Annotated in this window: 95 protein-coding genes and 1 pseudogene (2 of these 96 cut by a window edge); 38 read left to right on the top strand and 58 right to left on the bottom strand. The window is 66.3% G+C overall.

Going from position 1 to position 114,978, the window contains the following annotated elements; genetic code table 11:
• The 7 genes from J2X67_RS10845 to argS form a co-directional block, all read right to left on the bottom strand.
• On the bottom strand, positions 1–737 hold the 5' end (the start) of the coding sequence (locus tag J2X67_RS10845) for a phospholipase D family protein (protein ID WP_309952926.1). The gene continues 868 nt to the left of window position 1, outside the view; the window shows 737 of its 1,605 coding nt (coding positions 1–737); the start codon lies at positions 735–737; the stop codon falls past the left edge of the window.
• A 9-nt stretch (positions 738–746) separates the two neighbouring features.
• On the bottom strand, positions 747–2,336 hold the full coding sequence (rpoN, locus tag J2X67_RS10840; protein WP_309952925.1) for an RNA polymerase factor sigma-54: 1,590 nt from the start codon (positions 2,334–2,336) through the stop codon (positions 747–749).
• Between the two features lie 17 nt (positions 2,337–2,353).
• On the bottom strand, positions 2,354–3,148 hold the full coding sequence (gene lptB / locus J2X67_RS10835; RefSeq protein ID WP_309952924.1) for an LPS export ABC transporter ATP-binding protein: 795 nt from the start codon (positions 3,146–3,148) through the stop codon (positions 2,354–2,356).
• Positions 3,145–3,864, bottom strand: a complete 720-nt coding sequence (lptA, locus tag J2X67_RS10830) for a lipopolysaccharide transport periplasmic protein LptA (protein ID WP_309952922.1) — start codon at positions 3,862–3,864, stop codon at positions 3,145–3,147. Before lptA ends, lptB begins: the two co-directional genes overlap by 4 nt.
• Positions 3,865–4,018: 154 nt before the next feature.
• A complete protein-coding gene (locus tag J2X67_RS10825) occupies positions 4,019–4,666 on the bottom strand; it encodes a thiol:disulfide interchange protein DsbA/DsbL (protein WP_309952921.1) in 648 nt (215 codons plus the stop codon).
• Between the two features lie 162 nt (positions 4,667–4,828).
• Positions 4,829–5,575, bottom strand: a complete 747-nt coding sequence (locus J2X67_RS10820) for an SPOR domain-containing protein (RefSeq protein ID WP_309952920.1) — start codon at positions 5,573–5,575, stop codon at positions 4,829–4,831.
• Positions 5,576–5,582: 7 nt separating this feature from the next.
• Positions 5,583–7,268 carry an arginine--tRNA ligase gene (gene argS / locus J2X67_RS10815; protein WP_309952919.1) on the bottom strand — a complete coding sequence of 562 codons (1,686 nt, stop codon included), beginning with the start codon at positions 7,266–7,268 and terminating at the stop codon, positions 5,583–5,585.
• A 131-nt stretch (positions 7,269–7,399) separates the two neighbouring features.
• On the opposite strand from argS, the gene J2X67_RS10810 reads away from it, so the two are divergent.
• Complete coding sequence (locus tag J2X67_RS10810; protein WP_309952917.1) at positions 7,400–7,780, top strand: PsiF family protein; 381 nt, start codon at positions 7,400–7,402, stop codon at positions 7,778–7,780.
• A 71-nt stretch (positions 7,781–7,851) separates the two neighbouring features.
• On the opposite strand, the gene J2X67_RS10805 is transcribed toward J2X67_RS10810, so the two are convergent.
• The 5 genes from J2X67_RS10805 to J2X67_RS10785 all read right to left on the bottom strand — a co-directional run bounded on the left by J2X67_RS10805 (position 7,852) and on the right by J2X67_RS10785 (position 13,542).
• The gene (locus J2X67_RS10805) at positions 7,852–9,903 is read right to left on the bottom strand and encodes a fused MFS/spermidine synthase (protein ID WP_309952915.1); all 2,052 of its coding nucleotides are present in this window, start codon (positions 9,901–9,903) and stop codon (positions 7,852–7,854) included.
• A gap of 7 nt (positions 9,904–9,910) precedes the next feature.
• Positions 9,911–10,363, bottom strand: a complete 453-nt coding sequence (locus tag J2X67_RS10800; protein ID WP_309952913.1) for a DUF2214 family protein — start codon at positions 10,361–10,363, stop codon at positions 9,911–9,913.
• 64 nt (positions 10,364–10,427) lie between these two features.
• Positions 10,428–11,360, bottom strand: coding sequence for a LysR family transcriptional regulator (locus tag J2X67_RS10795; protein ID WP_309952912.1), 933 nt, complete (start codon positions 11,358–11,360; stop codon positions 10,428–10,430).
• A 51-nt stretch (positions 11,361–11,411) separates the two neighbouring features.
• Positions 11,412–12,602, bottom strand: coding sequence for a CaiB/BaiF CoA-transferase family protein (locus J2X67_RS10790; RefSeq protein WP_309952911.1), 1,191 nt, complete (start codon positions 12,600–12,602; stop codon positions 11,412–11,414).
• Positions 12,595–13,542, bottom strand: a complete 948-nt coding sequence (locus J2X67_RS10785; protein ID WP_309952910.1) for a hydroxymethylglutaryl-CoA lyase — start codon at positions 13,540–13,542, stop codon at positions 12,595–12,597. The genes J2X67_RS10790 and J2X67_RS10785 overlap by 8 nt, the downstream gene beginning before the upstream one ends.
• 128 nt (positions 13,543–13,670) lie before the next feature.
• Here J2X67_RS10785 and J2X67_RS10780 point away from each other — a divergent pair, with 128 nt between their 5' ends.
• The 4 genes from J2X67_RS10780 (at position 13,671) to J2X67_RS10765 (ending at position 17,917) form a co-directional block, all read left to right on the top strand.
• On the top strand, positions 13,671–14,411 hold the full coding sequence (locus tag J2X67_RS10780; protein ID WP_309952908.1) for an IclR family transcriptional regulator: 741 nt from the start codon (positions 13,671–13,673) through the stop codon (positions 14,409–14,411).
• 189 nt (positions 14,412–14,600) lie between these two features.
• A complete protein-coding gene (locus tag J2X67_RS10775; RefSeq protein ID WP_309952905.1) occupies positions 14,601–16,775 on the top strand; it encodes a malate synthase G in 2,175 nt (724 codons plus the stop codon).
• 124 nt (positions 16,776–16,899) lie between these two features.
• Positions 16,900–17,208 (top strand): proteophosphoglycan ppg4, encoded by a 309-nt coding sequence (locus J2X67_RS10770; RefSeq protein ID WP_309952903.1) that lies wholly within the window; start codon positions 16,900–16,902, stop codon positions 17,206–17,208.
• A gap of 7 nt (positions 17,209–17,215) precedes the next feature.
• A complete protein-coding gene (locus J2X67_RS10765) occupies positions 17,216–17,917 on the top strand; it encodes a L,D-transpeptidase (protein WP_309952901.1) in 702 nt (233 codons plus the stop codon).
• Positions 17,918–17,930: 13 nt separating this feature from the next.
• Here J2X67_RS10765 and J2X67_RS10760 read toward each other — a convergent pair whose 3' ends face one another.
• On the bottom strand, positions 17,931–18,149 hold the full coding sequence (locus tag J2X67_RS10760) for a hypothetical protein (RefSeq protein ID WP_309952900.1): 219 nt from the start codon (positions 18,147–18,149) through the stop codon (positions 17,931–17,933).
• A 382-nt stretch (positions 18,150–18,531) separates the two neighbouring features.
• On the opposite strand from J2X67_RS10760, the gene J2X67_RS10755 reads away from it, so the two are divergent.
• Entirely contained in the window at positions 18,532–19,104 is a 573-nt protein-coding gene (locus J2X67_RS10755; RefSeq protein WP_409050482.1) for a fasciclin domain-containing protein, read from the top strand.
• Positions 19,105–19,124: 20 nt separating this feature from the next.
• Here J2X67_RS10755 and J2X67_RS10750 read toward each other — a convergent pair whose 3' ends face one another.
• Positions 19,125–20,060, bottom strand: a complete 936-nt coding sequence (locus tag J2X67_RS10750; protein ID WP_309952898.1) for a LysR substrate-binding domain-containing protein — start codon at positions 20,058–20,060, stop codon at positions 19,125–19,127.
• A gap of 82 nt (positions 20,061–20,142) precedes the next feature.
• On the opposite strand from J2X67_RS10750, the gene J2X67_RS10745 reads away from it, so the two are divergent.
• The 6 genes from J2X67_RS10745 to J2X67_RS10720 all read left to right on the top strand — a co-directional run bounded on the left by J2X67_RS10745 (position 20,143) and on the right by J2X67_RS10720 (position 25,285).
• Positions 20,143–20,463, top strand: coding sequence for a DUF2917 domain-containing protein (locus tag J2X67_RS10745; RefSeq protein WP_309952896.1), 321 nt, complete (start codon positions 20,143–20,145; stop codon positions 20,461–20,463).
• Positions 20,464–20,593: 130 nt separating this feature from the next.
• The gene (locus tag J2X67_RS10740; protein ID WP_309952893.1) at positions 20,594–21,772 is read left to right on the top strand and encodes an acetyl-CoA C-acetyltransferase; all 1,179 of its coding nucleotides are present in this window, start codon (positions 20,594–20,596) and stop codon (positions 21,770–21,772) included.
• Positions 21,772–22,578, top strand: a complete 807-nt coding sequence (locus J2X67_RS10735) for an enoyl-CoA hydratase-related protein (RefSeq protein ID WP_309952892.1) — start codon at positions 21,772–21,774, stop codon at positions 22,576–22,578. Before J2X67_RS10740 ends, J2X67_RS10735 begins: the two co-directional genes overlap by 1 nt.
• Before the next feature lie 7 nt (positions 22,579–22,585).
• Positions 22,586–23,749: an acyl-CoA dehydrogenase family protein gene (locus J2X67_RS10730; RefSeq protein WP_309952891.1), complete on the top strand. Its 1,164-nt coding sequence runs from the start codon at positions 22,586–22,588 to the stop codon at positions 23,747–23,749.
• Between the two features lie 46 nt (positions 23,750–23,795).
• The gene (locus J2X67_RS10725; RefSeq protein WP_309952890.1) at positions 23,796–25,052 is read left to right on the top strand and encodes a 6-phosphofructokinase; all 1,257 of its coding nucleotides are present in this window, start codon (positions 23,796–23,798) and stop codon (positions 25,050–25,052) included.
• The gene (locus J2X67_RS10720; protein ID WP_309952889.1) at positions 25,052–25,285 is read left to right on the top strand and encodes a cysteine-rich CWC family protein; all 234 of its coding nucleotides are present in this window, start codon (positions 25,052–25,054) and stop codon (positions 25,283–25,285) included. Before J2X67_RS10725 ends, J2X67_RS10720 begins: the two co-directional genes overlap by 1 nt.
• 14 nt (positions 25,286–25,299) lie before the next feature.
• On the opposite strand, the gene J2X67_RS10715 is transcribed toward J2X67_RS10720, so the two are convergent.
• A complete protein-coding gene (locus J2X67_RS10715) occupies positions 25,300–26,736 on the bottom strand; it encodes a putative zinc-binding metallopeptidase (protein WP_309952888.1) in 1,437 nt (478 codons plus the stop codon).
• Positions 26,737–26,872: 136 nt separating this feature from the next.
• Between J2X67_RS10715 and J2X67_RS10710 the strand changes: the two genes are divergently transcribed.
• The 5 genes from J2X67_RS10710 (at position 26,873) to J2X67_RS10690 (ending at position 34,002) form a co-directional block, all read left to right on the top strand.
• A complete protein-coding gene (locus tag J2X67_RS10710; RefSeq protein ID WP_309952885.1) occupies positions 26,873–28,354 on the top strand; it encodes an MFS transporter in 1,482 nt (493 codons plus the stop codon).
• A 73-nt stretch (positions 28,355–28,427) separates the two neighbouring features.
• A complete protein-coding gene (locus tag J2X67_RS10705; RefSeq protein WP_309952883.1) occupies positions 28,428–29,567 on the top strand; it encodes an ABC transporter substrate-binding protein in 1,140 nt (379 codons plus the stop codon).
• 50 nt (positions 29,568–29,617) lie between these two features.
• On the top strand, positions 29,618–30,385 hold the full coding sequence (locus J2X67_RS10700; protein ID WP_309952881.1) for a class II glutamine amidotransferase: 768 nt from the start codon (positions 29,618–29,620) through the stop codon (positions 30,383–30,385).
• 106 nt (positions 30,386–30,491) lie between these two features.
• A complete protein-coding gene (locus J2X67_RS10695; protein ID WP_309952880.1) occupies positions 30,492–32,702 on the top strand; it encodes a TonB-dependent receptor in 2,211 nt (736 codons plus the stop codon).
• Between the two features lies 1 nt (position 32,703).
• On the top strand, positions 32,704–34,002 hold the full coding sequence (locus tag J2X67_RS10690; RefSeq protein ID WP_309952879.1) for a PepSY-associated TM helix domain-containing protein: 1,299 nt from the start codon (positions 32,704–32,706) through the stop codon (positions 34,000–34,002).
• Here J2X67_RS10690 and gshB read toward each other — a convergent pair.
• The 5 genes and pseudogenes from gshB to J2X67_RS10665 form a co-directional block, all read right to left on the bottom strand.
• Complete coding sequence (gshB, locus tag J2X67_RS10685) at positions 33,962–34,918, bottom strand: glutathione synthase (protein WP_309952877.1); 957 nt, start codon at positions 34,916–34,918, stop codon at positions 33,962–33,964. The two genes, J2X67_RS10690 and gshB, sit on opposite strands and share 41 nt — an antisense overlap.
• Positions 34,918–36,186 (bottom strand): benzoate/H(+) symporter BenE family transporter, encoded by a 1,269-nt coding sequence (locus J2X67_RS10680; RefSeq protein WP_309952874.1) that lies wholly within the window; start codon positions 36,184–36,186, stop codon positions 34,918–34,920. The genes gshB and J2X67_RS10680 overlap by 1 nt, the downstream gene beginning before the upstream one ends.
• A gap of 51 nt (positions 36,187–36,237) precedes the next feature.
• Positions 36,238–38,734 (bottom strand): annotated as a pseudogene (locus J2X67_RS10675) (ATP-binding cassette domain-containing protein).
• An 11-nt stretch (positions 38,735–38,745) separates the two neighbouring features.
• Complete coding sequence (locus J2X67_RS10670; RefSeq protein WP_309952871.1) at positions 38,746–39,624, bottom strand: branched-chain amino acid ABC transporter permease; 879 nt, start codon at positions 39,622–39,624, stop codon at positions 38,746–38,748.
• Entirely contained in the window at positions 39,621–40,829 is a 1,209-nt protein-coding gene (locus J2X67_RS10665) for an ABC transporter substrate-binding protein (protein ID WP_309952869.1), read from the bottom strand. The genes J2X67_RS10670 and J2X67_RS10665 overlap by 4 nt, the downstream gene beginning before the upstream one ends.
• A gap of 231 nt (positions 40,830–41,060) precedes the next feature.
• Here J2X67_RS10665 and J2X67_RS10660 point away from each other — a divergent pair, with 231 nt between their 5' ends.
• The 3 genes from J2X67_RS10660 to J2X67_RS10650 are packed head-to-tail and all read left to right on the top strand — an operon-like array spanning position 41,061 to position 43,197.
• Complete coding sequence (locus tag J2X67_RS10660) at positions 41,061–41,483, top strand: nuclear transport factor 2 family protein (protein WP_309952868.1); 423 nt, start codon at positions 41,061–41,063, stop codon at positions 41,481–41,483.
• Positions 41,484–41,493: 10 nt separating this feature from the next.
• Positions 41,494–42,417 (top strand): polysaccharide deacetylase family protein, encoded by a 924-nt coding sequence (locus tag J2X67_RS10655; protein WP_309952867.1) that lies wholly within the window; start codon positions 41,494–41,496, stop codon positions 42,415–42,417.
• 42 nt (positions 42,418–42,459) lie between these two features.
• Positions 42,460–43,197, top strand: a complete 738-nt coding sequence (locus J2X67_RS10650; RefSeq protein WP_309952866.1) for a GntR family transcriptional regulator — start codon at positions 42,460–42,462, stop codon at positions 43,195–43,197.
• Between the two features lie 51 nt (positions 43,198–43,248).
• Here J2X67_RS10650 and J2X67_RS10645 read toward each other — a convergent pair whose 3' ends face one another.
• The 6 genes from J2X67_RS10645 to leuS all read right to left on the bottom strand — a co-directional run bounded on the left by J2X67_RS10645 (position 43,249) and on the right by leuS (position 52,341).
• A complete protein-coding gene (locus J2X67_RS10645; protein WP_309952865.1) occupies positions 43,249–45,120 on the bottom strand; it encodes a potassium transporter Kup in 1,872 nt (623 codons plus the stop codon).
• Positions 45,121–45,294: 174 nt separating this feature from the next.
• Positions 45,295–46,602 (bottom strand): glutamate--cysteine ligase, encoded by a 1,308-nt coding sequence (gshA, locus tag J2X67_RS10640; RefSeq protein ID WP_309952864.1) that lies wholly within the window; start codon positions 46,600–46,602, stop codon positions 45,295–45,297.
• Positions 46,603–46,721: 119 nt separating this feature from the next.
• Positions 46,722–48,014, bottom strand: coding sequence for a glutamate-5-semialdehyde dehydrogenase (locus tag J2X67_RS10635; RefSeq protein WP_309952863.1), 1,293 nt, complete (start codon positions 48,012–48,014; stop codon positions 46,722–46,724).
• A 65-nt stretch (positions 48,015–48,079) separates the two neighbouring features.
• Entirely contained in the window at positions 48,080–49,147 is a 1,068-nt protein-coding gene (gene holA, locus J2X67_RS10630; RefSeq protein WP_309952861.1) for a DNA polymerase III subunit delta, read from the bottom strand.
• Between the two features lie 27 nt (positions 49,148–49,174).
• A complete protein-coding gene (gene lptE / locus J2X67_RS10625) occupies positions 49,175–49,696 on the bottom strand; it encodes an LPS assembly lipoprotein LptE (protein WP_309952859.1) in 522 nt (173 codons plus the stop codon).
• Between the two features lie 14 nt (positions 49,697–49,710).
• Entirely contained in the window at positions 49,711–52,341 is a 2,631-nt protein-coding gene (gene leuS / locus J2X67_RS10620; protein ID WP_309952857.1) for a leucine--tRNA ligase, read from the bottom strand.
• 117 nt (positions 52,342–52,458) lie between these two features.
• Between leuS and J2X67_RS10615 the strand changes: the two genes are divergently transcribed.
• Positions 52,459–53,433 carry a tripartite tricarboxylate transporter substrate binding protein gene (locus tag J2X67_RS10615; protein WP_309952854.1) on the top strand — a complete coding sequence of 325 codons (975 nt, stop codon included), beginning with the start codon at positions 52,459–52,461 and terminating at the stop codon, positions 53,431–53,433.
• Positions 53,426–54,514: an NAD/NADP octopine/nopaline dehydrogenase family protein gene (locus J2X67_RS10610; protein WP_309952852.1), complete on the top strand. Its 1,089-nt coding sequence runs from the start codon at positions 53,426–53,428 to the stop codon at positions 54,512–54,514. Before J2X67_RS10615 ends, J2X67_RS10610 begins: the two co-directional genes overlap by 8 nt.
• Here the strand turns inward: J2X67_RS10610 and J2X67_RS10605 are convergent.
• From J2X67_RS10605 to J2X67_RS10595, 3 genes are read right to left on the bottom strand one after another with little or no spacing between them, the layout of a single operon-like run.
• The gene (locus tag J2X67_RS10605) at positions 54,509–55,108 is read right to left on the bottom strand and encodes a peroxidase-related enzyme (RefSeq protein ID WP_309952850.1); all 600 of its coding nucleotides are present in this window, start codon (positions 55,106–55,108) and stop codon (positions 54,509–54,511) included. The genes J2X67_RS10610 and J2X67_RS10605 overlap by 6 nt on opposite strands.
• Positions 55,105–55,629, bottom strand: a complete 525-nt coding sequence (locus J2X67_RS10600; protein WP_309952847.1) for a CMD domain protein — start codon at positions 55,627–55,629, stop codon at positions 55,105–55,107. Before J2X67_RS10600 ends, J2X67_RS10605 begins: the two co-directional genes overlap by 4 nt.
• A 37-nt stretch (positions 55,630–55,666) precedes the next feature.
• Complete coding sequence (locus J2X67_RS10595) at positions 55,667–57,142, bottom strand: NAD(P)/FAD-dependent oxidoreductase (protein ID WP_309952845.1); 1,476 nt, start codon at positions 57,140–57,142, stop codon at positions 55,667–55,669.
• A gap of 141 nt (positions 57,143–57,283) precedes the next feature.
• Here J2X67_RS10595 and J2X67_RS10590 point away from each other — a divergent pair, with 141 nt between their 5' ends.
• From J2X67_RS10590 to J2X67_RS10565, 6 genes are all read left to right on the top strand, one after another.
• On the top strand, positions 57,284–58,960 hold the full coding sequence (locus J2X67_RS10590; protein ID WP_309952843.1) for an alpha glucosidase: 1,677 nt from the start codon (positions 57,284–57,286) through the stop codon (positions 58,958–58,960).
• A gap of 5 nt (positions 58,961–58,965) precedes the next feature.
• Positions 58,966–61,137, top strand: a complete 2,172-nt coding sequence (glgB, locus tag J2X67_RS10585; RefSeq protein WP_309953087.1) for a 1,4-alpha-glucan branching protein GlgB — start codon at positions 58,966–58,968, stop codon at positions 61,135–61,137.
• Positions 61,138–61,141: 4 nt separating this feature from the next.
• Positions 61,142–63,220 (top strand): glycogen debranching protein GlgX, encoded by a 2,079-nt coding sequence (gene glgX / locus J2X67_RS10580; protein ID WP_309952841.1) that lies wholly within the window; start codon positions 61,142–61,144, stop codon positions 63,218–63,220.
• An 88-nt stretch (positions 63,221–63,308) separates the two neighbouring features.
• Complete coding sequence (gene glgC, locus J2X67_RS10575) at positions 63,309–64,607, top strand: glucose-1-phosphate adenylyltransferase (RefSeq protein ID WP_309952839.1); 1,299 nt, start codon at positions 63,309–63,311, stop codon at positions 64,605–64,607.
• Positions 64,608–64,625: 18 nt separating this feature from the next.
• The gene (gene glgA / locus J2X67_RS10570; RefSeq protein ID WP_309952837.1) at positions 64,626–66,107 is read left to right on the top strand and encodes a glycogen synthase GlgA; all 1,482 of its coding nucleotides are present in this window, start codon (positions 64,626–64,628) and stop codon (positions 66,105–66,107) included.
• Positions 66,108–66,151: 44 nt separating this feature from the next.
• Complete coding sequence (locus J2X67_RS10565; RefSeq protein WP_309952835.1) at positions 66,152–68,635, top strand: glycogen/starch/alpha-glucan phosphorylase; 2,484 nt, start codon at positions 66,152–66,154, stop codon at positions 68,633–68,635.
• Positions 68,636–68,678: 43 nt separating this feature from the next.
• On the opposite strand, the gene J2X67_RS10560 is transcribed toward J2X67_RS10565, so the two are convergent.
• The 4 genes from J2X67_RS10560 to J2X67_RS10545 form a co-directional block, all read right to left on the bottom strand.
• Positions 68,679–69,149 (bottom strand): biopolymer transporter ExbD, encoded by a 471-nt coding sequence (locus J2X67_RS10560; RefSeq protein WP_309952834.1) that lies wholly within the window; start codon positions 69,147–69,149, stop codon positions 68,679–68,681.
• A gap of 23 nt (positions 69,150–69,172) precedes the next feature.
• A complete protein-coding gene (locus J2X67_RS10555) occupies positions 69,173–69,874 on the bottom strand; it encodes a MotA/TolQ/ExbB proton channel family protein (protein WP_309952833.1) in 702 nt (233 codons plus the stop codon).
• 96 nt (positions 69,875–69,970) lie between these two features.
• On the bottom strand, positions 69,971–70,819 hold the full coding sequence (gene dapB, locus J2X67_RS10550; RefSeq protein ID WP_309952832.1) for a 4-hydroxy-tetrahydrodipicolinate reductase: 849 nt from the start codon (positions 70,817–70,819) through the stop codon (positions 69,971–69,973).
• Between the two features lie 88 nt (positions 70,820–70,907).
• Positions 70,908–71,471 carry an outer membrane protein assembly factor BamE gene (locus J2X67_RS10545; RefSeq protein ID WP_309952831.1) on the bottom strand — a complete coding sequence of 188 codons (564 nt, stop codon included), beginning with the start codon at positions 71,469–71,471 and terminating at the stop codon, positions 70,908–70,910.
• Between the two features lie 86 nt (positions 71,472–71,557).
• On the opposite strand from J2X67_RS10545, the gene fur reads away from it, so the two are divergent.
• The gene (gene fur / locus J2X67_RS10540; protein ID WP_126748814.1) at positions 71,558–71,977 is read left to right on the top strand and encodes a ferric iron uptake transcriptional regulator; all 420 of its coding nucleotides are present in this window, start codon (positions 71,558–71,560) and stop codon (positions 71,975–71,977) included.
• Between the two features lie 4 nt (positions 71,978–71,981).
• Here the strand turns inward: fur and hprK are convergent, their stop codons facing one another.
• The 4 genes from hprK to J2X67_RS10520 all read right to left on the bottom strand — a co-directional run bounded on the left by hprK (position 71,982) and on the right by J2X67_RS10520 (position 76,363).
• Complete coding sequence (hprK, locus tag J2X67_RS10535; RefSeq protein ID WP_258503639.1) at positions 71,982–72,941, bottom strand: HPr(Ser) kinase/phosphatase; 960 nt, start codon at positions 72,939–72,941, stop codon at positions 71,982–71,984.
• A 106-nt stretch (positions 72,942–73,047) separates the two neighbouring features.
• Complete coding sequence (locus tag J2X67_RS10530; RefSeq protein WP_126748816.1) at positions 73,048–73,515, bottom strand: PTS sugar transporter subunit IIA; 468 nt, start codon at positions 73,513–73,515, stop codon at positions 73,048–73,050.
• 179 nt (positions 73,516–73,694) lie between these two features.
• Positions 73,695–74,024, bottom strand: a complete 330-nt coding sequence (gene hpf / locus J2X67_RS10525; RefSeq protein WP_126748817.1) for a ribosome hibernation-promoting factor, HPF/YfiA family — start codon at positions 74,022–74,024, stop codon at positions 73,695–73,697.
• A 221-nt stretch (positions 74,025–74,245) separates the two neighbouring features.
• Complete coding sequence (locus J2X67_RS10520; RefSeq protein WP_309952826.1) at positions 74,246–76,363, bottom strand: ATP-dependent helicase; 2,118 nt, start codon at positions 76,361–76,363, stop codon at positions 74,246–74,248.
• Between the two features lie 214 nt (positions 76,364–76,577).
• On the opposite strand from J2X67_RS10520, the gene corA reads away from it, so the two are divergent.
• Positions 76,578–77,564 carry a magnesium/cobalt transporter CorA gene (corA, locus tag J2X67_RS10515; protein WP_258503637.1) on the top strand — a complete coding sequence of 329 codons (987 nt, stop codon included), beginning with the start codon at positions 76,578–76,580 and terminating at the stop codon, positions 77,562–77,564.
• Position 77,565: 1 nt separating this feature from the next.
• Here the strand turns inward: corA and J2X67_RS10510 are convergent, their stop codons facing one another.
• From J2X67_RS10510 to J2X67_RS10465, 10 genes are all read right to left on the bottom strand, one after another.
• Complete coding sequence (locus J2X67_RS10510) at positions 77,566–78,354, bottom strand: 5'-methylthioadenosine/adenosylhomocysteine nucleosidase (protein ID WP_309952824.1); 789 nt, start codon at positions 78,352–78,354, stop codon at positions 77,566–77,568.
• Between the two features lie 3 nt (positions 78,355–78,357).
• Positions 78,358–79,992, bottom strand: coding sequence for an ABC transporter substrate-binding protein (locus tag J2X67_RS10505; protein ID WP_309952823.1), 1,635 nt, complete (start codon positions 79,990–79,992; stop codon positions 78,358–78,360).
• A 30-nt stretch (positions 79,993–80,022) separates the two neighbouring features.
• On the bottom strand, positions 80,023–81,057 hold the full coding sequence (locus J2X67_RS10500) for a peptide ABC transporter ATP-binding protein (protein WP_309953086.1): 1,035 nt from the start codon (positions 81,055–81,057) through the stop codon (positions 80,023–80,025).
• Positions 81,058–81,062: 5 nt separating this feature from the next.
• Complete coding sequence (locus J2X67_RS10495; RefSeq protein ID WP_309952822.1) at positions 81,063–82,094, bottom strand: ABC transporter ATP-binding protein; 1,032 nt, start codon at positions 82,092–82,094, stop codon at positions 81,063–81,065.
• On the bottom strand, positions 82,091–82,996 hold the full coding sequence (locus J2X67_RS10490; RefSeq protein WP_309952821.1) for an ABC transporter permease subunit: 906 nt from the start codon (positions 82,994–82,996) through the stop codon (positions 82,091–82,093). Before J2X67_RS10490 ends, J2X67_RS10495 begins: the two co-directional genes overlap by 4 nt.
• A gap of 2 nt (positions 82,997–82,998) precedes the next feature.
• Positions 82,999–84,003 carry an ABC transporter permease subunit gene (locus J2X67_RS10485; protein WP_309952819.1) on the bottom strand — a complete coding sequence of 335 codons (1,005 nt, stop codon included), beginning with the start codon at positions 84,001–84,003 and terminating at the stop codon, positions 82,999–83,001.
• Positions 84,004–84,053: 50 nt separating this feature from the next.
• On the bottom strand, positions 84,054–85,733 hold the full coding sequence (locus J2X67_RS10480) for a long-chain-fatty-acid--CoA ligase (protein WP_309952817.1): 1,680 nt from the start codon (positions 85,731–85,733) through the stop codon (positions 84,054–84,056).
• Positions 85,734–85,836: 103 nt separating this feature from the next.
• Complete coding sequence (locus J2X67_RS10475) at positions 85,837–87,261, bottom strand: NAD(P)(+) transhydrogenase (Re/Si-specific) subunit beta (protein WP_309952815.1); 1,425 nt, start codon at positions 87,259–87,261, stop codon at positions 85,837–85,839.
• On the bottom strand, positions 87,258–87,587 hold the full coding sequence (locus J2X67_RS10470; RefSeq protein WP_309952814.1) for an NAD(P) transhydrogenase subunit alpha: 330 nt from the start codon (positions 87,585–87,587) through the stop codon (positions 87,258–87,260). Before J2X67_RS10470 ends, J2X67_RS10475 begins: the two co-directional genes overlap by 4 nt.
• Before the next feature lie 35 nt (positions 87,588–87,622).
• Positions 87,623–88,753, bottom strand: coding sequence for a Re/Si-specific NAD(P)(+) transhydrogenase subunit alpha (locus tag J2X67_RS10465; RefSeq protein WP_309952812.1), 1,131 nt, complete (start codon positions 88,751–88,753; stop codon positions 87,623–87,625).
• Between the two features lie 435 nt (positions 88,754–89,188).
• Between J2X67_RS10465 and J2X67_RS10460 the strand changes: the two genes are divergently transcribed.
• Both J2X67_RS10460 and J2X67_RS10455 read left to right on the top strand, forming a co-directional pair.
• Positions 89,189–89,902, top strand: coding sequence for a response regulator transcription factor (locus J2X67_RS10460; protein ID WP_309952810.1), 714 nt, complete (start codon positions 89,189–89,191; stop codon positions 89,900–89,902).
• 44 nt (positions 89,903–89,946) lie between these two features.
• Positions 89,947–90,426 (top strand): NUDIX hydrolase, encoded by a 480-nt coding sequence (locus J2X67_RS10455; protein ID WP_309952807.1) that lies wholly within the window; start codon positions 89,947–89,949, stop codon positions 90,424–90,426.
• Positions 90,427–90,458: 32 nt separating this feature from the next.
• Here the strand turns inward: J2X67_RS10455 and mnmA are convergent, their stop codons facing one another.
• The 9 genes from mnmA to J2X67_RS10410 form a co-directional block, all read right to left on the bottom strand.
• Positions 90,459–91,571, bottom strand: a complete 1,113-nt coding sequence (gene mnmA / locus J2X67_RS10450; protein ID WP_309952806.1) for a tRNA 2-thiouridine(34) synthase MnmA — start codon at positions 91,569–91,571, stop codon at positions 90,459–90,461.
• A 50-nt stretch (positions 91,572–91,621) separates the two neighbouring features.
• On the bottom strand, positions 91,622–92,608 hold the full coding sequence (locus tag J2X67_RS10445) for an LLM class flavin-dependent oxidoreductase (RefSeq protein ID WP_309953084.1): 987 nt from the start codon (positions 92,606–92,608) through the stop codon (positions 91,622–91,624).
• 44 nt (positions 92,609–92,652) lie between these two features.
• Entirely contained in the window at positions 92,653–94,335 is a 1,683-nt protein-coding gene (locus J2X67_RS10440) for an FxLYD domain-containing protein (protein ID WP_309952804.1), read from the bottom strand.
• Positions 94,332–96,932 carry a DUF5682 family protein gene (locus tag J2X67_RS10435; RefSeq protein ID WP_309952802.1) on the bottom strand — a complete coding sequence of 867 codons (2,601 nt, stop codon included), beginning with the start codon at positions 96,930–96,932 and terminating at the stop codon, positions 94,332–94,334. The genes J2X67_RS10440 and J2X67_RS10435 overlap by 4 nt, the downstream gene beginning before the upstream one ends.
• Positions 96,890–98,011: an AAA family ATPase gene (locus tag J2X67_RS10430; protein WP_309952801.1), complete on the bottom strand. Its 1,122-nt coding sequence runs from the start codon at positions 98,009–98,011 to the stop codon at positions 96,890–96,892. Before J2X67_RS10430 ends, J2X67_RS10435 begins: the two co-directional genes overlap by 43 nt.
• Before the next feature lie 43 nt (positions 98,012–98,054).
• Positions 98,055–101,882, bottom strand: coding sequence for a DUF4132 domain-containing protein (locus tag J2X67_RS10425; protein WP_309952799.1), 3,828 nt, complete (start codon positions 101,880–101,882; stop codon positions 98,055–98,057).
• Positions 101,883–101,975: 93 nt separating this feature from the next.
• Positions 101,976–104,045, bottom strand: coding sequence for an SWIM zinc finger family protein (locus J2X67_RS10420; RefSeq protein ID WP_309952797.1), 2,070 nt, complete (start codon positions 104,043–104,045; stop codon positions 101,976–101,978).
• Complete coding sequence (locus J2X67_RS10415; RefSeq protein ID WP_309952795.1) at positions 104,045–105,172, bottom strand: VWA domain-containing protein; 1,128 nt, start codon at positions 105,170–105,172, stop codon at positions 104,045–104,047. The genes J2X67_RS10420 and J2X67_RS10415 overlap by 1 nt, the downstream gene beginning before the upstream one ends.
• A gap of 208 nt (positions 105,173–105,380) precedes the next feature.
• A complete protein-coding gene (locus J2X67_RS10410) occupies positions 105,381–105,761 on the bottom strand; it encodes a helicase SNF2 (RefSeq protein ID WP_309952794.1) in 381 nt (126 codons plus the stop codon).
• A 366-nt stretch (positions 105,762–106,127) separates the two neighbouring features.
• Here J2X67_RS10410 and J2X67_RS10405 point away from each other — a divergent pair, with 366 nt between their 5' ends.
• A complete protein-coding gene (locus J2X67_RS10405) occupies positions 106,128–106,841 on the top strand; it encodes a YebC/PmpR family DNA-binding transcriptional regulator (RefSeq protein ID WP_309952792.1) in 714 nt (237 codons plus the stop codon).
• Here the strand turns inward: J2X67_RS10405 and J2X67_RS10400 are convergent.
• A complete protein-coding gene (locus J2X67_RS10400; RefSeq protein ID WP_309952791.1) occupies positions 106,838–108,859 on the bottom strand; it encodes a sensor histidine kinase in 2,022 nt (673 codons plus the stop codon). The two genes, J2X67_RS10405 and J2X67_RS10400, sit on opposite strands and share 4 nt — an antisense overlap.
• Before the next feature lie 251 nt (positions 108,860–109,110).
• Here J2X67_RS10400 and J2X67_RS10395 point away from each other — a divergent pair, with 251 nt between their 5' ends.
• The 5 genes from J2X67_RS10395 to J2X67_RS10375 all read left to right on the top strand — a co-directional run bounded on the left by J2X67_RS10395 (position 109,111) and on the right by J2X67_RS10375 (position 114,364).
• Positions 109,111–109,626, top strand: coding sequence for a spore coat protein U domain-containing protein (locus J2X67_RS10395; RefSeq protein WP_309952790.1), 516 nt, complete (start codon positions 109,111–109,113; stop codon positions 109,624–109,626).
• 10 nt (positions 109,627–109,636) lie between these two features.
• Positions 109,637–110,365 carry a molecular chaperone gene (locus J2X67_RS10390; protein ID WP_309952788.1) on the top strand — a complete coding sequence of 243 codons (729 nt, stop codon included), beginning with the start codon at positions 109,637–109,639 and terminating at the stop codon, positions 110,363–110,365.
• A 70-nt stretch (positions 110,366–110,435) separates the two neighbouring features.
• Positions 110,436–112,724: a fimbria/pilus outer membrane usher protein gene (locus tag J2X67_RS10385; protein ID WP_309952786.1), complete on the top strand. Its 2,289-nt coding sequence runs from the start codon at positions 110,436–110,438 to the stop codon at positions 112,722–112,724.
• Positions 112,721–113,728 carry a spore coat U domain-containing protein gene (locus J2X67_RS10380; protein ID WP_309952783.1) on the top strand — a complete coding sequence of 336 codons (1,008 nt, stop codon included), beginning with the start codon at positions 112,721–112,723 and terminating at the stop codon, positions 113,726–113,728. Before J2X67_RS10385 ends, J2X67_RS10380 begins: the two co-directional genes overlap by 4 nt.
• Before the next feature lie 165 nt (positions 113,729–113,893).
• Positions 113,894–114,364, top strand: coding sequence for a hypothetical protein (locus J2X67_RS10375; protein ID WP_309952781.1), 471 nt, complete (start codon positions 113,894–113,896; stop codon positions 114,362–114,364).
• Positions 114,365–114,437: 73 nt separating this feature from the next.
• Here J2X67_RS10375 and ssb read toward each other — a convergent pair whose 3' ends face one another.
• Positions 114,438–114,978, bottom strand: the 3' portion of a protein-coding gene (ssb, locus tag J2X67_RS10370; RefSeq protein ID WP_157611664.1) for a single-stranded DNA-binding protein. The gene runs 17 nt beyond the window's last position; the window shows 541 of its 558 coding nt (coding positions 18–558); its start codon lies off the right edge, out of view — the gene reads right to left on this strand; its stop codon occupies positions 114,438–114,440.

The raw sequence follows: 114,978 nt of genomic DNA, 5'->3' as shown, positions 1-114,978 counted from the left end.
CTGGGCACCACCGACTGGATCGGCCGCACATAGGGGCTGTTCCAGTACTGGTCGAACAAGGTGCCGAGCCGCGGCACCAGCGCGCCGGTCACGAAAGTGTCGAGGTCGAGAAAATTCTCGCCCGCCGTGCGTCTGAAATACTGGTTGCCGATGTTGCGCCCACCCGCCACGGCCATGGCCCCGTCGGCAATGAAGAGCTTGTTGTGCATGCGCCGGTTGACGCGGCTGAAGTCGAACAGCGAGGCCGTGAAGCGCTTGAGCAGGCTGCCGCGCCCGGCCGGAAACGGGTTGAAAAGGCGCAACTCGACGTTCGGCGTGGCGGCAAGGCCGAGCAGCAGCTCGTCCTCGCCCGAGGTGTAGAGGTCGTCCATCAAGAGGCGCACGCGCACGCCGCGCGCCGCCGCGTCGCGCAGGGTGCGCAGCAGGTAGCGGCCGGTTTCGTCGTTCTCGATCTGGTAGTACTGCACGTCGAGCGTGCGCTGGGCGCGGCGCGCGAGCTGTATGCGCGTGTCGAAGGCAAAGTCGCCGCCGGGCATCAATCGAAAGCCGCTCAGGTCGGGGTCGGGCTGCGAAGCCAGCGCGATCTTGCCCAGCGCGGTGTCTGCCGACACGGCCATGGCCTTGGTGGGCGCACGCGGCGCCTCGTCGGGCAAGGTGGCGCAGCCGCCGATCAGCAGCGCAGACGCCATGGCCACAAGCCATTGCCCACAGCGCGACGGCAGGCGGCGGCGGGCCATTGCGGCTTTCTACAGCGCCTTGCGAAGGTTGGCGGGCGCGATGCGCAGGGCCTCGCGGTACTTGGCCACGGTGCGCCGCGCGCACTCGATGCCCTGCTCCTTCAGCATCTCGGAAATCTGGCTGTCCGACAGCGGCTTCTTGATGCTTTCGGAACTCACGAACTGCTTGATCAGCGCACGCACTGCGGTGCTCGACGCATTGCCGCCGGTTTCGGTGCCGAGTGCCGAGCCGAAGAAATATTTGAGCTCGACCGTGCCGAACGGTGTGGCCATGTACTTGGCCGTGGTTACGCGCGAGATGGTCGATTCGTGCAGGCCGAGCTCGTCGGCAATCTCACGCAGCACCAGCGGGCGCATGGCGAGCTCGCCGTGCACGAAGTAGCTCTTTTGCCGCTCGACGATGGCATTGCTCACGCGCAGGATGGTGTCGAAGCGCTGCTGTATGTTCTTGATGAACCAGCGCGCCTCCTGCAGCCGCTGCGACAGGGCCTGGCTGCCCTCGCCCTTGTGCGACTTGAGCGCGCCGGCGTAGATGTCGTGCACGCGCAGGCGCGGCATTACCTCGGGGTTGAGCATGACGCGGAACTTGACGTTGGTGCCGCGGCCGACCTTGGTAACGATGACGTCGGGAATCACGATGTTGCGCTCGACGTCGACAAAGCGGCGGCCCGGCTTGGGCTCGAGGCGCGAGATGACCTGCAGCGCCGAGCGCACCAGGTCTTCGTTGGTGCGGGTAAGCGTGGCCAGGCGCTTGAAGTCGCGCCGCGCGAGCAGTTCCATCGGCTGCTTGCAGATGGCGATGGCGGTCTTGCGGACCAGCGCCTGCTCTTCGGTTTCGTTCTTGCCGGCCAGCGCGCGCAGCTGGATGCTCAGGCATTCGCCCAGGTCTCGCGCGCCGACACCGGCGGGCTCCAGGCTTTGCAGCAGGCCGAGCGCCACCTGGAAGTGGTGGACCAGTTCGTCGAACTGATCGTTGTCGTCGCCTGCAAGGCCCGAGGCCAGGGCGGGTAGCGAATCTTCGAGGTAGCCGTCGTCGTTGAGCGATTCGATCAGGAAGCGCAGCGCGGCGCTGTCGTTCTCGTTCAGGCGCAGGCTGAGCGCCTGCCGGTGCAGGAAGGACTGCAGCGACTCCTGGCTGCGCGCGAGTTCGGTGGCGTCGGCGCGCTCGTCGTCGCCAAGGTTGTTTTGCCGCGCGGGCGCGTCGCCGCCCCATTCGCTGTCGTCCGGCGCCATGTCGACGGTGCCGTCGCCTTCCCAGTCGGGCTCGCGCTCGGCAATGTCGGCGGCGGGGGCGTCGGCCTCGGTGGTGGGGGTTTCGGACGCAGAGGTGGTCGCGCTGCTGGCCGGCAGCGAGGCGAATTCGCCTTCGCCGGCCTCCGCCGCTTCATCGCGCGGAGCCGGGGTGTCGACGGCGTCGAGCCCGAATTCCTCGCGCGCCGCTTCTTCCGCGGTGCGTTCGAGGAACGGGTTTTCGTCGAGCATCTGCTCCACTTCCTGGCTCAGTTCGAGCGTGGAGAGCTGCAGCAGCCGGATCGACTGCTGCAACTGGGGCGTGAGCGCCAGGTGCTGCGAGACGCGAAGGGACAGCCCTTGCTTCATGGAGACCGACTCCTCCCTTACATCCGGAAGTGCTCGCCGAGGTACACCCTGCGTACTTCGGCGTTGTCGACGATCTCCGAGGGTGTGCCTTGTGCCAGCACATGCCCGTCGCTGATGATGAACGCGTGATCGCAGATGCCCAGCGTTTCACGCACGTTGTGGTCGGTAATGAGCACGCCGATGCCGCGCTCCTTCAGAAAGCTGATGATCCGCTGGATTTCGATCACCGCGATGGGGTCGATGCCGGCAAAGGGCTCGTCCAGCAGGATGAAGCGCGGCTGCGTGGCCAGCGCGCGGGCAATTTCGACCCGGCGCCGTTCGCCGCCCGAAAGCGCGAGCGCCGGGGAATCGCGAAGGTGGTCCACCCGCAGGTCGGCCAGGAGCCCCGAAAGGCGTTCTTCGATGCGCTGCTTGGTGAGTGGGGCAGGCTTGCCGTTGCCGTCGGGTTCGCGCTGGAGTTCGAGCACGGCACGCACGTTTTCCTCGACGCTGAGCTTGCGGAAGATCGACGCTTCCTGCGGCAGGTAGCTCAGGCCCATGCGGGCGCGGCGGTGAATCGGCATGTGCGCGATGGGTTCGCCGTCGATGGTGATCTCGCCGGCATCGGCACGCACCAGGCCCACGATCATGTAGAACGAGGTGGTCTTGCCGGCGCCGTTGGGGCCGAGCAAGCCCACGACTTCGCCCTTTTGCACATCGAGCGAAACGTCCTTGACGACCTTGCGGCTGCCGTAGCTTTTTTGCAGGCCGCGCACCACCAGGCGGCTGCCCGGCGTGCCATCGGCGTTCTGGTGTCCTGCGGTTTCGATCACTTGCGCCCTTCCCCGTCGGTGTCGAGGGTGGTGCTCGGGCGCAGGCCGGTTCCTGGTGCCGGCTGGGGCGCCGCGGGGGCCGGCCGTGCGCCGGCACCGGGCGCCGGAGCGCCCGGTGCGGTGGCGCTCTTGGGCGTGAGGATGGTCCTGACCCGTCCGCCCGATGGTGCGTTGACCCCGGCATTGGGCGGCACGGTGGAGCCGTTGACCGTGTAGGTGTCGTTGCTCTGGTCGTAGACGATGAGCGCACCGGTGCTTTCGTCGTTGGGCGTGGCGCCGATCAGGCGGCGCATGACGGCGTTGCGGATGAACTTGACGTTGTCGGCGCGGCTGTCGTACTCGATGACTTCCGACTCGCCCTCGATCCACTCGTCGGGCGCGTTGCGCTTTTGCTTGTAGTAGGCCCGCTTGCCCGGCGCAGCGGTGACCACGCCGTACTGGTAGCCCTCGGCGTCCTGGCGCACGTCGATCCGTGCGCCCCGGATGATGATGGTGCCCTTGGTAACCAGCACGTTCCCGGTGAACACGCTGGTCTGCTTGAGGTCGTCGTAACGCATGGCGTCCGACTCGATGTTCATCGGCTTGCTGCGGTCGGCGGTTTCAGCCAGGGCACCGGAGACGGCACCGGCCAGGCACAGCGCGCCAATGCAGAGGCGGGCCAGGCGGCCGGCGCAACCAAGAAGAGGAGTGGTGTTGGAGTAGGAGTGCGATGTCATAGAGGCACGAAACTTGCTCTGCATTGTATGCGGCGGATCGCGCCAGCCCGGCGCGCACAGATGAAAAAGCCCGCCAAAGCGGGCTTGACATCCACCGGGGAATGCTGCGGAACCGGCATTTGCCGGGACCGCCGCTTTGCCCCTGAAGGGCGGGTCAGCCCTTCTTGGCTTCGCCGATCAGGTAGTTGGTGACCTGGAGCGCCTTGGTCATGTTGCCGGCCAGCTCGCCGTCCACGTACCAGCGGCCGCCCACGGCCAGCGCCGGAACGCCGGCCACCTTGTAGGCTTCGGTCAGCTGCGTGGCGCGCTTGGCCTTGCTGGCCACGCTGAACGAGGTAAACACTTCCTTGAACTTGGCGCCATCGAGGCCGTTGGCCGTGGCCCAGGCGATGATGTTGGCGTCGCCGTTGACGTTCTGGCGCTGCTTGTGAATGGCGTTGAAGATCTTCGGCTGGAATTCCTCGACCTTGCCCATGGCTTCGAGCGCGTAGTACAGGCGCTGCTTGGATTCGACGTCGTTGCCCACGAATGGCACCGGCACGCGGCGGAAAGCCACTTCCTTGGGGGCCGTCTTGAGCCAGGCTTCGAGCTGCGGCTCGAAATCGTTGCAGTGCGGGCAGTTGTACGAGAAGAACTCGATCACCTCGACCTTGCCGGCGGACGCGTCGACGGGCACGCGCTTGTCGAGCACCAGGTACTCGGTGCCGGCCTTGGGCGCGCGCGCCTGGGCATGCGCCGTATTGCCAGCCAGCGAAATCAGACCGAGCGAAGTGGCGGCCAGCGAAAAGTCACGACGTTTCATTGAAAAAGTTCTCCTGTTGGGTACGGCAGACAGAGCCGGGGCGCCGCGCGGAGTTCCCGCATGCGGCATACCCGGGGCCAATCCTGGCGGCGGCCCGTGCCGCGAAGCTTAGAGATTATTCATGACGGCTGCCGAAAGGCTGCCGCCGCCGGGCGATAAACCTCAGCGCTGCACGCGAACCAGCGCCGATTCGAGGCCGCCGCTGTCGAGCCGCTCTTTCAGGCGGTCGGCGTCGTCCTTCTTGTTGAACGGACCCGCACGCACACGGTAGACGGTGCGGCCTGCCTGTTCGCGCTCGGTCACCCGGGCTTCGACGCCCATCAGCGACAGCTTGGCACGCTGGGCCTCGGCGTCGTCGGTGGTGCGGAACGCGCCGGCCTGCACGAAGTACATGAACGGATCGGGGCCGGACGACGGCGCCGCACTGCTGTTGCTGCTGGGCGCGGCAGAGGCCGTGGTGGTGCTGCCACTGTTGCCGCCTGCACGTGCACGGGCGAGATCGCCCAGCGGATCGTTGGACGGCGGCAGCGAATTGGCTTCGGCCGGAACCGGCGCCGGACGCGCAGGCTTGGGCGCCACGACCACCGGCACCGGCGGAGCGGGCGGCGCCGCTCCCGGTGCCACGGCCGTGTTGTCGCCGGCGGCGGGAGCAACCGGGCCAGTGGCGGCTGCGGGCGGCTTGGCCGGCGTACCGGGCTTGCCCGCGAGCGGCGCGTTCGGGTCCCAGTCGCGGTTCTTGCGGGCCTCGGCTTCGTCCTGCTCGGCACCGCCGCGCTGGGTCTTGGTTACGAACGGAATCGGCACCTTGGTCACGTAGACCGCAATGCCCAGCGCGACCCCCAACCCCAGCACCAGGCCGATGATGAGGCCGATGACGATGTTGCCGCGTTGTCTGGTTGTCTTCTTCATGGTGTTTTCACATCTTGCTCGGCGCACTGACGCCGAGAATCGCGAGGCCATTGTGCAGCACCTGCGCAGTGGCGGCGACGAGGGCAAGCCGCGCAAGCTTCACCGGCTCTTCGTCGACCAGGATGCGCTCGGCGTCGTAGTAGCTGTGGTAGCTGGCGGCGAGTTCGCGCAAATAGAAAGTCACGTCGTGCGGGGCGAAATCCTTCGCGGCGGCCGTGAGCATGGCGGGGTACTTGGCAAGCAGCAGCATGAGCGCCTGCGCGGCCGGGCTTTCGAGCGGCGACAGGTCGACGTTCTTCAGCGTGGCGGCGTCGCCGCCCCAGCCGGCCAGCACCGAGCAGATGCGCGCATGGGCGTACTGCACGTAGTACACCGGGTTGTCGTTGTTCTTCGTCACGGCCAGGTCGACGTCGAAGGTGTATTCGGTGTCGGGCTTGCGGCTCAGAAGGAAGAAGCGCACGGCGTCGGTGCTGGTCCATTCGATAAGGTCGCGCAGCGTGACGTAGCTGCCCGCGCGCTTGCTGATCTTGACCTCTTCGCCGCCCTTCATCACGCGCACCATGGTGTGCAGAACGTAGTCCGGGTAGCCCTCGGGAATGCCGACGCCCGCCGCCTGCAGGCCGGCCCGCACGCGCGCGATGGTGCCGTGGTGGTCGGTGCCCTGGATGTTGACGACCTTGTGGAAGCCGCGCTCCCACTTGGCAATGTGATATGCGACGTCGGGCACGAAGTACGTGTACGTACCGTCCTGCTTCTTCATCACGCGGTCCTTGTCGTCGCCGTAGTCGGTCGACTTGAGCCACAGCGCACCGTCCTGCTCGTAGGTCTTGCCGGCAGCCACGAGCTTTTGCACCGCGGCCTCGACCCGGCCGCTGGTGTAGAGGCTCGATTCGAGGTAGTAATTGTCGAAGCGCACGCGGAAGGCCTGCAGGTCGAGGTCCTGCTCGCGGCGCAGGTAGGCCACGGCAAATTCGCGGATCGAGTCGAGGTCGTCGATGTTGCCGCTCGCGCTGTATTCGCGGTCGTCCGACTTGACGGTCTTCTTCGCCTTGAAGTCTTCGGCGATGTCGGCGATGTAGTCGCCGTTGTAGGCAGGGGCCTTTTCGCCGCTCGGCCATTCGGGATCGCCGGGCTTGAAGCCGCGGGCGCGCAACTGGGTGCTGTTGGCCAGCGTCTGGATCTGCACGCCGGCGTCGTTGTAATAGAACTCGCGCCACACGGTGTCGCCCTGCGAGGCACGCAGGTTGCAGATGGCGTCGCCGAGCGCCGCCTGGCGGCCGTGGCCCACATGCAGCGGACCGGTGGGGTTGGCCGAGACAAATTCGACCAGCACCTTTTCGCCGGTGGCGGGCTGACGGCCGAAGGCGTCACCCGCGTTCAGCACCTCGCGCACGATCTGCTGCTTGGCGGACGTCTTGAGGCGGATGTTGAGAAAGCCGGGGCCGGCAATCTCGATGGCTTCGACCCACTGGCCGAAAACGGGGGTGGCGAGCAGCGCGGCGCTGAGCTCTTCGGCCAGTTCGCGCGGCTTGCGGCCGAGCGGTTTGGCGAGCTGCATGGCAGCCGTGCTGGCGAAATCGCCATGGGCGGCCACTTTGGGCGACTCGAACGCGGCTTTGGAGCCAGCGCCGGGCGAGAGGGATTCGAGCGTGTTCGCGAGCGCCGCGAGCAGCTCCTGTTTGACCAATAGCATCTGCGGATTTTACCGGGGGCAAACCCGGGCGGCGGCGGCAACGGTCATCGAATGCATGTGTCCGCCCGTTAGGATGGGCGACCCCGGGGCGGGGCACCTGTCACAACCCAAGCTTGCAAGGACATATCACCATGAAAAAGCTCCTTTCCCTGGTTACCCTGGGCGCCTGTCTCTCATTTGGCGCCGCACAGGCACAAGACAAGGCGCCCGCGCCTGTGGTCGTCGCTCCGGCCGCCACCCCCGCTACGCCGGCCACGCCAGCCATGCCGGCAGCCAAGGCCCCCACCGCCCAGCAAAGCAAGATGACCACCTGCAACCAGGAAGCAGGCGACAAGAAGGGTGATGAGCGCAAGGCCTTCATGAAGAGCTGCCTGAGCGCCAAGCCGGCCATGACCGCCAAGCAGACCCAGCAGCAAAAAATGAAGACCTGCAACGCCGACGACAAGGCCAAGACCCTCAAGGGCGATGCACGCAAGGCGTTCATGAAGGAATGCCTCAGCGCCAAGGCCTGACACCGGCAGTCAGCGCTTCGCTTGAAGAAGCCCCGCACGGCTACGCGCCGGCGGGGCTTTTTCCATGGGCGCTACCTGAGCGCGCCCAGCAGGTTGTTGAAGTCGTCCGTCCAGGGCCGGCTGCTTGCCGGAAGCACGATGGGCGAAGCCGCGCCCCGCAGCGGCCCGCGCGCCAGCACACCCGGCTCGCGCGCAACCAGCACCCAGTCGGTCGAGTTGAGCCACTTCGAATCCTTGGCGTCGTCGCTCACGAGCATGGCGCTCAAGCCTTTCAACTGCGCAATTTGCGCGACCACGGGGGCAAGCTCCAGGTAGCGGTTGGAGACATGAAAGGCCACGATGCCGTCGGGCTTCATGTGGCGCATGTACACGTCCATCGCCTCCGCCGTGAGCAGGTGTACCGGCACCGCGTCCCCTGAAAAAGCGTCGACCGCCAGCAGGTCGAAGCCCTGCGGCGGCTCGCGCTCCAGGGCCAGCCGCGCGTCGCCCAGCACGCGCTCGATGTGGGCGGCGCTGTCGCGCAGAAAGGTGAACTCGCTGTCCGCCAGTTCGAACACCTGCGGGTTGATCTCGTAGATGCGATAGACGTCTCCGGCGCGGCCGTAGCTGGCGAGCGTGCCTGCACCCAGGCCGATCAGCCCGACACGGCGCGGACCGCTTGGCGCAGCAGCCATGGCCCGGCCTATGCCCGAGGTGGCGCCGTAATAGGTGGTGGGCTCGCGCCGCCTGAGCGGGTCGAGAAACTGTTCGCCGTGCTTGATGGAACCGTGCGACAGCAGCCGCACGTAGCTTGCGGGATCGGTGCGCCGCACGTCGAAGGTGATCAGCGCACCGTAGAAATTGCGCATCAGGTGCCGCGAGCCGTCCCTGTCGCTGCGGATTTGCACCACCAGAAAATAGGCGCAGCAGGCCGCCAAGGCCACGCCCGAAATCCGCAGCCATGTGCGGTGGCGCAGAACCGCCACCGCCACGAGCGCCGTCAACGCAAGCCCGATGCCCAGCTCGTAGTACGCGGGCAGCACGTGCGGCGCAACCAGCCCGACCAGCGCGCCGCCGAGGGCGCCACCCAGCGAGAGCATCAGGTAAAAGCGCGTGAGATAGCGCGGCGCGGGCCGCAGCCTTGCGGTTTCGCCGTGCAGGAACATGCACAGCACGAACAGGCCGCCAACATAGATCGGAAGCCCTGTGCGCACGGCCGAGCCGATGTGGTGCTGCAGGCCGAAGGCGCACAGCACCAGCACGCCCGCCGCCAGCGGCAAAAAAACGCCGCGCCGGTACCAGCGGTCGCTTTCGAAGCACAGCACAAAGGTGAACAGGTACAGCGAGAGCGGCAATATCCACAGAAACGGAACCGCGGCGATGTTCTGGCTGATGTGGTTGGTCACGGCCAGCAGCAGCCACGACGCAAGGGCCGGAAGCGAGAGCCAAAGCAACACGTCGGGCCAGCGCGGCGGCTTCTCTTCGCCCGCGCCCGAAGCCTGGTTCGCCACGGCCTGCAATGCCGATGCAGGCGCTGCCCCTGGCCATCGGTATGCCACGAGCAGGGTCGTGCCCGCGCAAAGCACCGCGAACGCGCCATAGCCCCAGGACCATCCCTGCGCCTGCTGAAGCAGCGAGCTGCGCGGCTCGATCAGCACCGGATAGCTCAGGAGCGACAGCAGCGAGGCCAGGTTCGACAGCGAGAAGTACCGGTACACCCGCGCGCTCCAGGGTGTGCGCGCCACCCACGACTGCACCAGCGGCCCGGTGGTCGAAAGCAGAAAGTACGGAAGGCCGATGGTCGCGAGCAGCAGGCCGAGGATCAGCCACGTGGGGTCTTCGGCGCCGGTGGGCTTCCATCGCGCTGCAACCACGAGCGGCAGAAACGCCAGGCTCGCGAGCAAGAGGCCCACATGCAATGCGGCCTGCATTCGCACACGGAGGTGGCGCGTGACCCAATCGGAATAGGCATAGCCCGCAAGCAGCACGGCCTGGAAGAACACCATGCAGATCGACCACACTGCGGCCGAACCGCCGAACCAGGGCAGGATCTGCTTGGCGATGAGCGGCTGGACGAGAAACAGCAGGAACGCGCTGCTGAAGATGGTGCCGGCAAACAGGAACTGGATGCCGGCGCGTTCCATGCCGGCCCTACTTGCCGAAACCGCGTGCGAGGAACACGGCCACCAACGGAATCACCGCAATCAGGTGGGCCTGAACCATGACCAGCTTGCGCGTTTTTTTCACATCGTCTTCGGCCGGAAGGGTGCCGTTGGCGCGCAGCGCCTTGCGCCAGCGAAAGTAGGTGAGCGTCGGAAAGATCGACAGCACGCCGATGATGATGAACAAGCCGAGCTTCACGTGCAGGAGCGGGTTGGTCCAGTACCAGGCCGTGCCCTTCACGCCCCACACGGTGCGGGCAATGCCGGTGGCGAGCACCGCAATGGCGGCAATGCCGTAGACCATGTCGACCTTGGCGAGCCGCTCGACCACGGCGGCATTGAGCCACTGCACGCGGCACAGCGCCGCTTCGCTCGAAATGAAGACGACCATCGTAAGGATGGCAAGCAAGTGCAGGTAGGCAAGGATGGCTTCGAGGGTCATCGAATGGCTTTCTTCTTCAATGGAGTTGCAAATGCTTGCGCATTGTGCCGTTGCCGAAGCGGCTTTAAGCCCTTCCGCCCCAGAATTCGGGGCGTCCGTACTGCTCCTTGAGGAAATCAAGCCACAGCCGCACCCGCAGCGGCAGGTGCTTGGTGCCCGTGAACACCGCGTAGATGCCGTTGGGCGGGGCCGCAAAGTCGTCGAGCAGGGGCACCAGCAGGCCCGCGTCGATCTCGGCCTCTACCTCCCACGTGCTGCGCCAGGCAATGCCGTGACCGGCCAGGCACCAGTCGTGCAGCACCTGGCCGTCGGAACAATCGAGCGGGCCCTCCGGCCGCAGGTAGATCAATTCTTCGCCGCCCTCACCGCCTTCTGCCGGCAGGCGGAATGCCCAGCCGCGCGTTTGCGAGGCGTCGCTCGACAGCGTGAGGCAGGCAAAGCGCGACAGCTCGCCCGGGTGCTTGGGCATGCCGTGGCGGCGCACGAACTCGGGCGTGGCGACGCAGCGGCGCCGGTTGTCGGCCAGCCGCACGCTGACCAGCGACGAATCGGGCATGTCGCCCACGCGCACCGCGCAGTCGAAGCTCTCGCCGCGCACGTCGACCACGCGGTCGCTGAGATTGAGCGAGATGGTGACTTCAGGGTGCATTGCATGAAAGCGCGGCACCAGCGGTGCCACATGGCGACGGCCAAAGCCCGCTGGCGCGGTAACGCGCAGGTGCCCGCTGGCCTTGATGCCGCCGGCGCTCACGCTGGCCTCGGCATTGGCGAACTCCGTGAGCAGGCGCTGGCAGTCCTCGAGAAAGGCACTGCCTTCGTGCGTGAGCGTGATGCGCCGCGTGGTGCGCACCAGCAGCTTCACGCCAAGCCTGGCCTCCAGTGCATCGAGGCGCCGCCCCATGATGGCGGGCGCCACGCCCTCGGCCTTGGCTGCGGCCGTGAGGCCGCCGCGGGTCGCCACCGAGACGAAGGATTCGAGTTGCTTCAGGCGGTCCATGGCGCCCGAACTATATATCCCGGGTTTCCCGCTCCGGGTCTCTCCTTGCGCTCAACCGGGAGCGCCGGCCCGGCGCGCCTCGAATGCGGCAATCTCTTCATCGCTGTAGCCCACCTCCTTCAGCAGCTCGCCCGTGTGCTCGCCGATGCTTGGCGGCTGCAGGCGAATGCCGGGGCGCTCGCCGTCGAGCGTGAAGGGCATCAGCGGCACCTTGGCCATGTGGCCGTCGTTCATGCGCACCGGCGCAAGGCCGCCGGTGGCGTTCAGGTGCGGGTCGTCGAACAGCTCCTGCGGCTTGGTGATGGGCGCGAAGGGCAGCTCGTTCTGCTCGAACACCGCGCTGAGTTCGGCCGCGCTGTAGCCGGCCAGGTGCGAGCGCAGGATGGGCATCATCCACTCGCGCGCCAGCACGCGGTCGTTGTTGGTCTTCAGGCGCGGGTCGGCCAGCATTTCTTCCAGCCCGAAGGCGTTGCAGAAAATCGCCCATTGCTTGTCGCTCACGGCCGCTAGAAAGATTTGTTCGCCGTTTTTCACGGTGAACACGTCGTACACCGCCCACGCCGAAATGCGGCTGGGCATCGGGTCGGCTGCCTTGCCGGTGGCGGCAAACTGCATCATGTGTTGCGCAACCAGGAACACGTTGTTCTCGAACAGCGCAGACTGCACCTCGCAGCCTTTGCCGGTGAGCTCGCGCTGGCGCAGCGCAGCCATGGCACCGATGGCGCCGAACATGCCGCCCATGATGTCGTTCACGCTGGTGCCCGCGCGCAGCGGGTCGCCGGCGCGGCCGGTCATGTAGGCCAGGCCGCCCATCATCTGCACCACCTCGTCGAGTGCGGTGCGATGGTCGTACGGCCCCGGCAGAAAGCCCTTGTGGCTCACGTAGATGAGGCGCGGGTTGAGCTGCTTCAGGCTGTCGTAGTCGAGGCCCAGCTTCTTCATGGTGCCGGGCTTGAAGTTCTCGCTCACGATGTCGGCGGTGGCAACGAGGCGCAGCGCGGCCTCCACGCCCTCGGGCGTCTTCAGGTCGAGCGCAATGCTCTTCTTGTTGCGGTTGAAGGTCGGAAAGAAGCCGGAGCCCGAGCCGAGCAGGCGGCGCGTGCTGTCGCCTTCGATGGGCTCGACCTTGATGACTTCGGCACCCAGGTCGGCCAGCAGCAGGCCGCACGTGGGGCCCATCACCATGTGGGTGAACTCGACGACGCGAATGCCGGCGTACGGAAGCGGATTGGATTCAGGCATGTGCGTTGGTTTCCTGTACTGGGCCGCGGACAAAGCCCTTGGGCAGTCCGGCTTCGGGCGTCATGCCGTAGACCGGTTCGCCCGGCAAGCCGGCCATGAGCGGCGCGCGGGCCGCAATGAGTTTTTCGATGTCGATGCCGGTGCGAACGCCCATCGCCTCGAACATGAAGACGAGGTCTTCCGTCACGGCATTGCCGGAGGCACCCGGCGCATAGGGGCAACCGCCGAGTCCGCCGAGCGAAGCATCGAAAGTGCGCACCCCCACGTCCCACGCCGCAAGGCAGTTCGCAATGCCCAGGCCCCGTGTGTTGTGCATGTGCGCCGCACCGGCGTGTTCGCCGAGTTCTGCGCGCAGCCGTTTGAAAAGCCGGCGTACCTGCGCCGGATTGGCGTAGCCCACGGTGTCCGAAAGGCCGGCCTCCTCGGCGCCCGCCTCTATGCACTGCGCAGCCAGGCGGATCACGTCGTCTTCAGGTACCAGCCCCTGCAGCGTGCAGCCGAAGGCGGTGGAAATGCCGACTTCGAGCAACACGCCGGGCGCGGTGGCGCGGCGCAGCTCGGAAATGGCACGCACTTCGTCGACCATTTCGCCCGGCGTCTTGCGCACGTTGGCAAGCGAGTGCGCCACGCTGGCAGACACGGGCATGGTGAGCTTGTGCGCGCCTGCTTCGAGCGCGGCCTGCGCGCCCTTGCGGTTGGGCACCAGCGCCATCACAACAAGGCCCGGCAGCGTGGCGGCATGGCGCACCACGTCCGCCGCATCGGCCATCTGCGGCAGCAGCCTTGCGGGCACGAACGAGGCCACTTCGATCTCGCGCACGCCTGCGGCGTAGAGCGCGTCGATCCAGCGCAGCTTGTCGGCGGTTGGCATGGTGGCCTTGACCGATTGCAGGCCGTCGCGCGGGCCGACCTCGCTGATCAGAACATCGGGGGGTGTCATGGGCTCTTGTCTCCTTGGAGCGATCGCCTCGCCACTGGCAGACCTCGCTTGACAGTTCTATCCTGCAGAACTAAATTCCATTAAACAGAATTAGACCGCCGTTCGCCTTCCACTGTCAAGTTGACGCCATGCCCCGCAAAGCCCAGACCGAATCGGTTTCCGACCTGAACGCCGCTCCCGGCGGCGCCGCGGCGGTCGACCGCGCGCTGAGCCTGCTCTCGGCCTTCAAGCCGGGCGACGAGGCGTTGTCGCTCGCGCAGTTTGCAGAGCGCACGCAGCTCTATAAAAGCACCGTGCTGCGCCTGTTGGCTTCGCTCGAACATGCGCGGCTGATCCGCCGCCAAGACGACGGGCGCTACGCGCTCGGCGCCGAGATCGCGCGTTTGCACGGCCTCTATGCGGCGTCGCTCTGGCTGGACCGCATCGTGCTGCCGGTGCTGCGTACGCTGGCCGCGGCCACGGGCGAAAGCGCGGCGTACCACGTGCGGCAGGGCCAGGGCGACAACTGGGTGCGGCTGTGCCAGTTCCGCGTCGATTCATCGCATGTGGTGCGCGACCACGTGCGCGCGGGCGACCTGCTGCCGGCCAACCGCGGCGCGGGTGCGCGCGTGCTGATTGCCTTCGGCCCCGAAGCCGAGCTTCCGCGCGCCGCCAAGGAACGCAAGCTGTACGACACCATCCGCGCGCAGGGCTACTGTGCGCTGGTGGGCGACCGCACGGCCGAGCTGGCGGGTATTTCTGCGCCGGTGTTCCATGCCGATGGCCGCCTGGCCGCGGCCGTGACGCTGACCATGCCCGCGCACCGCTACGACGCGCGCCATATAGAACCGGTATGCGCCGCGGCCCGCCAACTCAGCGGAATGATCTGAAAACGCGGCTGATCTGCGGTCGAGGGCCTGCGATTACCCTCATTTTTGTCACTGATAAATCACGCTTTCGGCTCTTACAGGCCAGCAAAGTATCGAATAAAGTCCTTGCATGGAACATCGGCGCAGCGCTGTGCTGACAGACACCGCCCCGTGTTCCGCCCACATTGAATCGTTCTCCAGGAGAAAAACATGACCGCCCGCACCACCGCCCACGGACTCCAGGTCGCGACCGAGTTGCACCGCTTCATCGAAGAAAAGGTCTTGCCCGCCAGCGGTGTGGCCAGCGACGTTTTCTGGAAGGGCTTCGACGCCATCGTGAGCGATCTCGCCCCGAAGAACATTGCGCTCCTGGCCGAGCGCGACCGCCTGCAAACCGAGCTCGACGCCTGGCACAAGAAGAACCCCGGCCCGATTGCCGACATGCCGGCGTACCGTGCATTCCTCGAAAAAATCGGCTACCTGCTGCCGCAGCCCAAGGGCGCCAAGGCCACCACGGCCAATGTCGACTCCGAGCTCGCGCTGCAGGCCGGCCCGCAGCTGGTGGTGCCCATCCTGAACGCGCGCTACGCGCTCAACGCCGCCAATGCGCGCTGGGGTTCGCTGTACGACGCGCTCTACGGCACCGACGCCATTCCCGAAACCGGTGGCGCCGAAAAGGGCAAGGGCTACAACCCCGTGCGCGGCGCCAAGGTCATCGAATTTGCGCGCAACGTGCTCGACCAGGCCGCGCCGCTCGAAAACGGTTCGCACAAGATGGCGACCGGCTACAGCGTGAAGGACGGCCAGCTGCACATTGCGCTGCAAAGCAGCAGCACCACCCTGCGCGACCCCGCCGCCTTCGTGGGCTACCAGGGCGATGCGGCCTCGCCCTCGTCGGTGCTGCTCAAGCACAACGGCATTCACCTGGACATCCGCATCGACCGCAGCACGCCCATCGGCAAGACCGATCCGGCCGGCGTGAGCGACCTGGTGCTCGAGGCCGCGCTCTCGACCATTCTCGATCTCGAAGATTCGGTGGCCGTGGTCGATGCGGCCGACAAGGTGCTCGCGTATGCAAACTGGCTCGGCATCGTGCAGGGCACGCTCACCGAAGAAGTGGCCAAGGGCGGCAAGACCTTCACGCGCGGCCTCAACCCCGACCGCGAATACACCGGCGCCAACGGCAAGCCCGTGAAGCTGCATGGCCGCTCGCTCATGTTCTTGCGCAACGTGGGCCACCTGATGACCAACCCCGCCGTGCTGTACGCGGACGGCAAGGAAATCCCCGAAGGCATTCTCGATGCCGTGGTCACCACCACCATCGCCATGATCGACCTCAAGCGCAAGGGCAACTCGCGCACCGGCAGCATCTACATCGTCAAGCCCAAGATGCACGGCCCGGCCGAGGTGGCCTTTGCGAGCGAGCTGTTCGGCCGCGTCGAGCAACTGCTCGGCCTGCCCGCCAACACCGTGAAGCTGGGCATCATGGACGAAGAGCGCCGCACCAGCGTCAACCTCAAGGCCTGCATTGCCGAGGCCGCCGCTCGCGTGGCCTTCATCAACACCGGCTTCCTCGACCGCACCGGCGACGAAATGCACACCGCCATGCACGGCGGCCCGATGATCCGCAAGGGCGACATGAAGTCGAGCGCGTGGATCGGCGCCTACGAAAAGAACAACGTGCTGGTCGGCCTCTCGTGCGGCCTGCGCGGGAAGGCGCAGATCGGCAAGGGCATGTGGGCCATGCCCGACCTGATGGCCGCCATGCTCGAGCAGAAAATTGCGCACCCCAAGGCCGGTGCCAACACCGCCTGGGTGCCCTCGCCCACCGCCGCCACGCTGCATGCGCTGCACTACCACCAGGTGAGCGTCACGGCGGTGCAGCAAGAGCTTGAAAAGATCGATGCCGACGCCGAACGCGACAACATCCTGAACGCGCTGCTGCAAGTGCCCATTGCGCCCGCAGCCAAGTGGACCGATGCCGAGAAGCAGCAGGAAATCGACAACAACGTGCAGGGCATCCTCGGCTACGTGGTGCGCTGGATCGACCAGGGCGTGGGCTGCTCCAAGGTGCCCGACATCCACAACGTGGGCCTGATGGAAGACCGCGCCACGCTGCGCATCTCTAGCCAGCACATCGCCAACTGGCTGCTGCACGGCGTGGTGACCAAGGCGCAAGTCGACGAAGCCTTCCAGCGCATGGCCAAGGTGGTCGACGAGCAGAACGCGGGCGACCCGGTGTACCAGCCGATGGCCGGCAACTTCGCGACCTCGGCCGCCTACAAGGCCGCGCAAGACCTGGTGTTCAAGGGTATCGAGCAGCCGAGCGGCTACACCGAGCCGCTGCTGCACGCTTGGCGCCTGAAGGTGAAGGCGGGCGCCTGAGACGCCCGTCGTCCTACAGTTGACCGCGCGGCCCACCGACCGCACGGGCGTGTGCCAAGGCTAGCTTGAGCATCGGTTGCTCCATCGAGCGATCGATTCACTCATTCCATCCAAGGAGATACACATGACCCGTTCGATCAAGATGACCATGGCCGCCATTGCCCTGACCAGCGCCGCTGGTTTTGCCATTGCACAGGGCAATCCGCCGAACACCAGTTCGCCGAATCCAGCCACCGCCGCCGGCCAGCAGACGCAGCAAAACACGCCGATGGGCACCACCGGCACGCCCGCCACCAATCAAGGCACGATGTCGGGCTCGACCGGCAGCACCACCGCGAACCAGGCGACAACGTCGCCCAGCACCAGCCAGGACATGAGCGCCCAAGGCAATACGCAGCGCACGACCCGCGTGGCACGTGCCGACCGCAACTGAACGCGCGATGCTGACCGGCACTGAGGGCCGCGCTCGCGGCCTCTCTTGCGGCATTGCCATTGCCGCGCTCGCTTCATTGCTGAGCGTGGCACCGCCGGCGCTTTCGTCGCCGGCGGTTTCACGCGACGCTGAAAGCGTTGCCGGATGGGTGCGCACCACCGGAGACAACCGGGGCACGCCATTCGCGATCGTCGACAAGAAGTCCGCCGTGGTCCACATCTTCAGTGCGGACGGCAAGCGGCGGGCGTCTTCGCCCATTCTGCTGGGCCTTGCAAAGGGCGACCACTCGGTACCGGGCATCGGCGAGCGCCCGATGGCCGACATTCGCGAGGACGAGCGCACCACGCCCGCGGGCCGCTTCGTCAGCGAGCCGGGCCGCAACCTTTCAGGCGAGGACATCGTCTGGGTCGACTACGACGCGGCCGTCTCGATGCACCAGGTTCGCGCGACCAACAAGGCCGAGCGCCGCCTCGAACGCCTGGCCACGCCAACTGCGGCGGACAACCGCATCTCCTATGGCTGCATCAACGTGCCGGCGGCTTTTTACGACACGTACGTGAAGCCCTCGTTCGGCACCGCGAAGGCGGTGATCTACGTGCTGCCTGAAACGAGGCCGGCAAGCACGCTGTTCGAGACTTCGACCGCCCTATCCCAGGCGTCCCAGGCGCCCCAGGTGTCCCAAGCGGCCCACGCCTCCCGGGCGCGCTGATCCCTTCGGCGCATCAGTCTTCGCGCCCAAGGCTGCGCGCAGCCTTCTGCAATGCGACCTTCTGCGCGCGCCGCTCCGCGCGATGCGTGCGCAGGTGGCGGCCCGCCTTCTGATTCGCCTCACCTCGCGCAATGGCAGCCAGCACGGGGTTGCGAGGCGCCGCGCCCGGCACCGAAAAATAAAACCGGCCCAGACGTTTCTCGTCGTCGCGGGCCTTTCGTTGAGCACTCATGTGCGCACACTCCAAAAACAAAAAAGCCCCGGCGAATGGCTGCGCGGGGCCCTTGTCGATGGGCCTCGGCGGATGCATGGATGCACATCCGGCCGGGGCGGTCGGTGTGCGGGTCAGGTGTTCAGGAAACGGTTCATTGAGTGGGTTGCCGCCCGGGAGGTTGGTCGTCGCCGGGCGCGAATAAAAAACTGTTGCTGAAAAAGGAAGGCGGATTCTGGCGAGCACGCATGCAGCGCGCAAGTGCGGCGTGCGCCCATGTGGCGCAAAGCCCACGCGAATCCAAATGCGCACACGGCACGTATAGGTGTCGAGCGCATCGCGCCTCCGAGCTGCCGGCGGTTTCCACAGCTGTCTTCAAGAACATTCTTCCCAGGAGTCCTCAATGAAAAAACTCGTGATCGCAATCGGCGTTTCGGTCCTGCTTGGCGCTTGCGCAGGCGGCATGGGCATGAGCGGCAGCGGCGCCACTGCATCGAACCCCATGGTGGGCGGTGCCGCGATGTACCCGACGAAGGACATCGTCGACAACGCCGTGAATTCGAAGGACCACACCACGCTGGTCGCCGCGGTAAAGGCCGCAGACCTGGTGGGTACGCTCAAGAGCCCGGGCCCGTTCACCGTGTTCGCGCCGACGAACGCGGCCTTTGCGGCGCTGCCGGCAGGCACCGTCGATACGCTGCTGAAGGCAGAGAACAAGCCCACGCTCACCAAGGTGCTGACGTACCACGTGGTGCCGGGCAAGATGGATGGCGCGGCGCTCATGAGCGCCATCAAGGCGGGCGGCGGCAAGGCCATGCTGAAGACCGCGAGCGGCGGCACGCTCACCGCGACCATGAGTGGCAGCAACGTGGTCGTGAGCGACGCCACCGGCGGAACCGCGACGGTGACCATAGCCAATGTGTACCAGTCGAACGGCGTGATCCACGTGGTCGACAAGGTGCTGCTGCCAGGCTGATCCTTTCGCGGCGCGCCTCTTCAGGTGCGCTGCGCCGCCTCTGCTTCTTCGCGCAGCCACTGCGCAAACTCCTGCGCGTCGCGGTTGCCCGCGGCGCGCCGCGAGGTTTCGATGAAGTAGCCGCGATGCGAGGCCGCGCCCTCGCCGAGCGGCGCCACCAGCCGGCCGTCACGCACCAGTTCGCGCAGCAGCGGAAGCCGGCCTATCACCACGCCCTGCCCCGCAACCGCCGCGGCCACCGCATCGGCGTATTGCGTGAAGCGCAGCGTGCTCTTCATGCGCAGCTCGTCGAGCCCCATCACCTTGAGCCATGGTTCCCAATCGGCAGTGGGGGCTTCGCTGTGGTCGGGGTATTCCACCGTCAGCAACGTGAGCTTCGAAAAGTCCGACGGCTCGCGCAGCGAAGCGGCAACCTGCGGCGAGCACAGCGGGATCACCGACTCCTCGAACAGTGCCGGGCCGATGCCGCGGCCAATCGGCACGAAGCGCACCGCAAGATCGATGCGGCTGCTCTCCAGGTCGAGCACCTCGAGCGTGGCCGACACGCGCACATCCACCTGCGGATGGCTGCTGGTAAAGCGTGCCAGTTTAGGAATGAGCCAAAGCGATGCGAAGCCGGGCGTGCTGGTGATTGCCACCTGCCGCGGCGCCGAGTTGACGCGCACCCGCGCCGTGGCGTCGCGCAGGCGCTCCAAGCTGTCGTTGACGGCGCGCTGCATCACGCCGCCCGCTTCGGTAAGCGCCAGCGCGCGGTGCCGGCGCTCGAACAGCAGTACGCCCAGGCTCGCCTCCAGCTGCTGGATCTGCCGGCTGACGGCGGACTGCGTGAGGTGCAGCTCGCCCGCCGCCAGCGTGAAGCTCAGCCGCCGCGCCGCAGCCTCGAAACTGCGCAGCAGTTCCAGCGGCGGAAGCTCGCCACGAAAGGCGTCATGGGTCTTCGCATTCTCTGGAAGCATGCAACGAGTTCCGAATCACCGCGTGTAAGAGGAAGGTCGACTCACTATATTCATTCGTATCACGAATGCAATGGAGCTTGCCATGAGCACCCAACATCTTTCCTCGCGCTTTCATGTCAGCCTGCCGACCCGTTCCATCTTTGCCGTTCCCGACGGCGCCGGCGTGGGCATCGAATGCCGCAGCGGCTCGGTCTGGGTGACGCTCGACCACGATCCGCGCGACATCGTGCTCGCGCCGGGCGAGCGGTTCGAAGGCAGCGACCACCGGCGCGTGCTGGTTTCGGCGCTGGAGTCTTCGTGCATCACCATCTCCGACGCGCAGCCGGCCGCCATGCCTTTGCGAGGGCGGGCGAGCCGCCGGTCGCCTTGGCGACTGCCTTCTCTCGGGTTGTCCCCGGCTTGACCTGAGCACGCCCGGCATCGAACCTCGATGCCATGGACTTTCCAAGCATTGAACGCCGCCGTTGTGACGGGCGGCTTTTTTGCGTTGGGCGCGCGATCCGCGCTGCTTTCTTTTCACAAGGAACATGAACATGGCAGAGGCATACATCGTGGCCGCGGCACGCACGGCCGGCGGAAAGCGCGGCGGCAGGCTGGCGGGCTGGCATCCGGCGGACCTCGCGGCGCAGGTGATCGACGCGCTGGTGGCCAGGAGCGGCATCGACCCGGCGGCGGTCGAAGACGTGATTCTTGGCTGCGTGAGCCAGGTGGGCGAGCAGGCGACCAACGTTGCGCGCAACGCGGTGCTGGCGTCCCGGCTGCCCGAATCGGTGCCGGGCACGTCCATCGACCGGCAATGCGGCTCGTCGCAGCAGGCGCTGCATTTCGCGGCGCAGGCTGTGATGTCGGGCAGCATGGACGCCGTGATTGCGGGCGGCGTCGAAAGCATGACGCGCGTGCCGATGTTCACGCCCAACGCGCTGCCCGCCAAGGCGGGTCTCGGCACCTACATGAGCCCGGCAATGAAGCAGCGCTACCCCGGCGTGGAGTTCAGCCAGTTCACCGGCGCCGAGATGATTGCCAAGAACTACGGCATCGACAAGGAAGAGCTCGACCGCTACGCGCTCGAAAGCCATCGCCGCGCGATAGCGGCAAGCCGCGAAGGCGCCTTTCACGACGAAATGGTGCCCATCGAGATCCTGCTGGCCGACGGCGCGCGCAGCGGCGAAAGCCACACGGTGGATGAAGGCATCCGCTTCGATGCCACGCTGGAGGGCATTGCGGGCGTGAAGCTGATTGCCGAAGGCGGCCGCTGCACCGCGGCCACCGCAAGCCAGATCTGCGACGGCGCGAGCGGCGTGCTGGTGGTGAACGAACGCGGCCTGAAGGCGCTGGGCGCAAAGCCGCTCGCGCGCATTCACCACATGAGCGTGATGGGACACGACCCGGTGATCATGCTGGAGGCACCCTTGCCCGCCACGCAGCGCGCGCTGCAAAAGGCCGGCATGCGCATGGAGGACATCGACCTCTACGAAGTGAACGAAGCCTTCGCGCCCATCCCCATCGCCTGGCTGCAGGCGCTCGACGCCGATCCGGCGCGGCTCAATGTGAACGGCGGCGCGATTGCGCTCGGCCATCCGCTGGGCGCCTCGGGCACCAAGCTCATGACCACGCTGATTCATGCGCTCGGCCGGCGTGGCAAGCGCTACGGGTTGCAGACGATGTGCGAAGGCGGTGGCATGGCCAACGTCACCATCGTGGAAAGGCTCTGATGACCTCACAGCAGCCTTACGTGCTCTATGAGCTCGCCGACGGCGTCGCCACGCTCACGCTGAACCTGCCGGCCAAGCTGAATCCGATTGCACGCGACCTGCAGGTCGAACTGCGCGACACGCTGGAGCGAATTCGCGGCGACCGGGAGGTGCGCGCCGTGATCCTGACCGGCGCGGGCAAGGCCTTTTGCGTGGGCGCCGACCTGAGCGCCATGACGCCCGGCGAGGAAGGCAAGTCGCTTGGCGACCAGACAGCCGAATGGATGCAGTCGCTCAGCAACCCGCTGATCGAAACGCTGCGCACGCTGCCCGTGCCGGTCGTGGCTGCGGTCAATGGCGCCGCTGCAGGCGCAGGTGTCGGGCTGGCGCTGGCGGCCGATGTGACGATTGCGGCACGCAGCGCCTACTTCTACCTGCCCTTCTTGCCCAAGCTCGGCATCGTGCCCGACCTGGGCTGCACCTGGGCCATTCCACGGCGGGCCGGCAGGGCGCGCGCCATGGGCATGGCGCTGCTCGACGAGCGCCTGAGCGCCGGCCGCGCGGTGCAGTGGGGGCTGATCTGGGCTTGCGCCGACGATGAACAGCTGCTCGAGGAAGCGCGCGCGATTGCGCAGCGCCTCGCCCGCCTGCCCGCCCACGCGGTCATGGAGGCGCGCGAAGCCTTCGAGGCCGCCGAGCGCCACACGCTGGCCGAACAACTGCACTACGAAAGCGAACGACAGCGCGAGCTGATCGACCGCCCCACCTTCCGCGAAGGCGTGAGCGCCTTCCTGCAGAAGCGCCCGCCAACCTTCCCGGGGCGCTGAGGCAGCCATGATCGAACGCACGCTTTTCAGCGCCGACCACGAAGCTTTTCGCGACAGCTTCCGCCGCTTCATGGACAAGGAGATCGCACCCTTCCACGACGCGTGGGAAGAACAAGGCTACGTGGACCGCGCCGTGTGGCCCAAGGCTGGCGAAAACGGCTTTCTCTGCATGGCGCTGCCCGACGAATACGGCGGCGCAGGTGCCGACCTGCTCTATTCGGTGATCCAGTTCGAAGAGCTCTGGGCGCGCGGCTTTACGGGCATAGGCTTCGGGCTGCACAGCGAGATCGTGGCGCCGTACATCCTGCGCTACGGCACGCAGGCACAGAAGCAGCATTACCTGCCCAGGCTCGCGAGCGGCGAAATGGTCGGTGCCATTGCCATGAGCGAGCCCGGCGCGGGCAGCGACTTGCAGGCTGTAAAGACCAGCGCCATCCGGCAGGCCGACGGCAGCTACCTGCTCAACGGCAGCAAGACCTTCATTACCAACGGCTGGCATGCCGACCTGGTGATCGTGGTGGCCAAGACCGACCCGGCCGCGGGAGCGAAGGGCACCAGCCTGTTCCTGGTCGAGCGCGGCATGGCGGGCTTCGAGAAAGGCAAGCGGCTCAAGAAACTTGGCCTCAAGGCGCAGGACACGTCGGAGCTGTTCTTCGACGATGTGCGCTTGCCCGCCAGCGCGCTGCTCGGCGATGCGGCGCAGCTGAACCGCGGTTTCGTCTGCCTGATGGAGCAGTTGCCGTGGGAGCGGCTGCAAATTGCGATCAGCGCGGTGGCCGCATCGCAGGCGGCCATCGACCAGACCGTGGCTTACGTTAAAGACCGCAAGGTGTTCGGCCAGCCCGTGGGCAACTACCAGAACACGCGATACACCCTCGCCGAGCTGCAGACCGAGGTGCAGGTGGCGCAGGTTTTCGTCGACAAATGCATCGAGCTGCTGATGGCCGAAAAGCTCGATACCGCCACCGCCAGCATGGCCAAGTACTGGACCACCGACCTGCAATGCAAGGTGATGGACGAGTGCGTGCAGCTGCATGGCGGCTACGGCTTCATGTGGGAGTACCCGATTACCCGCGCGTACGCCGACGCGCGGGTGCAGCGCATCTACGGTGGCACCAACGAGATCATGAAGGAAGTGATCACGCGTTCGATGGGCCTGGGCGGGCGCTGAAACGGCGCCACTGGCGCCCGGGGAAGGGCTGCGGGAGAATGGCCGCATGCCCATCCTCAACGCCTTCTACGCCCAGTCGGGCGGCGTCACCTCGGTCATCAATGCGTCGGCCTGCGGCGTGATCGAGACGGCACGAAAACACCCGGACCGCATCGGCAAGCTCTACGCCGGGCGCAACGGCATCATCGGCGCGCTGACCGAAGAGCTCATCGACACCGGCGCCGAGCCGGACGAGGCGATTGCGGCGCTGCGTTCCACGCCTTCGGGCGCATTCGGTTCGTGCCGCTACAAGCTCAAGTCGCTCGAAAAGAACCGGCGCGAGTACGAGAGGCTCATCGAGGTTTTCAAGGCGCACGGCATCGGCTACTTCTTCTACAACGGCGGCGGCGATTCGGCCGACACCTGCTTCAAGGTGAGCCAGCTGTCGCAGTCGCTCGGCTATCCGCTGCAGGCCATTCACGTGCCCAAGACCATCGACAACGACCTGCCGCTGACCGACTGCTGCCCGGGCTTCGGCTCGGTGGCCAAGTATGTTGCGGTGTCCACGCTCGAAGCCTCGTTCGACGTGCGTTCGATGGCGGCCACCTCCACCAAGGTGTTCGTGCTCGAAGTGATGGGGCGGCACGCGGGCTGGATTGCGGCGGCTGGCGGGCTGGCGGCGGACCACGGCATTCCGGTGGTGGTGCTGTTCCCCGAGATCGAGTTCGACAAGGCTCGATTCCTGGCACGCGTGGACGAACTGGTAAAGCAGCACGGCTACTGCTCGGTGGTGGTGTCCGAAGGCTGCCACTACCCTGACGGCAGCTTCCTCGCGGAGCAAGGCACGCGCGATGCTTTCGGCCATGCGCAGCTGGGTGGCGCCGCACCGGTGGTGGCGCAAATGGTCAAGGACGCGCTGGGCCACAAGTTCCACTGGGCGGTGGCCGACTACCTGCAACGTGCGGCGCGGCACATTGCCTCGGCCACCGACGTGCGGCAGGCTTACGAGCTGGGGCAGCGCGCAGTCGAACTCGCCCTGGAGGGCCACAACGCCGTCATGCCGACGATCGAACGCACCTCCGATGCGCCGTACACGTACCGCATCGGCAGTGCGCCGCTCGAGGCGGTTGCAAACGTCGAAAAGCCGATGCCGCGCGACTTCATTTCGGACGACGGCTACGGCATTACAGACAAGTGCCGGCTTTACCTGCTGCCGCTGATCGAGGGCGAGGACTACCCCGCCTATCGCAATGGCTTGCCGGTATACGCAACGCTCCGGAATGTGGCGGTGGCAAAGAAGCTGCCGGCTTTCGAGCTCGCCTGATGGCCATGACGCCTGCTCTTCCAGACACGATCGATGCCACGCGCTGTCCGCTTTGCGGTGAGCAGAATCGCTGTGCGATGGAAGTGGCGCGCGAAACCGGAGAGCCGCAACCGCCCTGCTGGTGCATGGCGACGGACTTTCGCAATGCGCCGTTGGCGGCGGTGCCGCAGCAGATGCGCGGCAAGGCCTGCATTTGTGCGCGCTGCGCCGCAAACGCGCCTGCCGGCTCCTAGCTTTTCCCCCCGTTTTAGAACTGCGCCGCGTTCTGTTGCTGGCTTTGCACCTGCGTCTGTGACTGTTCGGGTTCCGGCCCGTTCGCGGGCTCGTTCACCGGTTCTTCCGCCGGCGCCGGGGGCTGCGAATCCCCCGGCATCGGCACTGTCGGTGCGGCCGCCGTGGACGAAGGGCGGTCGCGCTGCTCGGTCACCACGCAGTGGATGAACTGCAGCTTGCCCACTGCCGCACGCGGCAGCACGAAGGGGTAGTAGTCGGGCTGGCCCATGCTGCGCGACAGTTCGTTCAGCACGTTGGTGAGCAGCACCCAGCCATTCAGAAAATCCAGGAACTTGGCGGCGCCGGGGTGTTCCGGCCGCCACAGGTCTTCGAGCGTGAACAGGTCGCTTGCAAGCTCGACGTTGGTGGCGTCCACGCCGAAGCTCATCGCCGTGTCGGTGGTGTCGGCCATGTGCAGGTAGTGGGCCCAGGTTTCGGCCCAGTCTTCCCACGGATGCATGCTGGCGTAGCTGCTGACGAAGTGAATCGACCAGTCGGGCGGCGGGCCTTGCTCGTAGTGCCGCTGCAGTGCGGCGGTGTAGTCGGCACGCTCGTCGCCGAAGAGCGCGCGAAACTCGTCGAGCCATGCCGTGGGCTGCACCAGCAGGTCCCAGTAGTAATGGCCGATTTCGTGCCGAAAGTGCCCCAACAGCGTTCGGTAAGGCTCGCGCATCTCTGCGCGGATGCGCTCGCGCACCGCATCTTCAGCCTCTTCTGCGTTGAGGGTGATCACGCCGTGCTCGTGGCCGGTCATCACGTGCGGGCTGCCGGGCATGTTGCTGAGAAAGTCGAAAGCCAGTCCATGCGCCGGATCGGCGTGGCGGCTCACCACCGGCAGCCCGAGCGCCAGCAGCTGCGAAATGAGGCGGCGCTTCGCGTGCTCCAGCTTGCGCCACAGCTCGCCGTTGCTTTCCACCGAAAGGTCGGGAATGGTGCGGTTGACGCTGCATGCCAGGCAGTAGCCGGGGGCGAGGCCGTCGGTGCTGAAGGCGGGATCGTCGCCCTCGCGCGGTGCCGGCACCATCCAGTTGCAGCTGGCGGCCGTCATCAGGTTGGCGCAGCGGCGGTACCTTTTGCCGTCCGGATTGCCGAAGACGGTGAAGGTGTCGGGCAAGGGGTTCTCGCCCTCCGCCTGCGCTGCGTTGTCGGCCGTCTCTTCGACAGGCGCCAGCGGCACCACGCCGAGCCGCTCGATCACGTATCCGAGCGGTGTGTGGCAGGCCAGGCACTGGCTGTTGCGCAGGAACACCGGGCGGCCGCACTGGCAGCGGTAGGCGCGGCTGACGGTGGGCGCGGCAAGTTCGGCCGCGAGGTTGGGTGCGGCCGGCGCGGCCTGGGTGTCCGCTTGGTCACCGGGCTGTGCGGCTTGATTGCCAGGTTGCACGGCGGGTTGATCGGATTGGGGAGCCATGTCGTTTTTTGTTTTCTCGAGAGCAGTGCGGGACAGCTTGTGCATTGTGCGACCGTTGCATCGGCGCCCATTCGCGCAAAGACCGATATGCTTGTAGGACGACGGACCCGCACCGAAGCCGGGCCGCCGCCTCACGATGCCCACTTCCCAGCCCGAAGCCGCACAGCCGGCCCCGCCCACCCTCGGCACGATGCGCGAACGCTACGGTCCGCGCTACCGCTGGTACCTGCTGCTCTCGGTCATGGTGGGCGTGATGGCGTCGATCATGTCGTCGACCATCGTCAACGTGGCGATTCCGGGCATGAGCCACCACTTTTCGCTCGGCCAGGAGCGTGCCCAATGGGTGAGCTCCGGCTTCATGGTGGCCATGACCGTTTCGATGCTCACCACACCCTGGCTGCTGTCGCGCTACGGCTACAGGCGCACCTACGCGGGCACCATGGCGCTGCTGCTGGCGGGCGGCGTGGCGGGCGGGCTGGCCAACAATTTTTCATTGGTGCTGCTGGCGCGCGTGGCGGAAGGGCTGGCGGCAGGCGTGGTGCAGCCCATTCCGGCCATCATCATCCTGCGCGCCTTCGAGCCGCACGAGCAAGGCCGTGCGAGCGGCATCTTCGGCATGGGCGTGGTGCTGGCGCCGGCCATCGGCCCGAGCATCGGCGGGGTGCTGGTCGACCTGTTCGGCTGGCGCTCCATCTTCTTCATGGTGGTGCCGTTCTGCCTGGCGTCGCTCTGGCTTGCCTACAAGTTCGTGCCCACCACGGCGCCCGGCGGGGTGGCGGCCACGCGCGGCAGCGGGCTCGACTGGCGCGGCCTGGCCCTGGGCACGGCCGGCACGCTCTGCCTGCTGAACGGGCTGGTCGAATTGCGGGGCGATTCGCCGCTGCAGGCGGCGTTGCTGCTGGCCGGTGCAATGGTTTCCTTTGCGGCCTTCATATGGTGGCAGCGCCGGTTTGCGGCCTCGGGCGGCACGCCGCTGATGAACCTGGGCCTTTTTCAGTACCGGCAGTTCGCCATGGGGAGCGTGGTCGCCTTCATCTACGGCACGGCGCTGTTCGGCTCCACCTACCTGCTGCCGGTGTACATGCAAGTGGGGCTGCACCTGTCGGCTTCGCACGTCGGCACCATCCTGCTGCCGGCGGGCATTGTGCTGGCCGTCACCATCGCCGGCGTGGGCCGGCTGGCCGACCGGCAGCCGACGTGGCTGCTTGTGAGCGTCGGCCTGGCGCTGCTGGCGGCCTCTTTTGCGCTGATGGTGGTGGTAAGGCTCGACAGCGCGCTGTGGCTGCTGGTGGCGTTTGCCATCATCGGGCGCGTCGGGCTGGGCTTCATCCTGCCTTCGCTCAACCTCGGCTCGATGCGGCCGCTGGCCAAGCCGCTCATTCCGCAGGGTGCCAGCGCCATCAACTTCTTGCGCATGCTCGGCGGTGCGGCCGGCGTGAGCCTGTGCGCCATCGTGCTCGAGTGGCGGCTGGCCGCGCACGGCGATTCGCTTGCCAACGCCACCACCAGCCCGGCGCGGCTGGCGGCGTTCGACGAGGTGTTCCTGATGCTGGCCGCGCTGTGCGCAATTGCCATCTGCGCGGCGTGGCAACTTCGGCAGTCCGAGCCCCAAGGGTAAGCCCCAAGTAATACCTAAGCATCCATAGTTTCTAATTGTTAATATTGTTAGACATTGATGGAATGGGCTCCGTATGCAACGCAGAAGTTTTGTCGCTTCGTCGGCGGTTTTGGCTGCGGGCCTGGCCCGTATGTCGTCGGCAAGTGCCGCCGAAATGGGCGTTAGCGACACCGAGATCGTGCTTGGGAGCTCGGCCGTTCTGAGCGGGCCGCTCGGTTCGCAGATCAAGGTTGTGCACAACGGCGCTGCGCTGGCTTTCGACTCCGTCAACGAACAAGGCGGCGTGAACGGGCGCAAGATCAAGCTGGTGGCGCTGGACGACGAGCTGAAGCCCGAGAAGGCGCTCGAGAACTACGGCAAGCTGCTGAACGACCACCGCGTATTCGCATTCTTCGGCTGCGTGGGCTCGGGCACCACGTCCGCCGCGGCCAAGCTGCTGCAGCAAAGCGGCGCACCCAGCGTGGGCGGCTACGGCGTGGGCGACAGCGCCCGTGAACGCGTGGCGGGCTCGGCTTACTTCGTGCGCGCAAGCAATGCCCGCGAGGCGCAGGCGCTGGTGGAGCACCTCTCGACCATCGGCGTGAGCAGGATCGCCATCGCGCACCTGGACAATCCCGGCGGCCTCGAGGCGGTCAAGCTGATCGAGACGGCCATGGCCACCCACAAGCAGGCGCCCACGGTGGTGGTTGCGGTAAAGGGCGATGGTTCGACCTCTGCAGCCGCCGGCAAGACGCTTGCCGACAGCCAACCCCAGGCCGTGCTGATGTACCTGGCCGGCACGGTAACGGGCGAAGTGATCAAGGCCATGTATGCCGCAGGCAGCAAGCCGATGTTCTACGGCATGTCGGTCGTTTCGGGCGAGGTCACGGCCAAGGTGGTTCCGCTGCAGGCCGGCGGCCTAGCGATTTCGCAGGTCACGCCGTATCCGTGGGGCGAGGTCGAAGTGGTAACGCGCGACTACCGGCGCCTGGCCGAACGCGCCCAGGTGCCCGTGGGCTACGGCAGCTTCGAGGGCTACCTGAACGGCTTGGTGATGATCGAGGCGCTCAAGCGCACCGGACGCGACCTGACCCGCGCCCGCCTGCATGCCACGTTGCGCGCGCTCAAGCTGCGCCTGGCGGGCATGGACATCGACTTTTCGACCGGTGCCACCACCGGCTCGCGCTTCATCGAAATGGTGCGCGTCACGCCCGAAGGCCGCTTCGTTCGCTGAGCGTTGGGCGGGTTCGCCCGCGGCGGCTGCGCTCGCGCTTTAATAGCGCCATGTGCCAACTGCTCGGAATGAACTGCAACACGCCCACGGACGTGACCTTCAGCTTTACGGGCTTTGCCCAGCGTGGCGGCCGCACCGACCACCACGCCGACGGCTGGGGCATCGCCTTCTTCGAAGACCGGGGCCTGCGCCATTTCGTCGATCACATGCCCGCGAGCGAATCGCCGGTGGCCGAGCTGATCCGGCGCTACCCCATTCAAAGCCGCAACGTCGTTGCGCACATCCGCAAGGCGACCCAAGGCGCCATCAACCTGCAGAACTGCCACCCCTTCGTGCGTGAGCTGTGGGGCCGCTACTGGGTATTTGCCCACAACGGCGACCTGAAGGACTTTCGCCCGCGCCTGCACGGCAACTTTCACCCTGTGGGCAATACCGACAGCGAGCACGCCTTCTGCTGGCTGATGCAAGAGCTGGCCAAGTCGCATGCGGGCGTGCCGAGCATCGAGGAGCTCACGCTCACGCTGCGCGAACTGGCGCCGCAGCTCGCGCGCCACGGCACTTTCAACTTCATGCTGTCGAACGGGCAGGCGCTCTGGGCCCATGCTTCCACCAACCTCTGGTACGTGGAGCGCCGCCATCCCTTCGTCACCGCGCAGCTCGCGGACGAAGACCTCGAGATCGACTTTGCGCGGCACACCACGCCCAACGACCGGGTGGCCGTGGTGGTGACCGCGCCGCTCACCAGCAACGAAAGCTGGACGCCTTTCGTGCCGGGCGAGCTGCATGTGTTCGTGGACGGTCAGCGGCTGGGGCACTGAGGCGTTTCTACTGACACTTTTTCGCAACATTGAGAGAAAGTATCGGCAAACTGGCTCGACGAGGTAACAATAATGGTTCTCATTTGCGTCCCTTTCGAGCCTTTCAATGTCTTCTTCCTCCCCCTTCCTGCGCCCCAGCCTGCGCCCGACCGCTGCCGCCACGCTGCTCGCACTCCACGCCCTGGCCGCTTCGGCCCAGACCGCCGCGCCGGTTGAAGCCGCCGGAACCCTTGGCACCGTTACCGTCGAAGCCAGCGCCGACGCCTCGGCCGAGGGCCTGACCAAGCCGTTTGCCGGCGGCCAGGTGGCCCGCGGCGGGCGCGTGGGCATCCTGGGCAACCAGGACATGATGAGCACGCCGTTCTCCAGCACCAACTACACCAACGAACTCATCCAGGACCAGCAGGCCAAGAGCGTTGCCGACGTGCTGCTCAACGACCCGTCGGTGCGCCAGGCACGCGGCTTCGGCAACTTCCAGGAGCTGTACGTGGTGCGCGGCTTCCCCGTGTACTCGGACGACGTGGCCTACAACGGCCTCTACGGCATGCTGCCGCGCCAGTACATCGCCTCTGAATTCTTCGAGCGCGTGGAAGTGTTCCGCGGCGCCAACACCTTCCTGAACGGCGCCGCGCCCGGCGGCAGCGGCATTGGCGGCGCGATCAACCTGCTGCCCAAGCGCGCGCCGAACGAGCCGCTCACGCGAGTCGGCTTCGGCGTGCAGACCGGCGGCCAGGGCTACGTGAACCTCGACCTGGCGCGCCGCTTCGGCCCCGACGACAGCCTGGGCGTTCGCGTGAATGCCGTGCGCCGCGAAGGCGGCACCGGCGTCAACAAAGAGAGCCAGCAGCTCAGCGCCTTCGCCGTCGGCCTGGACTGGCGCAACCGCAACGTGCGCCTGTCGGCCGACTTCGGCTACCAGGACTACGACCTGAAGGACGGCCGCCCGAGCCTCACGCCCTCGTCGACGCTGCCGATTCCGCGCGCCCCCGACGCCAGCACCAACTTTGCGCAGCCGTGGACCTACTCGAAGGAGAAGGACAAGTTCGCCACGTTCCGCGGCGAGGTCGACATTACCGACAACATCACCGCCTGGGCCGCGGGCGGCGTGCGCCGCAGCAACGAAGACAACGTGCTGTCGAACCCCACCCTTACCGATGCATTCGGCAACACCAGCAACACGCGCTTCAGCAACACGCGCAAGGACCGCATCGGCACCGCCGAGATCGGCGTGCGCGGCAATTTCGCCACCGGCCCGGTGAAGCACACGGTGGTGGCTTCGGCCGCCACATACAGCAACGACCGCGACAACGCCTACACGATCTCGCGCGGCAGCCTGCGCAACAACATCTACGCGCCATACGCGTCGCCCTACCCGGTCGCCAACAACTTCACCGGCAACACGCTCGAAGACCCGCGCCTGACCGACAAGATCGACACCTCGAGCGTTGCCATTGCCGACACCATGTCCTTCATGGACGACCGCCTGCTGGTCACGCTCGGCGTGCGCCGCCAGACGATCGAGCAGACCAGCTTCGCCTACAACACGATCAAGCAGTCGAGCACCTACGACAAGAGCAAGACCACGCCGGTGGCCGGCGTCGTGTTCAAGATCACGCCGACCGTGTCGGCCTACGCCAACTACATCGAAGCGCTGGTCAAGGGCAACGTGGCGCCCGGCACGGTGAACAACCGCCCGGTTACCAACGCCGGCGAGGTGTTTGCGCCGTACCAGGCCAAGCAGAAGGAAGTCGGCGTCAAGTACGACGGCGGCACTGTCGGTGCAAGCGCGGCGTTCTTCACCACCGACCAGCCCACGTACCAGTACGAGGGCCAGACCTACGGCTTGTACGGCAAGCAGCGCAACCAGGGCCTGGAGTTCTCGGTATTCGGCCAGCCCACGAAGGGCCTGCGCCTGCTGGGCGGCCTGACGCTGCTCGACGCCAAGCAGAAGAACACCCAAGGCGGTGCCACCGACGGCCGCACGGCCATCGGCGTGGCCAAGCAGCAGGCCAACATCGGCGCCGAATGGGATGTGCCGGGCGTGCGCAACCTGTCGCTGAACGCGCGCCTGCTGTACACCTCCAAGCAGTACGCCAACGCCGCCAACACGCAGCAGATCCCGGGCTGGACGCGCTTCGACATCGGCGCGCGCTACCTGGTCGACCTGGGCAACGGCCGCGCACTCACGCTGCGCGCGCGCATCGACAACCTGTTCAACAAGTCGTACTGGGCGTCGGTGGGCGGCACGCAGGGCTCCAACTACCTGGTCCTCGGCGCACCGCGCACCTTTGCGGTAAGCGGCACCATCGACTTCTGAGATGCGTGCCTTCGCGACGACAGTGCACCGCTGGGCGGGCCTTGCGGTTGCACTGTTCCTCATTGTCTCGGGCCTGACCGGCGCAGTGATCTCGTGGGACCACGAGATCGACGGCTGGCTCAACAGCGATCTCTACGACACCCCGTCGCGCGGCCCGTTCCGCGATCCGTTCGACCTGGCTGCCGCGGTGGAGGCCCACGACCCGCGTGCACGGGTCGCGTACATGCCGCTTGGCTTCGAGGAAGGCCATGCGGCCGGCTACTTCGTGCAGCCGCGCACCGACCCCGCCACCGGAAAGCCCTACCGGCTTGACTACAACCGCGTGTACGTCGATCCGGTCACGGCCGAGATCCGCGGGCGGCGCGATTCGACCGCCATCTCGCTCAAGCCCGAGACGCTGATGCCGTTCCTGCGCAAGCTGCACTACACGCTGCATGTGCCGGCCGTCTGGGGCACCGACCGACTGGGCTACTGGATCATGGGCGGCGTGGCGCTGGTGTGGCTGCTCGACAGCTTTGTTGCGCTCTACCTCACAACGCCGCGTCGCCAGCGCCGGGCCGCGCACCCCGAGCACCGCCCCGCAGGCGAATGGTGGCGCCGCTGGAAGCCGGCATGGGCCGTCCGCTGGGCGGCCGGCGGCTACAAGCTCAACTTCGACCTGCACCGCGCGGGCGGGCTCTGGCTGTGGGCGCTGATCATCCTCATCGCCTTTACTTCGTTCTCGCTGAACCTCTACAAGGAGATCTTCCACCCGATGCTGTCGCTGGTGTCGAAGACCACGCCCGGCCCCTCGGCGCTGGTGCCGCTTGCGCCACTGGGCACGCGCATCGAACCCACCATAGGCTTTCGCCAGATCGTTGCGGACGCCGAGGCCGAAGCACGCCGGCGCGGCTGGACCACGCCGCTGGGCGGCGTGTTCTACAACCAGCGCGGCGGCTTCTACAACGTGTCGTTCTTCGACCATGCCTCGCACGACGACAGCGACGGCATGGGCTTGTCCAACCTCTACCTGGACGGCCGCGACGGCCACATCATCAGCAGCAACCGGCCGTGGCACGGCACTGCAGCCGACGTGTTCGCGCAATTGCAATTGCCGCTGCACGGCGGGCGCATCCTCGGGCTGCCAGGACGCATCCTGATGTCGCTCATGGGGCTGGCGGTTGCGGGCCTGTCCGTCACGGGCATCGTGATCTGGTGGCGCAAGCGGCGCGCGCGGCTGCTGCAGACGCGCCGGCAGCGCGAGGCGCTACCCGAGGGACTCAGCGCGGTACGGCAAGGTGCGCTTCGAGCGCATCGATGAACATCTTCGGCACGTCGAAGCCCGTCTGCTCGGTGATCTCCTGAAAGCAGGTCGGGCTGGTCACGTTGATCTCGGTGACCGAATCACCGATCACGTCGAGCCCGATCAGGAGCAGCCCGCGCGGCGCGAGCACACGGCCAATGGCCTCGGCGATCTCGCGGTTGCGCGGTGTGAGCGGTTGCGCCACGCCCTTGCCGCCCGCCGCCAGGTTGCCGCGCACCTCGGTGCCTTGCGGAATGCGCGCCAGCACAAAGGGCGCTGGCTCGCCCGCAATGATCAGGATGCGCTTGTCGCCCTGCACAACCTCGGGCACGAAGCGCTGCACCATGATGGTTTCGGCGCCGTCCTTGTTGAGCGTCTCGACGATGGAGCCCAGGTTCAGCGCGTCCTGCTTCACGCGGAAGATGCCCATGCCCCCCATGCCGTCGAGCGGCTTCAGGATGATGTCGCCATGCTCGGCATGGAAGTCGCGCACGGCCTGCGCGCTGCGCGTGACCAGCGTGGGCGTGACGAACTGCGGAAACTCCATGATCGCGAGCTTCTCGGGGTGGTCGCGCAGCGCGCGCGGCTTGTTCACCACGCGCGCACCTTCGCGCTCGGCCTGCTCGAGCAGGTGCGTTGCGTAGATGTACTCGGCGTCGAAAGGCGGGTCCTTGCGCATCAGCACCGCGTCGAAGTCCTTCAGCGCCTTGGCCTCGCCGATATCGACGCGGTACCAGTCCCTTGCGTCTCCGGTGAGGGTGATCTGCTGCACCGTGGCGGTGACCTGCCCGCCCGACTTCCACTGGATGTCCTGCGGCAGGCAGGCAGCAATGCGATAGCCGCGCCGCTGGGCCTCGCGCATCATCGAGAAGGTAGTGTCCTTGTAGATCTTGAAATGATCGAGCGGATCGGCGACGAAGAGGATGTTTTTCATCAGGGAGTCTTTCCGGCGCCGGGTGTGGCCGCCATGTTGCTGCTGTCTGGCGCGATGTTGCCGGAAGCGGCGATGTCCTTGCCGGCGGAGGCCTTTGTCTTCGTGCGCCCGGCCTGCTGCACCGCCAATGCCAGTGCGCCGGCCACCACGCCCCAGAAGGCCGAGCCGATGCCCAGAATGGCCACGCCCGAGAGCGTGACCAGGAAGGTGATGATCGCGGCCTCGCGGTGCGGCTCGTCGCGCACCGCGCCTGCGAGCCCGCTGCCAATGGTGCCCAGCAGCGCCAGTCCGGCAATGGCGGCGACCAGTTCTTTCGGAAACGCCGTGAGCAGCCCGGTGACCGCCGCACCGAAAAATGCGATCACCACGTAGATTGCGCCGCAGCTTGCGGCCGCCGTGTAGCGGCGCGCCGGGTCTTCATGCGCCTCGCGGCCCATGCAGATGGCGGCGCTGATGGCGCCCAGGTTCAAGGCAAATGCGCCGAAGGGTGCCAGCACCAGCGTTGTCAGTCCGGTGATGGTGATGAGCTTGCTCACCGGCAGGTCGCCGTAGCCCGCCGCCCGTATTGTTGCCACGCCCGGCAGGTTCTGCGAGGCCATGGTGACGATGAAGAGAGGCAAGGCCAGGCTGACGATGGCCTGCCAACTGAACACCGGCATGGTGAACACAGGCCAGGTGAGCGAAAAATGCACCGTCGACCAGCTCAGCTCGCCGCGCGCGGCCACGAAGGCAATAGCGGCCAGCAGCGTGATCGGCACCGCATAGCGCGGCAGCAAACGCTTGACAACCAGATAGGTGCCGAGCATCAGCAGCACCAGCGGCAACGCGGTCTTGGCGGCAATGAACGCATCCAGCCCGAAGCGCGCGAGCACACCGGCAAGCAGCGCCGAGGCAATCGCCATCGGGATCTTGTTCATGACCCGCTCGAACCAGCCCGTGGCGCCCGCGAGCACGATCAGCGCGGCGCAGGCAATGAAGGCGCCGACCGCCTCGCCCATTCCGTAGCTGCCAGCCGCCACGGCGAGCACGGCCGCGCCCGGCGTGCTCCAGGCAATCATCACCGGCTTGCGCCACCAGAGCGACAGCACGATGGAGGGCAGGCCCATGCCGATGCCCAGGGCCCACATCCAGGAGGCCGCGATCTCGGGCGTGGCACCGAAAGCCTGCGCGGCCTGGAACACGATGGCCACCGAACTCGTAAAGCCCACGAGCACCGCAACGAAGCCGGCGGTGAAGGCGGAAAGGCTCAGATCCTTGAAAAACGACATCGGGCGATTGTGCCCGGCAGGCAGCCCGGCCCAACCGCGCCAAGCTGCCTTTCAGTTCGCCCCAAGGTAAGCCCGCGCGAGCGCCCCGTCGGCCGCGATCTCGGCCGCACTGCCTTCGGCCACGATGCGCCCTCCCTCGATCACGTAGGCACGGTCGCACAGGGCCAGCGCAAGTGCCGCCATCTGGTCGACCAGCACCACGGTCAGCCCCTCGGCCCGCAGCGCGTCGAGCGCCTTGAACAGCTCGGCGATGATCTTCGGCGCCAGGCCCAGCGAGGGCTCGTCGAGCAGCAGCACGCGGGGCTTCGACATCAGGCCGCGCGCAATCGCCAGCATCTGCTGCTCGCCGCCCGAAAGCAGGCCGGCCCGCTGGTGCAGGCGCTCGCGCAGGCGCGGGAAGCGCCCGAGCATGGCCTCGGTGCGCGCCTCGATGTCGCGGCCGTCGAGAAAGGCGCCCAAGCGGATGTTGTCGCGCACGCTGAGTTCGGGAAACACCTGCCGGCCTTCGGGCACCAGCACCAGGCCGTGCGCCACGATGCGTTCGGCCGCCAGGCCCGCGAGTTCGATGCCGTCGATATGGATACCGCCCTGCACCGGCCGGTGCAAGCCCGCGAGCGAACGCATCAAGGTCGATTTGCCCGCGCCGTTGGCGCCGAGCAGCGCCACCAGTTCGCCGCGCCGCACGCGCAGGTCGATGCCGTGCAGCACCGGCTCCGCGCCGTAGCCGGCGACAAGGCCGCCAACGCCTAGCAACTCGGGCGCGTCGGCGTCAAGCGGCGGGCGCGGCTGCCGGCTGTCTGCCGGCGCATCGTCTGCCGCGATGGCTTCGCCAAGGTAGGCCTTGCGCACCGCAGGGTCCGCCTGTATCGCGGCCACGCCGCCCACGGCGAGCCTTCGGCCGGCGTCCAGCACCACGATGTGGTCCGAGATGCCCATCACGAGTTCCATGTCGTGCTCGACCAGCAGCACGCCGATGCCCGCGGCTGCGATGCGCTGCAGCAGCGCCGCAAGGCGGGCCTTGTCCTCGCGCGAAAGGCCGGCCGCGGGCTCGTCGAGCAAGAGCGCTTGCGGCGCGGTGGCCAGCGCGCGTGCGATTTCGACGAGGCGCCGGTCGACGTGCGCGAGGTCTGCGGCCCGCGCCTTTGCAGACCCTGCATAGCCGCAGAACGCAAGCAGCCTCCGCGCCTCGGCACGCGCTGCCGACGAGCGGAAGCGCCGCGCGCCGAGCAGCGGCCCGAGCGTGCCGCGGCCCAGGGCGAGCGCCACGTTGTCTTCGACGCTGAGGCTGCCGAAGAGCTGCGAGGTCTGGTAGGTGCGCGCCACGCCGGCTCGCGCAATGCGATAGGCGCGCTGCCCTTGCAAGGCCGACTCGCCCAGGCAAAAACCACCGCCAGTGGGCCGGTAGAACCCGCTCAGCATGTTCAGCACCGTGGTCTTGCCTGCACCATTGGGGCCTATCAGGCTGGTGATGCCGCCAGGCTGCGTGGCAAAGGCCAGGTCGCCCACCGCGCGCACCCCGCCGAACTGCATCGTGAGGCCCTCGGTACGGATCGGTGTGCCCGTTGTGCGCGGCGCGAGGCCTGCATCTCCGCTTGCCGCAAGCGGCGCTTCTGCTGGCTGCTTGCCCATGCCGGAAGCGATGCGGCGCCAGAGCCCGGCTGCGCCCTCGGGTGCAACCCACAGCACGACCAGCAAGAGCAGGCCGAAGATCAGCAGCCGGTATTCCTCGAGGCTCGCGAGCAGCTCGGGCAGCAAGCCCACGACCAGCGCTCCCACCAGCGGCCCTCCTACGGAGCCCGCTCCGCCGATCATCACCACGAGCACGAACAGGATCGACTGGCCGAAGCCGAAGGTGTGCGGCGTGACGAAGCCCGAGAGCGGCGCGAACAGCCCGCCCGCCGCGCCGGCACAGAGCGCAGAGATGGCAAAGGCCACTGTCTTGATGCGCAGCGGATCGAGGCCGACCGATTCGGCTGCTGTTTCGCTGTCGCGCACCGCGCGCATCGCAGCACCCCAGCCGCCGCGCGAAAGCATCGCAAAGGCCGCGACCGCCGCGCCTGCCGTGAGCACCGCGAGCATTGCCGCCGCGCGCTCGCCCTGCACAAGGCCGCCGAGCACCGGACCCGCAATACCCATGATCCCGTTCTGCCCACCCGTGAGGTCGCGCGCCTCGACGATTGCATGCTCGACGATGAAGCCGAAGGCGATGGTGATCATCGCAAGGTACGGCCCTCTGGCCCGCAGCGCCGGCAACGCGAGCAATGCGCCCATGCCGCCGGCGATCAGCGCGCCCGCAGGCCAGGCGGCCCAGAAGCTCCAACCGGCCTTGCCCGTGAGAATGGCGACCGCGTAGGCGCCGATGGCGTAGAAGCCCACATGCCCGAAGGACATCTGCCCCGTGAGGCCGAGCAGCACGTTGAGCCCGACGCACAATGGCGAACAGCGCAACGTTGGCGAGCACGAAGACGTAGTAGCCGTTGACCGTGGCCGCGAGCGCCACACCCGCCGCCATGGCCGCCGCGAGCCCTGCCAGCGCGGCCCAGCGCATGCCGGTTCCGCTCATACCTTTTTTACCGCTGCGCGGCCGAAGAGCCCCTGGGGCCGCAGCGCCAGCACCGCGATCACAAGACCGAAGGTCAGGATCTGCGTGTAGCCCGAGCCGAGAGTGGCGGTGATCAGCGCCTCGGCCAGGCCGAACAGCAGGCCCGCGCCCATCACGCCCCATGCGCTTGTAATGCCGCCGAGAATCGCGACCGCGAAAGCCTTGAGCCCGAATAGCGTGCCCATGTCGGCCTGCACGTTGAAGAGCGGCGCGATCAGCACGCCCGCCACGCCCGCGAGCACCGCCGACAGCGCAAAGGCCGCAGCCACTGCGCGGCGGATCGGAATGCCCATGAGCCGCGCGGCCGCGGGGTTCTGCACCACGGCCAGCATGCCGATGCCCCAGCGCGTGCGGCGCGCCACCATGTGCAGCACCGCCGCAAGCGCGAGGCCGGCCAGCGGAATCAGCAACTGAAGCGGATACACGCCAAGCCCCACCTCGCCCACCTGCAGCGGCGTGACGGCGAGCGGCGAAGGCAGGCTGCGCGGCTCCTTGCCGAAGGTGAACATCACCAGGTTGTCGACCACCATGCCAAGCGCCACGGTCGCCATCAGCCAGGCTTCGGAACCGCGGCTCGCGAAGGGCCGCACCGCCGCAAACTCGACCAGGAGCCCGTAGGCGCCGCAGAGCGCAAGCGCCAGCAGCACCGCAAGCGGCATCGGCCAGCCCAGCGTCTGCGCAAACCAGAAGGTGAACACCGCGCCCAGCATCATTGCACTGCCCTGCGCGAAGTTGACCGTGCCCGAGACGGCGAAGGTCACGTGGAAGCCGAGCGCGACCAGCCCGTACATGCTGCCGAGCCCCAGCCCGCTGATCCATGCGGACAGCAGCATCATTTAGCCGCGGCCATGCCCACCGGCAGGATGCGGTTGTCGATGAACTGCGCCCACACATAGTCGCCCGCGGTCACCGCGTCGTGCACGCCGGGCGAAAAGGGCTTGTCGTAGGTCTTGATGAGGCCTTCGTACTTGCCGATCTTGTAGAAGCCCTGGCGCACTGCGTCGCCTTCGGTCGAGCCGGCGGCTGCGATTGCGAGTGCGGCAAGCTGCATGCCGTCGTAGGCATTGGCCACGCCCACGGCCGGCGTGATGTCGTCCGGGCCCTTGATCGCCGGGTACTTTGCCTTGAGCGCCGCAATCACCTTCTCGCCGACCGGCGACTGCTTGCCGAAGAAGCTGTAGGTCTGCACGAAGTGCACGTTCTTGCCGTTGGGGCCGGCCAGTTCGGTGAAGCGGCCGCCGGCAGGGCCCCAGTGCGAAACGATAGGTACTTGCCAGCCCATGCGGTCGAGCGACTTCACCACCTGGGCCGAGGGACCGACGTTGCCCACCATGAAGAGCGTGTCGGCGCCCGCGGCCTTCAGGCGCGTGAGCTGCGGCACCACGTCGACGTCGTTGCCGTCGAACTTTTCAACGCCCACGGCCTTCAGGCCCTTGGCCGCGAGCGCGGTGTGCAAGCCCTTCTCGTTCGACTCGCCCCAAGGATTGTTCACCAGGATCATGCCGAACTTGCTCGACTTGAAGGTCTTCTGTGCGTAGTCGAGCATGCCGACGTTGACGATCTCATCGACCGCGGACACGCGGAAGGCGTAGTTTGGGTTGGCGCCGTTCTTGGTGATTGGCGTGCCAGCGGCCCAAGGGCCCATGAACGGGGTCTTCTCCTGGTTGGCAATCGGCACGATGGCCATCGACACGGGCGTGTCGAGCCCGCCGAACAGTACCGCCACCTTCTCCTTGAAGATCAACTCGCGCGCGGCAACCACGCCCTTGGCGGGGTTGGCCTCGTCGTCGCGGCGCACCAGTTCGAGCTTGCGCCCGCCAAGCAGGCCACCCTTGGCGTTGATCTCGTCGATGGCGACCGTGAGGCCCCGCGTGATGGCCTCGCCCGCCAACGCCGACTGGCCCGAGAGCGCGGTAACGAGGCCGATCTTGATCGGATCGGCAGCGAAGGCCGAGCCCGCAGCCAGGCCGGTTGCGGCCGCAGCGGCGGCCAGGCAAAGCGAGCGGCGGCTCAGGCGGGGAAGGCGGATGGTGCGGGTCATGGCGAGCTCCTGGATCGAAGGGGACAACAACGGGCGGCACCCAACAAGGTGCATCGACGTCCGCCGAAGCGGCTGGTTCGATCCGGATGCAAGCGCCATGCCAAGTTAACAATTCATCATCAATATTGTCGACAATTCGATATCTGCCAAGTTGACAATTCGGCACGGGAATTGCTGCACCGATTCCACGCCTTTCGCCATGCACCACCATGGCCCACCAATGGAGACCTCATGGATACACGCACCGCACCCACGCTTACCGACCCTGCTTCAGTGGTCGACGAATTCCTTCGGCTGGTGATGATTCCGGACCCCGAATCGGCGTCGCGCTACACCGCGCCCGGCATCCGCATCCGCTTTACGGGCAACCGCCCGATGCAGGCACCCGGCGACACCTCGGCCTTCAATGCCAAGCGCTATGCATGGGTCAAGAAGAAGATCGAGCGCACCGAGGTAGTGGCCGGCGGCACGCCGGAAGAATCCGTGGTCTACAGCCTGGGCACGCTCTATGGCGCATGGCCGGACGGCACGGCCTTCGAGGGCAACCGCTATGTCGACCGCTACGTGGTGAGCCACGGACTCATCGTTCAGATGGACGTGTGGAACGACAGCGCCGAGTGGCTGCTGGTGCGCGCCGGACTTGCGGTGCTGTGAGGCAGGGCGCATGACAACGCGCTGGCCCGAGTTGCTGCCCTCGCACGGCCGCTTCGACTACCGGCCGATCACGCGGCGGCCCGACTACGCGTGGCCCAATGGTGCACGGCTTGCCGTGTACCTGGGTTTCAACATCGAGCACTTCGCGTTCGGCGACGGGCTCGGCGCCTGCATCGGCCCGGCCTCGCCGCAGCCCGACGTGCTGAACCACGGCTGGCGCGAGTACGGCAACCGCGTGGGCGCATGGCGTTGCCTCGAGCTCTTCGATGCGCTCGGGCTGCCCACGGGTGCGCTGGTGAACACCGCGCTCTACGACCACTGTCCAGAACTGGTGCAGGCCTTGGTGGCGCGCGGCGACGAACTCATCGGGCATGGGCACAGCAATGCCGAGCGCCAGGGCGCCCTGGATGAAGCCCACGAGCGCGCATTGCTTGTGCGCTGCCGCGAGCGCATGCTGCGCGAAAGCGGGCAGGCGCCGGCGGGATGGCTGTCGCCGTGGATCTCCGAAAGCGCGCTCACGCCAGACCTGCTTGCGGAGACTGGCTACGGCTACACGCTCAACTGGTGCCATGACGACCAGCCCGTGCGAATGCGCACGCGCGGAGGCGGCGCGATCTGGTCGGTGCCCTACCCGCAGGAGCTCAACGACATTCCGATGATCGTCGGCCGCCTGATGGATGCGAAAGACTTCAGCGCCATGGTGATCGACAACTTCGACGAGATGCGCGAGCAGGCGCGCGCGCAGCCGCTGGTGATGGGCCTCGCGCTGCATCCATACATCGTGGGCCAGCCTTACCGGCTGCGGCATCTGCGCACGGCGCTCGCGCACCTTGCACGCGCGCGCGACCGAGGCGAGATCTGGTTCACCACGCCGGGTGCAATTGCTGCGCACGTTGCGCAGCTTGCCGGGCAGCGCCCCGGGGAGTTCGACTGAGGCGGGCTCGATAATCGGCGCGTCGACCTGCTCATCCTGCCCATGGCCCGCTCTCCTTCTTCGCTGAAACCCACCGCCGCAAGGCCGCCCGCGCAGGACGCCGCTTCTGACGATGGCGACATCGAGGAGCGCATCTACCGCTCGGTGTTCGAAGGCGTGACCCACCAGCGTCTTGCGCCCGGCACCAAATTGCCCGAGGCATCGCTGTGCGAACTCTTCGGCGTGAGCCGCGCAATGGTGCGCAAGGTGCTGCAGCGGCTTGCGCACGATCACATCGTGGAGTTGCGGCCGAACCGCGGCGCCATCGTGGCCATGCCCTCGCCCGAGGAAACGCGGCAGATTTTCGAGGCTCGCCGTGCGCTCGAGGCGGCGCTGGTGCGCATGGCGGTGCGCAATGCCACCCGCGCCGAAATTGCCGAGCTGCGCCGGCACCTGAAAGAAGAGCATGCGGCAATGCACCGCTACACGCAGCCGGAGTGGGCGCGGCTCGCGAGCTCGTTCCACCTGCGCGTTGCCCGGCTCGCGCGCAACCCGATCCTGGAGCGCTACCTGACGGAACTGATGTCGCGCTGCTCGCTGATCGTTGCGCTCTACGAGCCGCCCGGCAATGCCGCCTGCGAACACGACGAACACGCCGAAGTGGTCGACGCAATTGCGCGGGGCGACGCCGACACCGCGGTGCGGCTCATGGAAGAGCACCTGCTGGTGCTGGAGCGCAACATCGCGCTCGACCGCCCGGCCTCGCAGCGCAGCCTGGGGCAGATGCTGGGCCTCGGCTGAGGCGTAACCAGTCAATGAGGCAGCCGGGCGCAGGCGGCCCGAGCCATCACCTTAAATCTCGATCTTCGAGCCCAGCTCCACCACCGCGTTGTTCGGCAGCCCCAGGAACGCGGCCGCGCCGCTCGCGTTGTGGTGCATTTGCGCAAACAGCTTTTCACGCCACGGCGCCATGCCGCTTCCGAGGGTGGGAATGACGACGTCGCGCGAGAGAAAGTAGCTCGTCGCCATGGGCTCGAGCTGGCAGCCGCGCAGGCGCGCATGGTCGAGCGCGCGGGGCAGGTCGACGTCGTTCTTGAAGCCGTAGTGCACGATGATCTGCCAGCAATGGTGGCCGAGCGCCTCGATCTCGATGCGCTTGTCCATCGGGATCCAGGGCACTTCGTGGTTGCGCACGGTGACGAACATGTTCTGCTCGTGCAGCACCTTGTTGTGCTTCAGGTTGTGCAGCAGTGCATTGGGCAGCACGCCCGGCTCGGCGGTAAGGAACACCGCCGTGCCTTCCACCCGCGCGGGCGGGCTTTCGAACACCGAGTCGAGAAAGGCCTTGAGCTCGATCGCATCGGCGCGCTGCACCTCGCCCATCAGGCGGCGGCCCTCCTTCCAGGTGATCATCAAGGTGAACACTGCACCGCCGATGACCAGCGGGAACCAGCCGCCTTCGAAGAGCTTGAGCAGGTTCGATGCGAAGAACAGGAAGTCGACCACGAAGAAAACGGCCGTGGACGCAATGCACAGGGCCAGCGGCAGCTTCCATGCATAGCGGATCACGAAGAAGGTGAGCACCGTGGTAATGAGCATGTCGGTGGTTACCGCAATGCCGTAGGCGGCGGCCAGGCTGCTCGACGAGCGGAACATGACAACCGCCAGCACGATGGCCACGAACAGGCCCCAGTTGACCAGCGGAATGTAGATCTGCCCGGCCGTGCGCACGCTCGTGTGCTCGATGTTCAGGCGCGGCAGGTAACCCAACTGGATCACCTGGCGCGTGACGCTGAAGGCGCCGGTAATGAGCGCTTGCGACGCGATGACGGTGGCCGCCGTAGCCAGCAGCACCAGCGGAATGAGCGCCCATTCAGGTGCCATCATGAAGAACGGGTTCTTCACTGCGTCGGGGTTCTCGAGCAGCAATGCGCCCTGGCCGAAGTAGTTGAGCGTGAGCGCCGGCATCACCACCGTGAACCACGCCAGGCGAATCGGCCGCTTGCCGAAGTGGCCCAGGTCGGCATACAGCGCCTCGGCACCCGTCACGCACAGCACCGTGGCGCCCAGCAGGATGAAGCTGGTGCCCGGGTTGTCCCACATGAACTTCAGCGCGAACCAGGGGTTCAGCGCCTTGAGGATTTCGGGGTGGTGAATGATTTGCGAGACGCCGAGCACGGCAATGGCCAGGAACCACACCAGCGTGATCGGGCCGAAGAACTTGCCGATGCCCGCAGTGCCCCGCTTTTGCACCACGAACAGGCCGAACAGCACCACCAGCGTGACCGGCAGCACATAGTGCTTGAAGTGGGGCGACACCACTTCGAGGCCCTCGACCGCCGAAAGCACCGAAATGGCGGGCGTAATGACGCCGTCGCCATAGAAAAGCGAGGTGCCGAAGATGCCCACCAGCAGCAGCACGTTGCGCAGCTTGGGCTTGTCGGCCACCGCGCGCGACGCCAGGGCCAGCATGGCGACCAGGCCGCCCTCGCCTTCGTTGTCGGCCCGCAGCACCAGCACCACGTACTTGATGGAGACGATGACGGTGAGCGTCCAGAAGAACATCGACAGGATGCCGTAGACGTTCTCGACGGTGAAAGGAAGATGGCCGTGGCCGAACACTTCCTTGACTGCATACAGCACGCTGGTGCCGATGTCGCCATAGACGACACCGATGGTGCCGATGATCAAGGCGGCGGCGGAAGAAGATTTGGGAGGTGACACGAAGTCGATGGGAAAAAGAACGGACTGCAAGCGCGTAACAAGACGTCACACGCAACGGAGTGCTGCCGCGGTGGCGTATCCAGCCGCTTCGCGCACCCTCCGCCCTTTTGTTTCCTTTACTGTGGGGCCGCTATTTTGCCGCCGCCTGCCCCTGCCGCAAGCCGCCCCGGGAAATCATTCGTAGATTTCAGCGTCCGGATCTGTGGCTTCCATCTCGTAACTGGCTGCCACCATGGCCAGGCGGCCCACCACGCCATACATGTAGAAGCGGTTGGGTGCGCTCGCGCCGGGCTTGGCGCCGGGCTGCGGCAGATGCGCGCTTTCCGAAAAAGCCAGCGGCACGAAGCTCGCGCCGGGAGACTTCAGGTTTTCGTCCGGGGCGCGCTCGGCATGCACGCGGTAGAAGCCGCCCACCACGTAGCGGTCCATCATGTAGACCACCGGTTCGGCCACGCCGTTGTGCACGCGCTCGTTGGTCAGCACGCCTTCCTGCACGATCACCTCGCCGGGCCCGCGCAGTTCCCTGGCCGCGGCGGCCTTGCTGCCGGCTGCGGCGCGCGGCTTTCCGACGAGGCCTTCGACCTCTTTCGCGTCGTGCACCGTGATCACGCCCGGGCCGTCACTGCCGGTATGGCCCTTGACGATCACGAAGGGCTTCTCGTTGATGCCGTATTCCTTGTACTTGCGGCGCACCTTGGTCAGCACGGCGTCCACATGGCTGGTCAGCACGTCGATGCCGCGGCCTTCGGCAAAGTCGATGCCTTCGGCGCGCGCATAGATGGGGTTGATGAGCCAGGGGTCGATGCCCAGCAGCTTGCCGAAACGCTTGGAAAGCTCTTCATAGCTGTGCAGGTGGTTGCTCTTGCGCCGCACCGACCAGCCGGCATGCAGCGGCGGCAGCAGGTACTGTTCGTGCAGGTCTTCCAGAATGCCTGGCGTGCCGGCCGAAAGCTCGTTGTTGAGCAGGATGGTGCAGGGGTCGAAGTTCTTGAGCCCCAGGCGCCGCTTGCTGCGCACCACGGGCTCCAGGCACACGGTTTCGCCGTTGGGCAGCTCGATCTTCTTGGGCGACTTGATCGCCGGGTCGATGGAGCCCACCCGCACGTTGAGTCCCGCCATGTGGAAGATGCGCACCAGTTGCGCAATGTTGGCAAGGTAGAAGGTGTTCTTCGAGTGATTCTCGGGAATGACCAGGAGGTTGCGCGCCTCGGGACAGATTTTCTCGATGGCGGCCTGCGCGGCCTGCACCGCGAGCGGCAGCATTTCCTTGGTGAGATTGTTCCAGCCACCCGGAAAAAGGTTGGTGTCGACCGGCGCAAGCTTGAAGCCGGCATTGCGGATGTCGACCGCGCTGTAGAACGGCGGCGTGTGCTCCATCCATTCGAGCCGGAACCAGCGCTCGATGGCGGGCGTGGAGTCGAGTACCCGCTGCTCCAGTTCGTTGATCGGGCCGGTCAGGGCGGTGACTAGATGCGGAACCATGCGGCGGCCTTATTGGATTTGTACTTGAAGGTATAGCGGAATTGTAGGATTTGGGGGTGGCCGCCCCAATGACAAGACTACGTATACCGGACTTGGTTCAGTCCGCCGCCTTCCAGGTCTCAGGTGCGCACTTCGCCCTGCCCGAGCACCACGTACTTGAGCGAGGTCAGCCCTTCGATGCCGACCGGTCCGCGCGCATGGAATTTGTCGGTGCTGATGCCGATCTCGGCCCCCAGGCCAAACTCGAAACCGTCTGCGAAGCGTGTACTCGCATTGACCATGACGCTGGCCGAATCGACCTCTCGCAAAAAGCGCTGCGCATGCACGTGGTCGCGCGTGACGATGGCGTCGGTGTGATGGCTCGAGTAGCGGTTGATGTGCGCAATGGCTTCGTCGACGCCTTCGACCACCTTGATGCTGATCACGGCGGCAAGGTATTCCTCGGACCAGTCGGACTCGACCGCATCGACGATTCTTGCGTTTGAACCTGCGGCATCGTCCGCGCGCAGGATGCGGGCCGCGACCGGGTCGCAGCGCATTTCCACGCCCTTGGCTGCAAAGATGGCGCCGATGCGGGGCAGGAAGTCTTCGGCCACCGCCGCCGACACCAGCAGGCCTTCGGCCGCGTTGCAGGGGCTGTATTTCTGGGTCTTGGCGTTGTCGACGATGCGCAGCGCCATTTCAAATTCGGCCGAGTCGTCCACGTAGACGTGGCAATTGCCGTCCAGGTGCTTGATGACCGGCACCTTCGCGTCGCGGCTGATGCGCTCGATCAGGCCCTTGCCGCCGCGCGGAATGATCACGTCCACGAACTCGGGCATGGCAATGAGCTGGCCCACGGCCTCGCGGTCGGTGGTTTGCACCAGTTGCACTGCATCGACCGGCAGGCCGGCTTCGGCCAGCGCCTCGGACACCAGCAGCGCCAGCGCCTTGTTCGATTCGATGGCTTCCGAACCGCCGCGCAGAATGGCTGCGTTGCCGCTCTTGATGGCCAGGCTCGCAGCCTCGATGGTCACGTTGGGCCGGCTCTCGTAGATCATGCCGAACACGCCGATGGGCACGCGCATCTGGCCCACGCGAATACCGCTGGGCTGCTGCTTCATGCCGATGATCTCGCCGATCACATCGGCCATGCCGGCGAGCTGCTCGCAGCCCTGGGCCACCGTTTCGATGACCTTGGGCGTGAGCTTGAGGCGGTCGACCATCGGAGCCGACAGCCCCGCGGCCGTGGCACGCTCCAGATCCCTCTGGTTGGCCTCCGAAAGGCCGGGGCCGGCTTCGCGCAGGCGCTTGGCCAAGGCCTTCAATGCTCTGTTTTTGGTAGCTGCATCCGCACGGGCCATGAGGAATGCGGCAGATTTGGCTTGCAGGCCGAGGGCCTGCATGTGCTCGCTGACGTTGAACGCGTTCATGTCGGCATTTTCCTGCATTTGGATCAACCCCGGGCTTTGCACCCCTTGGTGTTGTCCTTTCTCTCTCAGCGAGAGGGAGCCGGGCCGCTGCTGCAGGCGCGGCACAGCATCAGCGCCAGACGCTGCAGCGCCTGCCAGCCAGTAGCAGGCCAATCAGGCTGCTTGAGCCCCTTGCAGATGCCATCGACCACATGCGCAGCGCGCAGCAGCCGGGCCAGCATGCGATCGTCAAGCCGGGGCAGCACGCGCTCGAAAGCCCGTTCGCGCGGGCCCCAGATGCGGTTCTCGCGCAGCGCCATGGGCAGGGGGCGGCCCGAGGCCATCGCATCTTTGACGCGCTTCAGCGCACGGATGTCCTCGGCAATCGTGTAGTGCACCAGCACCTCGGCCTCGCCTTCGGCCTGCAGGCCGTCGAGCATGCGTGCCACTCGCTGCGGATTGCCCGCAAGCACGGCCTCCGACAACTTGAACACGTCATAGCGCGCCACGTTGTTGACTGCGCCCTCGACCTGCTCCCAGCTCAGTTCGCCCGCCGGATGCAGCAGCGCGAGCTTCTGGATTTCCTGGTGCGCAGCGAGCAGGTTGCCTTCGACGCGGTCGGCAAAGAACTGCAGCGTGCGCTGGCCTTCATCGCCCGGCATCACGCGCTGGCCCTGCAGGCCCAGGCGCTGTGCAATCCATTGCGGCAGCGCGGCGCGCTCGATGGGATCGACCTGGATGCTCACGCCGTTGTTCTCGAGCGCCGAAAACCAGGCGCCCGTGCGCGTGGCCTTGTCCAGCCGCGGGAGCATCACCAGCGTGAGCGTGCTGTCGTTGCCCTGCGCCGCCTCGGCCAGTTGCTGCAACGCCGTGCTGCCGTCCTTGCCGGGCTTGCCCGAGGGAATGCGGATCTCGACGATCTGCTTGTCGGCGAAGAGCGAGAGCGAACCGCCCGCCGCAAGCACCGCGCTCCAGTCGAAGTGCGCACCGGCCACGGTGTAAGAGCTGCGCTCGGTATAACCCTGGGTGCGCGCCGCGGCGCGAATCGCATCCGCGGCCTCTTGCGCGAGCAACGGCTCGTCGCCGTGGATCGTGTAGAGAGACTTCAGCCCCTTTTGCAGATGGGGCCCGAGCTGGGCGCTGGCAAGTTGCATGGGATCGCGGCAGTCGCAGATTCGTGCCTAGAGTTCCTTGACCGCAGCCAGGCGGCGCATCAGCTGCTGCGCAATGTCGGCCTGCATGTCGCGGTACAGCAGCTCGGCCTCGCCGTCTTTTGCAAGCGCGTTGGTTTCGTTGAAGCTCAGGTCGCGCGTCTGCGAAACCTCGGTTGCCGGCAGCAAGGCCTTGCCGCCGGGCGTGCGCAGCGAGAAGCGCACACGCAGTTGCAGTTGCAGCTCGCGCAGTGCGCCCGCCGAGTTGGTCGAGATCACGAAGCGATCGCGGCTCTCGTTGAGAATCTCGAGAATCGCGTCGGCGTTCTGTGCCTCGGTGGGCGGCACCAGCGTTACCGTGCCGGCGGCGCGCATTTCGCGGCGCAGCCGGTTGATGAGCTCCGAATTGCCCGACACGGCCAGCGTCTTGAATGCGAACACGGGTGCCTTGCGCAGCTCGAACCCGCAGCCGGCCAACCCCAGGCTTGCGCCCGCGGCGGCAAGGCCCTGTAGAAAGCTGCGGCGCGGCAGCGAGGCAATTCGATTGTTCATGCTTGTGTCGTTATTCAAATGACCACGTTGACCAGGCGGCCGGGCACCACGATGATGCGCTTGGCCGGCGCACCTTCCGCGAACTTGACGAAGTCGTCGCAGGAAAGCGCGAGCTGTTCGATCTCGGCCTTGGAGGCGCCCGCCGGCACGCGCAGCGCGCCGCGCAGCTTGCCGTTGACCTGGAGCATGAGCTCGATCTCGTCCTGCTCGAGCGCAGCCAGGTCCACCACCGGCCACGGCGCATCGAGCAGGCCGCCCAGTTCCTTGTCGTAGCCGAGCTGCTGCCACAGCTGGAATGCGATGTGCGGGGTGGCGGGGTAGAGGCAGCGCAGCAGAATGCCGAACCCCTCGCGCAGCGCGGCGGCGTCGCCGGGGCTGCCGTCGGGCTTGAAGCCTTCGAGCGCGTTGAGCAGCTTCATTGCGCCCGACACCACCGTGTTGTATTGCATGCGCTGGTAGTCGTAGTCGACCTGGCGCAGCACGGTGTGCACCTCGCGGCGCAGCGCCTGGGCGTTCTTGCCGAAAGACTGGCCGCCAAGGGCCACCGGCTGCACGTCGGCCTGCGCCGCGCCGAAGTTCCACACCCGGCGCAGGAACCGGTAGCTGCCTTCGACGGCCGCGTCGTTCCACTCGAGCGTGGCTTCCGGCGGCGCGGTGAACATGGTGTACAGGCGCGCAGTGTCGGCGCCGTACTTTTCGATCAGGTCTTGCGGGTCGACGCCGTTGCGCTCGCTCTTGCCCATCTTGCCGACACCGCCGTACTCGACCTTCATGCCGTCTGCGGTGGTGCCGCCGACGATGCGGCCCTGCGCGTCGAGCACGGGCGTCACCTCCAGCGGCGGGTGGTAGTTCTTGCCGCCCTTTTCGTCGCGGTGGTAGTAGATGTGGTTCAGCACCATGCCCTGCGTAAGCAGCTTGCTGAAGGGCTCATCGGCCTTCACGAGGCCCAGGTCGCGCATCACCTTGGTCCAGAAGCGCGCATACAGCAGGTGAAGAATCGCGTGCTCGATGCCGCCGATGTACTGGTCCATCGGCATCCAGTAGTTGGCACCCTCGGCAACCATCGCCTGGTCGTTCTTCGGGTCGCAATAGCGCATGAAGTACCACGAGCTGTCGACGAAGGTGTCCATCGTGTCGGTCTCGCGCCGCGCGGGCTTGCCGCACACGGGGCAGACCACGCCGGCATGGAAGCCTTCGTGCTTGGCCAGCGGGTTGCCCGAACCGTCGGGCACGCAATCGGTTGGCAGCACCACGGGCAGGTCCTTCTCGGGGACCGGCACTGCGCCGTGTTCGTCGCAATGGATGATCGGGATCGGCGTGCCCCAGTAGCGCTGGCGGCTCACGCCCCAGTCGCGCAGGCGCCAGGTGGTCTGCATCTCGCCCAGGCCCTTCTGGCCAAGTGCATGCGCCACGGCGGCCACGGCCTCCTTGTAGGTCATGCCGCTGAAGTTGTCGGAGTTGATGGTGACGCCGCGCTGCTTGTCGGCGTACCAGTCCTGCCACTTGTGATAGTCGAAGTGCGGCTCGTCGTCGACCAGCACCACCTGGATGATCTCGATGCCGTACTTGTTGGCAAAGGCGAAGTCGCGCTCGTCATGCGCGGGCACGCCCATCACGGCGCCGTCGCCGTAGTTGATGAGCACGTAGTTGCCCACCCACACAGGCACCTGCTCTTCGGTGATCGGGTGCGTCACGGTGAGGCCCGTGGGCACGCCCTTCTTTTCTTGCGTGGCGAGCTCGGCCTCGGTGGTGCCGCCGGACTTGCATTCCTCGATGAAGGCCGCAACCTTCGGGTCGAGCGTGGCGGCGTGCGCGGCCAGCGGATGCTCGGGCGCCACGGCGCAAAAGGTAACGCCCATGATGGTGTCGGCGCGCGTGGTGAACACGTACATGCGGCCGTCCTGGATCAGCTGGCCGCTCGCGTCCTTGATGCCGTGCGTGAAGGCGAAGCGCACGCCTTCGCTCTTGCCGATCCAGTTCTCCTGCATCAGCTTGACGCGCTCGGGCCAGCCCGGCAGCTTGTGCTGGGTGTGCTCGAGCAGTTCTTCGGCGTAGTCGCTGATCTTCAGGTAGTAGCCCGGAATCTCGCGGCGCTCGACCGTGGCGCCGGTGCGCCAGCCCTTGCCGTCGATCACCTGCTCATTGGCGAGCACGGTCTGGTCGACCGGGTCCCAGTTGACGACCTGGGTCTTGCGGTAGGCAATGCCCTTTTCGAGCATCTTCAGGAACAGCCACTGGTTCCACTTGTAGTAGCTCGGGTCGCAAGTGGCAATCTCGCGGCTCCAGTCGATCGCCAGGCCCATGGCCTGGAGCTGTCCGCGCATGTAGTCGATGTTCTCGTACGTCCACTTGGCCGGCGGCACGCCGTTCTTGAGCGCCGCGTTTTCAGCCGGCAGGCCGAAGGCGTCCCAGCCCATGGGCATGAGCACGTTGTAGCCGCTCATGCGCAGGTAGCGCGTGAGCATGTCGTTGATGGTGTAGTTGCGCACATGGCCCATGTGCAGCTTGCCGCTGGGGTACGGCAGCATCGAGCAGGCGTAGTACTTTTTACGGCTCGCGTCCTCGGTGACGCGGTAGGCATCGGCGGCGCTCCATTGCGCCTGGGCAGCGGACTCGACGTCGCTGGGTTTGTAGCTGGGGTTCATGACGGTTCGGCAGGAGCCCGGCTCGGAGCGGCCGGGGAAGGCGGATTATCGCGCCGGACTAGACTCGTCCCCAGAAATGCAGGACTTCCTGCCACCTGACGCGGATCGGAAAAAGCCATGAAACTGCTTTGGAAACCCCTCGCCCTGGGCCTTGCGGCCTGCCTTGCCACTGCCACGCCGCTGTGGGCGCAGCAGGCCAACGACAAGCCGCTGCGAATCGTCGTGCCCTTCGCCCCGGGCGGCGCGCAGGACGTGATTGCCCGCTACCTGGGCGCCAAGCTCACCGAAAAGCTGGGCGGCACCGTCATCGTCGACAACAAGGCGGGCGCCGGCGGCATCGTGGCGGCCGATGCGGTGGCCAAGGCAACCGACGGCGCCACCGTGCTCCTGGCCACCGGCGGCGCCATCACCATCACCCCCCATCTGCAGGCAAAGATGCCGTACGACCCGGCGCACGACCTCGCCCCCGTGGCCTTGGTCGGGGACACGCCCATGACGGTGGCCGTGCGCACTGAAAGCCCCTATAAAACCCTGGCCGACGTGCTGCGCGACGCCAAGGCCAAGCCGGGCCAGGTCACCTACGCATCCACCGGCAACGGCACCGTGTCTCACCTGACGGGCGCGCTGCTGGCGCAGGCGGCGGGCGTGAACCTGCTGCATGTGCCATACCGTGGCGCGGCCCCGGCGCTCACCGACCTGCTGGGCGGGCAGGTGGCGCTGATCGTTACCAGCGCAGCCTCCATCGAGCCGATGGTCGCAAGCGGCAAGGCCCGCGTGCTCGGCACTTTCTCGCGCGCGGCGCTGCCCAGTCTCGGCACCCCGCCTACGGTGGCCGAGGCCACAGGGCTGCCGGGCATGGACGTGCCGGTGTGGGTGGGCGTGATGGCGCCGGCACGCATGCCGGCGGCCGGCATCGAAAAGCTGTCGGCGGCGCTGGTCGAGGTGTGCAACCTGCCCGAAACGAAACAGCGTTTTGCACAGCTTGGCGCCGTGAACACCTGCGGCGGCGGCCCGGCGCTGGCCAAGGTCATTTCAGAAGACAGCCAACGCTGGGAGAAGGTGATCAGGCAGGGCGGGATCAAGGTTGACTGAGGCAGAGGCAAAGCCGGCAAGGCGCTATCGGGTCGGCATTGCGGGCGCAGGCGCCATCGCACTCGCCAGCGCGGCGTGGCTGAGGCAGGCGGGGCACGCTGCCATGCTCTGGTCGCCCGGCGGCCAAGGGGCCGAGGCCTTGCGCACGCAGCCGCTCGAAGCCAGCGGCGTGCAGCCGTGCACCGTTGCCGTCGAGGTTGCGAACGATGCGGCCGAACTCTGCCTTGCCTCGGACGTGCTGCTGATTGCGCTCCCGGTGAACGGGCACAAACGCGTAATGGATGCGCTGCTGCCCTCCCTGCGCGACGGTCAGGTCGTGATCGTCAGCTCGATGGCCTCGCTGTCCGCGCTGTACCTGTATGAAAGCGCTCTTCGCGCGGGCAGGCGAATCACCGTTGCGAGCTTTGGCACCACGGTGCTGACCGCGCGCCGCGAGTCGGGCACGCAGGTCAGGGTGATGACGCGGCGCAAGGCGGTGGGCGTATCCGCCCTGCCGGGCGCCAACCTCGAAGAGGCCCTTGCACTGTGCACCGCCCTGTTCGGCAACGGCTTCTTTCCGCAGCAAAACACGCTCGCCAGCGCACTCGCGAACGTCAATCCGCAGTCCCATGGCCCGCTTGCCGTTTTCAACTGGAGCCGCATCGAACGCGCGGAAAACTGGCCTCAATACCACTGCATGACCCCCGGCGTGGCCCGTGCGATCGAGGCGCTGGACCTGGAGAGGCTGGCCGTGGCCAAGGCATTCGGCATCGAGCTCGGGCCCATCGAGGAACACTTTGCGCGCTCCTTCGGCACCGAATCGGCGCGGCTCGAAGACATTGCGGCCGAGTTGCATGCCAAGCGGGGCGGCCCGCCGGGGCCTGTGCGCACCGACACCCGCTATGTGACCGAAGACATGCCCTATGGCCTGGCGTTCATCGAGGCGCTGGGCCGGATTGCCGGCGTGCCCACGCCCGCAACGCGCACCATCGTGGATGCCGCCTCGCTGGTGAGCGGCACCGACTACCGGCAACAGAACGACCTGCTGGCCCCCTTGAATCTGTCCGCCGAAACCGTGGCGGGGCTGCTCGCCCGGCTATGAAGCGGGCGTTGCCTCGGGAAAGACCGGCTCGCCCAGGTTGAGCATCAGCCGGTTGGCCCAGGCAAAGAGCGCCACCGAATGGATCAGGTCGAGAATCTCGAGTTCGGCCAGCCCCACCTCTTTCAGCGCTTTCACGTCTTCCGCCGACACCTTGTCGGGCTCGGCGCCAAGCCGTATCGAAAACTCGACGATGGCCTTTTCGCGCGGCGTGGTGCCCGCCGAGGCCGGCTCCTCGAACACCTGCGAGATCACGTCGTTGCGCTTGGCAAGCTGTTCGAAGCGCTGCGCATGCACCGAGGCGCAATACACGCAGCCGTTGACGCGCGATTCGACCGTGGCGCCCAGTTCACGCTCGGCCCGCGGCATGCCGCCCGGCGCAAACATGATCGCGTTGAAGGCAATCGAACGCTGCAGCAGCATTTCGGGCTGATGCGCCAGCACCAGAAAGTACGGCGAGGTGCGCGCCTGCGGGCTCATCTCGTCGAGCGCGGCCAGTTGCGCCGGCGTGGCGGAGGCAACGTCGACCGGGTCGAGCCAGGGCCTCCAGCTCAGCACCTCGTTGGTAAAGCCCTTGATGCGGATCGGCGTGGTCATTGCGATACCTCCGAAGCTGCGAGCGCCTGCAGGCCCGCGACCATGCGTATCTGGTAGGACAAAAAGGCAATCAGTTGGCCGAGCGCGACGATGGCGGGCGTCGAAAGGCCCGCCTGGGCCAGTGCCTCGACCGAGGCCTTGTCGCCTTCGATGGGGCGCTCGATCAGGCTGGCGGTAAACGCCAGCACGGTGCGCAGCCGCGTATCCGCCACCGGGGCGCCGCTCCCAACGGCTGCAACCAGTTCGCGGTCTGCGCCCTCGGCCAGCAAGCGCTCGCGGTAGTGCCCGGCAAGCGTCGCGGCCTTGGAAACGCTGCAGGCGTGCAGCGCCACCAGCAGGCGCTCGGCCACCGAAATGCCTTCGACCGTGGGGGAGAACATGGCGTCGTAGCTGCCCTGCGTGGCCGCCATGACCTTGTCGCGCTGCAGCCGCAGCGTGCGGGTGGCCTGGGTTGGTGCCAGCGGCACCGAGGCGTCGACCACGTCGAGCGGTGCAGATGCGTCGTAGGAAGTTGTTGTCATGCGTTTCAGTTCAATCCGGTTCAAAAAGTCCGAAGGTTCAGCCACGTTCGGCCGGCGGCGGTGCGGGCACCCATTCGTCGCCGAACAGTTCGGGCTCGCTGTAGGCTTCGATGTTGGCAAAGTGGTGCTCGAAATCTTCGCGATAGAAAAGGCTGGCCATGCCGCTCGCAAGCCGCTTGGCGCCGTCGCTGATCGCGGGAATGTCGCCCGACACCGTGCCGTGCGACAAGGCCGCCGGGTAGCAGAAGCAATGGATTCGCTCGAGCCCCGGGCATTCGCCGGGCATGCGCTCCTGAAACTCGAACACCGGGCCGAGATCGGGCGAGTCGGCCAGCTCCTGGTCTTCGTTGCCGGGCGTGGGCACGAAGCGGTCTTTCCAGGTGCGCACATGCGATGCAATGGCATCGAACTCGGGACGGTTGCTCCAGTCGACCTTGAAGCCGGTCGAGACAATGAGAAAGTCGAAAACGAAATCGCCCTTCGGCGTGGACACCCGCATCGACGCGCCCTGCGGCTCGATCGAAAGAACCGGGCAGCCGAAGTTGAAGAACGCATTCGGAAACCGCGACACGCGCAGCGTGCTGCCGTGCGGAGGCGGCACGTTCGCCACGTTGATGTAGTGGCGAATGCGCCACTTGAGCTCATCGGGCAGGTCGTAGTGCCCCTGCGTCAGGCCCGGCACGCCGGCGCCCTTGCCCTTGTTGACGCGCGGCAGGTCGGGCCGGCGGATCAGCAGCTCGACGCTGTGCGCGCCGCATTCGAGTGCGGTGGCCGCGCTGTCCATGGCCGAGGAGCCTGCGCCGATCACACCCACGCGCAGGCCGGCCAGCTTGCCGTAGTCCATCGCGTCGGACGAGTGCGCCCATTTCGAGCGCGGCAATGCATGGACAAAAGCAGGAACGGCGGGGCCGCCGAGCCCGTCGCGCCCCGTGGCAAGCACCACGCGGCGCGCCAGCACGCGCTGCGCTCCGGCGGGCGTGCGCAGCTCCAGCCGCACCAGCGGCGCATCGGGCAACGGCCTGATTGCGGTGACCGCGGTCTCGTTGCGCACATCGACGTTCATCACGCGTCGGTACCAGACCAGGTAATCCATCCACTGCAGGCGCGGGATCTTGTCCAGCACCGCCCAGGCTTCGGCGCCGAACTGGGCCTCGAACCAGGCGCGGAAGGTCAGCGCGGGCAGGCCGAGCGCAGGGCCGGTCAGCTCCTTGGGCGAACGCAGGGTTTCCATGCGCGCGGTGGTGGCCCATGGCCCTTCGTTGCCCGGCGGCGAGCGGTCGAACACCACCGCGCGAATGCCTTGCTGCGCAAGGGCAGCGGCGGCCGCGAGCCCGGCCTGTCCGCCCCCGATGATGGCCACGTCGAGCACCGGCTCGCCTGCGTGCTCGCGAACGGGCATCCATGGACGTGCTGGCCAGCCGAGGCATTCCAGATCCTTGGCAAGCCGCTTCTCGAGCGCGGCAAGGCCTTCCGGCGAAGAAGAAAGTACGAAGGGAGCGGGGTCGGTTGTCATCTTGCAAGCGGGAACGGGAGCGGGGTTCACATGAAACCCCTGCCCAGTGTAGAAAGCTTTTCAGGTGTGCCGGTTTGGGCCCATGCATGGACCGGGCCCGGATCTCGCATGCCACAATGATTTTCAGACCACAGGGGCAGCATGCGCAGCAATCACGGCAGTAACAGCGAATGGTGGCGCGGCGCGGTGATCTACCAGATCTACCCGCGCAGCTTCATGGACAGCAACGGCGATGGCATTGGCGACCTGCCTGGCATCACCTCCAGGCTCGAGCACATGGCAGGCCTGGGGGTCGACGCGATCTGGGTGTCGCCCTTCTTCCGCTCGCCGATGAAGGACTTCGGCTACGACGTGTCCGACTACCGCGACGTGGACCCGATCTTCGGCACCCTGGACGACTTCGACGAGATGCTGGCCCGCGCGCATTCGCTGGGCCTGAAGATCATCATCGACCAGGTGCTTTCGCATACTTCGGACCAACACGCCTGGTTTGCCGAAAGCCGCTCGAGCCGCACCAATCCCAAGGCAGACTGGTACGTATGGGCCGACCCGAAGCCCGACGGCACGCCGCCGACCAACTGGCTGTCGGTGTTTGGCGGCCCGGCATGGCAGTGGGACTCGCGCCGCCGGCAGTACTACCTGCACAGCTTTCTCAAGGAGCAGCCCGACCTGAACTTTCACTGCGCCGAGGTGCAGGAGGCGCTGCTGGGCGAAGTGCGTTTCTGGTGCGAGCGCGGCGTGGACGGCTTTCGCTTCGATGCATGCAACCACCAGTTCCACGATGCACTGCTGCGCGACAACCCGCCCGCCAGCACGGCCGCGCTGGACGAGGTGAGCACCGTGCGCGCCGACAACCCCTATGCCATGCAGCAGCACCTCTACGACAAGAGCCAGATGGAGAACCTGCTCTTTCTCGAAAGCCTGCGCAAGCTGCTCGATGCCTACGGCGCGGTCGCGCTCGGTGAAGTGGGCGACGAGAACGCACCGCCCGTGATGGCGCAGTACACCGAACTGGGCCGTCGCCTGCACCTGGCCTACAGCTTCAGCCTGCTGACGGCCGACCACAGCGTGCAGCACCTGCGCCACCAGGTCGAAACACTCGACCAGGCGCTTGCGCCCACGGGCGGCTGGGGCTGCTGGGCCGTGTCCAACCACGATGTGCCCCGCGTGGCCACGCGCTGGAGCAACGGCAAACCCGAAGACACCCGGCGCGACCGGCTCTGGCTGACGCTGCTGCTCACCCTGCGCGGCAGCGCCAGCATCTACCAGGGCGAGGAACTCGGCCTGCCCGAAGCCGAGGTGCCGTTCGAGTTGCTGCAAGACCCCTACGGCCGCGCGTTCTGGCCCGAGTTCAAGGGCCGCGACGGCTGCCGCACGCCCATGCCCTGGAAGGCCGACGAGCTCCACGCCGGCTTCACCACCGGCGGGCCATGGCTGCCGGTCCACGGCCGCCACCTGCCGCTGGCTGTCGATCGCCAATCGACCGACCCCGACTCCATGCTCGCCTTCAGCCGCGCGCTGCTGCACTGGCGCCGCACGCAGCCGCTGCTGCGCACGGGCAGCATCACGTTCTTCGATGCGCCCGAGCCGGTGCTGTGGTTCGAGCGGCGCGAAGGCAACCAGTCTCTGCAAGCCCTTTTCAACCTGGGCGACGAATCCGTTTCGGTCGCGTTGCACGAGCCGCTCTTGCCGTTGCCGGGACACCCGCATTCGCCGCAGGCCGGCGCGCGCGTGCAGGCAACCGGCGACACGTGCACGCTGACACTGGCACCCTACGGCGTCTTTTTCGGTCGCCCCGCCAGCGAAGAGCAAATGTGAAGAACATGCCACCGATGCTGCTGCCCGAACGCGAAGCACGTGCGCTCATGCGCGCCGAACACGGCGATCCCTTCGCGGTGCTCGGGCCGCATGAAACACGAGACGGCCTGCAGGTGCGCGCTCTCTTGCCCGGCGCCCTCAGCGTGGCCGTGATGCACTCGCGCACCGGCTGGCCGCTGGCCATGCTCACCCGGCAAGACGGTACCGACATCTTTTCGGGCCTGGTTCCGGCGGCGGAGGCGTTGCTGGGCTATTCGTTCCAGGTCGACTGGGGCACGCACACTTCGCGGCTCGAAGACCCTTACCGCTTTCCGTTCGTGCTCGGCGAAACGGACGTGTGGCTGCTGGCCGAGGGCACCCACCTGCGGCCTTGGGAGCAGCTGGGCGCGCACCTGCGAGAGGTCGATGGCGTCAAGGGCGTTGCGTTTGCGGTGTGGGCGCCGAACGCGCGGCGGGTGTCCGTGGTGGGAGACTTCAACAACTGGGACGGCCGTCGCCACATGATGCGGCTGCGCCGCGAGTGCGGTGTGTGGGAAATCTTTGCGCCGCAAGTGGCCACCGGCGACAGCTACGAATTCGAGATTCTTTCCTCCGAAGGCGAGGTGCTGCGCAAGGCCGACCCGTTCGCTTTTTCTTCGCGCCTGCGGCCCGAAACCGCATGCGTGGTGGCACCGCTGCCCGCCCCGGCAGCCATGCCGCCCGAACGTGCAGCAGCCAACGGCCGCGATGCACCGGTCAGCATCTACGAAGTGCACCTGGGCTCGTGGCGCCGCAAGAACGGGCACGAGTGGCTGGACTATCGCGAGTTGGCCGACACGCTGGTGCCCTATGCGCGCGACATGGGCTTTACGCACATCGAGCTGTTGCCGGTGAGCGAGCATCCGTTCGACGGCTCGTGGGGCTACCAGCCCATCGGCCTGTATGCCCCCACGTCGCGCTTCGGCACACCGGGCGACTTTCGCCACTTTGTCGAAACGGCGCACGCGGCGGGGCTCGGCGTCATCCTCGACTGGGTACCCGCGCACTTTCCGACCGATGCACACGGCCTCGGCCGCTTCGACGGCACTGCGCTCTACGAATACGCCGACCCGCGCGAAGGCTTTCACAACGACTGGAAGACGCTCATCTTCAACTACGCGCGCACCGAAGTGCGCAACTATCTCGTCGGCAATGCGCTGTACTGGCTCGAACGCTATGGGGTCGATGGCCTGCGCGTCGATGCGGTGGCCTCCATGCTCTACCGCGACTACAGCCGCAAGGCGGGCGAGTGGGTGCCCAACGCCTATGGCGGACGCGAGAACCTCGAGGCCATCGGCTTCCTGCGGCGCATGAACCACGTGGTGGGCGTGGAGCGGCCGGGCGCGATCACGCTGGCCGAAGAATCGACCAGTTTTCCGGGCGTGACGCGGCCGCCCGAAGACGGCGGCCTGGGCTTTCACTACAAATGGAACATGGGCTGGATGAACGACACGCTCGCCTATGCGGGCACCGACCCCGTCCACCGCAAGCACCATCACCAGCAGATCACCTTCGGGCTGATGTATGCGCACAGCGAGAACTTCGTGCTGCCGCTGTCGCACGACGAAGTGGTGCACGGCAAGGGCTCGATGTTCGGGCGCATGCCGGGCGACGAGTGGCAAAAGTTTGCGGGGCTGCGCAACCTGTACGGCTACCTGTGGGCCTACCCGGGAAAGAAGCTGCTCTTCATGGGAAGCGAATTTGCTCAGGTGGCCGAATGGAACGCGGACCGCAGCCTGGACTGGCACCTGTTGGAGCACGCGCAGCACCAGGGGGTTCGGCGCCTGGTGCGCGACCTGAACAACGTGTACCGGCACTTTCCTGCCTTGCATCAGCTCGACACCGAAAGAGCCGGCTTCGAGTGGATCGTCCACGACGATGCCGACCAATCGGTGTTCGCCTTCGTGCGCCGGGCGCGCGACGGTTCGTTCGTGGTGGCGGTGTGCAACTTCACGCCACTGCCGCGGCACGGATACAGGCTCGGGGTACCGGTGGCGGGAGCATATCGCGAGGCCATCAACACCGATGCCGCGGTATACAGCGGCAGCGGCGTGGGCAATGGCGTGGTCCGGAGTTCATCGACCCGGTGGCACGGCAAGGACCATGCAATCGAGATCAGCGTGCCTCCCTTGGCCACCGTGATGTGGGTGTTGGTTTGAGAGCATGCTGAATACGGGTTCCCCTTTTCCCCTTGGCGCAACGCTTTCGCCGAACGGCGTGAACTTTGCGCTCGTGGCGCCGAATGCCGAGGCCGTCGAGCTTTGCCTGTTCGACGGCACGGGCCGCAACGAGCAGCAACGCATCCGGCTGCCCGCCTTTACAGACGGTGTCTGGCATGGGCTGCTGCCGAGCGGACGCGCCGGGCTGGTCTACGGCTTTCGCGTGCACGGCCCGTGGGCACCGCACGAGGGGCAGCGATTCAACGCCGCCAAGGTGCTGCTCGACCCGTATGCGCGCGAGATCGTCGGCGCATACGACGGCAGCGACCTGTTCCTGGGGCATGACCCCGCGAGCCCGGACCAGCGGAGCACGCGCGATAACGCGGCCGTGGCGCTGAAGGCCCGCGTAACGGCGGCCGGCAGCACGGCGGCAACCCCAGGCCATGCCCGCATCCCGGCCGGGGAGCGCGTGCTCTACGAACTGCATGTGCGGGGGCAGACCCGGCTGCACCCCGCCGTGCCCGCCGCATTGCGCGGCACTTACGCCGGCTTGGCCGAGCCCGCGGTGCTCGACCATCTGCAAGGCCTCGGCGTGACCACGCTGAGCCTGATGCCGGTGCAGCACCGCGCCGACGAGCAACGGCTGCTCGCCATGGGCCTCAGCAACTACTGGGGCTACAACACCATCGGCTGGTTTGCGCCCGAGGCTCGCTACTGGAGCGGCCGCCCGGGCACCACGCCTGCGAGCGAATTCCGCGCCATGGCCGATGCGGTGCATGCGCGCGGCATGGAGCTGGTGATCGACGTGGTCTACAACCACAGCGCCGAGACCGACGAGTTCGGCCCCACGCTCTCTCTGCGCGGCATCGACAACGCGCTGTACTACCACCTGCGTGCGGACGACCGTGCGCTGTATGCCAACTGGACCGGGTGCGGCAACTGCCTCAACCTGGCCGAGCCGCGCGTGCTGCAACTGGTGATGGACAGCCTGCGCCATTGGGTTTGCGAGCTCGGCGTGGACGGCTTCCGCTTCGATCTGGCTCCCGTGCTGGGGCGCGGCGCCGATGGCAGCTTCGATGCACAGGCAGCCTTCTTTGCGGCCGTTGCGCAAGACCCGGTGCTCTCGCGCACGCTGCTGATCGCGGAGCCCTGGGACATTGGCGCGGGCGGCTACCGGCTCGGCGAATTTCCGCCGGGCTGGCTCGAGTGGAACGACCGCTACCGCGACACGCAGCGCGGCTTCTGGCTGCGGCAGGGGCGCAGCGGAGCGGCAGGCCTTGGCGATTTTGCGCATCGCTTCACCGCATCGAGTTCGCAGTTTGCCCACCACGGCCGCGCGCCCACCGCCAGCGTCAACTTCATCACCGCGCACGACGGCTTTACGCTGCGCGACCTGCTGAGCTACGAAGAACGCCACAACCTGGCCAACGGCGAGAACAACCGCGACGGCCATGCCCACAACCTCGGCAACAACTTCGGCGTCGAAGGGCCTAGCGACGACCCCGCGGTGCTGGCCTGGCGCAGCCGGCTGCAGCGGGCACTGCTCGCCACGCTGCTGCTCTCGCAAGGCACGCCCATGCTGCTGGCCGGAGACGAGCTCGGCCACAGCCAGCAAGGCAATAACAACGCCTATTGCCAGGACAACGAAACCACCTGGCTCGCCTGGATCGGCACGCACGAACCCGCGAGCAATGCCGCCCGCCTGAGCGCCTTCGTGGCACGGCTCATCGCGTTGAGGCGCGAAGCCCCCGCCCTGCGCAGCACGCGATGGTGGCCCGCTCGACCGGCACCGGGAACACCGGGCATCCGCTGGCTGCGTCCTGACGGAGCGCCCATGCAAGATGCCGACTGGAACCACGGCACGGCACTTGCAATCCTTTTCGAAGCCGCGGCGACGGATGAAACGGCCTGGCTGGTGCTGGTGAATGCGGGGCCGAAAGCTGTTTCTTTTGCACTGCCTTCCGGTGGCTGGCGCTGCCGGCTCGCGACCGACCCCGAGGCGGACATCGGCAGCAGCCCCGGCCAAACCCATGCGGGCACGGTGGAAGTGCCTCATTCGAGCCTCTGGATTGCAAGAACGTAGGAGCCAGCCGTGCGGCACGGTGCTAGGCTGATCGCGGAAACCCCGACGACGACGACGAGACGAACCCGACAACGAACGGAGACCTCAGATGGACAACAACAGCACGCCGCAAGCGCCCCTGCAGGCGCATCAACTGGTTCGCCGCACCATCGCGCTGGTGCTGGCCGGCGGGCGCGGTTCGCGCCTGAAACAGCTGACCGACCGGCGCGCCAAGCCGGCGGTCTACTTTGGCGGCAAGTTCCGCATCATCGATTTCGCGCTGTCCAACTGCCTCAACTCGGGCATCCGGCGCATGGCAGTGGTTACGCAGTACAAGTCGCACTCGCTCATGCGCCACCTGCAGCGCGGCTGGAGCTTTCTGCGCGCGGAACTCAACGAAATGGTCGACGTGCTGCCTGCCCAGCAGCGCACAGGCGACGAGCACTGGTACCGAGGCACGGCCGATGCGGTGTTTCAAAACCTGGACATCATCCAGACCCGCTCGACCAAGCATGACTACGTGGTGGTGCTGGCCGGCGACCACATCTACAAGATGGATTACTCCATCATGGTCAAGGACCACGCCGAGCGCGGGCTGGGCTGCACGGTCGGCTGCATCGAGGTGCCGCGCATGGAGGCCACGGCGTTCGGCGTGATGGCCATCGACGACGGCCGTCAGATCACCGCCTTTCTCGAAAAGCCGGCCGATCCGCCCGCCATGCCTGGCCACCCCGACCTGGCGCTCGCCAGCATGGGCATCTACGTGTTCGACTCCGAATATCTTTACCAGCTGCTCGAAGAAGACGCCGCCAACCCCGATTCGAGCCACGATTTCGGCAAGGACATCATTCCGCGCGCCGTGGCGCAGGGCCGTGCACTGGCGCATCCGTTCGGCATGTCGTGCGTTACCCGTGCCTCGCGCGGGCCCGACGCCAAGGCCTACTGGCGCGACGTGGGCACGATTGATGCATTCTGGGCAGCCAACCTCGATCTGGCCTCGATCACCCCCGAGCTCGACATCTATGACACAGACTGGCCCATCTGGACCTACCAGCGGCAGTTGCCGCCGGCCAAGTTCGTGCTCGACCGGGACGGCAAGCACGGCATGACCGTCAACACCATCGTCTCGGGCGGGTGCATCGTCTCGGGCTCCAAGGTGAGCAGCTCGGTGCTGTTCTCGGGCGTGCGCATTCATTCGTTCTGCGAAATCAACGAAGCCGTGCTGCTGCCCGACGTGGAGGTCGGCCGCGGCTGCAAGCTCAACCGCGTGGTGATCGACCGCGGGTGCGTCATTCCGGACGACATGGTGATCGGCGAAGACGCGGAGGCCGACGCCGCGAACTTCGAGCGCACCGAAACCGGCGTGGTGCTTGTCACGCGCGAAATGCTCAAGCGACTGGCTGCCTGAGGCCGCACCGCTCCCACGATGCGAATACTCCAGGTCAGCGCCGAACTCTTTCCCCTGCTCAAGACCGGCGGCCTTGCCGACGTGGCGGGCGCGTTGCCGCTCGCCCTCATGGCCGCCGGGCAGGACGCGCGGGTGCTGCTGCCGGGCTTTCCGGCCATTCTTGCCGGTGTGCGCGACCTGTCGCTGGTGGCCGGGTTTGCTGCGCCGTGGGGCGAACGCTTCGCGTTGCGCGCGGGGCACATCGTGGTCGATGGCAACGCGCCGATCCCCGCTTACGTGATCGATGCGCCGGCGCTCTACGACCGGCCAGGCAATCCGTACGAAGACAGCACGCGCCAGCCCTATGGCGACAACCATCGGCGCTTCGCGCTGCTGGGCTGGGCGGCTGCGCAGCTTGCACAAGGGCTCGATCCCACGTGGCAACCCGAGGTCGTGCATGCGCACGACTGGCATGCGGGCCTGGCGCCGGCCTACCTGCACTTTGCGCGGCAGGCCGGTGCGCCCCGCGTGGGCAGCGTGTTCACGGTGCACAACCTGGCCTACCAGGGCATTTCGGCGCCATGGAACTTTGCCGACCTGGGCCTGCCGGGGCCTGCATTCCACATGAACGGGCTCGAATACCACGGGCAGGTGTCGTTCATGAAAGGCGGCCTCTACTTTGCAGACCGCCTGACCACCGTAAGCCCGACCTACGCGCGCGAAATCCAGACGCCCGAACAGGGCTTCGGCCTCGACGGCCTGCTGCGCCTGCGCGGCGACGTGCTCACGGGCATCCTCAACGCCGTCGACGACAAGGTCTGGAACCCGGCCCTCGATCCGACGCTGGTGCAGGGCTTCCATGCGCCCGAGGGCCGCCACATGGCGGGCAAGGCGCGCTGCAAGGCGGTGCTGCAGCATCAGCTGGGCCTGGCCGTGCGGCCCGATGCGCCGCTCTTCATTCTGGTGAGCCGGCTTACCGAGCAGAAGGGCTTGCACCTGGTGCTCGGTGGGCTCGATGCGTTGCTGGCCGAAGGCGGCCAGCTTGCGCTGCTGGGCAGCGGCGAAGCCGGGCTCGAAGAAGCCTTTCGCCAGCGTGCGGCGGCGGCGCCGCAATCGGTCAGCGTCACCATCGGCTACAACGAAACCCTGGCGCACCAGCTTTTCGGCGGCGGCGACGTGACGCTGGTGCCTTCGCTCTTCGAGCCCTGCGGCCTCACCCAGATGTACGGGCTGAAGTACGGCAGCCTGCCGCTGGTGCGCCGCGTCGGCGGCCTGGCCGATACAGTGGTCGACTGCACGCTCGAAGACCTGGCAAGCGGCGACGCCACCGGCTTCGTGTTCGACCGCTTCGACGCAGCCGACTACAACCGCGCGCTGCGGCGCGCCTTCGCTCTTTACCAGCGCGCGCCCGACTGGCGGCGGGTGCGCGGCAACGCCATGCGGCGCCCGGCAGACTGGGCCACCGCCGCCGCCCAATACATCGAAGTGTACCGGCAGGCGCTCGAGCCCGCTGTCGCCTGATTGCGCCACGGCGCACAACCCACAACCATTTACCACCGAAGCCCATGACCATCAAAGACTTCGCCTATGACCACCCCGACCGCGACGTGGCCGCCTTCAAGCGCGCAGTGGCCAACAAGCTCATCTACGCCGTCGGCAAAGACCCCGTCGCCGCCAGCCAGGACGACTGGCTGATTGCCACCTCGATGGCCGTGCGCGACCAGTTGGTCGAGCGCTGGATGGCGACCACCCGCGCCAACTATGCGCAAGACCTGAAGCGCGTCTACTACCTCTCGATGGAATTCCTGATCGGGCGCACCTTCACCAACGCGCTGCTGGCGGTCGACCTTTACGACACCGTGCGCGACGCGCTGGCCGACTTCGGCGTCGACATGGCTGCGCTGGCCGAGCGCGAGCCCGATGCGGCGCTGGGCAATGGCGGCCTGGGCCGGCTCGCGGCCTGCTTTCTCGATTCGATGGCCACGCTCGGCGTGCCGGGCATGGGGTACGGCATTCGCTACGAATACGGCATGTTCCGCCAGCGCATCGTCGACGGCCAACAGGTGGAAACGCCCGACTACTGGCTCACGCGCGGCAACCCGTGGGAGTTTCAACGGCCCGAGGTGAACTACCGCGTGCGCTTCGGAGGCCACGTGCAAAGGCGCGAAGGCACCAATGCGCCCTACGGCGCAGCCGACTGGGTCGACACGCACGACGTGCTGGCCGTGGCCTACGACACCATCATTCCGGGCTACGGCACGCAGGCCACCAACACGCTGCGGCTGTGGTCGGCACGTGCCACCGAGGAGATCGATCTCTCTGCCTTCAACCGCGGCAACTACATGGCAGCGGTTGAAAGCAAGAACCATTCGGAAAACGTTTCGCGCGTGCTCTACCCCGACGACTCCACGCCATCGGGCCGGGAGCTGCGGCTGCACCAGGAATATTTTTTCTGCAGCGCAAGCGTGCAAGACCTGCTGCGGCGGTACCTGCGCAACCACAAGACCTTCGACCAGCTGGCCGACAAGGTGAGCATTCACCTGAACGACACGCACCCGGTGCTCGCAGTGCCCGAGCTCATGCGCCTGTTGCTCGACGAGCACGGCCTGGCGTGGGACGTGGCCTGGGCCCACACGCAGAAGGTGTTCAGCTACACCAACCACACGCTCATGCACGAGGCGCTCGAAACATGGCCGGTCGAGATGCTGGGGCGCATCCTGCCGCGGCACCTGCAGATCATCTACGACATGAACGCGAAGTTCCTGGCCACCGTGACGCAGAAGGCCGGCAACGACGTGGAGCTGCTGCGCCGCCTCTCGCTGGTGGACGAGGCAGGCGAGCGCCGCGTGCGCATGGCGTACGTGGCGGTGCTTGCAAGCCACTCGATAAACGGCGTGTCGGGCCTGCACTCGGAGCTCATGAAGCAATCGATCTTTGCCGACTTCGCAAGGATCTTTCCGGAACGCTTCAACAACAAGACCAACGGCGTGACGCCGCGGCGCTGGCTTGCGCAGGCCAACCCGCCGCTTGCGAGCCTGCTCGACCAGCGCCTGGGCAAGGGCTGGCGTCGCGACCTTTCGCAGCTGGAGGCACTGCGGCCGATGGCGGCCCAACCGCCTTTCGCGCGTGCCTTTCGCCATGCCAAGCGCGAGAACAAACTGCGCCTGGCCAACTGGGTGGAGCAGCACATGAGCCTTGTGCTCGACACCGACGCGATGTTCGACGTGCAGGTAAAGCGCATCCACGAATACAAGCGGCAACTGCTCAACGTGCTGCACGTGATCACGCGCTACCACCGCATTCTCGATGCGCAGGCCGCCGGCGAAACCATCGACATCGTGCCGCGCGTGGTGGTGTTCGCAGGCAAGGCCGCATCGGCGTACCAGATGGCCAAGCTCGTGATCCGGCTGATCAACGACGTGGCAACCACCATCAACAACGACGCGCGGGTGGGCAAGCTGCTGAAGGTGGTGTTTCTGCCCAACTACAGCGTGAGCCTGGCCGAGGTGATCATGCCCGCGGCCGATTTGTCGGAGCAAATTTCCACGGCGGGCACAGAGGCCTCCGGCACCGGCAACATGAAGTTCGCGCTCAATGGGGCACTCACCATCGGCACGCTGGACGGGGCCAATGTGGAGATGCGCGACAACGTGGGCGCGGAGAACATCTTCATCTTCGGCAACACCACGCCCGAGGTGGCAGACATTCGCGCGCACGGCTACCAGCCGCGCGACATCTACGAGGCCAACCCGGAGCTCAAGCGCGTGCTCGATGCAATTCGCGACGGGACCTTTTCCCACGGCGAACCGGCGCGCTACCAGGGCATCTTCGACGCGCTGGTGAACTGGGGGGACCACTATCTGCTATTGGCCGACTACGCAAGCTACGTTGCGAAGCAGGCCGAGGTCGATGCGCTGTACCGCGACTCGGACGCATGGACGCGCATGGCGATCCTGAATGTGGCGGGGATGGGGGCGTTTTCGTCGGACCGCACCATTGCGCAGTACGCGCATGAAATCTGGCGCACCAAGCCGGTGGTGCTGGGCTGAGTCGTTCTCTCCCTCCCCTCTCGGGGGAGGGAGCAAGACACGATCAGCGCGGTTTTGCCGGCGCCGCTTCGGCCTCGGTCACAAACCCGATACGGCTCAGGCCCGCCTTGTTTGCAATGCCCATGAGCGCCACGACCTTGCCGTAGGGCACGGTCTGGTCGGCACGCAGTTGCACTTCGGTGTCCTTGCTGTCGGCGGCCGCTTTCTGCAACCGGGCGGCCAGCTCTTCATCGGTGACCGGCTGGTCATTGAAGAAAACCTTGCCCGATGAATCGACGGAAACGCTCACGAACTTGGGCGCGTCGTTGGGTTGGCCTGCATCGGTCTGCGGCAGGTCGAGCTTGATCGAACTGGCCATCAAGGGCGCGGTAATGATGAAGATGACCAGCAGCACCAGCATCACATCGACCAGCGGCGTGACGTTGATGTCGGAAAGCGGCCGCTGTCCGCCAGCGCCGGTCGCGCGCCCGCCGCCAGCGGCACTGCTGCCGAGCGAGGTGCGACCGAAGGCCATGGTGCGTCGAGCCCCGTTTCGAATCAGGCCGAAACCGGCATCGGCCTTGCGGGCGGCGGCGCAGCCGGTGCAGGCGCACTGCCGAAGCTGCCGAGCAGGTCGTGCGCAAAGCCTTCGAGCTCTGCCTCGACGCGGCCGATGACGCGGCCGAACACGTTGTAGGCGAGCACCGCCGGAATAGCCACGGCCAGGCCGAAAGCTGTCATCACCAGCGCCTCGCCCACGGGCCCCGCCACCTTGTCGATGGTGAAGCCGCCCGTCTGCCCGGCAATGCCGGAGAGTGCGCCGTAGATGCCCCACACCGTGCCGAGCAGCCCGACGAACGGGGCCGTGGCGCCAACGGTGGCCAGCAGGATCTGGCCGGACTGCAGGCGGCGCAGCGCACCATGCAGCGCCTCGCGCAGGGCCCGTGTGAGCCGCTGGTTGCGGTCGCCGGCGGCACCGAGCGTTGCGCTGTTCACATCGGCGGCGGCATTCTTGATGGCGTTCACTGCCGGCAGCACCAGCGTTGCGCGATCGAACGCCTTGAGCCGCTGCTCCGCGTCAGCCAGCGTGGCGGATTGCCAGAACGCCGCAATGCTGCGAAGCACGTCGCGCGTACCGCCGCGCAGCAACCAAGCCTTCCAGAGAATGACGACCCAGCTCGAGATGGACATTGCGAGCAGCAGCGCGGCCACCGAGCGGCTGACGCCGTCGCCCTGGGTCAGCAGTTCGAGCACGCTCATCGGTTGCGGCCGCCGCCGGGCCGCCCCAAGGCGAGCCGCGCCTCACCCAAGGGGGGTGGCGAAACACACGGAGTGGTAAGCCGGGGGGCCGTCATTTCAGCGCAGGCCGAGCACGTCGAACATGTCGAACAGGCCCGACTTCTGGCCGGCCAGGAAGCGCACGGCACGAAGTGCGCCCTGTGCGTAGGTCACGCGGCTGGCCGATTTGTGGGTGATTTCGATGCGCTCGCCGGTGCCGGCAAACAGCACCGTGTGGTCGCCGACGATGTCGCCGCCGCGGATGGCGGAGAAGCCGATGGTGAAAGGATCGCGCTCGCCGGTGATGCCTTCGCGCGCGTAGACGGCGCATTCCTTCAGGTCGCGGCCGAGCGCGTCGGCAATGACTTCGCCCATCTTGAGAGCGGTGCCCGAGGGCGCATCGACCTTGTGGCGGTGGTGCGCCTCGATGATCTCGATGTCGTAGCCGGTGGCCATGGCCTTGGCTGCCATTTCGAGCAGCTTGAAGGTAACGTTGACGCCCACGCTCATGTTGGGCGAAACCATGATCGCGATGTCTTTGGAGATATCGGCAATTTCGGCTTTTTGCGCGTCGCTGAAGCCGGTGGTGCCGATCACGGCCTGCACGCCGAGTTCACGGCAAATAGCCAGATGCGCGAGCGTGCCTTCGGGCCGGGTGAAGTCGATGAGCACCTGCGCGTCTTGCAGGCCGGTGCGCAGGTCGGAGACGATGGGCACGCCGCTCGTGAAGCCGAGGAAAGCGGCCGCATCGGCGCCGATGGCGTCGCTGCCCGCCATGTCGAGCGCGCCGGCAAGGCGGCAATCCTGCGCCTCGCGCACGGCCTCGATCAGCATGCGGCCCATGCGGCCCGAAGCGCCGGCAATTGCAATGCGACGCAGGGCGGGCGTGGAGGACTCGGAAAGAGGAGAAGAAATGGATTCAGTCACGCGGATTCAGCCTTCGAAATGGGGCACGGAAGCCGGCAGCGCCCGCCTGACTCGGCGGGTGCGCCCGCCCTCGCTGGTTGGCGCGTGCTCAGCGCGCCGCTTCGAGCGGGGGATACGCCGCCGGCAGTGGCGGCAGGTTGGGGGCAGCAGCAGTGGCATCGGCCTTTTTGCTGCTGTCTTCCTTGGGAGCGAATTTCTTCAGCTCTTCTTCCGTGGCCTCGAGCGGCGGAATCTTGCCGCTCTTCTTGCGGGTGTCGAGCGTGGCGACGAATTCTTCTTCGCTCGGCATCTGGTCGCCTTCGAAGCGGTCGAGCAGCTCGCCGTTGAAGAAGACCGTGAGGCGGCGCTCCTGCGGATCGACGCCCTGGCGCTTGATAGTGAAGACGTAGTCCCAACGGTCCTTGTGGAAGACGTCGGTCAGGAGCGAAGTGCCGAGGATTTCACGCACCTGCTGGCGCGACATGCCGGGCTTGAGCGCCTCGACCTGTTCCTTGGACACGAAATTGCCTTGGACCACTTCGACCTTGTAAGGCGTGATGGCCGAAAGCGCACCCCGCGTGCGATCGCTGAAACCGCTGCAGGCGCTGAGGCAGAACGTCGCTGCGACGGCCGCGGCCAGCAGCCAGGGACGGCGTTGGAGAATGGCAGGCATGGGAGGAAAGAGGGGTAGCGATATGATCGGCCATTGTAGCGGCTGGCCCCTTGGGGGCCCGCCCGCAGCACTGGGCAGGAACCATCATGGCCAATATCGACGAACTCAAGAATACCGGCCTCAAGGCCACACTGCCACGCCTGAAGATCCTGGAGATCTTCCAAACCGGCAGCCAGCGCCACATGACAGCCGAAGACGTGTTTCGCGTGCTGTTGAACGAACACTCCGACATCGGCCTGGCCACCGTCTACCGCGTGCTGACGCAGTTCGAACAGGCCGGCATCCTCGAGCGCAGCCACTTCGAAAGCGGCAAGGCGGTGTACGAGCTCAACGAGGGTACGCACCACGACCACCTGATCTGCACTTCGTGCGGCAAGGTCGAGGAGTTCTACGACGCCGAGATCGAGCGCCGCCAGCAGATGATTGCCAAGGACAAGGGCTGGATCCTGCAGGACCACGCCATGTCGCTGTATGGCCTCTGCGCCGATTGCGTCAGCAAAAGGTAGCTGGTCAATCCCCGTCGCGGCCGCTTTCCATGGCCTTGTGGTGGCGCGCGACGAAGTCGGCGTACGTGTCGATGCCGCGCAGCTGCAGGATTGAATTGCGCACGGCCGCTTCCACCAGCACGGCGATGTTTCGGCCGGCCACCACCTGGATGATGACCTTGCGCACAGGTATGCCCAGCACGTCTTGCGTGAGGGGCGCCGAGGGCATGCGCTCGTAGTCGCGCTCGAAGCTGTCGCGCCGCACCAGGTGCACGATGAGCTTGAGCCGCATCTTCCGGCGCACGGCGGTTTCGCCGAAGATTGCGCGGATATCCAGCAAGCCGATGCCGCGCACTTCGAGCAGGTTGAGCAGCAGGTCGGGGCAGCGCCCTTCGATGGTGTTCTGGTTGATGCGGTAAAGATCGACCGCATCGTCGGCCACCAGGCCGTTGCCGCGCGAAATCAGCTCCAGCCCGAGTTCGCTTTTGCCGAGCCCCGATTCGCCGGTGATCATCACGCCCATGCCCAGGATGTCCATGAACACGCCGTGCATCGAGGTGCGCTCGGCGAAGTGCTTGGACAAATAGGCCCGCAGCAGGTCGATCACGAAGGCCGACGATTCACGCGTGGCAAACAGCGGCAGCTGGGCGCGCTCGCAAATTGATAGCAATTCGTCCGGCGCAGCCTGGCCGTCGGCCAGCACCAGCATTGGGGGCTCCAGCGTGACGATGCGGGCAATGCGCCGGGCGCAGTCTTCCTGGCTGCCGCGCGTCAGGTAGGCGACCTCGCGGGCGCCCAGGATCTGCACGCGGTAGGGGTGGATGTAGTTGAGGTAACCGACCAGGTCGGCCGCAGACTGCGCGCGGCTGATGACTTCGGGGTCGAATTGGCGTTCGGAGGCGCCGAGTCCTGCGAGCCACTCCCAGCGGAGCGAGCCGCGGAATTCCTCGAACATGGCATCGGCGCTGATGACGGTCGGCTTCATGCGTGCGGGAGATGGCGCTCAGCGCCTGGTATTGGAGCAGCCCAGAATAACCCGGAACCGGCGCTGCGGGGCCGCTGCTGCGGCCCTGAAGGTGCGGGAAGCACCTTTACGCGACTTGCGTCGACTGCCAGCCGGCAATGAGCCCGTGCAGCGCGGCTGCGTCGGTGCTCGACTTGATTTGCTCGCGCAGGCCTGCGTCGCTCAGCAACTCGGCAATTTCAGAAAGGATTTCAAGGTGCTTCTGGGTGGCCGCCTCGGGCACCAGCAGAAAGATCAGGAGGCCGACGGGCTGCTCGTCCGGCGCGTCGAACCCGATGGGGTTTGCCAGCTGGAAAACAGCGGCCATTGGCGCCTTGAGTCCCTTGATCCGGCCATGCGGAATGGCAACCCCGTGGCCAAGCCCTGTAGAGCCCAGACGCTCACGCGCAAACAGGCTGTCGGTGATCAGGGCACGGCCCAGCCCGTGAAGGCTCTCGAACAACAAGCCTGCTTCTTCGAAAGCACGCTTCTTGCTCGTAGCGTCAACGCTCACGAGGACTTGAGCGGGCGGCAGGATGGACGCGAGGCGATTCATGGTGGGTGCGGGGCGGGGGCGATTATGCACCTGCTTGGTAAAAACCCCCAGTCCGGTTACTTACTTTTTATCTACATGTTGCCCAGCGGCCCGTGGATCAAGGGCCGAAAAGACGTAATAAAAAGCAAAAGCCGCCCGAAGGCGGCTTGCGCAGGCCCGGCGGCAGCCGGTGCCGTGCCTTACATCACGCGCTTGGGCGCGGCGTGATGGTGGTCTTGCAGGCGGTCCTTGTGGCGCACCACTTGCCGGTCGAGCTTGTCGACCAGCTCATCGACCGCGGCGTAGAGATCAGCGTGGCTCGACTCCGCGAACATGTCATTGCCCTTGACGTGAATGTTGCACTCCGCCTTTTGCCGGCGTTCCTTTTCCTTCTGCTTTTCCACCGTAAGGATCACCTTGACATCGACCACCTGGTCGAAATGCCGGGTAATCCGGTCCAGCTTGCTCGTGACGTAGGTGCGCAAGGCAGGTGTGACGTCGAGGTGATGACCGCTGATCGTCAAATTCATGAAAGACCTCCTGGAATTGACGGTTGGGAAATGACCACGGCTCCGGAATGAAGCGTGGCCGGCGACATACAGATGAAATGGGTGCGGGGGAGAGAAAGAGAAGAAGAGAAAGAGGAGAAGGTCGATTCACTATGCCCAAGCTGTCACGGTATTGCAATACCTGAGTTGCCCGGGGGGTCGCGGCGCGGCCTCGCCCGGTTACAGGCGAAGCGGGCCTTGGCTCAGCTCCAGGCGGCGCGCATGCGGTTGCGCAGGTCGATGACCGCGGCGGGCGGCGGTACCGCTGGCGGCCGCACGGGCGGAGGCGGCCAGGTTTGCTGCTCGAAGCCTGCAAGGTCGCGGTCGGAGATAAAGCGCGTGCGGTTGGCATAGAGGTGCCGGTCGCCGCGCACCGCCTGCTGCGTCACGTAGAAGCGCTGCGGCACCAGCAGGTGCAGATGGTCGCGCGCGCGGGTCATCGCCACATAGAGCAGGCGCCGTTCCTCTTCGAGCTCGTGCGCGCTCTGCGCTACGTCTGCCGGCAGGCAGCCGTCGACCACGTTGAGCACATGCACCGAGTTCCACTCCTGCCCCTTGGCCGAATGGATGGTCGAAAGGATGAGGTAGTCCTCGTCGAGCAGCGGCGGACCCGGGCGGTCGCTGGTGGCTTCGGGTGGATCGAGCGTGAGTTCGGTCAGGAAGCGCTCGCGCGAGCCATAGCCTGCCGCAAGCCGGGCGAGCTGCTCGATATCGCCGCGCCGCACACCCGAAGAATCGTCATACAGCCGCTCCAGATGCGGCAAGTACCAGCCCACCGCCTGCTCCACATCGGCCGGCCAGGGCAAAGAAGGCGCGCGCAGCGCGGCATAGGCTTCGGCAAACACCGCCCATTCGGCGCGCGCCGCGGAGGGCGGCACGAAGTCGCGCACGGCCGCGGCCGGATCGGCCGCCTGGTCCATGGCGTCGAGCAGCCGGGCGCCCGTGGCGGGCCCGATGCCCGGAATGAGTTGCGTGACGCGAAAACCCGCCATGCGCCCGCGCGGGTTTTCGGCAAAGCGCAGCACCGCGAGCAGGTCTTTGACATGCGAGGCCTCGAGGAACTTGAGGCCGCCGTATTTGACGAACGGGATGTTGCGGCGCGCCAGTTCGAGCTCGAGCGGCGCGCTGTGCGTGGACGTGCGAAAAAGCACCGCTTGCGACTTGAGCACGAGGCCGCCTTCGCGATGCTCGAGCACCTTGTCGGCCACCCACACCGCCTGCTGCGCCTCGTCGGGCACCAGCACCAACTGCGGCCGGCCGGCGGACGGCTTGTCGGTCCAGAGCGTCTTGGCATGCCGCTCGGCGGCCTGGGCGATGACGCGGTTGGAGACATCGAGAATCGGCTGCGTCGAGCGATAGTTGCGCTCCAGCGTGACAACGCGCGCGGCCTGCGAAAACTGCGAGGGAAAGTCGAGGATGTTACGGACCGTTGCGCCTCTGAAAGAGTAGATCGACTGCGCGTCGTCCCCCACCACCGTCACGCCGCGGCCATCTGGCTTGAGGGCGAGAAGAATCGAGGACTGCAGCAGGTTGGTGTCCTGGTATTCATCGACCAGCACGTGGTCGAAGCGCGATCCGACCAGTGCGGCAAGCGCAGGCTCGGCCACCATGCCTGCCCAATAGAGCAGCAGGTCGTCGTAATCGAGCACGTTCTGCTGCTGCTTGGCTTCTACGTAGGCACCGAACAGGCGCTTGAGCTCCGCTTCCCATTCGGCGCACCAGGGAAAGGCTTCGGACAGCACCTGGGCCAGCGGAGCGCGCGTGTTGACGCAGCGCGAGTAGATGGAAAGGCAGGTGCCTTTGCGCGGAAAGCGGTTGACGCTCGTCGACAGGCCGAGATCGTGACGCACCAGGCCCATCAGGTCCTCGGCGTCGCCCCGGTCGTGAATCGTGAAGTTGTCGTTCAGCCCGATGTGCGCGGCGTATTCGCGCAGCAGGCGCGCGCCGATGCCGTGGAAAGTGCCGGCCCACGGCAGCGCCGGCGGCTTTTCGGACTTGAGCCCCAGCACGCGCGCCAGCACCTGTCCGGCGCGGCGTTCCATTTCTTGCGCGGCACGGCGTGAAAAGGTGAGCAGCAGCAAGCGCTGCGAGTCGACGCCACCGGCAATCAGGTGCGCCACCCGGTGCGCCAAGGTGCTGGTCTTGCCCGAGCCCGCCCCCGCAATGACCAGCAGTGGGCGCTCGTCGCGGCCTACCAGCGTGCCGATGCCATGCTCGACCGCGGCGCGCTGCTCGTCGTTGAGCGTGCCGAGCGCGGCGGCCAGGCGGTCGGCCTGCGTGGCACCGGCGGTAGAAAAAACGGGGAGCGCAGCGGTCTGCATGACCGCGACTTTACTGTATGTCCATCCAGATCGGCGAGCCTGCCGTCACATGGCCGATGACATAATCGCGCCTCGCTGCAACTGGAGACCGCATCATGGAAACCGCCCCGTCTCGGCAGCTTTCAACTCCCCTCTGACGCCTGCTTGCCGGGCCTGGGATTTGAAAGCGCCCCTCCCTCGCCCCATCGCCTCAGTCATTTCACGGGAGTGAGCCATGCTCAATATCTTTACGCTCGCCAATGGTCGCCTCGTCCAGGAAGAGATCGAATCGCTGGAGGAGCTTTCCAAGTTCCAGCCGATCTGGGTCGATCTCGAATCGCCCACGCTCGAGGAAAAGCGCTGGATCAAGCAGTACTACGGCCTCTCGATTCCCGAAGACGCGATGGACGAGGACATCGAGGAATCGGCCCGCTTCTATGAAGAAGACAACGGCGAACTGCACATCCGCTCCGACTTTCTGATCGACGACGACGAAGACCCGCGCTCGGTGCGCGTGGCGTTCATCCTGAATCAGCACAACACCGAGCTGCGCAGCCGCGGCGTACTGTTCTCGATCCACGACGAAGACGTGCCCGTGTTTCGCCTGCTGCGCATGCGTGCGCGCCGCGCGCCGGGGTTGATCGAAGACGCCAAGGAAGTGCTGCTCAAGCTGTTCGACGCCGACGCCGAATACTCGGCCGACACGCTCGAGAACATCTACGACGAACTCGAGATCGCCGGCAAGAAGGTGCTCGAAGGCAACGTGAGCGACGAGCTGGCGGGCGAGGTGCTGGGCGCCATCGCGCGGCAGGAAGACTTGAACGGCCGCATCCGCCGCAACGTGATGGACACGCGCCGCGCGGTGAGCTTCATGATGCGCAGCCGCATGCTCAACGCCGAGCAGTTCGAAGAGGCGCGGCAGATCCTGCGCGACATCGAGTCGCTGGACAACCACACGGCCTTCCTGTTCGACAAGATCAACTTCCTGATGGATGCGACCGTCGGTTTCATCAACATCAACCAGAACAAGACCATCAAGATCTTCTCGGTGGCCAGCGTGGCGCTGCTGCCGCCCACGCTGATTGCGAGCATCTACGGCATGAACTTCAAGTTCATGCCCGAGCTCGACTGGTCGCTGGGCTACCCGTATGCGCTGGCCCTGATGGCGGCCAGCGCGCTGGTGCCGATGTGGTACTTCCGCCGGCGCGGCTGGCTAAAGTAGCTCAGCCAGCAGCGGCGGGCGCTTCGCCTGAAGGCGGCAGCGCAGCCAGCCATGCGCCGACCAGCGCAAGGCTGTAGCGGCTCGCCACCTCGACAACGAAGCGGGCAAAGTCGCCATGCGCCGCGTCGTCGGCGCGGTCCGAGATGGTGCGCATGGCCGCGAACGGCACGCCGTAGTCGTGGCAGACCTGAGCCATTGCGGCGCCTTCCATTTCCACCGCGAGTGCGTCAGGCAGGTCGCGCCGGAGCGCCTCGCTTTCGGCGCTGGTCGACACGAAGCGGTCACCGCTTACCAGCAGGCCGCGATGCACCCTGGGTGAGCGGATGCCGAACTCGTCGACCGCGTGCTGGCCGATCAATGCTGCGGGATCGTGCAACAGCCGCGTTGCCACGGCCGAAAGCGCATCTGCAATCGCTGCATCGGCCGGGAAGCGCGCCATGCCCATGAGCGGCACTTCGAACTTCGGAAAAATCGGGGATGCGTCGAGGTCGTGCTGCAGCAGTTCCGACGCGACCACAACGTCGCCCACGTTCACGCCCGGCGCAAGCCCACCGGCGACGCCCGTGAACACGATGCCCCGCACGCCAAAGCGCTCGAGCAGCACCGTGGCCGTGACCGCCGCGGCCACCTTGCCGATGCGCGAGAGCACCGCCACCACCGGCTGACCGTGCAGGTGGCCGACCCAGAAGTCGCGCCCTGCCGCGCGCACCCGCTGCTCGTCGGGCATCTGCGCGAGGAGCGCGCCCAACTCCTCGTGCATGGCCGCGACGATGGCAACGGGCGCACCCATCAGTTACTTGATGTCCACGCCATAGAAGGTGTGGCGCCCGAACGGGCTGAGCTTGAAGTCGACCACTTCCTTGCGCACCGGCTTCAGCTGCACCGCGTGTGCAATGGTGAACCACGGGGCCTGCTCCTTGAAGATGACTTGCGCCTTCTTGTAGAGCGCGTCGCGGTCGGCCTGCTTGGTTGCGGTCTTGGCCTTCAGCACAAGGTCTTCGTAGGGCTGGTAGCAGAACTTGGAGATGTTGCTGCCGCTTGCCGATTGCGCCGATGCGCAGCCCAGCAGGGTGTAGAGGAAGTTGTCGGGGTCGCCGTTGTCGCCGGTCCAGCCGAGCATGCCCATCTGGTGCTCGCCGGCCTGCAGGCGCTTGCGGTACTCGCCCCATTCGAAGCTCTTGATCTCGGCCTTGACGCCGATCTTGGCAAGGTCGGCCTGCATGAGCTCGGCAATGCGCTTGGCGTTCGGGTTGTAGGGCCGCTGCACCGGCATGGCCCAGAGGTCGGTGCTGAAGCCATCGGCCAGGCCCGCTTGCGCCAGCAGCTTCTTCGCGGCTTCGGGGTCGTACGCGTCGTCCTTGGTCGCGTCGTTGTAGGACCACATGGTCGGCGGAATCGGATTCTTCGCAGCCACGCCCGTCGAGAGGTACACGCCGTCGATGATCGCCTTCTTGTTGATGGCCATGTTGATGGCCTTGCGCACGCGCACGTCGTCGAATGGCTTCTTCGTGGTGTTGTACGAGAGGTAGCCCACGTTGAGGCCGGGCTGCTCCAGCAGCTGCACGTTCGGGTCCTTGCGGATGGCGTCGAGGTCGGCCGGGTTCGGGTAGGGCATTACGTGGCACTCGCCCTTTTGCAGCTTGGCCCAGCGCACCGAAGCGTCGGGCGTGATTGCGAAAACGAGGTCGTCGATCTTGGCCTTGCCGCCCCAGTACTGCGGAAAGGCCTTGAAGCGGATGACCGCATCCTTCTGGTACTGCACCAGGTAGAACGGGCCCGTGCCGATCGGGTCCTGGTCGACCTTCTCGGGCGTGCCCGCCTTCAGCATGGCAATGGCGTATTCCTTCGACTGGATCCCCGCATATTGCATGGCAAGGTTGGCAAGGAACGGCGCCTCGGCCTTGTTGAGCACGATCTTCACCGTGTATTCATCAACGCGGTCGACCGACTTGAGCAGCTTGGGCATGCCCATGTCGTTGAAGTACGAGTGGTTCTGGCTCGTGACCTTGAAGAACGGGTCGCTCTCCTTCCACTGCCGCTCAAGCATAAAGATGAAGTCGTCGGCGTTGAAGTCGCGCGTGGGCTTGAAGCTCTTGCTGGTGCTGTGCCACTTCACGCCCTTGCGCAGGTGAAAGGTGTATTGCGTGCCGTCGGCCGAGATGTCCCATTTTTCCGCCAGGCCGGGCACGACCTTGGTGCCACCGCGCTCGAATTCGACAATCGTGTTGTAGACCTGCGTGGTCACGTCGAACGAAGTGCCGGTGGTGTTGACGCCCGGATAGAAGTTCTCGGGGCTGCCCTCCGAACAATAGACCAGCGTCTTGGCGGACACGGCTCCGCCGGCCAGGGTAAGCACGGCAAGTGCCGTGGGCGCGAGCAGCGCGGCGAGCTTTCGCGAATGGCGCGAAACAAATGGCTGGGTCTTCATGGGAACTCCTTCAGGCACTGTGGAAGAGAACTAGAGGTTCGTCGCCAGGGGCGCGGCGAACGGCGGAGACAACGGCACATCGGCGCGAACCGGAGGCGAGCCGTCAAGAAACTTTTCGGCGTAGTGGCACGCCACCAGCCGCTCGTCAAGCGCGCGCAGCAGGGGCCGCTCATCGCGGCAGCGCTGCGTGACGTGCGGGCAGCGCGTGCTGAAGACGCAGCCGGTGGGCGGGTTGAGCGGCGAAGGCAACTCGCCCTTGAGCACGATGCGCTGGCTGCTGAGACCGGGCGTGGATGCCAGCAGCGCTTGCGTGTAGGGGTGCAGCGGCCGCGCGAAGATGCGCGCCTTGGGCCCCTGCTCCACCGCATGGCCGAGGTACATCACCAGAACGTCGTGCGCAATGTGCCGCACCACGCCGAGGTCGTGCGAAATGAAGAGATACGCCAGGCCAAGCTCGGCCTGCAGGTCGGCCAGCAGGTTGAGCACCTGCGCCTGGATCGACACGTCGAGCGCCGATACCGGCTCATCGGCCACCAAGAGGCGCGGCTCCAGCATGAGCGCACGTGCAATTGCAATGCGCTGGCGCTGGCCGCCCGAGAACATGTGCGGATAGCGGTTTGCATACTCCGGCCGCAGGCCCACGCGGGCAAGCATGTCGCGGGCCTTGGCCGCGCGCTCCGCTTTGCCGAGGCTCGTATTGATGGCGAGCGGATCCTCCAGCACCGTACTGATCTTCTTGCGCGGGTTGAGCGAGCCGTAGGGGTTCTGGAACACCAGCTGCACGGCTTGCCGCAGCTCGCGCCGCCGGTCGGGCGGCTGGCTTACCGCGTTGTGGCCGACCAGCGTGAGTTCCCCGGAGGTGGGCTTTTCGATGAGCGCAACCATGCGCGCGAGCGTGGACTTGCCGCAGCCCGATTCGCCGACCACCGCAAGCGTCCGGCCGCGCTCGATGCGAAAGGAAATATCGCCCACTGCACGCAATTGCGCAGGCGGGCGAAACAGGCCGCGCCGCACTTCGTAGGTGCGCTGCAGGTTGCGCGCCTCCATGACGACTTCACCCGGCATTGCGCTCACGACAATGTCTCCACCACTCTTGGCCGGTCTGCCTCGATGGCCGCCATGCGCCCGGGCTCTCCGAGCGGAAAGTGGCACCGCACCTGGGCGCCTTGCTGCGACGCAGCCGCGCGCAACGCCGGCCGCACATTGCAGGCCTTCGTCGTCACGTAGCTGCAGCGCGGTGCGAAGAGGCAACCCTCCGGCCGGTCGTGCACGCCGGGCACCACGCCCGCTATGGTGGCAAGCCGGCCCTCGGGCGCGGCGCGCTCAGGCAGTGCAGCCAGCAAGGCCTCGGTGTAAGGGTGCTGCGGGTTCGCAAAGAGGCGGTCCACACGCTGCTGCTCCATGACCTGGCCCGCATACATCACCGCAATGCGCTGCGCCATTTCGCTGACCACGCCCATGTTGTGGGTAATGAGCACCAGCGCCATGCCGCGCTCCTTCTGCAGCTCGCGCAGCAGGTCGAGGATCTGTGCCTGGATGGTGACGTCGAGCGCGGTGGTCGGCTCGTCGGCAATCAGGAGGCGCGGATTGCAGGCAATGGCCATCGCAATCATCACGCGCTGGTTCATGCCGCCCGAAAGCTGGTGCGGGTAGCTGCCCAGGCGCGACGAGGCTGCGGGTATGCCGACCTGTTCGAGCAGCTCGGTCGCTCGCTTCCTTGCCGTGCGTTTGTCCAGCTGCAGGTGCAGCCGCAGCGTTTCCATCAACTGGAAGCCGATGGTGAAGCAGGGGTTGAGGCTGGTGGTCGGCTCCTGGAAGATCATTGCGACCTCCTTGCCGACCAGCGCGCGGCGCGCTTTGTCGGAGATGCCGAGCAGTTCCTTGCCCGCAAAGCGCATGTGGTCTGCCCGCACGCGGCCCGGAAAGCCGACGAGCCCCATGAGCGCCATCATGGTCACGCTCTTGCCGGAGCCCGATTCGCCGACGATGCCGAGCACCTCGCCTTCCTCGAGCGAAAGGCTCACGCCGTCGACCGCGTGCAGCACGCCGCCCTGGGTGGGAAATTCGACGTGCAGGTCCTTGATGTCCAGGAGCATGTTCATCTCTTGAGCTTCGGGTCGAGCGCGTCGCGCAGGCCGTCGCCGAGCAGGTTGAAGGCCAGCACGGCGGCAAGGATTGCCAGGCCGGGAAAGGTGACGACCCACCAGGCCCGCAGCACAAACTCGCGTGCGTCGGCGAGCATCGTTCCCCATTCGGGCGAAGGCGGCTGCGCGCCGAGGCCCAGGAAGCCGAGCGCCGCGGCATCGAGAATTGCCGTCGAAATGCCGAGCGAGGCCTGCACGATGAGCGGTGCCGCGCAATTGGGCAGCACCTCGCGGAACATCAGGCGCAGCGTGCCGGCGCCGCTCACGCGTGCTGCGGTCACGTAGTCGCGCGACACCTCGGCAATGACGGCCGCGCGGGTAATGCGCACGTAGTGCGGCAGCACCACAATGGCCACCGCGAGCATCGCGTTGACCAGCCCCGGCCCGAGGATGGCGACGATCACGATGGCAAGCAGCAGGCTTGGCAGCGTGAGCACGATGTCCATCAGCCGCATGATCGCGATCTCGAGCACGCCGCGGAAAAAGCCGGCCACAAGACCCAGCACGATGCCAGCCACCACCGACAGCGCCACCACAGCCATGCCGATCGACAGCGAGAGCCGCGCGCCATGCATGAGGCGCGAAAGAATGTCGCGCCCGATGGCGTCGGTACCCAGCAGGTAGCTGGTCGAGCCGCCCTCTTGCCAGGCCGGCGGCAGCAGAAAAACCGCGCTGTTGGTTTCGTTGGGTGCGTGCGGCGCAATCCACGGCGCGAACAGCGCCACGAGAAGCAACACCACGATGGTGACGAGCCCGATGACGGCGCCGCGGTTGGCGGAAAACGCGGTCCAGAACTCACGCCAGGGGCCGGGGGGCGCCTTGTTCGCAGTTGCCACGGAAATGGTCTGGGTCGAAGCCATGTTCAGCGCCTGATCCTCGGGTTGATGACGCCGTAGGTCACATCGACCAGCAGGTTGATCAGCATCACGATGCCGCCGAGCAGCAGCATGCCGCCCTGCAGCACCGGATAGTCGCGGCGACCGATCGCCTCGATGAGCCACTTGCCCACCCCGGGCCAGGAGAAGATGGTCTCGGTAAGAATCGCACCGGTAAAGAGCACGCCAACCTGCAGCCCGATAACCGTGACCACCGGGATCAGCGCATTGCGCAGCGCATGCAGCCCCACCACGCGAAGCCGCGAAAGCCCTTTGGCGCGCGCGGTGCGAATGTAGTCTTCGCCGAGCACCTCGAGCATGGCCGAGCGCGTCATGCGTGCGATAACCGCCAGCGGCACCGTGCCCAGCACGATGGCCGGAAGAACCAGATGGTGCAGCGCCGACCAGAAGGCATCGGTGTCGCCGGCGCGCAGCGCATCGATCAGCAGGAAGCCGGTCTGGGGCTCGACGAAATACTGCACCGAGATGCGCCCGGAAACGGGCGTCCACCCCAACTGCACCGAGAAGAACAGGATCAGCAGCAGGCCCCACCAGAAGATCGGCATCGAATAACCGGTGAGCGAGGTGGCCATGACCCCGTGGTCGAAGATCGAATTGCGCCGCACCGCCGCAAGAATGCCGGCCGGAAGCCCCAGCAGCAGCGCAAAGGCAATGGCGCACACGCCAAGCTCGACGGTAGCCGGAAAGAGCGCCAGAAACTCGCCCATCACGGAGTCCTGCGTGATGAGCGACTTGCCGAGGTCGCCGTGCAGCACGCGGCCAATGTAGATGCCGTATTGCACGATCACCGGCTTGTCGAAGCCGTAGGCCGTGCGCAGCTGGGCGTGGCGCGCAGGGTCGATCCCGCGCTCGCCAGCCATGGTTTCAATAGGATCGCCCGGCACCAGCCGGATGAGAAAGAAGGCAAGCAGCGTCATGCCGATGAAGGTCGGCACCAGCAAGCTCACGCGCGTGAGTAGGAAGCGAAGCATCGACCCGCAATATGCAAGATCGATGCCGCCGCCCTACCCGGGCCGAACCCTTACTTTTTGGCGTCGCGCAACTCGCGCCGGAGGATCTTTCCTACCGGCGTCTTCGGCATGTCCGTGCGGAACTCAATGATCCGCGGCTGCTTGTAACCCGTTAGGTTTGCTTTGCAGTATTCGCGAACCTGCGCTTCGGTCAGCGAATCGTCCTTTTTGACGATCACGAGCTTGACCGCCTCTCCCGTCTTCTCGTCGACGATGCCGACCGCGGCGCATTCGAGCACGCCCGGAATCTGCGCCACCACGTCTTCGATCTCGTTCGGGTACACGTTGAAGCCCGAGACCAGGATCATGTCCTTCTTGCGGTCGACCACCTTGAAGTAGCCGCGCTCGTCGACCATGCCGATGTCGCCCGTCTTGAAGTAGCCGTCGGCCGTCATGACCTTGGCGGTTTCGTCGGGGCGCTGCCAGTAGCCCGCCATTACCTGTGGGCCCTTGATCGCGATTTCGCCGGGCTGCCCCGGCAGCACTTCGCGCCCTTCGTCATCGAGCAGCTTGAGCGAAGTGCTCGGCAGCGGCAGGCCGATGGTGCCGGTATAGGCCTTGCTGTTGGTCGGGTTGCAGGTGGCCGAGGGCGAGGTTTCCGAAAGGCCGTAGCCCTCGCAAATCGGGCAGCCGGTTTTCTCTAGCCAAAGCTTCGCAACAGCTGCCTGAACAGCCATGCCGCCGCCCACCGAGACCTTGAGGTTCTTCCAGTTGACGGTGTTGAAATCAGGATGGTTCGCCAGCCCGTTGAAAAGCGTGTTGACCGCCGGGAAGGTGTGGATCGTGTGCTTGGAGAGTTCCTTGAGCACGCCCGCCAGGTCGCGCGGATTGGGAATGAGGATGAGCTTGCCGCCCGTGCGCATGCTCAGCATCATGCCCACCGTGAAAGCGAAGATGTGATACAGCGGCAGCGCGCAAACGCCCGTGGGCTGCTCGCCGGCCGGCACCTGCGCCATGGCGGGCTCGTTCCAGGCTTCGGACTGCAGCACGTTGGCAATCACGTTGCGGTGCAGCAGCACCGCCCCCTTCGAAACGCCCGTGGTGCCGCCGGTGTACTGCAGCACGGCCACATCGTCGGGGCCGATGACCGGCAGCTGCAGCGTGCGGCTCGCGCCCTGGTCCAGCGCATCGTTGAAGCGCACGGCGCCGGGCAGGCTGAAGTGGGGCACCAGCTTCTTGACGTTGCGCACCACGTAGTTGACCAGCGCGCCCTTCAGAAAACCGAGCCTGTCGCCCATGGCCGCCAGCACGATGTGCTTGATGGGCGTGGCCGCGATGCATTGCTGCAGCGTGGTGCCGAAGTTCTCCATGATGATGATGGCCTTGGCGCCCGAGTCCTTGAGCTGGTGCTCGAGTTCGCGCGGCGTGTACAGCGGGTTCACGTTCACCAGGATGAGGCCGGCGCGCAGGATGGCCGCGACAGCAATCGGGTACTGCGGGCAATTGGGCATCATGACGGCGACCCGGTCGCCCTTGGCCAGCGCCAGGCCTTGCAGGTATGACGCGAAGGCCCTGCTGAGCTTGTCGGTCTCCCCGTAGCTCACATCCTTGCCCATGAAGCTGTAGGCCGTGCGGTCGGCGTACTTGGCAAAGCTCTCTTCCATGAGCGCCACCAGCGACTGGTACTGGGAAGGATCGATATCGGCAGGCACGCCTTGCGGGTAGCTGCCGAGCCAGGGACGATCGGTCATGGATGTGTCTCCTCCAAAAATCGGGTATTTGAAAAACGAAAACGGCGCACTTGATGGCGCCGCGATGATCTGGCCCGCGCTGCGCGGGCGCGGAACCTTTGGCCTATTCGATGGCCTTGCCCATATCTTCCACTACTTTTTTCGCATCGCCAAAGACCATCATCGTTTTGTCCATGTAGAAGAGCTCGTTGTCCAGGCCGGCATAGCCCGCCGCCATGGAGCGCTTGTTCACGATCACCGTCTTGGCCTTGTAGGCCTCCAGAATCGGCATGCCGTAGATCGGGCTGCCCTTGGTGTGCGCGGCGGGGTTCACCACGTCGTTGGCGCCCAGGATGATGGCCACGTCGGCCTGGCCGAATTCGCCGTTGATGTCTTCCATTTCAAACACCTGGTCGTACGGCACCTCGGCCTCGGCCAGCAACACGTTCATGTGGCCGGGCATGCGGCCCGCCACCGGGTGAATGGCGTACTTCACGGTAATGCCCTTGTCGGTGAGCTTCTGGGCCAGCTCCTTCACCGCATGCTGCGCACGTGCCACCGCCAGGCCGTAGCCGGGCACGATGACCACCGTCTCGGCATTGCCGAGCACAAAGGCGGCGTCGTCGGCGCTGCCGCTCTTCACCGGACGCTGCTCCTTCGCGCCGCCTGTCGCAGCGGCTGCATCGCCGCCGAAGCCGCCCAGGATCACATTGAAGAACGAGCGGTTCATGGCCTTGCACATGATGTAGCTCAGGATCGCGCCCGAAGAGCCCACCAGCGAACCGGCCACGATCAGCATCGCGTTGTTCAGGCTGAAGCCGATGCCCGCTGCCGCCCAGCCCGAGTAGCTGTTGAGCATCGACACCACCACCGGCATGTCGGCGCCGCCGATAGGGATGATGATGAGCACGCCCATCACGAAGGCCAGCGCCAGCATCGCGAAGAACGCGGGCCAGCTTTCGGTGAACATGAAAACCAGGCCCAGCCCGATGGTGGCCACGCCGAGCACCAGGTTCAGCATGTGCTGGCCGGCAAACTGCACCGGCGCGCCCTGGAACAGGCGAAACTTGTATTTGCCCGACAGCTTGCCAAAGGCGATGACGGAGCCGCTGAAGGTGATGGCGCCGATGGCCGCGCCCAGGAACAACTCGAGCCGGTTGCCCGCAGGAATCATCTCGCCCTTGGGCGTGATGTTGAAGGCGTACGGTTCGGCCACGGCCGCCACCGCGATGAACACCGCGGCCAAGCCGATCATGCTGTGCATGAAGGCGACCAGCTCGGGCATCTTGGTCATCTCGACCTTGTTGGCCATGTAGGCGCCCAGGCCGCCGCCCAGCACCAGCGCAACCAGCACGTAGCCCAGGCCCGTGACATTGCCGCCCGCCAGCTTGTAGATGAGCGCGCCGGTCGTCAGCACGGCAATGGCCATGCCGGTCATGCCGAAGACGTTGCCCCGGATCGAGGTGGTGGGATGGGAGAGGCCCTTCAGGGCCTGGATGAAGCAGATGCTGGCAACGAGGTACAGCAGCGTGACGAGATTCATGCTCACTTGGCGACTCCCCCTTCAGCCTTGGGCGCGGCCTTTTTTTCTTTCTTCTTGAACATCTCGAGCATGCGCCGCGTGACGAGGAAGCCGCCGAAGACGTTCACCGCGGCCAATGCCACTGCGAGCACGCCCATGGTCTTGCCCAGGCCGGTTTCAGTGAGCGCCGCCGCAAGCATGGCGCCCACGATCACGATGGCCGAGATCGCGTTGGTCACCGCCATGAGCGGCGTGTGCAGCGCGGGCGTCACCGTCCAGACCACGTGGTAGCCCACGTAGATGGCCAGCACAAAGATGATCAGGTTGATGACTGTGTGGGAAACGATGTCCATGGGTTCTTCTCCTCGTTCGAACGCTGGTGGGCCGCTTACTTCTTCGTGACCTGGCCGTCCTGCGCAACGCGGCAGGCGGCAACGATGTCGTCCTCGAGGTCGATCTTCAGCGCGCCCTCCTTCGTGACGATGAGCTTGAGGAAGTCCAGCACGTTGCGCGCATAGAGCGCCGACGCATCGGCCGCCACCAGCGCCGGAAGATTGGTTTCGCCCACGATGGTCACGCCGTGCTTCACCACCGTGCGGTCGGCTTCCGACAGCGGGCAGTTGCCGCCCACGCCGTCCTGCCCCTTGCCGGCGGCAATGTCGACGATCACCGAGCCGGGCTTCATGGACTTGACCATGTCTTCGGTAATGAGCGTAGGCGCCGCGCGTCCGGGAATGAGCGCGGTGCTGATCACGATGTCGGCCAGCGCCACCCGCTTGGCCACCTCGACCTGCTGGCGCGCCAGCCAGCTTGCGGGCATGGGCTTGGCATAACCGCCAACGCCCACGGCGGCTTCTTTCTCTTCGTCGGTGTCGTAGGACACCTCGATGAACTTGCCGCCGAGGGATTCGATCTGTTCCTTCACGCTCGGGCGAACGTCCGAAGCCTCGATCACGGCACCCAGGCGCTTGGCCGTTGCAATGGCCTGCAAGCCAGCCACGCCAACCCCCAGAATGACCACGCGCGCCGCCTTCACGGTGCCGGCAGCGGTCATCAGCATCGGGAAGAAGCGCTGGTATTTGTCGGCCGCGATGATCACGGCCTTGTAGCCCGCAATGTTGGCTTGCGAGCTCAGCACGTCCATGCTTTGGGCACGGGTGGTGCGAGGTGCGGCTTCGAGCGCAAAAGCCGTGACGCCTGCCGTAGCCAGGCGCTGCAGACCGGCAGCGTCGAAGGGATTGAGCATGCCGATGACGACGGTGCCCGGCTTCATCAGCGCGGCTTCAGCGTCGTTCGGAGAGCGCACCTTGAGCACCATGTCGGCCCCGAAGGCGCCCGCGACGTCAGTGATTTCTGCGCCAGCTGCAATGTAGGCAGCGTCGGTGACGCTGGCTGCAACGCCGGCTCCGGACTGCACGCGAATGGTGTGCCCCGCAGTGACAAGTTTCTTCACCGTTTCGGGTGTAACGGCCACACGGGTTTCGCCGGCCGTCGTTTCGGCAGGCACGCCTATCAGCATAGAGATCTCCTCAGGGCAAGGGCAACACGGAACGCGGGCAGAGCTTACAGCAAGATTACGGGCATCACTGTCGCCTGCACGCAGCATCTATTTGCCTCTTGATGACCGTGATCATTGCGTTTGTAGCTACATAAATGCTAGCGGTGGCACGGAATTGCGGCGTGCGTCCGGGTTAGCCCCGTACCTCGGCGCGACGGCGGGCGCCTTGGGTGCGCGCTGCAGGGCGCATCGATTTGCCACGCCAGTCACCTGATGAACTCCATCCAACCGACGGGAAAGGTGATTTGTTTTCAATTGTTTTCAACTACCTCTAATTTGCTTTGATTAAGTTGAATAACGTGCATTAATTGCGCGCAACATTTATTACCCCAGACGCAGATAGATACACTTCTTCGACGGCACTCAGAGGCTGGCATGTCAGAAGAAGGGGACGGAATGCGTATTGCAGTACTTGATCACGAGCCTGATCAGCTTCAACTGATCAACCAGGCCATGGCAGGGTTTGGGCACGAGTGCCACCCCTATACGGAGGGGCGAACATTGCTGCAGGCACTGCGCCGGCAAACTTTCGACCTCCTGATCCTCGACTGGGGCCTGCCCGATATCAGTGGCATCGACCTGGTGAAGACTGTTCGCAACGAACTCAAGAGCCGCCTGCCCATTCTTTTCGTCAACGCAGAACGCGACGATCCCGACGTGGTCGAAGGGCTCAATGCCGGCGCAGACGACTTCATGGCGAATCCGGACCATGCCAAGGAACTCGAAGCCCGCGTCAATGCACTGCTGCGCCGGTCTTACCCCGCCCAGCACGAAGCAGAACTGGTGTTCGGCGACTACCACTTCTTTCCGCCTTCGCGCATCCTCAAGGTCAGGGGCGTGCAGGTCGAACTGAAAAACCGCGAGTACGAACTGGCTCTCTTCCTGTTCCAGAACCTGGGGCGCCTGCTTTCGCGCGAATACCTTCACGAGGCGGTGTGGGGCCTGGGCGTCGAGGCGCTCTCGCGGTCGCTCGACACTCATGTCTCGCGCCTCAGAACCAAGCTCGCCTTGCGGCCGTCGAGCGGGTTCCTGCTGCTGGCCATCTACGGCATGGGCTACAGGCTGGAAACCGTAGAGCCAAATACGCGTGCCGGCGCCTTCGCCCAGTAGACTGCGCCCCAGCGGCTATGCGCTGCGCCACAAATCGTAGACACATGACAACTCCGCGCTGGAAACCCAACGTCACCGTGGCCGCGGTGATCGAACAGAACGGCCGCTTCCTGCTGGTCGAGGAGCACACCGCGCAAGGGCTCCGACTCAACACCCCGGCGGGGCACCTCGACCCCGGCGAATCTCCCGTCGAGGGGTGCGCGCGCGAAACACTCGAAGAAACCGCCCATGCCTTCACGCCCACGGCGCTGATCGGCATCTACATGGCGCGCTCAAGCCATCGCACCGGCAGCAAGGAAGACGTGACCTACATGCGCTTTGCCTTTGCCGGGACGCTCGGCGCCCAAGAAGCTGGCCGCGCGCTCGACGAAGGCATTGTGCGCACCGTATGGATGAGCGCCGATGAAATCCGCGCCAGCGTGCCGCTCCACCGCAGTCCGCTGCTCTTGCAGTGCGTTGAAGACTATCTGGCGGGCAAACGGTATCCGCTGGAGCTGATTCACGTCGACGAATCGGTGCGCTGACAGGCTCGCCACAGCGCACGGCATCGAACGGATCAGACGATGACGCCGCCCCCGAGGCAGCGCTCGCCGTCGTAGAGCACGGCCGATTGGCCCGGCGTGACCGCCCATTGCGGGTCACTGAAGCGCAGGCTGAAAGTTGCCTCGACGCCGGCATCTTTCACACCGTTCACTTCGCAGGCCGCATCAGCCTGGCGGTAACGCGCCTTCGAACCATAGCTGCCCGGCACCGGCGCCTCGCCGGAAACCCAGCTTGCATCGCCAGCTGTCAGCGCAGACGACAACAGCCACGGGTGGTCATGGCCCTGCACCACCCATAGCGTGTTCTTCTCGACATCCTTGCGCGCCACGAACCACGGCGAGTGGTCGCCCGATCCGCGTTGCGCGCCCTTGTCCTTGACGCCGCCGATGCCCAGCCCTTGCCGCTGGCCGAGCGTGTAGAAGCTCAAGCCCTGATGCTCGCCGAGCTTGCGCCCGCGGTCGTCCTTGATCGGGCCCGGCTCCTTGGAGATGTACCGGTTCAGGAACTCGCGGAACGGCCGCTCGCCGATGAAGCAGATGCCGGTCGAATCCTTCTTCTTCGCATTGGGCAAGCCGATTTCTTCGGCAATGCGGCGCACTTCGGTCTTGTGCAGCTCGCCCACCGGGAACAGCGTTTTAGACAGCTGCGCCTGGTTGAGCCGATGCAGAAAGTAGCTCTGGTCCTTGGACGGATCGAGCCCCTTGAGAAGCTCATGCTTGCCGGTGGCCTCGTTCAGCCTTACGCGGGCATAGTGGCCGGTGGCAATTTTCTCGGCGCCCAGGCGCATTGCATGGTCGAGAAAGGCCTTGAACTTGATTTCGGCGTTGCACAGCACGTCGGGGTTGGGCGTGCGGCCAGCCTTGTATTCGCGCAGGAACTCGGCAAAGACGCGGTCCTTGTAGTCGGCTGCGAAATTGACGTGCTCGATCTCGATGCCCAGCACGTCGGCCACGCTGGCGGCATCCACGAAGTCGATGTTCGACGAGCAGTATTCGCTGTCGTCGTCGTCTTCCCAGTTCTTCATGAAGATGCCGACCACCTCGTGCCCCTGCTGCTTGAGCAGGTGCGCCGTCACCGCGGAATCGACTCCGCCGCTCAGTCCCACCACGATCCGTTGCTTTTCCATAAGCCCGCCATTGTCCCAGCCCGGCGCCCGGGGCGGGCGGCGTGGGGAAATCAGCCCTGCTTGCGCAGCCCGGCCAGCAACTCGTAAGAGCGCAGCCGCGCCACATGGTCGAACACCTGCGAGGTGATCATCAGCTCGTCGGCGCCCGTGCGTTCGATGAACGCCTGCACGCCCTCGCGCACCTTGGCGGGCGAACCCATGGCCGAACACGACAGCACCGAATCGAGCAGCGCGTTTTCCGCCGGGCCCACCTTCTGCCGATAGTTTTCGACCGGCGGCGGCAAGCGCCCCGGCCGACCGCTGCGCAGGTTCACAAAAGCCTGTTGCCATGAGGTGGCGCGAAACTCGGCCTCTTCATCGGTATCGGCCACGAACACGTTGAAGCCCAGCATCACGTACGGCTTTTTCAATTGGGCCGAGGGCTTGAAGGTTTCGCGATAGATCTGGATCGCCTGCATGAGCTGCTGCGGCGCAAAGTGCGAGGCAAACGCATAGGGCAGGCCCAGGTGCGCGGCCAATTGGGCGCCGAAGGTGCTCGAGCCCAGAATCCACACCGGCACTTCGAGCCCCGCACCCGGCACTGCGCGCACAGGCTGCTGCGGTTCCCTGGACATGAAATCCATCAGCTCGACCACGTCCTGCGGAAACCGGTCGGCGTCGGATTCCAGGTTGCGGCGCAGTGCACGCGCGGTGCGCTGGTCGGAGCCGGGGGCGCGGCCCAGGCCAAGGTCGATGCGCCCCGGATACAGCGACTCCAGCGTGCCGAACTGCTCGGCAATCACCAGCGGCGAATGGTTGGGCAGCATCACGCCGCCGGCGCCGATGCGGATGGTCGAGGTGCCCGCCCCGATATACGACAGCAGCACGGCGGTCGCGGCGCTCGCAATGCCCGGCATGCCGTGGTGCTCTGCGAGCCAGTAGCGCGTGTAGCCCAGCTTTTCGCCGTGCTGCGCGAGCGAGAGCGAGTTGCGGAACGACTGCGCGGCGTCGCTGCCCTCGGTGATCGGGGAAAGGTCGAGGATCGAGAACGGAATCATGGGCGCCATCATGGCGCGAACCGCTCAACGCCGCCGCGGCGGGGCTATTCGGTTTGGTATAGCGTCGAAACGCTCGCAAAATCCCGCCCGTTCTGCTCCACGTCCACCTGGAACGGCACGCTCTCGCCCGGCGCGATGGCCGGCAGGTTCTGCACCTGCCTGAAGCCGGTGAGTTGCCCGTTCCGGTCGCGCAGGCTCACCCACACGCGCACCTTGCCGACCACGTTGTTGCCCGGGTTCTTTACCGTGCCCGTGACTTCCACGCTCTTGTAGGTGAAGCGCTGGCTGAAGTTGAGCAGCACGCTACCCGTCTCGGCCTTGGTGCCTGTTACCTGCACCTCGAGCGGTGCGCGCGGTCCGGGCAGCGTGGCGCGGCGCATCGGCTTCCACTCGACACGGGTCTGGGTGATGCGCTCCACGGCATTCGGCTCCAGCAATATCGGAAACCGCTCCCCCGGGTAAACGTAGGCGAGCCCGGCGATGGCGGTGGTGCCATCGGCCTTGCTGCCGCCGAAGCGCGAGATCACGCCGCCCGGCGCCACCACCACCGCGTCGGCGCTGCGGTTCACCAGTTCGGTCAGGAACAGGGGGCGCTGGATGTTGCTGCGCCCTGCAACCAGCGGCAGCAGTTCCAGCTGGCTCACATCGAAGCGCTCGCTGTCCTCGGCCAGCAGGTCCTCGGTGCTCAGGCGCAGCTCGGGGTTGAAGCTTTCCGGCGCCCCCGCGGCGCGCACCACCCGCTCGGCATTGAGCACCGCGGTGCGGGAGCCGCCAGCATCGACAGTGCTGTAGCCGATGCGGTAGTCCCAGGCAGCAATGGCCGCCGCACGGCCGAAGCGGGCAATGCTCAGGTCCACCGAGGTCTGCGCCCCGGGCTTGAGCTCGTTCGCTTGCGCATAGCCGTGGCCGAAGCCGATCACCTGCCCTGCATCGTCGTACAGCGTGGCCAGCACGTCGATGCCGGAGAGCACGGCCGCGTCCTTGCGCGCGTTGGCGATGCGGCCCACCAGCCGAACCCGATCGGCCTGTTGCACCAGCCGCACGCGGGCAAAGGTCAGGCGCTCGCCTTGCACGGCCTTGTAGGGCTCGGCCAGCTTCTGCACGCCCAGTTCCTGCCGCGTGACGTTCTTGCCGCTCGGCATGTCGATGAGGACCGGTGCCCTCTCGCCCGGCTCCAGCACCGAAATCGGCAGCGTCTCGGTGCGCTCTTCAAGGCGGTTGTCGCCGTCGTAGTACACGGCCTTGATGCCCGCGCGTGCGAGCGGCTTGCCGGTGTCGTTGCGGGCCATCACCAGCAACTTGGGCACGGCCGAGCTGCCGCCGCCCACCAGCACCTGGCGCGGTTCGCCGAGCTTCAGCCCGTCTGCCGGAATGGTGCGGTCGACCGGCGGCGCAACCACTGGCCGCGAGGCGGACGTGTTCGTCGATGGCCGCGACCCGGCTACCAGCCCGATTGCGGCGCCGACCAGCAGCACACCCGCCACAACGGCCATTCCGATGCCTGCGTTGCGCAGCAGTGCCTTCCGCCGCTGCGCCTCGTCGGCCGCGAGGCGGCGGCCCGCCTCGTTCTTGACCTGTTCGAGCACACGATCGAGCCGATCGGAAACGTTGTCCTCCACCAGCGTCACCGAGCCGCAGTGCTGGCAGGCGTACTGGTTCAGGCCGGTGCGCTTGAGGGCGCTGCTGCCGCATTCGCCGCACTTGAGCGTCTGGAGATCGATGGTCATGACGCGCTTTCGATGTTGTTCTTCTTGTGCTCGGGAGTTGCCAGCCACGCGGCGAGGCCGTCGCGGCGCATGCACTCGGCCAGAGCGAGCTGCAACTGTGCGCCTTCGTGCAGGTCTTGCTCGGTGGTTTCGTAGTGCATCTGGTAAAGCGCCTGGCCTTCTGTTTCGCCCATACCGTGCAGCGCGGCAACGCGGCCGGCCAGGTCCGACGTCTCTTGCGGCTTGAGTCGCGTAAAGGCCTGCCGCAGATCGGGCAGATGCGCCACGAAGGCCTCGGCGTCCCAGCCCTGCACCAGGCCGTCGAGGCCTTCGAGCAGCGCGGGCAGGCGCAGCAGCAGTTCAGGCGCCGCAGCCATCACCCCGTTGAGAAAACGTACCGCCTCGCGCGGCTCTGCGCCCGCGCCGAAGCGTTGCCGCACCACGGTGTCGAGCGCGTTCTCGTCCCAGTGTCCATCGAGGTACAGCAGGGCCGAAGCAGCGCCGGCCACGGCGGGCGCGACCGACGCCCCGGTCGCAAATCGTTCGAGCTGCGCACGCAGCAGGTCGAGGTCGATGGCACCGTCGCCGGTGTCGCCCAGTTCGCCTTGCAGCGAGGCCAGCAGACGCCCAAGCTCGCGCAGCGAAAGCAGTTGCTTCACCGCGCCCGCCTCGCCCTCTTCAGGGCACCCGCCCACATCGGGCAGCAGGAACAGCGCCGCCGGCCACACGCGCTCCAGCAGGCTTCGCAGCTGCGGATGCTGCTGCACGCCCAGCGGCTCCCGAGCACGCCATAGCGTGACGAGCCGATGCCCGCATTCGACCACCGAGCCGAGAGAGGCATCTTCGTCGAGGTGCGTGGAAAGCATCGAGAGCAGCTGGGGCAGGCGCGACTGCAGCCCGACCAGGCATGCGCGCATCAACAGCGCCACGGCCGCGCTGGCGCTGCGTCCGCGGCCCTCATCGGAAAGCGCGGCCTCTTCCTTGCGCAGCTTGGCCATGCACACGGCCTCCACGCTTGCGCCTTCGGCTGCCAGTTCGATGAGCCGCGCCTCCACCAGCGGCGACCAGGCGGCACGCCACTCTTCGAACAGCAGGTGCAAGCGGCTATTGCCAAGAAAGTCCGGCCCCGCGAGCCAGGTGCCGAGCCCCGCGTCGAGGTACGCCATGGCATGGAAGAAGCGGCTGCGCTCGCGATGCGACGGCTTGCGATAGAGATCCAGCCGTGCCACACGGGCGGTGCTGTCGTCCAGCCGCACGCCGGCCTGGCGAGCGAGCCTGCGCGCGTCTTCGATCAGCGGCGGAGAGCCCGCCGAAGGCGGCACGTCGCCGATGCGCGTGCCGCTCAAAAAGTTGCGCAGGTCGGCGGTAAAGCCGCGCGTGCCTTCGTCGATGGCGCCTTTGATGAAGCAGGAGCGGATTGCATCGAGCAGGTCTTGCCGGCCCGGACCGGCGTTGCCGCGCAGCGTCGCGAGGCGCATGGCCTGCGCGGCGGCGGCCTGCACCAAGGCGGTGGACACCGCATCGGCATCGTCCTGCGCGCGGGTCTGGCGCGCAAAGCGGGTAAGGCTGTCGAGCGCCACCGCGGTGAAGGGGTCGGCCTCGCCGGCCCCCAGGCGCTCCCACACCTGCTGGTAGTAGCCGGGCGACGGCATGCCCGAGGCATAGCCGTTGAGCGCGTCGAGCCGCTCGAAGCTGTAGCGGATCAGCCATGCATTGTCCGGTGCGTCCTTGCCGGCGGGCGCCTTCGAGGGCTTGGCCTTCTGCCACGCGTTGACCAGCTCGAGCGTGTGAAAGCCGCCGGTGACGACCACGATCGGTCCTTCGACCTCGTTGCGCCAGCGGCGAATGTGCGCCGCCATGTGGCGCTCCCGCGGCAAGCTCAGCTCGGCCTCGAGCACCTCGGGCTCGTAGTCGAGCCGCGCCATGGCGCACCAGCTGAACACGTCCGAGAAGAAAGCGCGCCAGTGGCTGAGAGCGGCCGACGTGCGCAGTTCGAACAACCGGTCCCACAGCTCCTGATGGTCGACGCAGCCAAGCTGGGCGGCCATCGCGTTCAGGTAGCGGCTGTGCGCAAAATGGCGCTCTTCCATCAGGCTGCGCGCTGCGTCGCGTGCATCGCCTTCGTCCGAATCGCCTTCGTCGCGATGCCAGGCCTTGTCGCTCCAGGGAAGATCGATCAGCCCCAGGCGCGCGCCGAGCGCCGCGCCTTCACGCACCGCAATCCACTCGGGGCTGTAGTCGCAGAACGGAAAGAAAGACGCGCGCGATTCGGTGCGCGTCTTGTCTTCCGAGTCGGGGTCGTCGACAGGCACCTGCCGGGTGCTCTGGCACAGCCATGCAACGGGAGCGGTGGTTTGCGCATGTTGCAGCAGAGGCAGCAGCGCGTTCAGGTCGTCCGGTCCTTCGACCAGCACGGCTGCCGGTTTGATCTCGCGCAGCAGCGCCCTCAGTGCAAATGCGCAGGCCGGGCTGTGGTGCCTCACGGGCACGAAGAACACGCCCTCGCCATCCTCGCCGAACAACCGCGCACGCGCGGCCTCCAGCGCCGCAGGCAGAACGCTGCCAGTGTCCGCAGCTACTGCCACAGCGCGCGCGCCGCGTCGTGAAAGGTCTTCCATTGCGCATCGCGCTTGCCGCGTTCGCGCACCACGGTGTCGAAGTAATGGCGCACGCGCTTCACATCGTCGGTGCTGTCCTTCAGAACCACGCCTTGCAGCTGGCCTGCGATCTCGCGCGCTGTGAGCTGGCCGCCGTTGAAATGGCGCGCCTGCAGGGCCGCCGCATAAGCAACGTTCACGGCCTCGGCGGTGGACATCACGGCATCGAGACCCTTGATGGCGGTGCCATCCTGCGTCTGGCCTGCGCGCAGTTCCTGGAAGGTGGTAACCAGCAGCGCCACCACGTCGCGTGGCACATCGACCGGCGACTCACCGCCGCTGTCGAGCTCGCGCTTCAGCTGCGCCATCACCAGTTCGACCTCGAACGAATGGTCCCGGATGGGCTTGACCGTTTCAAAGTTGAACCGGCGCTTCAATGCGGACGACATCTCGTGCACGCCGCGGTCGCGCAGGTTGGCGGTGGCAATGATGTTGAAGCCGCGCTGCGCATAGAGCCGGGCATCGTCGCCCAGCTCTGGAATCATGAGCTGCTTGTCGCTCATGAGCGAAATCAGCACGTCCTGTATCTCGGGCGGGCAGCGCGTGATTTCCTCGAAGCGCACCAGCTTGCCCGCACGCATCGCCTGGTAGAGCGGAGAAGGCACCAGCGCGCGCTGGCTCGGCCCCTCGGCCAGCAGTAGCGCGTAGTTCCAGCTGTACTTGATATGGTCTTCGGTGGTGCCGGCCGTGCCCTGCACCGTAAGCCCCGAATCGCCGCTGATGGCAGCCGCCAGCAACTCCGAGAGCAGCGACTTCGCGGTGCCCGGCTCGCCCACGAGCATCAGGCCCTGATGGCCCATGAGCGTGACGATGGCACGGTCGACCAGCGGATCGTCGCCGTAGAACTTGCGGCTCACCTGCAGCTTCTCGTCGCCGAGGATGAAGCGCCGCACCGCGCGCGGCGAGAGCTTCCATCCGGTGGGCCGCGCATCGGTGTCGGCCGCATGCAGGCGCGCGAGCTCGTCCGCATAGCGCGCCTCGGGTGCAAGGCGCACGGCCTGGGTGGCGGGAGAAGAAGGCGGTGTTGTGCCGGTGCTCATGATGGTGTTGCTGCTGGTTTTGCTGTGTGTAGGCGCGGCGGGCTTACCACGGCATCTTCTTTTCCCAGCCTGCGTCGAACCCGGCGCAGGCCTGGGCAATGGCCAGGTAGTCGGCATAGGCCTCTGCCAGGAGCACCGGCGGCACGCTCGACAGCGGCAGCGCCCGGTCGCTGTAGCCTCTGGTCTTCATGTCCTCGAAGCCCAGTGTCTTGAGCGCCGCGGGCACGTTCTCTTCCGGCAATGTGTTGCCCGAAAACTCGATGGCCACGCGCACGCCGGCCGACGAAAACTCCTTGGTGTACTGGTAGAAAAAGCCCCCGTCCTCGGCTTGCGCGCGCTGGTAGCCGAGCTTGGCAAAGCTGCCGCGCAGCGTGAAGGTGTCACTGACCCAGCCCAGCCGGTCGTTGATTTCACTCACCGGCTGGCCCTTGTCGTCGGTAAACGCAACCGCTGGCGGCTTGCGCGTCATCTGCGCGAAGAGGGGCACCAACTTGTAGTCCTTGAAGTGCTTGTTCCACGCGGCGGCCGTGCCTTCGTCGACCAGCGAGGCGTGGCCCAGGCGCAGCTGGCTGTCGGCCGCAAGCTCGACCTCGTCGTCCTGCGTGTCGATCAGGCTACCGTCCTCGGTGGGGCGGAAGCTGCCGCGCACCGCGCCTTCCGCGTCCAGTTCGAGCCACACGAGCCGCTGTATCAGCCGCCCGGCAATCGGGTGCCGGTGCAGGTATTCGCGCCACTCGGCCTGCGGCCAGACACGGCCGGTGCACATGGCTTCGAACAGGCGCGCGGTCTGCAGGTCGATGACCTGCTTGAGCTCTTTCTTGCTGGTCGAGAACTGGGCCTTCGCATCCTTGATGAGCGCGGGGTCGTCGTTCTGGCGCGGCTCGGGCAGGGCCTTGACGATCTTGCCCTCGGGGTTGCGCAGCTCGGGCTTCATCGCGGCATCGAGCACCACGGTGAAGATGCGGTCGCCATAGGCAAGTTCGAGCTTGCCTGTGTCGTCCAGGCCCGCGGTGGGAATGGTGCGGTCGGCGAGTTGGTCCTGCGTCCAGCCGTTGCGGTCGGCAATCTGCTGCACCAGCGCGCGCGCCTTCTCCTGCACAGAGGCGGTGCGGTAGCGGCGCGATATGCCCAGCAGCAGCTGGATCACGACCGGGTCGTTGCCCGGAGCCACGCCTTCGAGCATGGCCTCGATCTGCGAGCGGCGCTGGTAATGGTCGCGCATGTACTGCTGCAGCAGCGTGACGACCTCGTGCCCCGGCGTGTGGGCCGTCAGCGCCAGAATGCCTTTTTCGCCGATCGCGCTGCCGAGGTATTCGCTCATCTTTTCGCGCTTGCACTCCTCGAAGACCTGCTCCTGCGTCTTCTGGAAGTCGGCTTCGTAGTACTGCTTGTGCTCGGCCTTCGCGTTCTGGTAGCGCTGCTGGTTGCCCTGGTAGCGCTGCGGCGCATGGGCGTTGGCGTGCGCAATGCCTTCGTCGAGCGTGGGGTGGCGCGTGTCCTGCGCGATGAACTGGCGCAGCACCAGGCTGCCGACGGCCTGGCGGCTGGCTGCGTCGAGCAGGCCGAGGTAACGCGTGAGCAGTGCGTTGCCGCCCGGCTCCTTGAGCTTGCAGGCGAGCACCACCCACCAGCGCACGATCTCCGGTTCTACCGCGCTGCCGTCCAGCCATTTGCAGGCGGGCAGCGCGTCGAGAGAGAACCACGCAAGGCCCGCCGGGGGCCTGGCCTTCAGGCCTTTCTTCGCCTCGGCCAGAAGAATGGCCGGCGCAAGGCGCGCGGAGATGTCGTCGCCCAGCGCCTCGAGCGCGGTGAGGTAGGCCGCGCGCACGGTCTCGCGGGTTTCCTTCTCGAGCGCCTTGGTAATGGCGGGCACGGCATCGGCGTACTTGAGCTCGGCCAGCCAGTTGGCGGCCTCGATGCGCACCTCGCTCTTGGTGGAGCCGAGCGACTCGACCACGCGCCGGCCGATGTCGGGCAGCATCGACAGCGCCTTCTGCGCGGCTGCACGGTGCGTCTTGCCTTCGCCGAGCGCCAGTTCCATCACGCGCGGCAGCCAGCGTGCCTGCACGGTCGGGAACACGGCCAGCGTGCGCAGCGTGGCGTTCAGGTCGAGCTGGGTCTGGCGGCCCTCGCGCTTTGGCGGCGCAATGAGGCCCAGGCCTTCGTCGATGTATTCGGGGTGTTCCGCGAAGAAGGGCCACACGCGGTCGGCCGGCAGCACCTCGACCGCTGTGGCCTGGTTCCAGTACTGGTAGAGCGCGGTGTGCGCCACGTCGTCGATGGGCATGCCGGAGCGCTTGAGCAACTCGGCCAGCGCGCGCAGGTCGACCGATCCCACGGGCTGGCGGCCGAGCCACTTGTGAAAGCCGTCGTCGAACCAGAAGCTGGTCCAGTGGCGCGACACTGCCAACCAGCGGATCAGGTGCGGCATGCCGAACCCGGGCATTGCCTGCAGGCGATTGCCGAAACCCACGACCTGTTGCAACTGGCCGTTCTTCACGCGGTTCTGGTCGTTCTTGCTGCCCTGCCCGTTGAGCACACGCACGGCCACGCGCATGTCCTCGTCGGTGAGCTTCTTGTGGGCGGCGTAGTTGTCCTGGCGCCACTTGTACCTGTAGGTTTGCTTGGCGGCCTTGTTCTCCTCAATCTCGGCCTCGGCCGCGATGCGGTTCTTCTCGAGCAGCTCGATGCGGTTGGCAATGAGCAGTTGCACCGCGTCTTCGCCGAGCGGAATGTCCTCGAAGGGCTGCCAGGCCGGCGGCTCGGGCAATTCGAGCTCGCCCGCGTCGCCCGCGGCGTCGAGCCGCGACATGGCCGAGCGGATGGCCTGCTGCACGGCCTTGCTGGTCTCGGTGCCGGCCGCTGCGCCGAGCAGCGCCCGGGCGGCGTCGCCCGGCAGGCGCGCAAGCAGTTCGGCGGCCTGCGTGCGCTGGGTGGTGTCGCCGTCTTTCAGCAGTTGCCCCAGGAGTTCGAGCCGCTGCGCCTCGGCAATGCCCTCCAGGTGCGGCGTCGCCTCGGCACGCACCGTCTTGCTGCCGTCGATGGCCAGGCGCAGGAACAGCGGCGCAAAGTCGTTCAAAAGCGCCTTGTCCTTGCCGATGCGCCTGGCCAGCAGAACGCGGCCCGCGGCCGACAGCTTTGCGGGCAACGCCTCGGTGGCATCGCGCTGGCTGCGCATGTAGTCGGCCACGGCAGGGGCATCGACCAGGCCGTCGAGCCGGTCGTGATACCAGCTGTCCAGGCCCTTGCGCTCGAAGACCTCTTGCAGGGCGATGTGCGGATCGAGCCCTTCGTGCGCGAGCAAGGCTGCAATGAGATGAACATTCCACGCGGGCCGGTGCTTGGCAAGATCACGGTCGGCGGCGTTGCTGGAGCTGCTCTTGTTGAAGCTCGCGAACACCGCGTCGTTGACGAGGTACTGGAGCCAGTCGGGCACCGGCGCGCCGGGATGTTCGAGCGACTGGCCGCCGTCGGCCGCCGCAAGCAGCTTGCCAAGCCGCACCAGCACATCGAGCGGCGGCGCACCGGCATCTACGCCGGCGTAGAAGCGGCCGCGCTGCTCCAGGCTCTGGTTGCCGATTTTCTCCAGCGCCTTGTTCTGGTAGTTGCTGAAACCCCAACGCAGGCGCCCGGGAGCGCCGAGCAGTTGCCCGGGCTCGAAGGACTTGGCCGCCTGCAGGTCGAGCAGCACAGTTTCCTGCGTGCCGTCGACCAGGAACGCGGCCGCTTTTTGAGGCAGCTCCTTGCCTGCCTTTTCGAGCGGCTCGAAGGCCTGCTTCAACAGCTGCGCCTGCTCGCGCGTCAAGCCGTTGGCGGCTGCGGTGCCGGCGCTGCCCGTGACGGCGCCCAAGATCTTGTCCAGAAATCCCATGCGTTCTCCTCGTTCTCCTGGGGCCGATTTTGGCAGTTGGACATGACGCTTCGGCCAGTTCGCGGCCTGCAGAAACAACCGAAGCCAAAGGTTCTAAGCCGGTTGCGCTTTCCTTTGCTCCGGCAATCCGTCGAGTTCGCCAAGCAACTGGCACAGAAAGCCCAGCCTCAGCAACGGCACCGCGGCCGGCGCAGCAAGGTGCGTGCGCAGCGCACTCGACAGCACCTCCAAACCGACAGAGCCCGCGCGGTCGAGTGCATCGTGCAGGCGCTGCCGCTGTGCCGCGGTCAATGCCATGCGCCCGGTGGCGGCTTGCGTCTCGGCCACTTCAGCCACGGGCGCGAGCAGGCGTGCCGCCAGCGTGGGAGCACCCACGGGCGCCGCCTGCCGCTGCTGCTGCCGTGCCTCGAGCATGCGCAGGATGCGGTTGGCGAGCGACGTGGTGCGCGCGGGCTCGTCGGCAAAGTCGAGCGACACCGCTTGCAGCACCTTCTTCGCATTGCTGCTCAGCACGGCGATGGGCATGAGTTCGGTGCTCGCGGCGGAGCGCTCGATGCGCACCAGCACCGCATGCACCGGCGCGCGGCGCGCGGCAAGGCGGTCGAGGTTGTCGACGCGCTGCCGGTGCTCCGGGCCAACGGGAATGCCAAGCCGCAGCCATTGGCCCGCGTCGTCCTGCACCAGCCAGTCGAGGCGCTGCAGTGCTTCGTCGAGCACCGGCGGGCGCGTATCGGAAGGCCGCAGCAGCACTGCATCGAAAGGCTCGGCCACAAGGCCGGTGGCGCCGCGCAGGCGCTCGCCGAGTTCGGACCAGTTGCCGCAGCCGATCGACTTCAGGCGCGGGTCGTCGGCCGCCCACGCAGGCAGGGGCTGCGCACGGGTGGCGCCGCCGAGCGCCAGCCGGCCGTCTTCGGCAAGGCGGGGTTGTTCGAGGCGCAGGGCGGCCTCGCACACGCGCTGCGCGGCGCCCGCGCCGGACCACAGCGCGTTGGCGGACCATGCACCGCTGCGTGTGAAGGCGGTGTCGCTTCCGTCGGGCCGTGCGAGCGAGGCCTGCAGCACCCGCGCACCCGCCAAGTCCCAGAAAGCCACGGTGAGCCCGCGCGCGCCGCCGCGCGTCTGCCACCAGTGCGCCCCGAGCGGCAGCAGATCGAGGGCAGCCGATTCGTCGAAGTCGCGCTTGAGCCGGCCGCGCAGTGCCACGGCAAGTTCGCCCTCGGCCCGCGCGAGCGCGGCGCACAGCGCATGGATGCGCGCCATGAGCGCGAAGGCGTCGCGCTCTTCGGCGCGGTGGTCGCGCCGCACCAGCAGGTCGACGGTGCCGCCAAGGTTGCGCAGCAATGCGGCCAGGCGCGGCAAGCCCTCGCCGCGTGCGGACATGTTGAGTGCCAGGAGGCGCGCCGACGTCAACTCGCTCACATGAGAGAGGCCGCCTGTCAGCAACTCTTCCAGCATCGACTCCACCTGCAGCAGGAACGCGCGCTCGCGCTCGCCGAGGCGCGCGGTGTCTTCAACCGGCGCGGGCCGCGCGCTCTCAGGCCATGCAAAGGGCTGCCCGTGCGCGCTGCGCAGGGCGGCAATGGCGATCAGGTGCACCGCCTTGCGCTCTGCGGCAAGCACCTCGGACACCATGCCCGCATAGCCCGCGCCCGCCACCCAGCGGCACGAGGCGCCGAGCTCGGTCAAGTCCATGACGAGCGCGCCGCCCTGCACCCGCCATTCGACGACGCTGCTGGCAGCGGAAGCGGCGCGGCGCACGGCAGCCACGCCCGCGGCCTTGAAAAGTGCCGCGGCATCGAGCGCGAGGATTTCCGCGAGCGGGTCGGCAGCGGGCGGTGCCTTTGTTTCTTCCTGATCGCCTGAAGGTGCGCCGGCCGCACTGCCCGACACGGCCGGCTCCAGCGCACGCAGCCACAGCGCCGCGCCAAGTATGTGCTTGCAGATGCCCGGTGCCGGGCAGTCGCAGCGCGCCTGCTGCGGGCCGCGTGCATCGAGCTGCACGCGCTGGCCGTCGGCCGCGACCACGCCGCCCTCGGCGCCCTGCTCCGCCCACGCAATCTTGCCCGCCTCCACATCCTTTGCGGCGCGCCGGAGCAAACCCGGATTGGCAAGGGTGGCCAGGGTGTCGTCGTCGTAGGCGCGGTAGCCGTCGTACCAGGCCATCAGTTCATCACTTCCGCGAGCCACTGCGCAAAATGCGTGGGCGTGAGGGCCGCCACGTGCATGCCCTTGTCGGCCAGGCGCTGCGCCATTTGCCGGTCGTACACGGGGTTGGCCGATTCGTCGAGCGCGGCCAGCCCGAGCAGCTTGACGCGCGCCTGTGCCATGCGTTGCACCGCAGCCAGGAGCGGCCCGGGCGCGGCGCCTTCCATGAAGTCGCTGATGAGCGCGAACACCGTGCGCTGCGGGTTGCCCACCAGCGACTCGCAATACGCCACCGCACGGCCGATATCCGTGCCGCCGCCGAGCTGCACCGTGAGCAGCACCTCGACCGGGTCGTGCGCGAGGTGCGTGAGATCGACCACGCTGGTGTCGAACACCACCAGCTTCACGCGCACTGCGGGCAGCGAGCTCATGATGCCGGCGATGACGGCGCTGTAGATCACCGAATCCATCATCGAGCCGCTCTGGTCGACGCAAAGCACCACGTCCCAGGGCAGGTTGCGCTTTACGCGCGCGTTGAAGCGCGGATGCTCGATGACGAGTTGCTTGCGCTCCACGTCGTAGTGCTTGAGGTTGGCCGCGATGGTGGCGCGCGCATCGAAGTTCTGCGCGCTCTTGATGTGCGAGCGCCGCATGCGGTTGCGCCGGCCGACGAGCGCGTTGACAAAGTCGTTCCTGAGCTTGCGCGTGATCTCGTCGACGGTTTTCTGGATCACCTCGCGCACCGCGTCGCGCATCTGGCCCGAGAGCCGGCCGCGCATGCCGAGCAGCGCCTTGGCGAGGCCCGGCGTGGCGTCGAGCGAGCGCAGCACCGCCGGGTCGGAGAGCAGATCGGTCAGCTGGTAGCGGTCGATCGCCTGCGTCTGCATGCGCTCGAACACCTCTTGCGGAAAGAGACTTCGCGAGCGGCTGAGCCAGTCGACCGCGCGCAACTGGCTCGGGTCGAGCGAACCCGGCCCGCCGCTCGGCCGGGCCAGGCCGCGGCCTTCGTATTCACGGCCGTACAGATATTCGAGCGCCTGGTCGAGCTTCCAGTCACCCGCCGAGAACTGCGTCTGCGACAAGGGTTGCGCCGCATAGCGGCCGAGGATCAGGCGCCAGCGGCGCAGGGTTTCTTCGGACGACATGCGCAACGCGTTCGCAAGGACAGGTGGAAGGAACAGTCGGGGGAAGAGATGGGCGCCGGCAGCTTATCAGACGGCTGCGCGTGACATGCTCGCGCCCTCCCCGTCTCTTCTTCATGACCGAGCTTCATCCGTCCGCTGCACCAAGACGAAAAGAAAAGCCGGCCACGCTTTCGCATGGCCGGCTTCTGGAGCGGATGCTCGCCGAGGATTACAGCGGCAGCGAGTCGCCACGGGCCGCAGCGCGGGCTGCGGCACGCACCGTGGCGCGGTCCACCGTGCTGGCGACGATGGGAGCTACGCCGGCGGAAGCGCCTTCAGCATAGGGATCGGCGCTGCGGGCAGCTGCAACGGCGTCGGCACGCACTGCTTCGCGGCTGGCCGACGAAACGAACACTTGGGCCGGGCCTGCGTTGGCACCGGTGGCATAGGGGTTGGCGCTGTGCGCGGCAACCACGGCCTGGCTGGCAACTTCGGCGCGGCTGGCGGCCGAGGTCAGTTGATGCACGCCTTCATAGGTTTCGGCGTGGGCGGCACCGGCAACGGCCATGAGGGCAACAGCGACGGCGGAGAGGATCTTCGAGGCGTTCATTTTGATTTCCTTCAATTCAGTTCAGTTTTGACTTTGGATGATTTCGAACCGGTCTTGGGTGGGTCACCGTCCCTTCGGGGGGCGGCCACCTCGCTCGGGGCCCTGTTCACCCAGATCGGCTTGGTGGCCGGTCTGTGAGATGAATTGTGCGCCGTTCTCTAAGTAAAAACCCTCATCAAAAGGAACCTCGGCGTTCACAGAACGGAAACAATGGCAGTGGCCGGAGGAAGAAAACCTGAGCTACCTGGATGAAACTCGCCACCTGCGGGCTCCGGCTAAAGTAGTCGCCCCAAACCGGCTGTCCGGCTTCTCGGCCCAGCGCCAGGCAGGGCACCGCCGTATACACAACACACAGGAACATCAGCCATGGGCGCACAGTGGAAAGCAAAGCACAAGGATCTGGCCGCCAATGCCAAGGGCCGCCTGTTCGGCAAGCTGGCCAAGGAAATCATGATTGCCGCACGCAGCGGCGCCGATCCGGCCTCGAACGCACGGCTGCGGCTGGTGGTGGAGCAGGCCCGCAAGGTTTCGATGCCCAAGGACACGCTGGACCGTGCCATCAAGAAGGGTGCCGGGCTCACGGGCGAGGCGGTGAACTTCGAGCACGTGATCTACGAGGGCTTTGCGCCGCACCAGGTGCCCGTGATGGTCGAATGCCTGACGGACAACGTGAACCGCACCGCGCCTGAAATGCGCGTGCTGTTCCGCAAGGGCCAACTGGGCACCTCGGGCTCGGTGTCGTGGGACTTCGACCACGTCGGCATGATCGAAGCCGAGCCTTCGCGGCCAGACGCCGACGCCGAAACGGCCGCCATCGAAGCAGGCGCGCAAGACTTCGAGCCGGCCGGCGAAAACGGCGCCACGGTGTTTCTGACGGACCCGACCGACCTGGACCTGGTGAGCCGCGCGCTGCCGGCCCAGGGTTTTGCCGTGCTGTCGGCCAAGCTGGGCTACAAGCCCAAGAACCCGGTCGATCCCGCCAGTCTGAGCGCGGAACACCTGGAAGAGGTCGAAGTATTCCTGGCGGCCATCGATGCCAACGACGACGTGCAGAACGTTTTTGTGGGCCTTGCGGGCTAAGCCACAGCCGGGCCTGGATTTGCCCGGCCCGCCCGCTCGCCGCGCGCGAGCGGCAGCCACAGCGTAAAAAGCGTGCCCTCGGGCCCCGAGCGCCACGAGACCCTGCCCCCCACCAATTGCGCACGGCGCTGCTGGTTCTGCATGCCGCGCCCCTTGGCGTCGTTCATTGCCTTTTCCACCTGAAAACCCTGGCCGTTGTCTTCGATGGTCACTTGCACGCCTGAAGCATCGGCCGCGGTCGCCACGCGAATCTCGCTTGCGCGGGTATGGCGCAATATGTTGGCGATGCTCTCCTGGACGATGCGCAATATATGGAGCGCACTGGTCGGGTCGAGCCAGTCCAGCGCGGGAAGCTCCTGCACGTTCCACCGCAGCGCAACGCCCGAACTCTCGAGCCGCGGGCCCAGCCGGTAGCGCAGCGTGGCCAGCAGCAGGAGCAGGTCGTCTTCGAGCGGCTCCATCGAGTCGATGGTCAGCTTCAGGTCGTCCAGGCAGCTCTTGAGCAATTGCGACACCTTGTCGTCGCTCATGCCGCCACTTTCCACCGAGTGAATGGCGCTGATCAGCGACGAACCCAGCCCGTCATGCATGTCCTGCATCAGGCGCTGGCGCTCGTCGCTGATGGTTTGCAGCTTTTCCACCTCGCGCAGCCGCTGGTGGCTGAACTCGAGCTCGGCTTCGCGCGCACGCAGGCGCTCGGCCAGGCCGGCGTTGACCCGCTCCACTTCGGCAATGGCATTGACGTAGCGCCGGTACATCAGCACCCCGAAAACGCTGAACGTGACTGCGTTGGTGTACGCGCCGAGGTACCAGCCCTCGGGGCTGACGAAGTTGTTCTGCAGCAGCCAGTCGGACACCCCCAGCAGCACGCACACGCCAATGCCCGCTGCCACCAGCCGCCCTTCGCTGGAACGGCGCCATGCGCTGACGCCGCCCACCAGCGCAACGGCCACGCCCATCAAGGCGGCGCCGATGTAGATCAAGGGCGTGACCTGCGGGGTGTTTCTCAGGATGGCCGGCCCCGGCAGCGTCAACACGCCGATCAGCACAGTCCAGGCCACCACCCCGAAGGTCAGCCACCTGAGCGGCCGGCCATGCAGCTGGCGCAGCGCAAAGTGCACCACCGCGACCAGCCAGAACAGGGAGTTGACCGTGAGCCAGGCAAACCAGTCGTTGGCAACCGGAACGCTCACATAGAAGTGGAGGCCCCGCAGGAAAGATGTGGTCGCGAGGTTGAAGAAAAGCAGGTAGCCGGTTTCATGGCTGCGCTTGAACCACACGAACAGGGCGAACACGCCCACGGCCATGAAGGCAGCGCTGAGCATGGCCGGCAGGTCCTGCTGGAGCCACTGGCGCATCCGGTGCCGCACTTCCAGCGCCTCCACAGGGCCGAGCCAGAGCGACGAAACCGCCACCTGCACGCTTCGCTTGTGTTCGATCCGGAGCAGGATCTCGTCCGGCGGCGCGCCCTCGGGCGTCTTGCCCAGCAACACCCACAACGGCGTGCGGGTGCTGTTCCACAGCAGGCCTTGTACTTGTGCCTGGTAGGCCAGCCGGCCATTGACGTACACCGCAATCGGGCCGTCCGTCTTGATTCGCGCGCCATACAGAGCAAGCGGCGCCGGGGTGGCAGGCAGGTCGCGTGCCGAAAGCCGCAGCCATGCAATGCGGGTTGCAGCCGCCGAAGCGCTGCCATCGGCCTGGCTCAGCAATGCGACGGGCAAGGCCAGGGGCAGTTCGACGGGTTGCCAGGCGGGCGGCAGGGCCTTGCTGTCTACGGCAAGCGGTAGCCGGCGAAAAGCCGTGGCATTGGTGTCTTCTTCCTGCCAGTCGGCGCGCGTCATGTGCAAAACGGCCGATTCGTGCTCGATGCCGGCCGCGCTGAAGTACGCCGCCATGATCACCAGCAGCGCCAGGGAGACGACCAGCACCGCGTTCGCCCAGAAGGAAGCGAAGCGGTATCTGGAAAAGCGTTCGAGGAGCCGAGCACGCAGCCAGGGCAGAAATGCGGAGCTCATTGGCGCACCGGCGTGTCCTCAAAGTCGTATTGGCAACATTTTGTCCGCGTTTAGGACCGTTGTTTACGTTTTTGGGAGCAACGCCCGCCCGGCGATGGCGATCGAGATGTAACAACAATTGTTAAAAACTTCGGCCGCATTGCAACTAAATGTGCAATTCTGTGAACTATTCTACTATTCATCCGCGACAATAGCCGGCACCATCCGCACCCGTTCTCCCGTCGTTTTCTTAACAACTGTTGGCATCTCTCATGAAAAAACCTTCTCTTCTCCTCGCTTCCATCCTCGCAATCACGGCTACCAGCGCTGCGATGGCTGCAACGTCCTCGTCTACCTTCCAAGTCCTGATCACGGTCGCCAAGGCCTGCTCGGTCACGGCAGGCAACGCCTCCAACATCGATTTCGGCACGGTCAACTCGTCGGCCACCGGCCTGGTTGCCTCCAGCAACATCAGCGTTACATGTTCCAAGACGACGCCCTACAACGTGGGCCTGACGCCTTCGAACACCAACACCTCGGGCGCCGGTGTAATGAAGTCGTCGTCCGCGCCGGCCACCAATACGGACACCGTTGCCTACCAGCTGCGCTCGGTGAGCGGCACGGGCCCGGTCTGGGGCAGCACCGCCACCCCCACCGCAGTGGGCAACGGCGTGGCCGGCACCGGCACCGGCGCGGCGCAGTCGATCCCCGTGTTTGCCACGGTCGCCAACGCCAACGTGACGCCTGATTCCTACTCCGACACCGTGACCGTCACGGTCAACTACTGATCGACTCCCCGTGCACCACTTGCTCCGCTACACCGCCGCCCTCGCGCTCGCCTTGGCGCACGCGTTCGCCTCGGCGAGCGGGCTGCAGGTTTCACCGGTCACGCTGACGCTCCAGGCCACGCAGAACGCGGATGGCCTGTGGCTCAGCAACACCGGCGACACAGTGGTGCACGCCCAGGTACGTGTCTATCAGTGGACGCAGGAGAACGGCGCCGAAAAGCTCACACCTTCGCGTGAACTTCTTGTAAGTCCGCCGATGGTGCAGCTTGACGCGTCCGCGCGGCAACTGATTCGCGTCATCCGCACCGGCGCCACTGCCGGTACGGTCGAAGGCTCGTACCGGGTCATCATCGATGAGCTGCCGGTCGAGATGAAGGAAAAGAAGGGCCTGCAGCTGGTGCTGCGCTATTCGGTGCCCATCTTCATCGCGGCCGCGGGCGCGCAGTCGCCCGCACCCCAGCTCACATGGTCCCTTCGCAGGGAAGACGGCCAGGCCGTGCTCGAAGTCGCCAACAACGGCGGCATGCACGCGCAGCTGGCAGACCTGGATTTTGTCGACACCGTCGGCCGCCGCACACCCGTGCATGCCGGACTGATGGGCTATGTCTTGCCCGGCGCACGGATGCGCTGGCCACTGAAGACATCCACAGAAACATTCGCCCTCGGGGGCGTTCTGGAAACGAAGATCAATGGCAACGCGACGCAGGAAAACATCCCGCCGCTCCCACGCGTCCGCTAAGCGCCTGCTGCCACTGTTGCTTCTTTCCGGTCTGGCGTCCTTGGCCGCTCAGGCGCAGAACGTTGCAGCCGTGTCCAGCTCGCTGGTGGCCGCGTCTGCGGAAGAAAACCTCGCCGGCACCGGCGGCACCGACCTTTACCTGGAGCTCAGCCTCAACGGCAACCCCCAGGGCCTGGTGCACTTCGGCCTGCGCGGCAAAGAGCTCTGGGCCAGCGCCGCCACATTGCGGCAGCTGGGCTTCGTGCTGCCGGCCGGCACGGCCGATCCCGTTCAGATCAAGAGCCTTCCGGGCGTGCAGGTCGAATACGACGCGGCAACCCAGCGCGTCTCGATCATGGCTGCCGCCGACGTGCTGCGCCTGCCCACGACCGTGGTCGACACCTCGACGATCACCGCGCAAAGCGCCAGCTCCTCGACCGGCCTGCTGCTCAACTACGACCTCTACGGCACGCAGGGCCGCGGCAATACGTCCAGCTTCAATGCGTTGACCGAACTGCGCGCCTTCAGCGGCAGCGCGGTGCTCAGCAACACGATGATGTCGCGCACCTCCCGCCTCGGCGACGAAGGCTGGAAGCACGACTCCGTGCGGCTCGACACCACCTGGAGCAAGTCGTTCCCCGACGACATGCTCACGCTTCGCGTGGGCGACACCACCACCGCCTCGCTGCCGTGGTCGCGCTCCACACGCATCGGCGGCGTGCAGCTGTCGCGCAACTTTGCGCTGCAGCCCTATCGCACCACCACCCCGCTGCCGGCATTCCTGGGCTCGGCCACGCTGCCCTCGCAGGTGGAGCTCTACATCAATGGCCTGCGCCAGTACTCGGGCCAGGTGCCGGCCGGGCCTTTCCAGCTCAAGACGGTGCCAAGCATCAATGGCGCCGGCAACGCGCAGGTGGTGCTCACCGACGCCTTCGGCCGCGCCACCACGCTGGATTTTTCGCTCTACGACACCCAGCGGCTGCTGCAGGAGGGCCTGTCCGACTGGTCGGTCGACCTGGGCATGGTGCGCAAGAGCTACGGCCTGCGCTCCTTCGACTACGGCAACGATGCCGCCGCATCGGGCACCTGGCGCTACGGCGTGAGCAACAGCTTCACGCTGGAGACGCATGGCGAGGCGACGCGGGGCCTGGTCAAGGGCGGCATCGGCGGTGCCTGGCTGCTCGGCCAGAGCGGCGTGGTCTCGGGCGCCGTGGCGCGCAGCACCTACGGCGGCGAGCAGGGCTCGCTGGTCAACCTGGGCTACAGCTGGCGCGACAACCAATTCAACTTTGCCGTCGAAGGCACCCGCACGCGCGGCGAATACCGCGACGTTGCCTCGCTGTACGGCGGGCCGCCGCCGCGCGGCTCGGGCCGGGCCTCGATCGGCTACAGCACGGGCAGCTTCGGCAGTTTCGGCCTCAGCTACCTTTACCTGCGCTATCCCGCTCAGCAGCCCACGCGCCTGGCAAGCCTGTACTGGTTCAGGGGCGTGGGCCGCAATGCCTCGGTGAACGTCAGCCTCAACCAGAACCTGGACGACCGCCGAGAGCGCAGCCTGTTCGTCGGCTTTACCTGGGCGCTGGACGGCAACATCACGGCCAGTGCGGGACTCCAGCGCGAGCGCGACCACACCATCTACAGCGCCGACGCGCAGAGCTCGACCCCCGGCGAAGGCGGCTTCGGCTGGCGCGCGGGCCTGCGCCAGGGCGGCGGCCAGAACGGCGGCCAGGCCGAGATCGACTACCTGGGCCGCTACGGCCGCGCCATGGCCGGCATCAGCGTGCTGGGCGACAGCCGCTACGCCTACGCAGGGGCCACGGGTTCCGTCGTGTTCATGGGCGGCCAGACCTTTGCGGCGCGCCGCATCGACGACGCCTTCGCGGTGGTCTCTACCGACGGCATCGCCGGCGTGCCGGTGCGGCTGGAGAACCGGGACATCGGCATCACCAACGGCAATGGCATGCTGCTGGTGGCACCGCTCAGCGCCTACCAGAACAACCAGCTGTCCATCGACCCGATGCAGTTGCCGGCCGACGTGCGAATCGAGCGCGTCAAGACTGTTGCCACGCCGAGCGACCGCGCAGGCACGCTGGTGCGCTTCGGCATTACGCCCATCAGCGCGGCCGCGCTCATTTTGGTGGACGACGAAGGCAAGCCGCTGCCGCTGGGCAGCCGTGTGCGCGCCAACGCGCAAGGCAGCGAACCCGCCCTGGTGGGCTTCGACGGCGCGGTGTACCTCGAGTCGCTGCAGCCCCGCAACACCCTCGAGGTACAGACGCCCGCCGGCCGCTGCCGCGCGAGCTTCGACTATCGCAAGGACGGCGCCGGAATTCCGCAGATCGGGCCGCTGCGCTGCGCCAAGGAAACCAAGACGCCATGAGCTCTCTGACCCGCTCCTTGAAGGCCCTCGGCCTGCCCCTGCTCTTCGCGCTCCTGTGGTGGCTGCCCGCAGGCAGCGCCCAGGCGGCGGTCACTTGCAACGCGAACATGTCGAACGTTGCTTTCGGCACGGTCGAACTTGTCGACGGGACTGCGCCGCCGTCGGCCAACGCAACACTGAGCTACACCTGCGACAACACCGGCAACAGCACCGAGTTCGTCAGGGTCTGCTTCAACATCGGCGACGGCGACGAAGGCCTGACGAACTTCAATCCACGCGTCATGAAGAGCGGTACAAACAGCTTGAAATTCCAGCTCTACCAATCCACGAGCGGCACCATCTGGGGCTCGAACGGCAACGCAGCGGTGCCCAACCCCTTCGTCGCCACCCTGAGCATTGCCCGCCGGTCGAGCACTTCGGGGAGCGCCACCATGCGCGGGGAGCTGCTTCCCCTGCAGAGCACGGTGCCTCCCGGTGCCTACCAGGACAACTTCGGCGGTATTCACACCTCGATCACGCTGTCGTCGAGCACCACGGCCACACCGGCAACTTGCAACACCTCGATGGCGGACAACTTTTCCTTCTCGGTCACTGCAAACGTCTCCAAGAGCTGCCTGGTGACGGCCGATCCGCTGAACTTCGGCACAGTCAACGGCCTGCCGGGCCAAGCCGACCGGGACCAGACGAGCACGATCAGCGTTACCTGCACCACGCCTACCGCATACACGGTAGCGCTGACCCCGTCGAACGGCTCGACGGCGGGCGTCGGCAGCATGGCGCCGACAGGCGGCGTACCCGGCAACACGGACACGGTGCCATACCGCCTCTATCGCAATGCCGCCCGCACCACCGTCTGGGGCAGCGTCACCGGGACCAATACAGTTGCGGGCACCGGCAACGGCCTGGCCCAGGCGCTCACCCTGTACGGCCGCGTTCTGGGCGCCAGCGCCAACGTGCGTCCGGACGACTACCGCGACGTCGTCACAGTCGCCGTAACCTACTGAACTCCGCCGGCAAGCAAGCCGGCCCGGAAAAACCTGCTAGCCAATAGCAGGTTATGGGTAAAGAATGCCGCGCACGGCCTTCATTTTCCCGAGACTCTGCCGATAAACCTGGACAGGGCATCAATGCGATGCCCTCCACCAGGTGCGACGAGAGGAGGAGTTCCAATGTCCGGAAACATGTCCGCTGCAGGTGCAATTGCCCTGCGCCCGACGCGAGTGGCGCCACCGCTGGCCACCGTCGGCATGCTGCTGTTGCTGCTGCCGCTCCCGCTGCGGCTCAGTTCGGCGGAGCCGACGCATGGCATGAACAGTTCAACGGCCCAGTTCGGCGTGACGATGGTCGTCCTGCCGACCTTCAAGGTGCTCGAGGTCACGCCGGTCAAGGGCGGCCATGAATACCGCGTATGGACCAACATGAAGTCGGTGGTCATCAAGGGCCGCGAGTACCGGTTCGACAAGATCGGCGAAACAAGGCTCATGGTGGCCGGAAACGATGCCGACGGCCGCGACAGCCTCGCATCCGCCTGGCAAGGCGTCATCGGTGCAATGGCGGCGACTTCGGGCTCCGCTCCGTCTCAAGCCACCGCCCCGGCCGGCGACGGAAGCAATGCGATGCGGGTCACGGTGACCTACTGACCGCGCTCCATAAAAAAAAGCCTGCAGCGGTGAACTGCAGGCTTTCGATTCGGCGAATTCCGCGAATCGATTTTCAGAACGGAATATCGTCGTCCATGTCGTCGAAGCCCGACGACGACTTGGCCGGTGCCTGGCGCGGTGCCGCTGCCGGAGCGCGCGGTGCTGCGGCGGGTGCACGGGGGGCATAACCGCCGCCACCGCCGCCGCCACCACCGCCTTGCGAGTAGCCGCCACCGCCGCCGCCCTGCGAATAGCCGCCATCGTCCTCCGGACCGCCAGACGGGCCGCCCTGGCCTTGGCGGCTGCCCAGCATCTGCATCTGGTCGGCGCGGATTTCGGTGGTGTATTTTTCGATGCCGTCCTTGTCGGTCCACTTGCGCGTGCGCAGGCTGCCTTCAACGTACACCTGCGAGCCCTTGCGCAGGTATTGGCCGGCAATTTCGGCCAAGCGGCCGTTGAAAACGATGCGGTGCCACTCGGTGGCTTCGCGCATTTCGCCGCTTTGCTTGTCTTTCCAGCGATCGGTGGTGGCTACGGTGACGTTTGCCACCTGGTCGCCGCTCGGAAAAGTACGCATTTCGGGGTCGCGCCCCAGGTTGCCGACGACGATGACT

Source organism: Variovorax sp. 3319, from assembly GCF_031456585.1.
GTDB classification, from domain to species: Bacteria; Pseudomonadota; Gammaproteobacteria; order Burkholderiales; family Burkholderiaceae_C; genus Variovorax; species Variovorax paradoxus_P.
Note: the sequence above shows the minus strand (reverse complement) of the source record. Positions and strands in the feature narration are given on the sequence as shown.

Bases quoted from the DNA above. Each gene is read 5' to 3' on its own strand.
- rpoN (WP_309952925.1), bottom strand. From the start codon at position 2,336: ATGAAGCAAGGGCTGTCCCTTCGCGTCTCGCAGCACCTGGCGCTCACG.
- lptA (WP_309952922.1), bottom strand. From the start codon at position 3,864: ATGACATCGCACTCCTACTCCAACACCACTCCTCTTCTTGGTTGCGCC.
- J2X67_RS10825 (WP_309952921.1), bottom strand. From the start codon at position 4,666: ATGAAACGTCGTGACTTTTCGCTGGCCGCCACTTCGCTCGGTCTGATT.
- J2X67_RS10820 (WP_309952920.1), bottom strand. From the start codon at position 5,575: ATGAAGAAGACAACCAGACAACGCGGCAACATCGTCATCGGCCTCATC.
- argS (WP_309952919.1), bottom strand. From the start codon at position 7,268: ATGCTATTGGTCAAACAGGAGCTGCTCGCGGCGCTCGCGAACACGCTC.
- J2X67_RS10810 (WP_309952917.1), top strand. From the start codon at position 7,400: ATGAAAAAGCTCCTTTCCCTGGTTACCCTGGGCGCCTGTCTCTCATTT.
- J2X67_RS10805 (WP_309952915.1), bottom strand. From the start codon at position 9,903: ATGGAACGCGCCGGCATCCAGTTCCTGTTTGCCGGCACCATCTTCAGC.
- J2X67_RS10800 (WP_309952913.1), bottom strand. From the start codon at position 10,363: ATGACCCTCGAAGCCATCCTTGCCTACCTGCACTTGCTTGCCATCCTT.
- J2X67_RS10795 (WP_309952912.1), bottom strand. From the start codon at position 11,360: ATGGACCGCCTGAAGCAACTCGAATCCTTCGTCTCGGTGGCGACCCGC.
- J2X67_RS10790 (WP_309952911.1), bottom strand. From the start codon at position 12,602: ATGCCTGAATCCAATCCGCTTCCGTACGCCGGCATTCGCGTCGTCGAG.
- J2X67_RS10785 (WP_309952910.1), bottom strand. From the start codon at position 13,542: ATGACACCCCCCGATGTTCTGATCAGCGAGGTCGGCCCGCGCGACGGC.
- J2X67_RS10780 (WP_309952908.1), top strand. From the start codon at position 13,671: ATGCCCCGCAAAGCCCAGACCGAATCGGTTTCCGACCTGAACGCCGCT.
- J2X67_RS10775 (WP_309952905.1), top strand. From the start codon at position 14,601: ATGACCGCCCGCACCACCGCCCACGGACTCCAGGTCGCGACCGAGTTG.
- J2X67_RS10770 (WP_309952903.1), top strand. From the start codon at position 16,900: ATGACCCGTTCGATCAAGATGACCATGGCCGCCATTGCCCTGACCAGC.
- J2X67_RS10765 (WP_309952901.1), top strand. From the start codon at position 17,216: ATGCTGACCGGCACTGAGGGCCGCGCTCGCGGCCTCTCTTGCGGCATT.
- J2X67_RS10760 (WP_309952900.1), bottom strand. From the start codon at position 18,149: ATGAGTGCTCAACGAAAGGCCCGCGACGACGAGAAACGTCTGGGCCGG.
- J2X67_RS10755 (WP_409050482.1), top strand. From the start codon at position 18,532: ATGAAAAAACTCGTGATCGCAATCGGCGTTTCGGTCCTGCTTGGCGCT.
- J2X67_RS10750 (WP_309952898.1), bottom strand. From the start codon at position 20,060: ATGCTTCCAGAGAATGCGAAGACCCATGACGCCTTTCGTGGCGAGCTT.
- J2X67_RS10745 (WP_309952896.1), top strand. From the start codon at position 20,143: ATGAGCACCCAACATCTTTCCTCGCGCTTTCATGTCAGCCTGCCGACC.
- J2X67_RS10740 (WP_309952893.1), top strand. From the start codon at position 20,594: ATGGCAGAGGCATACATCGTGGCCGCGGCACGCACGGCCGGCGGAAAG.
- J2X67_RS10735 (WP_309952892.1), top strand. From the start codon at position 21,772: ATGACCTCACAGCAGCCTTACGTGCTCTATGAGCTCGCCGACGGCGTC.
- J2X67_RS10730 (WP_309952891.1), top strand. From the start codon at position 22,586: ATGATCGAACGCACGCTTTTCAGCGCCGACCACGAAGCTTTTCGCGAC.
- J2X67_RS10725 (WP_309952890.1), top strand. From the start codon at position 23,796: ATGCCCATCCTCAACGCCTTCTACGCCCAGTCGGGCGGCGTCACCTCG.
- J2X67_RS10720 (WP_309952889.1), top strand. From the start codon at position 25,052: ATGGCCATGACGCCTGCTCTTCCAGACACGATCGATGCCACGCGCTGT.
- J2X67_RS10715 (WP_309952888.1), bottom strand. From the start codon at position 26,736: ATGGCTCCCCAATCCGATCAACCCGCCGTGCAACCTGGCAATCAAGCC.
- J2X67_RS10710 (WP_309952885.1), top strand. From the start codon at position 26,873: ATGCCCACTTCCCAGCCCGAAGCCGCACAGCCGGCCCCGCCCACCCTC.
- J2X67_RS10705 (WP_309952883.1), top strand. From the start codon at position 28,428: ATGCAACGCAGAAGTTTTGTCGCTTCGTCGGCGGTTTTGGCTGCGGGC.
- J2X67_RS10700 (WP_309952881.1), top strand. From the start codon at position 29,618: ATGTGCCAACTGCTCGGAATGAACTGCAACACGCCCACGGACGTGACC.
- J2X67_RS10695 (WP_309952880.1), top strand. From the start codon at position 30,492: ATGTCTTCTTCCTCCCCCTTCCTGCGCCCCAGCCTGCGCCCGACCGCT.
- J2X67_RS10690 (WP_309952879.1), top strand. From the start codon at position 32,704: ATGCGTGCCTTCGCGACGACAGTGCACCGCTGGGCGGGCCTTGCGGTT.
- gshB (WP_309952877.1), bottom strand. From the start codon at position 34,918: ATGAAAAACATCCTCTTCGTCGCCGATCCGCTCGATCATTTCAAGATC.
- J2X67_RS10680 (WP_309952874.1), bottom strand. From the start codon at position 36,186: ATGTCGTTTTTCAAGGATCTGAGCCTTTCCGCCTTCACCGCCGGCTTC.
- J2X67_RS10670 (WP_309952871.1), bottom strand. From the start codon at position 39,624: ATGATGCTGCTGTCCGCATGGATCAGCGGGCTGGGGCTCGGCAGCATG.
- J2X67_RS10665 (WP_309952869.1), bottom strand. From the start codon at position 40,829: ATGACCCGCACCATCCGCCTTCCCCGCCTGAGCCGCCGCTCGCTTTGC.
- J2X67_RS10660 (WP_309952868.1), top strand. From the start codon at position 41,061: ATGGATACACGCACCGCACCCACGCTTACCGACCCTGCTTCAGTGGTC.
- J2X67_RS10655 (WP_309952867.1), top strand. From the start codon at position 41,494: ATGACAACGCGCTGGCCCGAGTTGCTGCCCTCGCACGGCCGCTTCGAC.
- J2X67_RS10650 (WP_309952866.1), top strand. From the start codon at position 42,460: ATGGCCCGCTCTCCTTCTTCGCTGAAACCCACCGCCGCAAGGCCGCCC.
- gshA (WP_309952864.1), bottom strand. From the start codon at position 46,602: ATGGTTCCGCATCTAGTCACCGCCCTGACCGGCCCGATCAACGAACTG.
- J2X67_RS10635 (WP_309952863.1), bottom strand. From the start codon at position 48,014: ATGAACGCGTTCAACGTCAGCGAGCACATGCAGGCCCTCGGCCTGCAA.
- holA (WP_309952861.1), bottom strand. From the start codon at position 49,147: ATGCAACTTGCCAGCGCCCAGCTCGGGCCCCATCTGCAAAAGGGGCTG.
- lptE (WP_309952859.1), bottom strand. From the start codon at position 49,696: ATGAACAATCGAATTGCCTCGCTGCCGCGCCGCAGCTTTCTACAGGGC.
- leuS (WP_309952857.1), bottom strand. From the start codon at position 52,341: ATGAACCCCAGCTACAAACCCAGCGACGTCGAGTCCGCTGCCCAGGCG.
- J2X67_RS10615 (WP_309952854.1), top strand. From the start codon at position 52,459: ATGAAACTGCTTTGGAAACCCCTCGCCCTGGGCCTTGCGGCCTGCCTT.
- J2X67_RS10605 (WP_309952850.1), bottom strand. From the start codon at position 55,108: ATGACCACGCCGATCCGCATCAAGGGCTTTACCAACGAGGTGCTGAGC.
- J2X67_RS10600 (WP_309952847.1), bottom strand. From the start codon at position 55,629: ATGACAACAACTTCCTACGACGCATCTGCACCGCTCGACGTGGTCGAC.
- J2X67_RS10595 (WP_309952845.1), bottom strand. From the start codon at position 57,142: ATGACAACCGACCCCGCTCCCTTCGTACTTTCTTCTTCGCCGGAAGGC.
- J2X67_RS10590 (WP_309952843.1), top strand. From the start codon at position 57,284: ATGCGCAGCAATCACGGCAGTAACAGCGAATGGTGGCGCGGCGCGGTG.
- glgB (WP_309953087.1), top strand. From the start codon at position 58,966: ATGCCACCGATGCTGCTGCCCGAACGCGAAGCACGTGCGCTCATGCGC.
- glgX (WP_309952841.1), top strand. From the start codon at position 61,142: ATGCTGAATACGGGTTCCCCTTTTCCCCTTGGCGCAACGCTTTCGCCG.
- glgC (WP_309952839.1), top strand. From the start codon at position 63,309: ATGGACAACAACAGCACGCCGCAAGCGCCCCTGCAGGCGCATCAACTG.
- glgA (WP_309952837.1), top strand. From the start codon at position 64,626: ATGCGAATACTCCAGGTCAGCGCCGAACTCTTTCCCCTGCTCAAGACC.
- J2X67_RS10565 (WP_309952835.1), top strand. From the start codon at position 66,152: ATGACCATCAAAGACTTCGCCTATGACCACCCCGACCGCGACGTGGCC.
- J2X67_RS10560 (WP_309952834.1), bottom strand. From the start codon at position 69,149: ATGGCCTTCGGTCGCACCTCGCTCGGCAGCAGTGCCGCTGGCGGCGGG.
- J2X67_RS10555 (WP_309952833.1), bottom strand. From the start codon at position 69,874: ATGAGCGTGCTCGAACTGCTGACCCAGGGCGACGGCGTCAGCCGCTCG.
- J2X67_RS10545 (WP_309952831.1), bottom strand. From the start codon at position 71,471: ATGCCTGCCATTCTCCAACGCCGTCCCTGGCTGCTGGCCGCGGCCGTC.
- fur (WP_126748814.1), top strand. From the start codon at position 71,558: ATGGCCAATATCGACGAACTCAAGAATACCGGCCTCAAGGCCACACTG.
- hprK (WP_258503639.1), bottom strand. From the start codon at position 72,941: ATGAAGCCGACCGTCATCAGCGCCGATGCCATGTTCGAGGAATTCCGC.
- J2X67_RS10530 (WP_126748816.1), bottom strand. From the start codon at position 73,515: ATGAATCGCCTCGCGTCCATCCTGCCGCCCGCTCAAGTCCTCGTGAGC.
- hpf (WP_126748817.1), bottom strand. From the start codon at position 74,024: ATGAATTTGACGATCAGCGGTCATCACCTCGACGTCACACCTGCCTTG.
- J2X67_RS10520 (WP_309952826.1), bottom strand. From the start codon at position 76,363: ATGCAGACCGCTGCGCTCCCCGTTTTTTCTACCGCCGGTGCCACGCAG.
- corA (WP_258503637.1), top strand. From the start codon at position 76,578: ATGCTCAATATCTTTACGCTCGCCAATGGTCGCCTCGTCCAGGAAGAG.
- J2X67_RS10510 (WP_309952824.1), bottom strand. From the start codon at position 78,354: ATGGGTGCGCCCGTTGCCATCGTCGCGGCCATGCACGAGGAGTTGGGC.
- J2X67_RS10505 (WP_309952823.1), bottom strand. From the start codon at position 79,992: ATGAAGACCCAGCCATTTGTTTCGCGCCATTCGCGAAAGCTCGCCGCG.
- J2X67_RS10500 (WP_309953086.1), bottom strand. From the start codon at position 81,057: ATGCCGGGTGAAGTCGTCATGGAGGCGCGCAACCTGCAGCGCACCTAC.
- J2X67_RS10495 (WP_309952822.1), bottom strand. From the start codon at position 82,094: ATGAACATGCTCCTGGACATCAAGGACCTGCACGTCGAATTTCCCACC.
- J2X67_RS10490 (WP_309952821.1), bottom strand. From the start codon at position 82,996: ATGGCTTCGACCCAGACCATTTCCGTGGCAACTGCGAACAAGGCGCCC.
- J2X67_RS10485 (WP_309952819.1), bottom strand. From the start codon at position 84,003: ATGCTTCGCTTCCTACTCACGCGCGTGAGCTTGCTGGTGCCGACCTTC.
- J2X67_RS10480 (WP_309952817.1), bottom strand. From the start codon at position 85,733: ATGACCGATCGTCCCTGGCTCGGCAGCTACCCGCAAGGCGTGCCTGCC.
- J2X67_RS10470 (WP_309952814.1), bottom strand. From the start codon at position 87,587: ATGGACATCGTTTCCCACACAGTCATCAACCTGATCATCTTTGTGCTG.
- J2X67_RS10465 (WP_309952812.1), bottom strand. From the start codon at position 88,753: ATGCTGATAGGCGTGCCTGCCGAAACGACGGCCGGCGAAACCCGTGTG.
- J2X67_RS10460 (WP_309952810.1), top strand. From the start codon at position 89,189: ATGCGTATTGCAGTACTTGATCACGAGCCTGATCAGCTTCAACTGATC.
- J2X67_RS10455 (WP_309952807.1), top strand. From the start codon at position 89,947: ATGACAACTCCGCGCTGGAAACCCAACGTCACCGTGGCCGCGGTGATC.
- mnmA (WP_309952806.1), bottom strand. From the start codon at position 91,571: ATGGAAAAGCAACGGATCGTGGTGGGACTGAGCGGCGGAGTCGATTCC.
- J2X67_RS10445 (WP_309953084.1), bottom strand. From the start codon at position 92,608: ATGATTCCGTTCTCGATCCTCGACCTTTCCCCGATCACCGAGGGCAGC.
- J2X67_RS10440 (WP_309952804.1), bottom strand. From the start codon at position 94,335: ATGACCATCGATCTCCAGACGCTCAAGTGCGGCGAATGCGGCAGCAGC.
- J2X67_RS10435 (WP_309952802.1), bottom strand. From the start codon at position 96,932: ATGGAAGACCTTTCACGACGCGGCGCGCGCGCTGTGGCAGTAGCTGCG.
- J2X67_RS10430 (WP_309952801.1), bottom strand. From the start codon at position 98,011: ATGAGCACCGGCACAACACCGCCTTCTTCTCCCGCCACCCAGGCCGTG.
- J2X67_RS10425 (WP_309952799.1), bottom strand. From the start codon at position 101,882: ATGGGATTTCTGGACAAGATCTTGGGCGCCGTCACGGGCAGCGCCGGC.
- J2X67_RS10420 (WP_309952797.1), bottom strand. From the start codon at position 104,045: ATGGCCTGGTACGACGGCTACCGCGCCTACGACGACGACACCCTGGCC.
- J2X67_RS10415 (WP_309952795.1), bottom strand. From the start codon at position 105,172: ATGTCGTCCGAAGAAACCCTGCGCCGCTGGCGCCTGATCCTCGGCCGC.
- J2X67_RS10410 (WP_309952794.1), bottom strand. From the start codon at position 105,761: ATGAACGCCTCGAAGATCCTCTCCGCCGTCGCTGTTGCCCTCATGGCC.
- J2X67_RS10405 (WP_309952792.1), top strand. From the start codon at position 106,128: ATGGGCGCACAGTGGAAAGCAAAGCACAAGGATCTGGCCGCCAATGCC.
- J2X67_RS10400 (WP_309952791.1), bottom strand. From the start codon at position 108,859: ATGAGCTCCGCATTTCTGCCCTGGCTGCGTGCTCGGCTCCTCGAACGC.
- J2X67_RS10395 (WP_309952790.1), top strand. From the start codon at position 109,111: ATGAAAAAACCTTCTCTTCTCCTCGCTTCCATCCTCGCAATCACGGCT.
- J2X67_RS10380 (WP_309952783.1), top strand. From the start codon at position 112,721: ATGAGCTCTCTGACCCGCTCCTTGAAGGCCCTCGGCCTGCCCCTGCTC.
- J2X67_RS10375 (WP_309952781.1), top strand. From the start codon at position 113,894: ATGTCCGGAAACATGTCCGCTGCAGGTGCAATTGCCCTGCGCCCGACG.